Source organism: Flavobacterium sp. GW821-FHT12A05 (genome assembly GCF_058807735.1).
In genome coordinates this window covers 309,669-425,011 of record NZ_JBXAQY010000002.1, presented here as the reverse complement: position 1 = coordinate 425,011, position 115,343 = coordinate 309,669, and the positions used below count along the sequence as shown (strand labels likewise).

At 34.1% G+C, this 115,343-nt stretch carries 105 protein-coding genes and 2 tRNA genes (1 of these 107 only partly in view); 52 read left to right on the top strand and 55 right to left on the bottom strand.

The window, feature by feature from the left end; translation table 11 throughout:
* The 4 genes in view from AC1RRQ_RS05235 to AC1RRQ_RS05220 are tightly spaced (at most 11 nt apart) and all read left to right on the top strand, a layout consistent with a single transcriptional unit that may run on beyond the window.
* Window positions 1-105, top strand: the 3' portion of a protein-coding gene (locus AC1RRQ_RS05235) for a hypothetical protein (protein WP_493021972.1). Its footprint begins 552 nt before the window's first position; the window shows 105 of its 657 coding nt (coding positions 553-657); the start codon falls outside the window, past its left edge; the stop codon is at window positions 103-105.
* Between the two features lie 11 nt (window positions 106-116).
* Window positions 117-803, top strand: coding sequence for an SCO family protein (locus tag AC1RRQ_RS05230; RefSeq protein ID WP_493021971.1), 687 nt, complete (start codon window positions 117-119; stop codon window positions 801-803).
* 2 nt (window positions 804-805) lie between these two features.
* The gene (locus AC1RRQ_RS05225; RefSeq protein WP_493021970.1) at window positions 806-1,348 is read left to right on the top strand and encodes a DUF420 domain-containing protein; all 543 of its coding nucleotides are present in this window, start codon (window positions 806-808) and stop codon (window positions 1,346-1,348) included.
* Window positions 1,338-1,583, top strand: a complete 246-nt coding sequence (locus AC1RRQ_RS05220) for a hypothetical protein (protein ID WP_493021969.1) — start codon at window positions 1,338-1,340, stop codon at window positions 1,581-1,583. The genes AC1RRQ_RS05225 and AC1RRQ_RS05220 overlap by 11 nt, the downstream gene beginning before the upstream one ends.
* 13 nt (window positions 1,584-1,596) lie before the next feature.
* Here the strand turns inward: AC1RRQ_RS05220 and AC1RRQ_RS05215 are convergent, their stop codons facing one another.
* Window positions 1,597-3,003, bottom strand: a complete 1,407-nt coding sequence (locus tag AC1RRQ_RS05215; RefSeq protein ID WP_493021968.1) for a DUF4403 family protein — start codon at window positions 3,001-3,003, stop codon at window positions 1,597-1,599.
* 178 nt (window positions 3,004-3,181) lie between these two features.
* Here AC1RRQ_RS05215 and AC1RRQ_RS05210 point away from each other — a divergent pair, with 178 nt between their 5' ends.
* The 7 genes from AC1RRQ_RS05210 (at window position 3,182) to tsaB (ending at window position 11,069) form a co-directional block, all read left to right on the top strand.
* Complete coding sequence (locus AC1RRQ_RS05210; protein WP_253787658.1) at window positions 3,182-3,883, top strand: ABC transporter ATP-binding protein; 702 nt, start codon at window positions 3,182-3,184, stop codon at window positions 3,881-3,883.
* Window positions 3,876-5,120, top strand: a complete 1,245-nt coding sequence (locus tag AC1RRQ_RS05205) for an ABC transporter permease (protein WP_493021967.1) — start codon at window positions 3,876-3,878, stop codon at window positions 5,118-5,120. Before AC1RRQ_RS05210 ends, AC1RRQ_RS05205 begins: the two co-directional genes overlap by 8 nt.
* Window positions 5,121-5,122: 2 nt before the next feature.
* Window positions 5,123-6,388, top strand: a complete 1,266-nt coding sequence (locus tag AC1RRQ_RS05200) for an ABC transporter permease (RefSeq protein ID WP_493021966.1) — start codon at window positions 5,123-5,125, stop codon at window positions 6,386-6,388.
* A gap of 40 nt (window positions 6,389-6,428) precedes the next feature.
* Window positions 6,429-7,544 (top strand): efflux RND transporter periplasmic adaptor subunit, encoded by a 1,116-nt coding sequence (locus AC1RRQ_RS05195; protein WP_493021965.1) that lies wholly within the window; start codon window positions 6,429-6,431, stop codon window positions 7,542-7,544.
* An 80-nt stretch (window positions 7,545-7,624) separates the two neighbouring features.
* On the top strand, window positions 7,625-9,076 hold the full coding sequence (locus AC1RRQ_RS05190; protein ID WP_493021964.1) for a TolC family protein: 1,452 nt from the start codon (window positions 7,625-7,627) through the stop codon (window positions 9,074-9,076).
* A 6-nt stretch (window positions 9,077-9,082) separates the two neighbouring features.
* Window positions 9,083-10,366 carry an efflux RND transporter periplasmic adaptor subunit gene (locus AC1RRQ_RS05185; protein ID WP_493021963.1) on the top strand — a complete coding sequence of 428 codons (1,284 nt, stop codon included), beginning with the start codon at window positions 9,083-9,085 and terminating at the stop codon, window positions 10,364-10,366.
* A 31-nt stretch (window positions 10,367-10,397) separates the two neighbouring features.
* Entirely contained in the window at window positions 10,398-11,069 is a 672-nt protein-coding gene (tsaB, locus tag AC1RRQ_RS05180; protein WP_493021962.1) for a tRNA (adenosine(37)-N6)-threonylcarbamoyltransferase complex dimerization subunit type 1 TsaB, read from the top strand.
* Between the two features lie 10 nt (window positions 11,070-11,079).
* Here the strand turns inward: tsaB and AC1RRQ_RS05175 are convergent, their stop codons facing one another.
* The 3 genes from AC1RRQ_RS05175 to AC1RRQ_RS05165 all read right to left on the bottom strand — a co-directional run bounded on the left by AC1RRQ_RS05175 (window position 11,080) and on the right by AC1RRQ_RS05165 (window position 13,567).
* Complete coding sequence (locus tag AC1RRQ_RS05175; protein WP_493021961.1) at window positions 11,080-11,892, bottom strand: mechanosensitive ion channel family protein; 813 nt, start codon at window positions 11,890-11,892, stop codon at window positions 11,080-11,082.
* 93 nt (window positions 11,893-11,985) lie between these two features.
* Window positions 11,986-12,276 (bottom strand): YtxH domain-containing protein, encoded by a 291-nt coding sequence (locus tag AC1RRQ_RS05170; RefSeq protein ID WP_493021960.1) that lies wholly within the window; start codon window positions 12,274-12,276, stop codon window positions 11,986-11,988.
* Window positions 12,277-12,667: 391 nt separating this feature from the next.
* Complete coding sequence (locus AC1RRQ_RS05165; protein WP_493021959.1) at window positions 12,668-13,567, bottom strand: NifU family protein; 900 nt, start codon at window positions 13,565-13,567, stop codon at window positions 12,668-12,670.
* Between the two features lie 143 nt (window positions 13,568-13,710).
* Between AC1RRQ_RS05165 and AC1RRQ_RS05160 the strand changes: the two genes are divergently transcribed.
* Together AC1RRQ_RS05160 and AC1RRQ_RS05155 are read left to right on the top strand one after the other, a co-directional pair.
* Complete coding sequence (locus AC1RRQ_RS05160; RefSeq protein WP_493021958.1) at window positions 13,711-14,700, top strand: PorP/SprF family type IX secretion system membrane protein; 990 nt, start codon at window positions 13,711-13,713, stop codon at window positions 14,698-14,700.
* A 9-nt stretch (window positions 14,701-14,709) separates the two neighbouring features.
* A complete protein-coding gene (locus AC1RRQ_RS05155) occupies window positions 14,710-15,228 on the top strand; it encodes a gamma carbonic anhydrase family protein (protein ID WP_493021957.1) in 519 nt (172 codons plus the stop codon).
* Window positions 15,229-15,316: 88 nt separating this feature from the next.
* Here AC1RRQ_RS05155 and AC1RRQ_RS05150 read toward each other — a convergent pair whose 3' ends face one another.
* From AC1RRQ_RS05150 to AC1RRQ_RS05130, 5 genes are all read right to left on the bottom strand, one after another.
* Window positions 15,317-16,033 (bottom strand): LytR/AlgR family response regulator transcription factor, encoded by a 717-nt coding sequence (locus tag AC1RRQ_RS05150; protein ID WP_493021956.1) that lies wholly within the window; start codon window positions 16,031-16,033, stop codon window positions 15,317-15,319.
* A 134-nt stretch (window positions 16,034-16,167) separates the two neighbouring features.
* Window positions 16,168-17,268, bottom strand: coding sequence for a sensor histidine kinase (locus tag AC1RRQ_RS05145; RefSeq protein WP_493021955.1), 1,101 nt, complete (start codon window positions 17,266-17,268; stop codon window positions 16,168-16,170).
* Window positions 17,269-17,598 carry a DUF4907 domain-containing protein gene (locus tag AC1RRQ_RS05140; protein ID WP_493021954.1) on the bottom strand — a complete coding sequence of 110 codons (330 nt, stop codon included), beginning with the start codon at window positions 17,596-17,598 and terminating at the stop codon, window positions 17,269-17,271.
* Window positions 17,588-18,595, bottom strand: a complete 1,008-nt coding sequence (locus AC1RRQ_RS05135) for a Kelch repeat-containing protein (RefSeq protein WP_493021953.1) — start codon at window positions 18,593-18,595, stop codon at window positions 17,588-17,590. The genes AC1RRQ_RS05140 and AC1RRQ_RS05135 overlap by 11 nt, the downstream gene beginning before the upstream one ends.
* Before the next feature lie 17 nt (window positions 18,596-18,612).
* Entirely contained in the window at window positions 18,613-19,455 is an 843-nt protein-coding gene (locus tag AC1RRQ_RS05130; RefSeq protein ID WP_493021952.1) for a DUF6268 family outer membrane beta-barrel protein, read from the bottom strand.
* A gap of 230 nt (window positions 19,456-19,685) precedes the next feature.
* On the opposite strand from AC1RRQ_RS05130, the gene AC1RRQ_RS05125 reads away from it, so the two are divergent.
* Entirely contained in the window at window positions 19,686-21,017 is a 1,332-nt protein-coding gene (locus tag AC1RRQ_RS05125; protein ID WP_493021951.1) for a DUF4270 family protein, read from the top strand.
* Window positions 21,018-22,256, top strand: a complete 1,239-nt coding sequence (bamG, locus tag AC1RRQ_RS05120; protein ID WP_493021950.1) for a BamG family beta-barrel-assembly machinery protein — start codon at window positions 21,018-21,020, stop codon at window positions 22,254-22,256.
* Window positions 22,257-22,260: 4 nt separating this feature from the next.
* On the opposite strand, the gene murI is transcribed toward bamG, so the two are convergent.
* The 8 genes from murI to AC1RRQ_RS05080 form a co-directional block, all read right to left on the bottom strand.
* Window positions 22,261-23,037, bottom strand: coding sequence for a glutamate racemase (murI, locus tag AC1RRQ_RS05115; protein WP_071636369.1), 777 nt, complete (start codon window positions 23,035-23,037; stop codon window positions 22,261-22,263).
* 151 nt (window positions 23,038-23,188) lie between these two features.
* Window positions 23,189-23,692 (bottom strand): OmpH/Skp family outer membrane protein, encoded by a 504-nt coding sequence (locus AC1RRQ_RS05110; protein WP_207539250.1) that lies wholly within the window; start codon window positions 23,690-23,692, stop codon window positions 23,189-23,191.
* A gap of 14 nt (window positions 23,693-23,706) precedes the next feature.
* The gene (locus AC1RRQ_RS05105) at window positions 23,707-24,756 is read right to left on the bottom strand and encodes an OmpH/Skp family outer membrane protein (RefSeq protein ID WP_493021949.1); all 1,050 of its coding nucleotides are present in this window, start codon (window positions 24,754-24,756) and stop codon (window positions 23,707-23,709) included.
* 42 nt (window positions 24,757-24,798) lie between these two features.
* Entirely contained in the window at window positions 24,799-27,576 is a 2,778-nt protein-coding gene (locus AC1RRQ_RS05100) for a BamA/OMP85 family outer membrane protein (protein WP_493021948.1), read from the bottom strand.
* Window positions 27,509-28,249: an undecaprenyl pyrophosphate synthase gene (gene uppS, locus AC1RRQ_RS05095; protein ID WP_071636372.1), complete on the bottom strand. Its 741-nt coding sequence runs from the start codon at window positions 28,247-28,249 to the stop codon at window positions 27,509-27,511. Before uppS ends, AC1RRQ_RS05100 begins: the two co-directional genes overlap by 68 nt.
* A 2-nt stretch (window positions 28,250-28,251) precedes the next feature.
* A complete protein-coding gene (porG, locus tag AC1RRQ_RS05090) occupies window positions 28,252-28,941 on the bottom strand; it encodes a type IX secretion system protein PorG (protein WP_493021947.1) in 690 nt (229 codons plus the stop codon).
* A 173-nt stretch (window positions 28,942-29,114) separates the two neighbouring features.
* Window positions 29,115-29,999, bottom strand: a complete 885-nt coding sequence (locus AC1RRQ_RS05085) for an NAD kinase (RefSeq protein WP_493021946.1) — start codon at window positions 29,997-29,999, stop codon at window positions 29,115-29,117.
* Window positions 30,000-30,097: 98 nt separating this feature from the next.
* Complete coding sequence (locus tag AC1RRQ_RS05080; protein ID WP_493021945.1) at window positions 30,098-30,757, bottom strand: CBS domain-containing protein; 660 nt, start codon at window positions 30,755-30,757, stop codon at window positions 30,098-30,100.
* A gap of 116 nt (window positions 30,758-30,873) precedes the next feature.
* Between AC1RRQ_RS05080 and AC1RRQ_RS05075 the strand changes: the two genes are divergently transcribed.
* The 4 genes from AC1RRQ_RS05075 to AC1RRQ_RS05060 all read left to right on the top strand — a co-directional run bounded on the left by AC1RRQ_RS05075 (window position 30,874) and on the right by AC1RRQ_RS05060 (window position 35,798).
* Window positions 30,874-31,587 carry a pyridoxine 5'-phosphate synthase gene (locus AC1RRQ_RS05075; RefSeq protein ID WP_493021944.1) on the top strand — a complete coding sequence of 238 codons (714 nt, stop codon included), beginning with the start codon at window positions 30,874-30,876 and terminating at the stop codon, window positions 31,585-31,587.
* Between the two features lie 9 nt (window positions 31,588-31,596).
* The gene (locus AC1RRQ_RS05070) at window positions 31,597-32,580 is read left to right on the top strand and encodes a PDDEXK nuclease domain-containing protein (RefSeq protein WP_493021943.1); all 984 of its coding nucleotides are present in this window, start codon (window positions 31,597-31,599) and stop codon (window positions 32,578-32,580) included.
* Between the two features lie 86 nt (window positions 32,581-32,666).
* Window positions 32,667-34,940, top strand: a complete 2,274-nt coding sequence (locus AC1RRQ_RS05065) for a TonB-dependent receptor plug domain-containing protein (RefSeq protein WP_493021942.1) — start codon at window positions 32,667-32,669, stop codon at window positions 34,938-34,940.
* A 3-nt stretch (window positions 34,941-34,943) separates the two neighbouring features.
* Window positions 34,944-35,798, top strand: a complete 855-nt coding sequence (locus tag AC1RRQ_RS05060) for a DUF4249 domain-containing protein (protein WP_493021941.1) — start codon at window positions 34,944-34,946, stop codon at window positions 35,796-35,798.
* Between the two features lie 49 nt (window positions 35,799-35,847).
* Here AC1RRQ_RS05060 and AC1RRQ_RS05055 read toward each other — a convergent pair whose 3' ends face one another.
* Window positions 35,848-37,200 carry a hypothetical protein gene (locus AC1RRQ_RS05055; protein WP_493021940.1) on the bottom strand — a complete coding sequence of 451 codons (1,353 nt, stop codon included), beginning with the start codon at window positions 37,198-37,200 and terminating at the stop codon, window positions 35,848-35,850.
* Between the two features lie 206 nt (window positions 37,201-37,406).
* Between AC1RRQ_RS05055 and AC1RRQ_RS05050 the strand changes: the two genes are divergently transcribed.
* The 5 genes from AC1RRQ_RS05050 (at window position 37,407) to clpX (ending at window position 42,303) form a co-directional block, all read left to right on the top strand.
* A complete protein-coding gene (locus AC1RRQ_RS05050) occupies window positions 37,407-38,171 on the top strand; it encodes an alpha/beta fold hydrolase (RefSeq protein WP_493021939.1) in 765 nt (254 codons plus the stop codon).
* 52 nt (window positions 38,172-38,223) lie between these two features.
* A complete protein-coding gene (locus tag AC1RRQ_RS05045; RefSeq protein WP_493021938.1) occupies window positions 38,224-38,568 on the top strand; it encodes a phage holin family protein in 345 nt (114 codons plus the stop codon).
* A gap of 116 nt (window positions 38,569-38,684) precedes the next feature.
* Entirely contained in the window at window positions 38,685-40,007 is a 1,323-nt protein-coding gene (locus tag AC1RRQ_RS05040) for a trigger factor (protein ID WP_493021937.1), read from the top strand.
* Window positions 40,008-40,233: 226 nt separating this feature from the next.
* On the top strand, window positions 40,234-40,908 hold the full coding sequence (clpP, locus tag AC1RRQ_RS05035; protein ID WP_493021936.1) for an ATP-dependent Clp endopeptidase proteolytic subunit ClpP: 675 nt from the start codon (window positions 40,234-40,236) through the stop codon (window positions 40,906-40,908).
* Between the two features lie 162 nt (window positions 40,909-41,070).
* A complete protein-coding gene (gene clpX / locus AC1RRQ_RS05030) occupies window positions 41,071-42,303 on the top strand; it encodes an ATP-dependent Clp protease ATP-binding subunit ClpX (RefSeq protein ID WP_493021935.1) in 1,233 nt (410 codons plus the stop codon).
* Between the two features lie 226 nt (window positions 42,304-42,529).
* On the opposite strand, the gene AC1RRQ_RS05025 is transcribed toward clpX, so the two are convergent.
* Window positions 42,530-43,495, bottom strand: coding sequence for a GlxA family transcriptional regulator (locus tag AC1RRQ_RS05025; RefSeq protein WP_493021934.1), 966 nt, complete (start codon window positions 43,493-43,495; stop codon window positions 42,530-42,532).
* 142 nt (window positions 43,496-43,637) lie between these two features.
* Between AC1RRQ_RS05025 and AC1RRQ_RS05020 the strand changes: the two genes are divergently transcribed.
* From AC1RRQ_RS05020 to serB, 6 genes are all read left to right on the top strand, one after another.
* Window positions 43,638-44,048, top strand: a complete 411-nt coding sequence (locus AC1RRQ_RS05020; RefSeq protein WP_493021933.1) for a VOC family protein — start codon at window positions 43,638-43,640, stop codon at window positions 44,046-44,048.
* Window positions 44,049-44,089: 41 nt separating this feature from the next.
* Complete coding sequence (locus tag AC1RRQ_RS05015; protein WP_493021932.1) at window positions 44,090-44,494, top strand: SRPBCC family protein; 405 nt, start codon at window positions 44,090-44,092, stop codon at window positions 44,492-44,494.
* A gap of 106 nt (window positions 44,495-44,600) precedes the next feature.
* Complete coding sequence (locus tag AC1RRQ_RS05010; RefSeq protein WP_493021931.1) at window positions 44,601-45,008, top strand: VOC family protein; 408 nt, start codon at window positions 44,601-44,603, stop codon at window positions 45,006-45,008.
* 3 nt (window positions 45,009-45,011) lie between these two features.
* Entirely contained in the window at window positions 45,012-45,455 is a 444-nt protein-coding gene (locus AC1RRQ_RS05005; RefSeq protein ID WP_493021930.1) for an SRPBCC domain-containing protein, read from the top strand.
* A gap of 64 nt (window positions 45,456-45,519) precedes the next feature.
* Window positions 45,520-45,957 (top strand): VOC family protein, encoded by a 438-nt coding sequence (locus tag AC1RRQ_RS05000; protein ID WP_493021929.1) that lies wholly within the window; start codon window positions 45,520-45,522, stop codon window positions 45,955-45,957.
* A 177-nt stretch (window positions 45,958-46,134) separates the two neighbouring features.
* On the top strand, window positions 46,135-47,364 hold the full coding sequence (gene serB / locus AC1RRQ_RS04995; protein WP_493021928.1) for a phosphoserine phosphatase SerB: 1,230 nt from the start codon (window positions 46,135-46,137) through the stop codon (window positions 47,362-47,364).
* A 412-nt stretch (window positions 47,365-47,776) separates the two neighbouring features.
* Here serB and AC1RRQ_RS04990 read toward each other — a convergent pair whose 3' ends face one another.
* On the bottom strand, window positions 47,777-48,016 hold the full coding sequence (locus AC1RRQ_RS04990) for a redox-active disulfide protein 2 (protein WP_493021927.1): 240 nt from the start codon (window positions 48,014-48,016) through the stop codon (window positions 47,777-47,779).
* A 154-nt stretch (window positions 48,017-48,170) separates the two neighbouring features.
* Complete coding sequence (locus AC1RRQ_RS04985; RefSeq protein WP_493021926.1) at window positions 48,171-49,694, bottom strand: GH3 auxin-responsive promoter family protein; 1,524 nt, start codon at window positions 49,692-49,694, stop codon at window positions 48,171-48,173.
* Between the two features lie 221 nt (window positions 49,695-49,915).
* On the opposite strand from AC1RRQ_RS04985, the gene AC1RRQ_RS04980 reads away from it, so the two are divergent.
* Both AC1RRQ_RS04980 and AC1RRQ_RS04975 read left to right on the top strand, forming a co-directional pair.
* Window positions 49,916-50,710, top strand: coding sequence for a DUF2797 domain-containing protein (locus AC1RRQ_RS04980; protein ID WP_493021925.1), 795 nt, complete (start codon window positions 49,916-49,918; stop codon window positions 50,708-50,710).
* A 303-nt stretch (window positions 50,711-51,013) separates the two neighbouring features.
* Entirely contained in the window at window positions 51,014-52,066 is a 1,053-nt protein-coding gene (locus AC1RRQ_RS04975; protein ID WP_493021924.1) for a glycosyltransferase family 9 protein, read from the top strand.
* Between the two features lie 78 nt (window positions 52,067-52,144).
* Here the strand turns inward: AC1RRQ_RS04975 and AC1RRQ_RS04970 are convergent, their stop codons facing one another.
* The 3 genes from AC1RRQ_RS04970 to sppA form a co-directional block, all read right to left on the bottom strand.
* The gene (locus tag AC1RRQ_RS04970; RefSeq protein ID WP_493021923.1) at window positions 52,145-54,745 is read right to left on the bottom strand and encodes an AsmA family protein; all 2,601 of its coding nucleotides are present in this window, start codon (window positions 54,743-54,745) and stop codon (window positions 52,145-52,147) included.
* Window positions 54,746-54,912: 167 nt separating this feature from the next.
* Window positions 54,913-55,860, bottom strand: a complete 948-nt coding sequence (locus AC1RRQ_RS04965; protein ID WP_493021922.1) for an alpha/beta hydrolase — start codon at window positions 55,858-55,860, stop codon at window positions 54,913-54,915.
* An 11-nt stretch (window positions 55,861-55,871) separates the two neighbouring features.
* The gene (gene sppA, locus AC1RRQ_RS04960) at window positions 55,872-57,629 is read right to left on the bottom strand and encodes a signal peptide peptidase SppA (protein ID WP_493021921.1); all 1,758 of its coding nucleotides are present in this window, start codon (window positions 57,627-57,629) and stop codon (window positions 55,872-55,874) included.
* Between the two features lie 202 nt (window positions 57,630-57,831).
* On the opposite strand from sppA, the gene AC1RRQ_RS04955 reads away from it, so the two are divergent.
* Both AC1RRQ_RS04955 and folK read left to right on the top strand, forming a co-directional pair.
* On the top strand, window positions 57,832-59,022 hold the full coding sequence (locus tag AC1RRQ_RS04955; RefSeq protein WP_493021920.1) for a peptidase associated/transthyretin-like domain-containing protein: 1,191 nt from the start codon (window positions 57,832-57,834) through the stop codon (window positions 59,020-59,022).
* 57 nt (window positions 59,023-59,079) lie between these two features.
* Window positions 59,080-60,213, top strand: a complete 1,134-nt coding sequence (folK, locus tag AC1RRQ_RS04950; protein ID WP_493021919.1) for a 2-amino-4-hydroxy-6-hydroxymethyldihydropteridine diphosphokinase — start codon at window positions 59,080-59,082, stop codon at window positions 60,211-60,213.
* 3 nt (window positions 60,214-60,216) lie between these two features.
* Here folK and AC1RRQ_RS04945 read toward each other — a convergent pair whose 3' ends face one another.
* The 3 genes from AC1RRQ_RS04945 to AC1RRQ_RS04935 all read right to left on the bottom strand — a co-directional run bounded on the left by AC1RRQ_RS04945 (window position 60,217) and on the right by AC1RRQ_RS04935 (window position 63,556).
* Window positions 60,217-62,400, bottom strand: a complete 2,184-nt coding sequence (locus AC1RRQ_RS04945; protein ID WP_493021918.1) for an Ig-like domain-containing protein — start codon at window positions 62,398-62,400, stop codon at window positions 60,217-60,219.
* Window positions 62,401-62,512: 112 nt separating this feature from the next.
* Window positions 62,513-63,049 (bottom strand): RNA methyltransferase, encoded by a 537-nt coding sequence (locus AC1RRQ_RS04940; protein ID WP_493021917.1) that lies wholly within the window; start codon window positions 63,047-63,049, stop codon window positions 62,513-62,515.
* Between the two features lie 75 nt (window positions 63,050-63,124).
* Complete coding sequence (locus tag AC1RRQ_RS04935) at window positions 63,125-63,556, bottom strand: DUF1573 domain-containing protein (protein ID WP_071636402.1); 432 nt, start codon at window positions 63,554-63,556, stop codon at window positions 63,125-63,127.
* 158 nt (window positions 63,557-63,714) lie between these two features.
* On the opposite strand from AC1RRQ_RS04935, the gene mutS reads away from it, so the two are divergent.
* The 4 genes from mutS (at window position 63,715) to AC1RRQ_RS04915 (ending at window position 67,250) form a co-directional block, all read left to right on the top strand.
* A complete protein-coding gene (gene mutS, locus AC1RRQ_RS04930) occupies window positions 63,715-66,321 on the top strand; it encodes a DNA mismatch repair protein MutS (RefSeq protein WP_493021916.1) in 2,607 nt (868 codons plus the stop codon).
* A 161-nt stretch (window positions 66,322-66,482) separates the two neighbouring features.
* Window positions 66,483-66,555: transfer RNA gene (locus tag AC1RRQ_RS04925), tRNA-Gly, on the top strand.
* Window positions 66,556-66,637: 82 nt separating this feature from the next.
* Window positions 66,638-66,723 (top strand) — tRNA-Leu (locus AC1RRQ_RS04920).
* 146 nt (window positions 66,724-66,869) lie between these two features.
* Entirely contained in the window at window positions 66,870-67,250 is a 381-nt protein-coding gene (locus tag AC1RRQ_RS04915; RefSeq protein ID WP_493021915.1) for a DUF1508 domain-containing protein, read from the top strand.
* A 120-nt stretch (window positions 67,251-67,370) separates the two neighbouring features.
* On the opposite strand, the gene AC1RRQ_RS04910 is transcribed toward AC1RRQ_RS04915, so the two are convergent.
* On the bottom strand, window positions 67,371-67,595 hold the full coding sequence (locus AC1RRQ_RS04910) for a PG1828 family lipoprotein (RefSeq protein WP_012023801.1): 225 nt from the start codon (window positions 67,593-67,595) through the stop codon (window positions 67,371-67,373).
* Between the two features lie 347 nt (window positions 67,596-67,942).
* Window positions 67,943-69,172, bottom strand: a complete 1,230-nt coding sequence (locus AC1RRQ_RS04905; RefSeq protein ID WP_493021914.1) for a 3-deoxy-D-manno-octulosonic acid transferase — start codon at window positions 69,170-69,172, stop codon at window positions 67,943-67,945.
* A 134-nt stretch (window positions 69,173-69,306) separates the two neighbouring features.
* Here AC1RRQ_RS04905 and AC1RRQ_RS04900 point away from each other — a divergent pair, with 134 nt between their 5' ends.
* The 4 genes from AC1RRQ_RS04900 to AC1RRQ_RS04885 all read left to right on the top strand — a co-directional run bounded on the left by AC1RRQ_RS04900 (window position 69,307) and on the right by AC1RRQ_RS04885 (window position 72,760).
* Window positions 69,307-70,440 (top strand): DegT/DnrJ/EryC1/StrS family aminotransferase, encoded by a 1,134-nt coding sequence (locus AC1RRQ_RS04900; RefSeq protein WP_493021913.1) that lies wholly within the window; start codon window positions 69,307-69,309, stop codon window positions 70,438-70,440.
* A gap of 45 nt (window positions 70,441-70,485) precedes the next feature.
* Complete coding sequence (galE, locus tag AC1RRQ_RS04895) at window positions 70,486-71,502, top strand: UDP-glucose 4-epimerase GalE (RefSeq protein ID WP_493021912.1); 1,017 nt, start codon at window positions 70,486-70,488, stop codon at window positions 71,500-71,502.
* A 78-nt stretch (window positions 71,503-71,580) separates the two neighbouring features.
* Window positions 71,581-72,486: a DMT family transporter gene (locus AC1RRQ_RS04890; protein WP_493021911.1), complete on the top strand. Its 906-nt coding sequence runs from the start codon at window positions 71,581-71,583 to the stop codon at window positions 72,484-72,486.
* 58 nt (window positions 72,487-72,544) lie between these two features.
* Complete coding sequence (locus AC1RRQ_RS04885) at window positions 72,545-72,760, top strand: hypothetical protein (RefSeq protein WP_493021910.1); 216 nt, start codon at window positions 72,545-72,547, stop codon at window positions 72,758-72,760.
* Window positions 72,761-72,886: 126 nt separating this feature from the next.
* Here AC1RRQ_RS04885 and fabD read toward each other — a convergent pair whose 3' ends face one another.
* Together fabD and AC1RRQ_RS04875 are read right to left on the bottom strand one after the other, a co-directional pair.
* Window positions 72,887-73,762, bottom strand: coding sequence for an ACP S-malonyltransferase (fabD, locus tag AC1RRQ_RS04880; RefSeq protein ID WP_493021909.1), 876 nt, complete (start codon window positions 73,760-73,762; stop codon window positions 72,887-72,889).
* Window positions 73,763-73,834: 72 nt separating this feature from the next.
* The gene (locus AC1RRQ_RS04875; protein ID WP_071636409.1) at window positions 73,835-74,197 is read right to left on the bottom strand and encodes a DUF983 domain-containing protein; all 363 of its coding nucleotides are present in this window, start codon (window positions 74,195-74,197) and stop codon (window positions 73,835-73,837) included.
* Between the two features lie 170 nt (window positions 74,198-74,367).
* Here AC1RRQ_RS04875 and AC1RRQ_RS04870 point away from each other — a divergent pair, with 170 nt between their 5' ends.
* On the top strand, window positions 74,368-75,231 hold the full coding sequence (locus AC1RRQ_RS04870) for a helix-turn-helix domain-containing protein (protein WP_493021908.1): 864 nt from the start codon (window positions 74,368-74,370) through the stop codon (window positions 75,229-75,231).
* A gap of 248 nt (window positions 75,232-75,479) precedes the next feature.
* Here the strand turns inward: AC1RRQ_RS04870 and AC1RRQ_RS04865 are convergent, their stop codons facing one another.
* The 4 genes from AC1RRQ_RS04865 to AC1RRQ_RS04850 form a co-directional block, all read right to left on the bottom strand.
* A complete protein-coding gene (locus tag AC1RRQ_RS04865) occupies window positions 75,480-76,013 on the bottom strand; it encodes a YceI family protein (RefSeq protein WP_053471585.1) in 534 nt (177 codons plus the stop codon).
* A 292-nt stretch (window positions 76,014-76,305) separates the two neighbouring features.
* Complete coding sequence (locus AC1RRQ_RS04860) at window positions 76,306-76,536, bottom strand: (4Fe-4S)-binding protein (RefSeq protein ID WP_493021907.1); 231 nt, start codon at window positions 76,534-76,536, stop codon at window positions 76,306-76,308.
* Between the two features lie 171 nt (window positions 76,537-76,707).
* A complete protein-coding gene (locus tag AC1RRQ_RS04855; protein WP_493021906.1) occupies window positions 76,708-77,424 on the bottom strand; it encodes a pirin family protein in 717 nt (238 codons plus the stop codon).
* Window positions 77,425-77,800: 376 nt separating this feature from the next.
* Window positions 77,801-79,282 (bottom strand): helix-turn-helix domain-containing protein, encoded by a 1,482-nt coding sequence (locus AC1RRQ_RS04850; protein WP_493021905.1) that lies wholly within the window; start codon window positions 79,280-79,282, stop codon window positions 77,801-77,803.
* 197 nt (window positions 79,283-79,479) lie between these two features.
* On the opposite strand from AC1RRQ_RS04850, the gene aceB reads away from it, so the two are divergent.
* Both aceB and aceA read left to right on the top strand, forming a co-directional pair.
* On the top strand, window positions 79,480-81,081 hold the full coding sequence (gene aceB, locus AC1RRQ_RS04845) for a malate synthase A (RefSeq protein WP_493021904.1): 1,602 nt from the start codon (window positions 79,480-79,482) through the stop codon (window positions 81,079-81,081).
* 303 nt (window positions 81,082-81,384) lie between these two features.
* Window positions 81,385-82,665, top strand: a complete 1,281-nt coding sequence (gene aceA, locus AC1RRQ_RS04840; RefSeq protein ID WP_493021903.1) for an isocitrate lyase — start codon at window positions 81,385-81,387, stop codon at window positions 82,663-82,665.
* Window positions 82,666-82,871: 206 nt separating this feature from the next.
* Here the strand turns inward: aceA and AC1RRQ_RS04835 are convergent, their stop codons facing one another.
* The 9 genes from AC1RRQ_RS04835 to AC1RRQ_RS04795 form a co-directional block, all read right to left on the bottom strand.
* Complete coding sequence (locus AC1RRQ_RS04835) at window positions 82,872-83,447, bottom strand: Crp/Fnr family transcriptional regulator (RefSeq protein WP_493021902.1); 576 nt, start codon at window positions 83,445-83,447, stop codon at window positions 82,872-82,874.
* A complete protein-coding gene (locus AC1RRQ_RS04830; RefSeq protein ID WP_008467236.1) occupies window positions 83,447-83,767 on the bottom strand; it encodes a DUF6370 family protein in 321 nt (106 codons plus the stop codon). The genes AC1RRQ_RS04835 and AC1RRQ_RS04830 overlap by 1 nt, the downstream gene beginning before the upstream one ends.
* Before the next feature lie 2 nt (window positions 83,768-83,769).
* The gene (gene purT, locus AC1RRQ_RS04825) at window positions 83,770-84,930 is read right to left on the bottom strand and encodes a formate-dependent phosphoribosylglycinamide formyltransferase (RefSeq protein ID WP_493021901.1); all 1,161 of its coding nucleotides are present in this window, start codon (window positions 84,928-84,930) and stop codon (window positions 83,770-83,772) included.
* Window positions 84,931-85,204: 274 nt separating this feature from the next.
* Complete coding sequence (locus tag AC1RRQ_RS04820) at window positions 85,205-87,079, bottom strand: peptidase U32 family protein (protein WP_493021900.1); 1,875 nt, start codon at window positions 87,077-87,079, stop codon at window positions 85,205-85,207.
* Window positions 87,080-87,198: 119 nt separating this feature from the next.
* Complete coding sequence (locus tag AC1RRQ_RS04815) at window positions 87,199-88,416, bottom strand: hypothetical protein (protein ID WP_493021899.1); 1,218 nt, start codon at window positions 88,414-88,416, stop codon at window positions 87,199-87,201.
* A 7-nt stretch (window positions 88,417-88,423) separates the two neighbouring features.
* Complete coding sequence (locus AC1RRQ_RS04810) at window positions 88,424-88,657, bottom strand: hypothetical protein (protein ID WP_307292411.1); 234 nt, start codon at window positions 88,655-88,657, stop codon at window positions 88,424-88,426.
* A 182-nt stretch (window positions 88,658-88,839) separates the two neighbouring features.
* A complete protein-coding gene (locus AC1RRQ_RS04805; protein ID WP_493021898.1) occupies window positions 88,840-89,295 on the bottom strand; it encodes a ferritin-like domain-containing protein in 456 nt (151 codons plus the stop codon).
* 476 nt (window positions 89,296-89,771) lie between these two features.
* The gene (locus AC1RRQ_RS04800) at window positions 89,772-90,962 is read right to left on the bottom strand and encodes a pyridoxal phosphate-dependent aminotransferase (RefSeq protein ID WP_493021897.1); all 1,191 of its coding nucleotides are present in this window, start codon (window positions 90,960-90,962) and stop codon (window positions 89,772-89,774) included.
* Window positions 90,963-91,033: 71 nt separating this feature from the next.
* Window positions 91,034-92,131: a fatty acid desaturase family protein gene (locus AC1RRQ_RS04795; RefSeq protein WP_493021896.1), complete on the bottom strand. Its 1,098-nt coding sequence runs from the start codon at window positions 92,129-92,131 to the stop codon at window positions 91,034-91,036.
* Between the two features lie 107 nt (window positions 92,132-92,238).
* Between AC1RRQ_RS04795 and rsmG the strand changes: the two genes are divergently transcribed.
* Entirely contained in the window at window positions 92,239-92,868 is a 630-nt protein-coding gene (gene rsmG / locus AC1RRQ_RS04790; protein WP_493021895.1) for a 16S rRNA (guanine(527)-N(7))-methyltransferase RsmG, read from the top strand.
* Window positions 92,869-92,922: 54 nt separating this feature from the next.
* On the opposite strand, the gene AC1RRQ_RS04785 is transcribed toward rsmG, so the two are convergent.
* Together AC1RRQ_RS04785 and pruA are read right to left on the bottom strand one after the other, a co-directional pair.
* Window positions 92,923-93,654 (bottom strand): hypothetical protein, encoded by a 732-nt coding sequence (locus tag AC1RRQ_RS04785; protein WP_493021894.1) that lies wholly within the window; start codon window positions 93,652-93,654, stop codon window positions 92,923-92,925.
* 294 nt (window positions 93,655-93,948) lie between these two features.
* A complete protein-coding gene (gene pruA, locus AC1RRQ_RS04780) occupies window positions 93,949-95,574 on the bottom strand; it encodes an L-glutamate gamma-semialdehyde dehydrogenase (RefSeq protein WP_493021893.1) in 1,626 nt (541 codons plus the stop codon).
* Window positions 95,575-95,767: 193 nt separating this feature from the next.
* Here pruA and AC1RRQ_RS04775 point away from each other — a divergent pair, with 193 nt between their 5' ends.
* From AC1RRQ_RS04775 to pdeM, 4 genes are all read left to right on the top strand, one after another.
* Window positions 95,768-96,823, top strand: coding sequence for a ligase-associated DNA damage response exonuclease (locus AC1RRQ_RS04775; RefSeq protein WP_493021892.1), 1,056 nt, complete (start codon window positions 95,768-95,770; stop codon window positions 96,821-96,823).
* A 5-nt stretch (window positions 96,824-96,828) separates the two neighbouring features.
* Window positions 96,829-98,430, top strand: coding sequence for an ATP-dependent DNA ligase (locus AC1RRQ_RS04770; protein WP_493021891.1), 1,602 nt, complete (start codon window positions 96,829-96,831; stop codon window positions 98,428-98,430).
* A gap of 98 nt (window positions 98,431-98,528) precedes the next feature.
* The gene (locus AC1RRQ_RS04765; protein ID WP_493021890.1) at window positions 98,529-100,988 is read left to right on the top strand and encodes a ligase-associated DNA damage response DEXH box helicase; all 2,460 of its coding nucleotides are present in this window, start codon (window positions 98,529-98,531) and stop codon (window positions 100,986-100,988) included.
* Window positions 100,989-100,995: 7 nt separating this feature from the next.
* Entirely contained in the window at window positions 100,996-101,628 is a 633-nt protein-coding gene (gene pdeM, locus AC1RRQ_RS04760; RefSeq protein WP_493021889.1) for a ligase-associated DNA damage response endonuclease PdeM, read from the top strand.
* Window position 101,629: 1 nt separating this feature from the next.
* Here the strand turns inward: pdeM and apaG are convergent, their stop codons facing one another.
* From apaG to map, 6 genes are all read right to left on the bottom strand, one after another.
* Complete coding sequence (gene apaG, locus AC1RRQ_RS04755) at window positions 101,630-102,016, bottom strand: Co2+/Mg2+ efflux protein ApaG (RefSeq protein ID WP_012023834.1); 387 nt, start codon at window positions 102,014-102,016, stop codon at window positions 101,630-101,632.
* 79 nt (window positions 102,017-102,095) lie between these two features.
* The gene (locus AC1RRQ_RS04750; RefSeq protein WP_493021888.1) at window positions 102,096-103,355 is read right to left on the bottom strand and encodes a type IX secretion system plug protein; all 1,260 of its coding nucleotides are present in this window, start codon (window positions 103,353-103,355) and stop codon (window positions 102,096-102,098) included.
* A gap of 73 nt (window positions 103,356-103,428) precedes the next feature.
* Entirely contained in the window at window positions 103,429-106,329 is a 2,901-nt protein-coding gene (locus AC1RRQ_RS04745) for a DEAD/DEAH box helicase (protein WP_493021887.1), read from the bottom strand.
* A 120-nt stretch (window positions 106,330-106,449) separates the two neighbouring features.
* On the bottom strand, window positions 106,450-107,223 hold the full coding sequence (locus AC1RRQ_RS04740) for a class I SAM-dependent methyltransferase (RefSeq protein ID WP_493021886.1): 774 nt from the start codon (window positions 107,221-107,223) through the stop codon (window positions 106,450-106,452).
* Window positions 107,224-107,263: 40 nt separating this feature from the next.
* Entirely contained in the window at window positions 107,264-107,680 is a 417-nt protein-coding gene (locus tag AC1RRQ_RS04735) for a GxxExxY protein (protein ID WP_493021885.1), read from the bottom strand.
* 56 nt (window positions 107,681-107,736) lie between these two features.
* Entirely contained in the window at window positions 107,737-108,555 is an 819-nt protein-coding gene (gene map, locus AC1RRQ_RS04730; protein ID WP_493021884.1) for a type I methionyl aminopeptidase, read from the bottom strand.
* Between the two features lie 200 nt (window positions 108,556-108,755).
* On the opposite strand from map, the gene AC1RRQ_RS04725 reads away from it, so the two are divergent.
* Window positions 108,756-110,009 carry a DUF445 domain-containing protein gene (locus AC1RRQ_RS04725; protein WP_493021883.1) on the top strand — a complete coding sequence of 418 codons (1,254 nt, stop codon included), beginning with the start codon at window positions 108,756-108,758 and terminating at the stop codon, window positions 110,007-110,009.
* Between the two features lie 351 nt (window positions 110,010-110,360).
* Here the strand turns inward: AC1RRQ_RS04725 and gpmI are convergent, their stop codons facing one another.
* Complete coding sequence (gene gpmI, locus AC1RRQ_RS04720; RefSeq protein WP_493021882.1) at window positions 110,361-111,878, bottom strand: 2,3-bisphosphoglycerate-independent phosphoglycerate mutase; 1,518 nt, start codon at window positions 111,876-111,878, stop codon at window positions 110,361-110,363.
* 593 nt (window positions 111,879-112,471) lie between these two features.
* Here gpmI and AC1RRQ_RS04715 point away from each other — a divergent pair.
* Window positions 112,472-113,197, top strand: coding sequence for a murein L,D-transpeptidase catalytic domain family protein (locus AC1RRQ_RS04715; protein ID WP_493021881.1), 726 nt, complete (start codon window positions 112,472-112,474; stop codon window positions 113,195-113,197).
* Here AC1RRQ_RS04715 and AC1RRQ_RS04710 read toward each other — a convergent pair.
* On the bottom strand, window positions 113,186-114,769 hold the full coding sequence (locus AC1RRQ_RS04710; protein WP_493021880.1) for a L,D-transpeptidase family protein: 1,584 nt from the start codon (window positions 114,767-114,769) through the stop codon (window positions 113,186-113,188). The genes AC1RRQ_RS04715 and AC1RRQ_RS04710 overlap by 12 nt on opposite strands.
* Window position 114,770: 1 nt before the next feature.
* Complete coding sequence (locus AC1RRQ_RS04705; protein ID WP_493021879.1) at window positions 114,771-115,208, bottom strand: GNAT family N-acetyltransferase; 438 nt, start codon at window positions 115,206-115,208, stop codon at window positions 114,771-114,773.
* Window positions 115,209-115,343: the final 135 nt, after the last annotated feature.

The following is a 115,343-nucleotide window of genomic DNA, read 5'->3' as shown; positions in this document are numbered from 1 at the left end:
CACCCATCAGAATTGAGCAATGAAATGCTTGATGATTTTAAAATCATTTTATATGAATATCGCGCTGCTCTTAAAAAGAACCATAATGCCACAAAACAACTTTAAACTTACTTATAATGTTCAAAAATAAATCATACATCGGGATTTCGTTTGTTATTTTGATTTTCGGAATCTATGCAGTGCCAAAAATTGTTAATAGAATTAAAAATGGTGAAGTTGTAAAAGGAAATCGTTTAGATAATGTTAGTCTTAAAGATTCTAAAGACACAAAATTATTAACGATTGGCCCGGCTCCAAAATTTGAATTGACAAATCAGGATAACGTTAAAATATCTAACGAAACGTATAAAGGGAAAGTGTATGTTTTAGAATTCTTCTTTACAACTTGTCCTTCGATCTGCCCAAAGATGAACATGAGCATGCTTGAAATCGAAAAAACATTCTTTGGTAATCCAAACTTCGGGATCGTTTCAATTACAATCGATCCGGGCCATGATACGCCTCAGGTTTTAAAAGACCATGCAAAATTATTAGGAGTAAAATCGTCTACATGGAACTTTTTAACAGGAGACAAAGTGACTATTATGGATTTGTCTAATAAAGGATTTAACCTTTATGCCGGCGAAAACTCTAAAGTAAGCGGTGGTTTTGAGCATTCAGGATTATTTGCTTTAATTGATAAAGATGGAAACATTCGTTGTAGAAAAGATGAGTTTGGAAATCCAAATATTTACTATGACGGTTTAGATAAAAAAGGAGTTCGAGATATTCAACAAGACATTAAAATATTATTAGCAGAATAAAAATGGAAGATCATTCATTAGAAAAAAAATACAATAAATTTATCGTTGCGGTTTCAATCATTATTCCGGTTGTTGTTGCAATTCTTTTCGGAGTTAAATTAAAAGATTTCGGATTCAATGTTGAGCCGCTTTCATTTTTACCTCCAATTTATGCCACTACAAATGGTATCACAGCAGTTGTTTTAGTTTGGGCTGTTATTGCTATTAAAAACGGAAAACGAAAACTGCACGAACGTTTAATGACTTTTGCTATTGCATTGTCTGTTGCATTTTTAGTGATGTATGTTGCGTATCACATGACTTCAGATTCGACTAAATTTGGAGGTGAAGGAATTATACGTTATGTATATTTCTTTATTTTAGTAACCCATATTTTATTGTCTATCGCAATTATTCCGTTAGTGTTAATTAGTTATGTAAGAGCGCTTGCGCAAAGATTTGACAGACATAAAAAAATAGCTAAAATTACTTTTCCGCTTTGGTTATATGTTGCGGTAACAGGTGTTGTGGTTTATTTAATGATTTCTCCGTACTATGTATACTAAAAATAAAATTCAAAAATTCATTCTTGGAATTTGTATTTTCCTAATTGGAATTTCGGCTAATGCTCAATGCGCTATGTGTCGTGCTGCACTTGCGGGAGATTCGAATATAAAAAAGGCAGAAGCTGTAAATGACGGAATCGTTTTTTTAATGATAATCCCGTATTTACTTGTAGCAATAATAGGGTTTCTTATTTATAAGATGTACCGATCTAAAAAGAAAAAGGCAGAATTATAATTCTGCCTTTTTTTTATTTCAATCCATTTACGGAGACATTTACAGTTCCGTTTATTTTTATAAAAGCAATAATCGCCTGGTTTGTTAATTGAATTTTATCAAACTGGATATCCTCCATTTTACCGTTTACAAAAACTCCCGGCATTGGCGAATAGTTTTTAAGATATGCTGCCATGCTTTTTTTGCCCTCTTCTAAATTAGGCTGTATAGAATAACGACAGCTTTCTTCCATTTTTCTTAAGACATAACCTTGCGCCAGCCAGTTTGCAGTCCGCATTAATTTACTTTTAGTATCGAGAACATAATCAAGTTTGTCAAAATAAATTTCTTTGGTTTGTGCATTATATTGCGGTGTTCCGTTTAAATAAAGCGTACCGTTTATAGAACCTAAAACATCAAGCGCAATCACCATCTTTCCGTTTTTATGCCAAATAGAAACGTTTTTTACCGTAACCTTTTTGCTTCCCGAACCAAATTCCTGTCCGGCAAAATTCTTCGTCATGATTTTAGAAGCATCGACATAACTCGAAATTGCGGCAATATTGGCGGAAATCTGATTTGGAATTTTGGTAACCGGTTTCAAAACAATTTTGCTGGCATTGAACTTAGATTCCGGTTGTTTGCCCACAATGGTTTCCATGTTGCATTTCATTCCCATATCCAGTAAAAACGAATCGTTTTTAAGTTTGGCATTTGTAGAATAAATTTCAACAGGAACAATTCTTAACCAGCTTTCATACGTATCGCTCATTTGAAACGGCGTACAGATTTTTTCTAATGCCGATAAAACATTCGGTTTAAAATCCATTGATTTCTCAATCGCTTCGTCAATCTTGTGCTCCAGTTTTGATTTAAAAATGGTAATAGCCGGATTTATCAAATAAGTAATCGGCATGTTTTTTCCAAAAATTGTCATCGTTGGACTTTCGCTCCAGTCTAAAGATTTGAATTCGGTTTTAGTATTTAATTTCCAGTTTGTCAAAGCAACATCGCTGGATAAAGTAATGACTCCGTTTAAATTAAACTCACGCGTGTCGTAAAGTTCTACCCCCAGTTTTTTGGTTCCAATGCGATATTTAATATTGGCTTTTAAAGGAAGAATTGTTTTTATCTTTTTGTCCGGATTTGCTGGATCATTCTGAATTTTAATTGGTGCCTGCTTCCAGATTTTCATTTCAATATCGTCGTCTTCGATATTGTTGTCTTCATAAATCAATCCGTTTAAAAGCGCGTTGGTCTGGCTTTCAATGTCATTCAGTTTAACTGTAATAGGCAGATTAATAAATGATGGATTTGCATCATAAATTAACGGACTCGCATCATCCGGTTCTGGCTTCAGTGTTTCTAATTTTTGAGTTGTGGAACAGCTAAAAAACACGACAGTTACCGCAAACACTGATATTTTTGAAAAAAACTTCATAATTAATGATTTTTTTAAGTGAAGCAAAATTAAGAAAACAATTAAATTATATTGACAAAGTGTAACATTTGATAACTATTGCCGTCTTATTTAAATACTATGGTAGAATTATTAACGTTTTGTTATCATAATTTACTTATAAAAAATATTATTATTGTTTTAAAAATTTAACAATACCATGATCGAAATTAAAGATTTGCACAAATCCTATAAAATGGGGAGTTCGGAATTGCATGTGTTGAAAGGGATTAATTTTAATATTGCCGAAGGAGAATTAGTAGCGATTATGGGATCGTCAGGGTCTGGGAAATCTACGCTTCTTAATATTTTAGGAATTTTGGATGAAGCCGATTCTGGTAGTTATATTTTAGATAAAACTCCAATTAAAAAGCTAAACGAAACCTTAGCTTCAAAATACCGAAACAAATTTTTAGGTTTTGTTTTTCAGTCTTTTAATTTAATAAATTACAAATCAGCGCTGGATAACGTTGCTATGCCTTTGTATTATCAAGGTGTAAAACGAAAAGAACGTTATGATATCGCGATGAAATATCTTGAAAAAGTAGGCTTAGGTTCGCATTCTCATCACCTGCCTAATGAGCTTTCGGGAGGTCAGAAACAGCGTGTGGCAATTGCAAGAGCATTGGCATCAAACCCAAAAGTTTTGCTTGCAGATGAGCCAACGGGAGCTTTGGATACTAAAACTTCTTATGAGGTTATGGAACTTATTCAGGGAATTAACGACGAAGGAAAAACAATTTTGATCGTGACACATGAACCTGATATTGCCGCAATGTGCAAAAGAAATGTGGTCCTGAAAGACGGATTAATTATCGACGATAAATTAGTAGAACAAGTTAGAGCTTCATCTTATGTTTAATATTGAACGCTGGCAGGAAATATTTGAGGCAATTTCTAAGAACCGACTCCGAACATTTCTAACGGGAATTTCGGTAGCATCGGGAATTTTTATTTTGGTGATTTTGCTTGGAGCCGGTAAAGGTCTTCAAAATGGTATTGAAAAACAGTTTGAACGCGATGCTGCAGGAATTATAGAAGTTTGGTCTGGTACAACAACAAAAGAGTACAAAGGTTTAAATCCGGGGAGACAGATTCAGTTTCGAAATAGCGATTATAATCAGTCTGTTCAAAAATTTGAAGATAAATTAGACTTGAGAGCTTCAACTCAAAATTATTGGGGAGCGCCTTTCTCTTACGGAAAAGAATCAGGAAATTATCAATATAGAGGGGTTGATCCTGATTATGGAGGCATCGAAAACCTAACGATAGTTCAAGGCCGATATGTAAACAGCAAAGATTTACAGAATAATGAAAAAGTGGCTGTTATTGGGATGAAATTAAAAACAGATTTGTTTAAAGACAAAGAAGCAATTGGACAGGAAATTGCCATAAACAAAATCAATTTTAAAGTAATTGGAATTTTTACAGATCCGGGAGGAGAAAGAGAAGAAACAAGAGCTTATCTGCCTTTGACCACAGTACAAAGAACTTTTGGGGCTGGCGATAAAATCAGTAATTTGTTTTTTACTTTAAAAAAGACAAACAATTATGACGAAGCTTTGGCACAGTCTGAAAAATTTACGCAAGATTTAAAAGACTTATTAAAAAGTAAAAACATGGTGGCTCCCGAAGATGATGGAGGAGTAGGAGTTTACAATTCGGTTAAAGACGCAAAACAATTTTATGATTTAAATCTTTACATCAGATTGTTTTTTTGGTGGGTCGGGATTTGTACGATCATTGCCGGAGTGGTAGGTGTAAGTAATATTATGTTGATTATTGTAAAAGAAAGAACAAAAGAAATTGGAATACGTAAAGCTTTAGGTGCTTCTCCGTTTTCGATTATTACAATGATACTTCACGAATCTATTTTTATTACTACAATAGCTGGTTTTGTTGGTCTTTTGGCAAGTTTATTATTGCTGGAATTTGTTGGGCCGATGGTGCAGAGTGAATATTTTAGAAATCCCGAAGTTGATTTTAGTGTTGCCTTGACAACATTATTTTTACTTGTATTTGCAGGTGCTGTTGCTGGTTTTTTTCCGGCATATAGGGCAGCCAAAATTAAACCTATTGTAGCACTTAGAGACGAATAATTATGTTTAAAAAAGATAATTGGGACGAAATTTTACAGGCCTTAACGGCCAACCCATTCAGAACTATTCTGACGGCTTTTGGTGTTTTTTGGGGAATCTTTATTTTGGTAATTCTCCTCGCAGCAGGTAATGGTTTAGAAAACGGTATCAAAAAAGGATTTGACGGAATCGCCACAAACACGATGTTTATGTGGAGTCAGACCACATCTAAAGCATATAAAGGGCTGCCGAAAATACGTCGTTATGATTTTAGAAACAGCGATGTAACGGCTTTAAAAGCAGCATTGCCTGATTTATTATATGTTTCGCCAAGAAACCAACTGGGAGATTTTAACGGAACAAATAATGTTGTTCGCGGTACAAAAACTTCTGCATTTACCATTTATGGAGATTATCCGGAGCTGATTAAACAACAGCCAATGGATATTATAAAAGGAAGATTTGTTAACCAACAAGATATTCTGGATAGAAGAAAGGTTTGTGTAATTGGTAAAGGAGTAATCAGTGAACTGTATGGAAAAGAGGAAGAATGTGTAGGAACTTATATTAAAATCAACGGAATTAATTTCATGGTTGTTGGGGTTTATAAATCGAAACAACAAGGTGGAAATGCAGAACAGGAGCAAAAAAATATTTTTATTCCGTTTACCACTTTTCAACAGGCATTTAATTACGGAGATAAAGTAGGATGGATGGCGCTCACCGCAAGAGACGAAACTTCTATTACAGAATTAAAACCGAAGATTTTAGAAATTATAAAAGCACTGCATTCTGTAAATCCTACAGACGACAGAGCGGTTGGAAATTTTGACTTGTACGAGCAGTTTAATAAAGTACAGAGTTTGTTTAATATTCTAAAAATCATTGCTTATTTCGTAGGGACATTAGTTTTGATTTCGGGAGTAATTGGTATTTCGAATATTATGCTGATTGTAGTTAAAGAACGTACCAAAGAAATTGGAATAAGAAGAGCACTAGGCGCGACGCCGGCGGCAATTCGCGGACAGATATTATCAGAATCTATATTTTTAACCATTATTTCAGGCATGCTGGGTATTGCCGTCGCAACGGGAATCATTGCGATTTTAAATATGGTTTTAGATTCGATGCCGCAAGGAAATGATACTATGTTTGCCAATCCAAGTGTTGATTTAGGAGTTGTATTTGTTGCCTTAATAATATTAGTAGGATCTGGTTTGCTGGCAGGATTTATTCCGGCGCAGACCGCAATTAATGTAAAGCCTGTAGATGCTTTACGAACAGAATAAAATTATCAATCAAAAAATAATCGATTAAACCGAAAACAAAATGAAAAAAGGAGTAACCGTAACCATTTTAATCTTAATTGCTGTAGTGTTTTTTGGCGCACTTTATTATTTGTACGCGAAGAATCAGGAATCACCAGTTGTTTTTAAAACGGAGAAAGCAGAAACCAAAACAATAGTAAAAAATACAATTGCTACTGGTAACATTCAGCCTGATGAAGAAGTCTTAATCAAACCGAACATCTCAGGTATTATTGAACAGGTTTATATTAAAGCCGGAGAGAAAATTAAAGCAGGAGATATGATTGCCAAAATTAGAGTTGTGGCAAACGTATCTAATGTAAGCAGTACTCAAAATCAAGTACAAACTGCAAAAATCGCTTTAGATAATCAGGAGAAAATTTATCAAAGACAAAAAACACTTTTTGATAAAGATGTAATTTCTGCAAATGATTTTGATGCAGCACAATTAGCTTACAAACAGGCAAAACAAAATTATGCATCAGCAAAACAAAGCTTGGATATTGTAAAAACAGGAACAACTTCGTCATTGGGAAATTATGCGAATACCTTAATTCGTTCTACAGTAAACGGAATGGTTCTAGCGGTTCCGGTAAAAGTAGGAAACCAGGTTATTGAAAGTAATAACTTTAACGAAGGCACTACGATTGCAAGTGTTGCCGATGTGGGAAGAATGATTTTTATTGGAAAAATTGACGAATCTGAAGTTGGAAAAATCAAAGAAAAAATGCCAATTGAAATCACGGTTGGAGCAATCGAAAATAAAAAATTTGAAGCTGTTTTAACTGATATCGCACCAAAAGGAGTAGTAGAAAACGGAGCAATTCAGTTTGAAATAAAAGCCAGATTAGAAAATAGAGATGAAACATTTATTAGAGCAGGTCTAAGTGCAAATGCTTCTATTATTCTTGAAAAAGCAGAGAAAGTTATGGCTATAAAAGAATCATTAGTACAATTTGACAAAAAAACTCAAAAGCCTTATGTTGAAATAGAAACAACTCCTCAAAAATTTGAAAGAAGAGATTTAGTTTTAGGCGTAAGCGACGGAATTTATGTTCAGGTTAAAAGCGGGATCAAAAACACAGATAAAATTAAAATCTGGAACCAAGGTTTGATCGACGAAAAAGAGAAAAAATAAGCTGAAATTATAAAGAGTTTTTTGGTTTTAAAAAATGTTAAATTTGCGTAGTTGGTTTACTGCGCTTTCATTCAAAATATATGAAAATAAATAAATATAATAGTCTTGTTGTTGCCATGTTATTCGGTTTTGGATTAGCCGGACATGCACAATCAAAACAATGGACTTTGGAGGAATGTGTGAAATATGCATTGGATAATAACATCACAATTAAATTAACCGAGTTAGATTTAAAAACTGCGGCAATAGATAAAAGAGGCGCTATAGGAAATTATCTTCCATCAGTAAACGCAAATGCATCGCACTCTTGGAATATTGGTTTGAACCAGAACATTACAACAGGTTTGCTTGAAAATCAAACTACACAATATTCGTCTATTGGAGCTTCTGTTGGGGTTGATATCTACAAAGGGCTTCAAAATCAGAATACACTTCGTAAAGCAAATCTTTCTATTATAGCTTCAAAATACCAATTGTTGAAAATGCAGGAAGACATTTCTTTAAATGTAGCCAGCGCATTTTTACAAATCTTATCTAATAAAGAGAATTTAAAAGTAAGAATGGAACAGTTAGCTATTGATGAAAAACGCTATGCCCGTTCTGAAGAAATGGTAAATGCCGGAACAATTCCGCGTGGAGATTTATTTGATCTTAAAGCTACTGTTGCCACAGATAAGCAAAACATTGCGGTTTCTGAAAACAATTTATTGATTTCTAAATTAAGTTTAGCACAGCTTTTACAATTAAAAGAATTTGCAGATTTCGATGTAATCGATAATACAAACTTGCAGGATCAGAATAATATCATGGCACAAAGTCCAATTGATATTTATAATAAAGCAAAAGAAACGAGAACAGAATTAAAATTAGCTCAGACAAATCTGGAAATTGCAGAAAAAAATGTTACTATTGCCAAAGGAGCTTATCAGCCAACTTTAAGTGCATTTTACAACTTTAATACCAGAGCAAGTTATTCTGATATCATTACGGGATCTGTTCCAAATACAGCTAATCCAACTACTCAAATCGGATTTGTAGAAGGAACAAATCAGGCTGTACTTCGTAATAATAGTACTTCTGTTTTGGGTAATGCAGCTCCAATTTTGGATCAGTTTAATGATAATAAAGGACAATCTTTTGGTTTGCAGCTTTCGGTTCCAATATTTAACGGATTCTCTACCAGAAACAATGTTGAAAGAAACAAAGTAAGTTTAGAGAAATCTAAAATAGATTTAGAGCAAAAAAGTTTAGATTTGCAACGTAACGTTTACACTGCATTTACAGATGCAAAAGGAGCTTTAAATACTTATGAATCATCAACAGTTACTTTAGAAGCAAGACAACAGGCGTATAACTACGCTAAAGAAAAGTATGATGTTGGTTTAATGAATTCATTCGATTTTACACAAGCACAAACTTTGCTGACCAATGCACAGTCTGACGTTATTAGAACGAAATACGATTACATGTTTAAGATTAAAATACTTGAATTCTATTTCGGAATTCCAATTGTTCCAATTATTACAAAATAATTTATTATGTCAAAAAAAACAATTTACTTCTTACTTGGGGCGGCGATAATTATAATTACTGCATTAATAGCATTTAAAGGAGTAATAGGAAATAAAGATGAAGGAAAAGAAGTTGAAATTTCTAAAGTAGCTGCTTCGACAATCGTTGAAACCGTTTCGGCAACTGGAAAAATTCAGCCGGAAATAGAAGTAAAACTTTCATCAATGGTTTCCGGTGAAATTATTGCGTTAAATGTAAAAGAAGGTCAAGTTGTAAAAAAAGGCGATTTATTGGTAAAAATAAACCCTGATTTATATACATCAGGACTAGAGCGATCTGTAGCAAATTTATCTGGAACAAAGGCAGGTTTAGTACAGTCTGAAGCTAGTTTTAAAGAAGCCAAAGCCAATTACGAACGTAATAAAACCTTGTACGACAAAGGCGTAATTTCAAAATCAGATTGGGATAAGGCGATTTCAACCTACGAAGTTGCAAAAGCGACCAAACAAAATGCGTATTATAATGTTCAAAGTGCCTCAGCATCTGTTACAGAAGCAAGAGACAATTTAGGACGTACTACAATTTATGCTCCTGCAGATGGTACTATTTCAGTGCTGAATGTAGAATTAGGAGAGCGTGTTTTAGGTACACAGCAAATGGCCGGAACAGAACTTTTAAGAGTAGCCAACCTTAATAATATGGAGGTTGAAGTTGATGTTAATGAAAATGATATCGTAAAAATTAAAATTGGAGACGAAGCAAATGTTGAAGTCGATGCTTACTTAAAAAAGAAATTTAAAGGTATTGTAACCAGTATTTCTAATTCTGCCAGTACAACCTTAACATCAGATCAGGTTACGAATTTTAAAGTAAAAGTTCGTATTGTAAAAGAATCGTATCAGGATTTATTAGAAGGAAAACCGGCTGCATATTCTCCTTTTAGACCAGGAATGACTGCTACAGTTGATATTATTACGACAACTAAAAATAATGTTTTGGCAGTGCCAATTAGTGCTGTTGTGGTAAAGTCTGATACTACGGCTGTTACTGAATTTAAAGTAGATGATCCGAATGAGAAAAAAACAGCTCCAAAAAACGATAAGAAATTCGAATGCGTTTTTGTGAAAGTAGGGGATAAAGCTAAAATCAGAGTTATCAAAACCGGAATTCAGGATGATACTAATATTGAAGTAATGTCTGGGCTGAAATCTGGGGATGTCGTAATTACAGGACCATATACAACCGTTTCTAAAGAACTAAATTCTGGAGATAAAGTAAAGCTTAAAAAAGCAGATGCTCCAAAGAAATAATAAAATATCTTTAATTTTAAAATTGCATACATTGTCTTTTATTCTCAATATCGAAACAGCGACCAAAAATTGTTCAGTATCAATTGCAAAAAATGGAGAAACGATTCTCTGTAAAGAAATTGCTGAAGAAGGATATTCGCATGCCGAGAAACTTCATGTTTTTATTGAAGAAGTTATTGCAGAATCCGGAGTTTCGGTTCAGGATTTAGCTGCGATTGCGGTAAGTCAGGGGCCAGGTTCTTATACTGGTTTACGAATTGGAGTTTCGGCAGCAAAAGGATTGTGTTTTGCATTAAACCTGCCGCTTATTGCTGTTGATACGTTACAGACTTTAGCATCGAAAGTGAAAGCTTCTGAGTGTAAAATTATTCCAATGCTGGATGCACGAAGAATGGAAGTGTACAGCGAAGTTTTTACTGCCAATTTAGAAGTTGAAAGAGAAATTCAGGCTGAAATTATTACAGAAGATTCTTTTGCTTCATACAAAGAAACCGTTTATTTTGTTGGAGATTGTGCCGAGAAATGCAAACCGGTTTTGACCAGAGAAAACTTTGTTTTTCTGGAAGAAATCAAATATCCGTCGGCAAACGAAATGAGTAAAATCAGTTATGATAAATACCAAAAAAGCGACACGGTAGATGTCGCTTATTTTGAACCTTATTATTTAAAAGATTTTATGATGACGCTGCCATCAAAAAAATAATAATCTATTTTTATTTTTGAATTGTAAACGGCTGAACAGAAATTCCTGCTTCGTCTAAAGCTGTTTTACAATTCTCTAAAGTATCAGAAAAAACAGCTCCATAATTTGCATTTTTCGCCCACGGACGCACCGCAAAATCAACTGAACTTGCAGACAGATTTTTTACAAAAACCTCAGGAGCAGGATTTTGAAGTACTTTAGGATTTTTGTTTAAAACATCCATAAGAACATCTTTTGCCTTTTTAATATCTGAATCATAAGAAATGGAGAAGGTCAAATCGGCTCTTCTTTCTCCCTGCATAGAATAATTAATTATCGTTCCGTTAGACAAAGCTCCATTAGGAACAAAAACAGTCTGATTATTTCCAGTAAGCATTTTGGTAACAAAAATCTGAATTTCGACAACTGTTGCGATAACGCCTTGTGCCTCGATTGTATCGCCAACTTTAAAAGGCTTAAATACGATAATTAACATACCTCCCGCAAAATTCGAAAGTGATCCCTGAAGCGATAAACCAACCGCAAGACCCATTGCACCCAAAATGGTTACGAATGAAGAAGTCTCGATTCCGAGTTTTGAAATAAAGGTTACGAACAATAAAATTCGAAGCGCCCACAACAAAATATCGGCCAGGAATTTGGTTAATGTAGGGTCAAGATTTCTCTTAACCATTATTTTTCTAATCACTCTGTTTATTAATCTAATGGCGTATAAACCAATAAATAAAATTAAAATGGCAGAGATTAATTTTGGCGAATAATCAATTAACATATTGATAAACTTCGTAGTGTAACTGATGGACTGTTCGGTATCGATGTACATTTTATTTGAATAAAAAAACCTTCTCAATAGGAGAAGGCGTATTAGTTTTGCAAATATAGATATATTTTACATTTTATGCGAAAAGAGTTTTAATTAATTGTCAGAATCTTCTGTAATTAATTTTTCACTCACATCAACTACACTTTCTTTTGCCAGATTATCATCTGTATTTTCAGCAGTTAGAGATTCAATTGTATCGCCTATTGAATCTGAGGCTTCTCTAATTTTTGCAATTGTTTCTTCGGCAAAAGTTTCGGCTTTTTCTATAAAAGGTGCAGCCGCTTCTTTTACTTCTTCAATTGTGTTTTCGGCTTTATCTGCGAAATCATCGGCAGTTTCTTTGGCTGAGCCAAATAAATTTTTGAAAAATGAAGTTAATCCCATAGTTTTTAGTGAATTGGTTTAGATTACAATATTAATTGTTTTTCCAGAATAACAGTTAAATTTTAGAATAATTAATTGATAACGAATTAGTTTGGTTTAATTTTAAAGACATAGAAACAGAAGGCTCCAGCGGAGCATAATATTTATAGCATAATTTATTTCCATGTACAAAAAGCTCCAGAGGAGCGGCATATTTTTAAACAATATATGTTTCGCTCCTCTGGAGCTTTAAATCACGGGCTACATAATTGCTATAAATATTATGCTCCTCCGGAGCATTTATTACTAAATAGTCTCGATGTCTCTATGCGTTAATGCCTTTCAAGAATTATTCCTAAATAAAAAAGCGCCTCAAAATGAGACGCTTTAGTATAAATCAATTAAAAAAGTATTAAGCGTTTAAAGCTTCTACTTTAATTCCTTCGTCGTTAAGCATGCTTTTCAGCATATTTTCGATACCGCTTTTTAAAGTAAAAGTCGATGACGGGCATCCGCTGCAAGCTCCTTGCAAAATTACTTTTACTGTTTTGTCTTCTTCATTATAAGAATCAAAAGCAATGTTTCCTCCATCAGCCGCAACTGCCGGTTTTACATATTCTTCTAAAATGTTGATAATTTGCTGAGAAGTAACATCTAATTTGTCAAATGCTTCGTCTTTAGTTACATCATTTTTAGTCGTTGTCTGAATTAAGCTTTCGTCTAAAACAGTTCCTCCGTTTTCGATAAATTGTTTAATGAAAGTTCTTAATTCTAATGTAATTTCCTGCCAGTCGTTGATTTCGTATTTGGTTACAGAAATATAGTTCTCATCAATAAATACTTCTTTTACATAAGGAAATTTGAATAATTCCTGTGCTAATGGAGAAGAAGCCGTCTGATCGATATTTTTGTATTCAACCGCATTTCTGGTTAACATTCTGCTTACCACAAATTTTAAAGCTGCCGGGTTTGGAGTTGTTTCTCCGTAAACCGTAATAGGCTGTTTTTTTGCTTTGTTTTCGTCTACTTTAATAATAACACCGCCTTTGTCTACAAATGCAGTGATTTGTTCTGCAACGGCATCTTTTACATCATCCCATTCTACAATGCTGTATCTTTCGATTGCAATGAAATTTCCTGAGATATAAACCGTTTTTACAAACGGAAGATAAAACAATTGCTGTGCTAAAGGAGAGGCCTGCGCTTCGTCAATGTTTTTGAATTCAAAGCTTTGATTTTGAGTAATGAAATCTTCAAATTCGAACTTTAATATAGTAGGATTTTGAGTTTCTTTTATAGTGATTTTTGTCATGGTAGTAATTTTTTGCAAATTTACTAAAGTTATTTTCTACTTATACCTATATTTGATTTTTTAATAAAATAATTAAGACTCTTTTCCAATATTTCGTACGAAATTATTAAGAGTTCAAAATTTATATAAACTAATTAGTCACTATGAAATTAAAAATCAAGTTTTTATTTGTTTTTTTAATTGCTTCGTTCTTTTCTTATTCTCAAGAAGGAATTCCAGTTTATTCAGATTATTTATCAGATAACTATTACTTAATTCATCCGTCGATGGCGGGTGCTTCAAACTGCGCAAAAATTAGATTAACAGCCAGAAAACAATGGTTTGGACAAGAAGATGCGCCAGCTCTTCAGACTTTAAGTTTTAACGGCAGGATAGGAGAGAGATCAGGAGCCGGAATTATTGTTTTTAACGACAAAAACGGTTATCATTCAGAAAAAGGAGTAAAGCTTACTTATGCTCACCATATTATGTTTTCTAGAGACGAACTCGATTTGAACCAGCTTTCTTTTGGTATCAGCGGCGGTTTGACTCAAAATCAATTAGACGAAACAAATTTTGGGAATACTTTTGACCCAATCGTTTTTGGTTCAATTCAAAAAGATTCTTATTTCAATATGGATATTGGAGCATCATACAATTTTCTTGATTTTTATGCGCATGCAACAGTTCAGGGACTTCTTGAAACCAGGAGAGAATTGTATACAGATTATGAAAGTGATAATTTGAGGAAATTTCTTTTAAGCGCCGGATATGTATTTGGAAAAAGAGACAAAATTACCTGGGAACCGTCTATTTTATTTCAATATTATGATCAGACCAAACAAAAATCTATCGACTTAAACTTAAAAGCATATAAGAATTTAGATTTTGGAAGTTTGTGGGCAGCATTCTCTTATAGAAGAAGTTTTGACGGTGCGCAATACACTAAAGGAAGTGGTGTTTCGTCTCAAAAATTACAATATTTTACGCCTATTATTGGTGTAAATTATAAAAACTTTATGTTTGCTTATACGTATTCTCAGGTTACGGGAAATGTGAAATTTGATACCGGTGGTTATCACCAGATTACTTTAGGAATCGATTTATTTTGTAGAAAGGAACGTTACGATTGTAATTGTCCTGCAATTAATTAAAATTTTATTATGCTTATTAAATCTGTAAACGGTAAAGCACCTTCTATTCCAGAAGATTGTTATGTTGCTGAAAATGCGACAATTGTTGGAGATGTTTCATTTGGAGATTCTTGCAGCGTTTGGTTTAATGCTGTGGTTCGCGGCGATGTTCATTTTATTAAAATAGGAAACAAAGTAAATATTCAGGATGGCGCCATAATTCACTGTACGTATCAAAAACATCCTACGATTATTGGCAATAATGTTTCGATTGGACACAACGCCATTGTGCACGGATGTACGATTCACGACAATGTTTTAATTGGCATGGGATCGATCGTAATGGATAATTGTGTTGTTGAAAGTAATTCGATTATTGCAGCCGGAGCGGTTTTAACCCAAAATACCGTTGTTCCTTCCGGGACTATTTTTGCGGGTGTTCCTGCTAAAAAAGTAAAAGATATTGATCAGTCTGATTTTGCGGGCGAGATCGAACGTATTTCAAACAATTATGTAATGTATTCGGGCTGGTTTAAAGACGAAGAATAAAATACAAAGTTTCAAAAAATATAAAATTCCAAATTCCAAAAGATTAACACTCTTGGAATTTGGATTTTTTTTTTGGAATTTAATAAACTTATAAATTGATTTTCTCGAAGAAAGCATTTTTATAACTTTCACTTATCGGGATTCGTTTGTCGCTGATTAAGACTTTATTTTTTTGAATCGATTTTACGTGTTTTATATTGATAATATAAGATCGGTGAATTCGTGAAAATCCTTTGCTTGAAAGCAAATTTTCCAGTTTTATTAAGCTGATTAAAGTCAGCGTAAATTTATTATCTGTCGTATATATTTTTACGTAATCTTTTAATCCTTCGATAAACAAAATATCCGAAAAATTCATTTTTACATTTTCATATTCGGCTCTTACGAACATAAAGTCCTGTTCAACTTCAGGAGTCGAAATATTTTCAGAAATCGCCTGAACGGGAGCAGAAGGATTACTTATTTGCTGCGCGCGTACAACCGATTTTAAAAAGCGGTGAAACGGAATCGGTTTTACTAAATAATCAACAGCTCCTAAATTAAATCCTTCAACGGCATAATCAGAATAAGCGGTAGTGAAAATAACCAAAGGTTTCTTTTCAATTGTATTTAAGAAATCGATTCCCGAAAAATGAGGCATTTGAATATCCAGAAAAATCAGGTCGATGTTATTTTGATTGATGAACGCAACGGCATCAATGGCATTGTTAAAAGTGCTGACCAATTCCAGAGAATCGACCTTTTGAACAAAATCTCGTAGTAATTCAACAGCTAAAGGTTCGTCATCTATAATTACACATTTCATCTGTTGTAAATTAAGTTTTAAATTATTTGGCAGTCAAAAGTAGTTTGAAACCAGTAAATTAAGTTTTAAAATTATCATAAAATACTAGTTGTCTCTAAATTAGTTGTTTACCATACTATTTCTTGTTAATACATTTAATTTACCGCAGTTTGAATTTCATCTAATTTAAGATTTAAATGTACGCGGTAAAATTGATCGTCCTGGTTTATAGTCAGTTCATGCGCATTTGGGTAAAGCAAATCAAGTCGGTTTTGAATGTTTACCAATCCAATTCCCGAATTTTCAGGATCTTTTATATAGTTTTCAATACTGTTTTCGATCCAAAAATCGAGATTGTTTTCAGAAATGAAAATTTTGATTTTTACGTGCGCTGCACCCTTATAATCTGTTCCGTATTTAAAAGCATTTTCTACAAAAGAAATCAATAACAAAGGCTCAATAAATTTGTTTCTGGTGTCGCCATGAACGTTTATAAAAATGTCTTCGATATTATTAAGTCTGAGCTTTTGTAAATCAATATAATTCTGGATGTAGTTAATTTCTTTTTCTAAAGCCACCGTTTTATTATCTGTTTCATACAGCATGTAGCGCATTAGTTCAGACAACGTTACGATGGCATCAGGGACCAAATCAGATTTCTTATGTGCCAGAGAATAAATACTGTTTAAGGAATTGAATAAAAAATGCGGATTTGTTTGTTTACGCAGGTATATTAATTCTGTACTCGTTCTGTGTGTCTCGGCAATTAATTTGTTTTGCTGATTGTTGTAGAACTCAGTTAAAGTTCGAATTGCAGCACTTATTGTAATAATTAAAATATAGAAAAAAGAAGGCGCAATTTTAAAAAACAAGGGTTGTCTTGTTGCTAATATGGCTGTAGTTCTTCGTCCTTTATAGATTAATTTAAGATCTTCAGGCGGAATCATCCTTGGCCTTACATGTTTAAATTCAGGAATAAAATAATTAACTCTGATAATCATGAAAATGCCAATAATGACTAAAATGAACAGAAAATACTTCCAATACTTTTTTTGAAGCAGAAGTGCAGGTACCAAATAAAAATAATTCAGATAAAACAAGATTATTCCTGTTGCCCATTGTGCATAGAAATCATTATTGATTCTAAATGGACTTTCGTAAAATTGAATTAGTGAAGTCAGAATGAAGAAAATCCAAATCATAAAGTGGAACAATATTTTATTTGAATTGGTATTTTTAATGGTATCTAGTGTCATTTATAATTTTATTTTTAATAAAATTAATTCATTTTTGGTTACCGTTGGAGATAAGTTTTGTTTGAGTTTTTCTACAACCAGATTGGCTGTTTTTAAAGCGTCTTGTTCGGTCGAAAAACTTTTGCTGTCATTTATGACGGGAATAATCGATTGCTTGATTATAATTTTTTCTTTATAAGAAATCGAGTACCCCCAGCCTGAGTTTGTTTTAAAAGATTCTGTTTTAAAATTATCCTTTTTTGTACAGGAAACGATTTGTAAAATAAGAAACAAAATCAATAAATTCTTCCGGATTTTACTCCAGAAGAATTGCTTATTATTAATTGTCATCGTCGCTTTGTTCATCCTGAGGTCTAAATTCCCATGTATCATCATAGTAAGCAGAGCCTACTCTTCCTAACATATAAAACCCGCGATTGTTAATTGCAAAACCCACAGCATCACTTCTCGTAGCACCTTCCATAGGAGTTCTTTCTACCCAAAGATCTGTCGATGGGTTGTATTCCCAAACTGTTTTAATGTTTTCACCTCCCACAATATAGCCTAATCCGTTCATAGAAAAACTAGAAGCATTAGATCGTGTAATGGCATAATCGTCATTGTAGGAATCATCATCATTAGTATCTTTATCGATATCTCTTTTTCTTGTCCAGACATCCGTTGCCGGATTAAATTCCCAAAAATCTTCCTGATAAGAACCATTGTTAACTCCGGTTACTAAATAGGCTTTATCCGAAATAACAAAAACAGTAGCATTACGTCTTTTGTTGCCGCTAAAACCGTTTACAAGTGTCCAGGTATTGGTTACGTCGTTGTACTGATAGAAATCTTTTAAATAATTTCCGTCATAACCCGTTCCAAAATACGCTTTTCCTGCTGCCTGAAAACCTACAGCTCCATAACGGCCCGTTCCTCCAAAATCTGTTTTTTGTGTCCAGCTGTTGCTGGAAGGATCGTATTGATAAAAATCTTTTAGTTTGTTCGTTCCATCGTAACCAAGGCCAACGTAACCTTTTTGATTTAATGCAAAACTCGAAGCAGAACTTCTTCCTACTCCTGTAAAATCTGCTTTTTGCTCCCAGAAATCTCCATTTGAGTCATAAGCCCATAAGTCTTTCAAATAAACATCTCCGGTATAGCCAGTTGCAACATAAGCGTAATCTCCAATTACAAAACTTGTCGCGCTGGATCGTGCAGGGCCGTCAAATGCCGATTTTTTAATCCAGTTTCCTATCAAATCGTCATCGTCATTGTCGTTACTGCAGCTTACAAAAAAGAGGCTCGAAAGTACTGTTGCGAATAATATTCCTTTTTTTAAATTATTCATAGTCTGTTAAATTTTATTTATTGTTTGTATTTGATCCCAATTCCCAGAACATAACCATTGCCTGTATTAAAATCATAAACTGTATGATCTTTGCTGTCGGTTAGTTTGTATTTTTTGTCAAAATCATATCCGGCTTTAAAATTTAAAAACCAGTTTTTCTCGACATTTCGTTCGTATTCAAATGAGGTTGTCATTTGCGAAAGAACCGCTTTTGCAGCCGTATTATCTGCCTTATTTTGAACGTCTAAAATGTAAAAGCTTCCGTTGAAATTATTGTTCAGGCTGAATGTATTTCGGATGTTGTTTGAATACGAAATTTTTGAATCCGGAAAACCAGCCAGCACATTTGTATTATCATTTACTTTATAATTGAAAGAGGCAATTGGCATAAACTTCGGATTTCCAAAAACGGATGATCTCGCAGCTCCTAAATTAAAAGTCGCTTTTGAGTTCAGTTTCTGGCTGATTTCAAAACTTCCTAAAAGCGAGAAGTCAGAAAAATCTAAATTCTGCTGAAAGCTTGCCATCGGCGTAAGCGAAAAATTCAGTTTTGTCGAATTCAAAATCTGTTTTGATATTTCGAATTTATTCTGAATCTGGCGCAGATCGTCTACACTCTCAAATGTTCCGGCGCTTCCTGCATCATAATTCACATTCAAATTAGAAAACGACAAGGTATTTGTTATACTTGTTTTGGGGTTTAATGTTTTACTGAAAAAGACTCCAATGCCGGTTTCGTTAAAATCAATTTTATCTGTTGGTTCTGTTTTTAAATTCATGTTTACCGAAAACTTTTCCTGTGCCTTAATACTGAAAGCCGATACTAAAAAAGCCGAACAAATTATAAACCTTATTTTCATTACTTATTTATTGGTTCAAAAGTAGGTTGGGGAAGGTTTTAAAAAAAAGAAGATATATGTATGACTCTTTTTGATAGACTAAATCGTCGTTTTAAAGGTCGAACGGGATATTTACCTCCATAGTTCTATTATAGATGCTTTCGTGCCTTTTATAGGGTAAAAACACTGGCCTGTATATGTTATAGTGACATGCAGAAGCGTGCAATTTATATTTGCCCAAAAAATAGATTATGCGCAAGTTTATATTATTGTTGTTTTTTGTTTTTACTATATTTTCATGCGGTACAGATACTGATGCCGGAAAGTTTGTTGTGGGATCTGATTATTTGTCAGTAAACAATAAAGTAGTACTTGTTGATACTGTAACGGTCGATATGTCTACCATAAATATTGATTCGCTGTTAACCTCAAGTCAGAGCCGTATTTTGGTAGGGAATTATAGCGATCCGCTTTTTGGAAAAGTAAGGTCAAACAGCTATTTTCAATTATCCGGAACTTCTTATGCTTTAAAGAATAGCGGATCAGATACTGAGACGGCAAATCTTGTTTTCGACTCGATCTCCATGATTCTTAAATATGATAATTATTATTACGGAGATACTACGCAGGTACAAAAGTTTGATATTCATCGATTAACGCAAAGAGTAAAACCCAATACAGAGGATTCTAATTTTTATAACAGTTCGACTTTAAGTTACAGCAATGAAAGTCTTGGAAGTATTTCATACAAACCGCGTCCAACAGAAAAAGACTCTATTAATATTAAAATGAGTGCTGCCTTTGGTGAAGGGATTTTCCAAAAAATAAAAAGCAGGGAGGTTACGGATTTCGACACTTTTACTGAGTATTTAAAAGGACTTGTACTGGTGCCTTCGACTTCTAATTCTCCTTCTTCGAGTGTTATTGGTTTTCATACTTCGACAAGTAAAATCAGGTTGTATTATTCTAAATACAAATCAGATAAAGAAGACTCGTATTATATTGATTTTTCGGTTTTAGATATTGCAAAGCAGTTTAATTCTATTTCTTCGGATAAAACAGGAACCTTAATTCAAAATTTACCTGCTTCCAGCAGTAAGCTTTCGAGTTCGTTAACCAACAAACAGGGTTTTATACAATCTGGAACCGGGATTGCCTGCCGAATTGATTTCCCTAATATAAAACAGCTTAAATACATTTCAAACAACGGTGCTATTGTCGATGCGCGGCTGTTTTTAAAACCAGTTAATAATTCCTATTCTAAGGAATATCCTCTTGCTGATTCCCTGCGGATTTATGTTGCCGATAATTTAAACCGACTCAGCAGTCCTTTGCTGAATTCTGCAGGTTCTTCTGTTTACGGAATCTTAAATAAAAAAAGCGATGAGTTCAATGAAAACCTTGGATATACAATTTCGATTGGAAACTTTCTGCAAAAAGAAATGCTAAAAACATCTGATTCCAGGTCTTCTTTAATCTTAATGCTGCCGGGTATTTCAAAGTCAGTTAACAGGATTGTTTTAGGCGATCAAAAACATGTAGACAATAAAATTCAACTCAAAATTTATTACATCTCCTATTAAATGAAAAATAGAATAGTTCTTTTTAGCTGCTTCATTTTAATGTCGCTTACTTCATTTTCTCAAAGTATTTCCAGCTCTCCTTATTCTTTATATGGATTAGGGAGTTTGTACGATTCAGATTTTGGTTCACTGCCGGGAATGGGATCTTCCGGAATCGCATTGCCATCAGATAGTTTTATTAATAATTTAAATCCGGCATCTTTAGGATTTATGCCCTTAAATCACTTCATGCTGGATGTGGGAGGAAAAGCAATAGCTGCAACTTATGAGAATAAAACTTTGACTGAAAAACGAAATAATTTTCAGTTTTCGCATATTGCTTTTGCATTTCCTGTTACAAAAAATTCAGGATTCAGTGTGGCTTTGCGCCCGTACTCGAGCGCGTCATTTAAAATTTCTGATCTGATACTGCCTATTGCAGACAGTCAGGAAACATATAGCTTAACGGCCGAAGGTTCTGGCGGATTAAACAATTTTGATTTTTCTTATGGTTATCGATTTGGTAAAAAACTAACAGTAGGAGTTTCGGCGGCTTTATTGTTTGGAAACACGGTCGACGATAGAACTTTTACTATTTTAAACTCCATAACCACAATTCATAAAAGAAACGATTATAATGGCGTTCGCGCAACAGTAGGAGGTCAGTATGTAATTGATTCTACTTTTACTATTGGAGGTACTGTCAAACTTCCATCGCGGGTTAAAAGCTCAAAAGTACAGTCGGTTGAAACTACAAAAGATGGGGTTGTAACCGTTATAGAATCAGATAAACCATCCGATATAGACGATTATTATATGCCTCTGGAAATTGGAGTAGGAGTTAGTAAACGTTTCAAGAACGTTCTAAATGTTACTTTAGATTACGAAAAGAGTTTATGGAACGATACCAAGCAATCTGAATTGTACGGAGATTTTGTAAATCAGGATCGATTTGCTTTGGGGTTTTCTTATTTCAACCCAAAAAAGAATTTCAGGAAGTACTGGGATAGGGTACGGTATTTTGCGGGTGCCAATCTTGATACCGGTTATCTCGAAATAAACGGAAAAAGGGTTAACAATGCTTCGGTTTCTCTTGGGATTAACCTGCCAATTGAAAACACTTTTTCGGCTTTAAATATTTCGTATTCGTATGGACAAAAAGGAACGGTTTCAAATAATTTAATTAAAGAAAACTATCATAAAATATCGATCAATTTGTCTTTAGATGGAATTTGGTTTGTGAAACGAAAGTTCGAATAACAGTTTAGAAATCTTTTTCGATTACCGGATATTTATCTTCCAAAATCGATTTTAAAACAGCCGGATTCGAATTGACGTAGAATACCGGATCGCTGCTTTGTACATCTGAAAAACCAACTTTTTCTCTTAAGATATTTTGAGTTTGTCTTGCTACTGCTTCTCCGGAATCTATGATTTGAATGTGTTCCGGAAGGATTTTTTTTATCTGCGGAATCAGGTATGGGTAATGACTGCATCCTAAAACCAGATAATCAATATTAGCGTCGATCATGGGCTGCAAATATGATTCTAATAATTGCGTCATTTCTGGAGAATACAAATTTCCATCTTCAATTAATTGAACCAGACCATGACCAACTTGTTCGATAATTGTAGTATGCTGAAACATTTCTGCTGTTTTATTAAACAGTTCACTGTTAAGGGTTCCTTTTGTAGCCAGGATTCCAATAACCTGCGTTTTAGAATTAGTAGCGGCAGGTTTTATTGCCGGCTCTATACCAATAAAGGGAACATCGTATTCATTACGAAGTTCTCTAATGGCATTTGTTGTTGCCGTGTTGCAGGCAACGACAATTAACTTGCAATTATTTTCGAGTAAAAAATCAACATTTTTTCTGCTCAATGCAACAATCTCCTCTTTTGTTTTTTGACCATAAGGCGCATTTTTGCTGTCAGCTAAATAAATTGTTTTTTCGTTTGGAAGTAAATCATGAATGGCACTCCAGATGGAAGTTCCACCAATTCCAGAGTCGAAAACGCCTATAGGATTATTGTTTGTCATAGTGCAAATTTAGTATTTTTTGAAGAAAAAATATATTTCAATTTACGTCAAATCTTATAAAATTATAATTTTTTAGTTTTAAATAAATGTAAAAAAAAAACTGCTAAAATTTACTCGAAATTTTAGCAGTTTTTTAAAGGAATTCGTTTTCTTAGAATCCTAAATCTTTTTTCACATCAGCAGTAATGTTTGGACCATCAGCTAATAAAAGAGTAGAACCATCTAAAACGTATTGGTAACCTTTAGCTTTTCCAATTTTTTGGATAGAAGCTCTTACTTTTTCCATTAATGGTTTTACGATATCAGTTTCTTTTTGTTGTAGTTCTTTTTGTGCATTGTCTCTATAGTCAACAATTCTTTTTTGCATGTCTTGAACTTCTTTAGAACGATCTCCGTTTACAGCTTCTGTTACTGTAGCAGCTTCAGCTTCGTACTTTTTGATTTTAGTTTGGTATTCGTCAACCATTTTTTTGTATTCAGCATCATATGTCCCACTTAATTTTTGCAGCTGATTTTGAGCATCAAGCATAGCAGGCATCTTCGACATAATCTCGCTAACATCAACATGGGCAACTTTAGCCTGTGCGTTCATTGTGTTACTTGCTCCTAAAATTAGTATTGCAGCAATTAGTAAAGTTTTGATTTGTTTCATCATTTTTAAAAAATTAATTAATTATTGGTCGTATTTGTTTTTTGTGTTTCGGCTTCTTTTGCTTTTTTAGCCGCTTCTCGTTCTTCGAGTATTTTTTTTCTTCTTTCTTCTAATTCTTTTTTACGCTGCTCGTAAAGCTTTTGTCTTTCTTCTGCTTTATTTACTGCAGGTTCTGTTGTTTCAGTTGTTCCTGCCGGTTTTGCCGTTTCAGTTGCTCCAGCTGGTTTTGCTGTTTCAGCAGTTCCAGTTGGTTTTGCAGCTTCGGTTGTTTTTGCGCCCTCTGCTGGTTTTGCTGTTTCAGAAACCGTGCCATTTTTTTTGGCTTCTCTTTCTGCCAGAATAGCTTTTCTTCTATCGTCGTATTCTTTCTTCTTAGCCTCTTGTTCCAGTCTTCTGTCTTCGATCAGTTTCTCTCTGGCTGCTTTTCTGTCGTCTAATACTTTTTGACGATCTGCCATTGCTGGATTTTCATCAATTGCATTTTCCTTCATTTCTTTAGCTTCCTGATCTTTCAGCTGTTTTTTAGTCAACTGTTCTCTTTTGTCAGTTCTATTCAAAATACGGATCACCTGATCGCTTATGTCGAATCTTTTATTACTGAAAAGCATCGTTAAATCTGATGATTTATCAAAAATGAAATCATAATTTTTAGCTTCGGCAATATCTTGAACCGCTGTAAAAACCTGATCCTGAATTGGCTTTGCCAAAGCAGATTTTTGTCTCATTAAATTTCCATCAGCCCCAAATTGCTTTTGCTGATAATCAAGCATTTCACTTTCCTGAAACTTGATCTCTGTTTCTCTTTCTTCAATTAATTCTTTGGTAAGTAAAGCCTTTTCTGTTTTTAGGCTTTCCTTAAGGGTATTTATATTTAATTTTTTGGCTTCAATTTCTTGTTTCCACTTTTGAGCTTTAAGCTCTAATTGTGATTTTGCTTCTTTATAATCAGAAACATTTTCCAGAATATACTCCATATCAATGTAACCAATTCTAGTTGTCTTGCCTTGCGCCTGACTTGTATTAGCTACAATCAAGGCTAAAAATATAAATAAAAATTGTTTTCTCATAACATAACTTTATTTGCTGATTTTTAACCAAACGTATTATTTCTAAAATTGTTGTCCAATAATGAAATGTGTTTCCCAACCATTAGCTTTATTTGTCACAGATCCAGGAAGCGCATCGAAACCATAACCAAAATCAATACCTAATAATCCAAATGCCGGCATGAATACACGTAAACCTGCTCCTGCAGAACGATTCAAGTCAAACGGATTATAGTTTTTAAATCCATCATATGATGATCCAGCTTCCAGGAACGTCAAGGCATAGATAGAAGCAGATGATTTTAATGTGATTGGATAACGTAATTCCATCGAGAATTTGTTATAAATCGTAGCTCCAGTCTGCTGTCCATATCTAGGATTTGTTTTGTCTTCAATAATTGGTGTCAACGAGTTATTAGGATAACCTCTTAACTGTATTGTTTCTCTACCATCCATAGAATACTGCGCCATTCCGTCTCCTCCTAAGTAGAAACGCTCAAACGGTACAACACCTCTGGATTGGTCATAAGCACCTAAGAAACCAAATTCTGTTAACGTTCTAAGAACTAGTTTTCCATAAATCTTAGTATACCAGTCTGCTTTAAACTTCACTTTATAGTATTCTAACCAGTTGTATTTCTTTTGATCGACTTTCCCCACATCTGTATCAGCGCTCTTGTAATCAGATCCTACACTTACTGTTCCTGTTTGACCATTAACTGTTTGTGCTTTTGTATAATCTCCAGGATTAATAGCCTGTCCGTCGATACCTGTTGCTATAGTCGAACCTGTATATTGTGTTTTATATTCTTTTTGGTTTTGTAAATCACCATAATTAACTCCGTTAAATAATGAATAAGGAGGTGTTACTTTTGCAGAGATACTGAACTCAGAACCATAAGTTGGGAATATTGGATTTACCCCTTTATTACTTCTTGAAAGTCCAATTGTATATGCTAAGTTTCTTGACGCTCCGTTACCAAAGGTAAACAATCCTGTAAAATAATTATTCAAATCATAGTGTTGGTAACTAACCGATTGTGATAATACAAAATAATCATCAGGCACAGTAAGACGTTTTGCTAAACCAACTTGTACTGTAAAAATATTAAAACTTTGGCTTCTATCAACAGTTCTTGTAAGATAATTGTTATTATATTGTTTACTGTATGATATTGAAGAGCTAAATTGTACTGGTTTCTTCCCTCCAAACCAAGGCTCAGAGAACGATAAACTGTAAGTCTGGAAGTAAGTACTTCCTTGTAAACGAAGCGCTACTTTTTGACCATCTCCCATAGGAAGCGGTTTGTAGGCATCTTTATCAAATAATTTTCTTGCCGAGAAGTTGTTAAAAGATAAACCTAAGGTTCCAATGAAACCTCCTCCGCCGTAACCTCCTTGAAGTTCAACCTGGCTAGATCCTTTTTCTACTAATTGGTATTCGATATCAACTGTTCCTGCAGCAGGGTCAACGTTTCTAAATTCAGGTTTGATAGCCTCAGGGTCAAAGAAACCTAATTGACCAATTTCACGAATTGTTCTAACTAATTCTTCTTTGCTGTATTTGTTTCCTGGTTTAGTTCTTAACTCACGGTAAATTACGTGGTCATTTGTTTTGTCATTCCCGGTAACATATATTTTGTTGAAGTATGCAATTGGTCCTTCTGTAATTCTAATTTCAAAGTCGATAGTATCATTTACAGTTTTTACCTCTACAGCATTAATTTTAGAGAATAAATAACCATTGTTTTGATACAAGTTTGTGATGTCTTCACCGTCAGGTTTTGAGTTGTCTGCGATTCGTTTTTCTAACATTACACCATTATAAACTTCTCCTTTTTTAATACCTAAGTAACGGTTTAACTGCTGATCAGAATATACTGTGTTTCCTAAGAATTTAATGTTTCCAAAGTAATATTTGTTTCCTTCTTCGACATCAATTTTAATGGCAAGCATATTTTTCTTCTTGTTGTAAGTAACAGAATCATAAATAATACGTGCATCACGATATCCTTTTTCTTTATAAGTAGCAATAACTTTCTCTAAGTCAGTTTTGTATTTTTCAGGGATGAATTTAGAGGCTTTAAAAACACGAAGCAGATTTTTTTGTTTCGTATCTTTCATGGCTGCTCTCAGCTTCGTATCGGTAAGCTGCTTGTTTCCAGTGAAATCAATACTACTGATTTTTACTTTATCTCCTTTGTCGATTCTTACCAACATGTTTACCTGATTTCCTGCTGTGGTATCAGGGGTAGTAGTAATAACAACTTTTGTGTTGTAAAAACCGTCTTTTTTGTATTTGTTTTCTATGTAGTTTTTTGTCGTAGTAATTAAGTTTTCGTTGACAATTTTATTTTTGGTCAAATTGTTGTCCTTAATAAGACCTTCGATCTTACTTTTCTTGACACCGGTTATCTTAACTTCGTTTAATTTAGGAAGTTCGACAATATCTAAGTCCAGATATATACTATCGTTTTCTACCTTATTAATATAGAAGGCAATCTCGTCAAAAAGACCAAGTTTACCTAATTTTTTAATTGCGCTGGTGATTTCTTCGCCCGGAACGGTTATTTCCTGCCCTTTTTGCAAGCCCGAAAAAGTAACAACGGTTTGCTCATTGAAGCTTATTTTACCAACAACAGAGACTTTAGCCAGAATATATTTTTTTCCTTGATCAAAAGGAACTCTATCTTGAGCTTTTATTTGTGAAAAACTACCCAATAGTAAAAGGGTACAGATTATTTGTGGTATTCTTTTTTGCAACACTAAAAAATTATTTAATTTGTTCACTGGTTTTTCCAAATCTACGTTCTCTTTTTTGATAACTAATAATAGCCTCATATAAATCTTGATCTTTAAAGTCTGGCCACAAGACATTAGTAAAATACAATTCTGCGTAGGCAATCTGCCAAAGCAAGAAATTACTTATTCTATGTTCTCCACTTGTTCGTATTAATAAATCTACGTCAGGTAAATTTTGCGTGTAAAGATGCTCATTTATAATTGAATCGTCAATAGTGTCTATTGAAATTATATTATTTTTAACTTTATCACTAATCACTCTAACGGCATTTACCAATTCCTCCCTAGATCCGTAGCTTAAGGCAAGAGTCAGGGTAAGGCGGGTGTTGTTTTTTGTTTTTTCAATAACATCTAAAAGCTCTTTTTGAGCACTTTTTGGCAATTTCTCAAGATTTCCAATTGCATTAAGCCTGATGTTGTTTTCTTGAAGGGTAACTAGCTCTTTTTTTAAAGAATTAATTAATATTTTCATCAATGCTTCAACTTCCAATTTAGGACGATTCCAGTTTTCTGTAGAAAAAGCATACAAGGTTAAATACTCGATGCCCAATTTAGCACAGGTAGTTATTGTTTTTTTTACAGATTTTGTGCCGTTTTCATGCCCAAAAGCTCTTAAAAAGCCTTGCTGTTTAGCCCAGCGTCCATTTCCGTCCATGATAATGGCCAGATGTTTTGGTAAGTTTGATTGATCTATAGAGTCTAGTAAATTCATTATTATTGTGCGCAGTAGCAAGGTTTTTGTCCAAAGGTATACGTTAAAGTAATACCTGAAAAGACATACCAGTCATTATTATTTAAATTTCCAAATTTTAGTATGTTTTGGTTGCTGGTGTCAGGATTACTTCCGTCGATATTATCGGTAAAAGTATATCGTACTCCAACTTCAGCACCTATTACAAAATGCGGTGTTACATTCGATTTTATGCCTAATATAATAGGTATTGCAAATGAATTTGAACTCACACTTCGTATATCGTTTGGATTCGTTTTAAAACGATATAATCCGTCGTAAAGAAAAAAGCTTAAACCTGAATATATATAAGGAGTAACTTTTGTATGGTAATCATGCAGGTTGAAATCGAAAAAATTGAATTCTAAACCAGCCGAAAATTCTTTTACATTGTTTTTAAAACGATATCCTCTTTTGTTTCTTCCCCCTTCGTCAGAATCCAAATCGTTTCCTGAAACCTGAGATTGTGTATACGAAAAACGATAAGAATGTCTAGGACTCTTGTTCCACTTATACAAAACGCCAAAAGCTGCTTTATCCGGGTTGATATAAGTTGTACTTCCAACGTCACCTACAAAGTTACTTCCGCCAATAAAAACACCAAGCTCATTGATTTGAGCATTTAGTGTGATAAAAGGGAAAAAACATAACAATAAATTAAAAATTTTCTTCATTTAATTCAAAATTGCGTGCAAATATAATAATTATCGATACGAATCAACGTTCCTTTAGTTAAATGTGCTTTTTTTTCAATTTACATTATGATTTTGAGACATTTAATGATGATTCACTACATGCAGAACGAGAAAATGTGGTGTTATCGTATAGTTAAGAACAAGAAAAGAGCTTAATTTCTCTTGTCTTCTCCCCAAAGCAATTTGTTTCTTAAGGTTTTTAAGAAAGTTTCGCCTGGAATTTCAACCATTTTTATTTTATAATCTGTTTTTTTGATTTTAAGAACAGATTCGTTTTGTACCGAAGAAATTCTGGAATCCAGAGAAACCAAATATTGGTCTTCTCTTCCGGTTACACGTAATGTAATTTCGGTATCATCAGGAATAACAAGAGGTCTGGCGGTTAAATTATGTGGTGCAATTGGCGTAATAACTAAACTTTTTACATCTGGCGTTAAAATAGGCCCGCCGCAGCTTAATGAATATCCTGTAGAGCCTGTTGGAGTAGAAATGATTAATCCGTCTGCCCAATAAGAGTTTAAGTATTCGTTGTTCAAATACGTTTCCACTGTTATCATCGAGGTAGTATCTTTTCTGCTGACAGTAACTTCATTCATGGCGAAATTAAGCTCTGCAAAGGCATCATTTTTAGGTTCGCAGGTTATGCCCAGCAGTGTTCTTTCGGATGTTGTGTAATTTTGATCGATCACAAATTGCAGTAAGCTATCCATGTTTTCTTTTTGCACTTTGGCTAAAAAACCCAATCGGCCGGCATTTATTCCTAAAAGGGGTATACCCGAATTGCGAACAAAAGCAGCTGCTCTCAAAATTGTTCCGTCACCTCCAATACTAATAAGCATTTCAAAACTATTATCTAATGCGGTACTTGGCGAAAAAGTTTTGTATTCCTTTTTTATAAGCTGCTTGTCATAAAGCATGTTTAGGAAGTTTTCTTCAATTACCATCTCTACATTATTAGAACTTAAAAACGAGAAAATGTCTTTTATAATTGGCTCTGTACTGTTTTGATAATATTGTCCGTAAATGGCTATTTTCATTCTTTGTAAATTAGATAATTTGTCAATGTGTCAATTAGATAATTTGGAAATGCGAAAATTATCTAATTAACTAATTCTCTCATTGGCACATTCATAATTTATATGTTGAGATATTTGTCTAAATAATCTGAGCGTTCTTTAAGGCTGTTAATATAGGTATCTTCCTGATGTTCTGAAATAATTTCATAACCATATCGTCTATAAGTCTGAATAATTTCATTCATGGCACCTAGGCCTATTTTTATCGTGATCTGAACATTTTCTACATCGGCTTCGGAAACAAAACAGCCTAAAATTTTACCGTTATTGCTTTCTACAATCTGCGTTACTTCGCTCATCGAATAATCCAATAGTCCTTTTTGAACGATAATAATACCTCCTTGCTCTTTCAAAAATGGAGTTTCCTGAAAAAACTTCATAATATCCTCTATTTCATAATAGCCTATGTAGCTGTTATTTTCGTCAAGAATAGGAATTATATTAGTATGGTTTTTTGCGAAGACTTCAAGCACGTCCAGCCAGATCATAGATTTTCTGGCAAAAAAACGTTCAAGAGTATATTTATAATCAATCGCTTTTTTGTCTAAATCAAATGTTTCAACATCATCAGAAGAAATGCTTCCAATGAAAATCCCGTCTTCTAGAATTGGGAAATGAGAAAAATTTACATCGATAAAAAAGTCCTGAATCGAGGCTATCGTTTCCTGACTATCAATCGCTCTGAAATCATTTGTGATATAGTTTGTAATTTCTGTCATAAATCAATCGAAGATATTTGATGCAAAATAATCAAAAAATACCAAAAACTGCTGCGTTTTACTTTGTATTTTTGTCGTAACAAATATAGTGTTACTTGAATTAATTATCTATTTATATGACAAAGTTAAGTGTAAATATCAATAAAATTGCAACGCTGCGTAATGCACGAGGCGGAAATGTGCCTGATTTATTAAAAGTTGCGGCCGATATTCAGAAATTCGGAGGGCAGGGAATTACCATTCATCCACGTCCGGATGAGCGTCATATTCGCTATCAGGATGCGCGCGATTTAAAAGCAATTGTTACTACAGAATATAATATTGAAGGAAATCCGCAGCATAATTTTATTGATTTAGTTTTAGAATGCAAACCAGATCAGGTTACTTTGGTTCCGGATGCAGTTGGTGCCATTACCTCTTCTGCAGGCTGGGATACGATAAAAAATCAAGAATATTTAACAGAGGTTATTCAGGAATTTCAAAGAAACGGAATCAGAACTTCCATCTTTGTTGATCCGGTTTTGGAAATTATCGAAGGAGCAAAAAAAACAGGAACAGACAGAATTGAATTGTATACGGAGGCTTTTGCGCATCAATATGATTTAGGAAATAAAAATGGAATCGATCCGTATGTAAAAGCTGCAGAATTAGCAAATGAATTAGGTTTAGGCATTAATGCCGGACATGATTTGAGTTTAGATAATATTCAGTTTTTCAAACAAAATATCCCTGGTTTATTAGAAGTTTCTATTGGACACGCTTTAATTTCAGAGGCACTTTATCTTGGTTTAGATAATGTGGTAAATATGTATTTGAATAAATTGAAATAAGATTTGATAATGATTACGAATCAAACTCCATTGTTTTCAGAGATTAAGGAGATTATTCTCCAGTCCCGCCAACGTGTCTTTAGAATGGCAAATTCTGTTTTGCTTGAAACTTATTGGGAAATTGGAAGAGTAATTATTGAGGATGAACAAAAAGGGAAGGATCGTGCCGATTATGGGAAAGCTACTTTAAAGAATTTGGCAAATCAGCTCACTTTTGAATTTGGAAAAGGATTTGATGAAAGGAATTTGAATAATATGCGTGCGTTTTATAAAACTTTTCCAATTTGGAACGCATTGCGTACCGAATTGAGTTGGACGCATTATCGATTGTTATCAAGATTAAATTCGGATGAAAAAATAAATTATTATTTAAATGAAAGTGTTCAGAACAATTGGAATAGCAGAACGCTCCAAAGACAAATAAATTCATTGTCGTTTGAGCGTGTTTTGGAACATAAAACTATTGAAACAAAACCAGAGACAATTCATAATTTAATAAAAGACCCTTATATTTTTGAGTTTTTAGGCCTGTCAGCTGAAACTAAAAATTCGGAACGAAGTATAGAAACCTCTATAATAGACCATTTGCAACAATTTTTATTAGAATTTGGTAAAGGATTTGCTTTTGTAGCAAGACAACAACATATTGTTACAGATACTTCTGATTTCTATATTGATTTAGTTTTTTATAATTATATTTTGAAATGCTTTGTAATCATTGACTTAAAAACTGGTTCATTGTCTCATCAGGATATTGGACAAATAGATATGTATGTGCGTATGTATGATGATTTGAAAAAAGGAGAATCAGATCAACCTACGATAGGAATTTTGCTTTGTTCAGAAAAAGACGAAACAATTGTAAAATATTCGGTTTTAGCAGATAAAAAAAGTGTTTTTGCAAGTCAATATTTGCTTTATATGCCCAAAGAAGAAGATTTGAAAGCATTAATTGAGAGTGATATTCAAAGATTTCAACTAGATAATGAATAATAAATATTTTAAGAAAATTAAACAATTATAACCTGATGTAATTGGGTTATAATTGTTTATTTTCGCACTTTTCTTATTAAAACCAAGTGCCAAAAACCATTATTCTTTTTTTTGTATTCTCTTTTTCCGGTCTTTTTGCTCAGTCAAATATAAAGATATCGGGAAATGTAAAGTCAGCTGAAAACCAAAACTTAAGTGGTGCAAACGTCTCTTTTGAGATAAATAATAAACATCTGCATGCTATAACAGATACTTTAGGAAATTTTTCAGAAAATGTTCCTTCGGGTAATTTGGTTGTAAAAATCAAGCATTTAGATTTTACTCCAAAAACAATTTACTGCAATGTTCTAAAAGACACCGTAATTTCTATTCTTTTAGAAAAAGATATTTCGCATTTAAAAGAAGTAATTATTTCGAATGACAAGAAAAACGGAATCAAAACTTTATCCGGCGGTAAATTATCCTTTAACCTAAAAGATTTATCTTCTGTTCCCACCGTTTTGGGAACTACAGATATTATTAAACTTTTACAGTTAACGCCCGGAGTGCAAAATTCCGGAGACGCAAACGGTTACTTGTACGTTCGAGGCGGTGATCCCGGACATAATGCGATGCTGTATAACGAAACTCCAATTTATGGAATGTCGCATTTGCTGGGAATTTTTCCTTTCTATAATACAGACCATATTAAAGATGTAGAATTTGATAAATCGACTTCGAACCCCAAATACGGCGGACGATTGAGCTCGACTACACTTTTAAATACCAATAAAAAACTGCCTTCTGAATTTTCGATTCAGGGCAATGCAGGAATTTTAGCTTCGCAAGTAACATTGGCAGTTCCTATTGATGATAAAACAGGTTTTTATATTTCGGGCAGAAAAACATATATAGATGAAGTGGTTGGGCCGTTATTAAAATCAGGATCAGAAAACAGCGATGTGCAGGATATGAAATATGGTTTTTCGGATGCTAATCTTACTTTTTTATCTCAAATTTCAAAAAAGAATCTGTTTGCTTTGAATGCTTTTTTTAGCGGAGATGAATTGAAAATAAAAGATGAAAATCTGGCACTTCGAACCAATTTAAAGTGGAGCAATTTTACCGTTTCGCCTTCTTTAACTACGACTTTTTCTCCAAAAGTAAGCATGACTAATTCGGTTTATTTTAGTCATTATTCTAATGATTTAAGTATGGAACAGGCTACGATTCAATTTGGAGTTTCTTCTTATGTAAAAGATTTTGGGTTTACAAATGCCGTACGATTTTCGATTAAAAACGTTCCTTTTGAGTCCGGATTGCAATATGCTTATCACAATTTACAGCCTCAAAAAGTTAATGTAGAAAATTTAACGACAGTTGATAATTATTCGCAGCGTATAATTAATGCCAATGAAGCAGCCGTTTTTGTAAGCGCAAAACCGAAGTTATTTGAAAACGTAACAGCCGATTTAGGACTTCGTATTAATTACTACAATTCCGGATCAGATTCGTATTTGCATTTTCAGCCTCGAGCCGTTGTGAATTATTATGCAAGTGAGAAATATTCATTTTATGTTTCTTATAACAGACAATATCAATATTTGAGTTTAATTACAACATCGAGCGTTGGTATTCCAACTGATTTTTGGATTACGAGTTCTGATGGAATAAAACCGCAGTCGTCTAATGAATTTGCGGTTGGTTCTAATCAAGCTATAACCCGAAATTTTTCTTCGTCTTTTGGAGGATTTTATCGTTCGATGAAAAACCTTTTAGAATATCCATACGGGATAACTCAGTTTAATGAAATTACAACGCTTAAAAATGATTTGTATGTAGGCGAAGGAAAAGCGTATGGATTTGAAATGATGCTGAAAAAAAGCAACGGAAAATTTAGCGGCTGGCTGAGTTATACACTAAGCTGGTCTGATCGAAATTTTGATGAATTGAATAACGGAAAAACGTATTTTGCCAAATACGACCGACGTCACAATCTTTCTATTGTTGGAATGTATGATTTAAATTCAAAATGGAATTTTGGTGTTACGCAGATTTTTGGTTCCGGAAATCGATTTACAATGCCAACTTCCTGGTATTTCATAAACAACAATCCGGTTAAAGAATATTCGGGATATAATAATGCCCAAATGCCGGATTATATCAGGACAGACCTTTCTGCAAATTACTATTTTATAAAAACCGCCAAAAAAGAAAGCGCCTTAAATTTTTCTCTTTATAATGCACTCAATATCGAGAATCCGGTGTATGTGGTTTTGAATGTTCAGGTAAATGAAAATAAAGACAAAGTTGTGGTAACGCAGGAAAAGAAGGTCTTATATCGAATTCTACCTTCTGTAAGCTGGAGATTTAAATTTTAACAGATGAAAAAATATATCCTATTTCTTTTTGTTTTAGTAATAACAAGCTGTGCTCAAGATGATTTCAGCGACCAAACCAATCTGGAATCAAAAATAGTGGTCGAAGGCTGGATTGAAGAAGGTGATTTTGCCAATGTTTTATTATCGAGCAGTATTCCAGTTACAGATGCTGTCGATTCTACAAATGTTTTTAACCACGTTATCCGATCTGCAAAAATTACCATTTCTGACGGACAGAATTCAGAAGTTTTAAGAGTCAAAAGAGATAAAAACAGAATACCTCCGTTTGTATATTTCGGATCGGAATTAAAAGGAGAAGCCGGAAAAGAATATTCGATTAAAATTGAATACTTAAATCGTGTTGTCGAAGCAGTAACTTCAATTCCTAAATCGGTGCCGTTAAAAAGTGCCGAATATATAAAGAAGAATCCAGCAGATACAACCGGTTATGTTTTTGTAAAATTTGATGACCCTGTTGGTGAGAAAAACTATTATCAAATCGCCACAAAAATAGATGGGGAAGAACCTATTTTTGTGCCTTCGTTTTATGGTAACTTAGACGATAAAAATTTCGAAAGTTCCTCGATTGCAGTGCAGATAAACAGAGGGGTTTTATTGTTTCCAAAAACAAAATTCACGCCTTATTTTGCCGATGGAGATGTGATTCATGTAAAATTACGAACTCAAACCAAACAAGCATTAGATTTCTGGAACAGCTGGCAAAATGAAATCGTAAACAGCAAGAATCCTATTTACCCTTCGAACACAAGTTTAAAATCGAATATAAAAGGCGGAATAGGAATTTGGGCAGGATATGGACAAAGCACGATTATAGTAAGAACACCTCCAAAAAAATAAGCCGATTTGAATTACTCAAATCGGCTCATTTACAACTAAATTCTAAAAATTATTTTCTGTTAAAAGCAGCAAGGAAGTCTTCAAATTTAGTTTGAAGTTTGTCAAATCCTTCAGAGAAATAAGCTCCCATTTCTACTTCTGTTTTATCATTAAATCTTAAGTAGTTTACTACATAATAGTAGTCTACTTTTTGAGAAGGCGCACTTTGGTCAAATTGCCAAGAACCTCCGTTTGTATTGTTGCTTGGTACCCATTTGTAGTAGTTGTCATAGCTGTACTCAATTTCGGCACGCTGCACAATATCAGCAATTTTAGTTCCGTCTTTTTTAGATACTAAAATTAATTTTGTGTTTTTATTAAAGTTAGCTGCAGATCCTTCTGCTGATTTTTTATTGTATGTATTATAATCAGTATAATAAGTTTTAGTACCGTAATTAGCATTAGGTAAAGATTTTTCTAAGGCAGTATCGTCTGCAGCAGCAGTAGCTAAATCCATATCAGCAACAATAATAAAGTTGTCTAATAATTTGAAAACACCATTTGCTTTACCTCTGTATTGAACAAGTTCGTCATTGTCTAACAATTTGTCAACTTCAGCATTGCTTCCTGCGTTAAAATCAACAATAGTTTTTCCGTTGTAAGTAAGAGACGCTTTTGAAGTGTTTTGTGCTGCTTTTGCACCGCTCATTTCCCAAGTGTAACCATCGTTTAACACCATTTTGTATGCAAAATCAGTTGGAACTTCTTTTCCATTAGCATATTTTGCAGTTTGTACAAATGTAGCTGATTGTGTACCATCGATTGTTAAAACAGCATCTGATGAAGTAGGAAGGAAAATTGAATCATAGATTTCTGTTCCTCCATTAGGACCGCTAAGCCATCCATCATAATATTTCACTTTTACATCAGAAGAAACGCCTTTTGCAGATAAAATCGCATTGTTTGCTGTTTGAGATTTTTTTGCAGGGAAAACAAATTTTAATTCTGTAGTCGAAGCCGTTTTAACCCAAGCTTTAGTGGTATTGTTCCAAGTATAGATACCATAAACACCAGAAATGTTTAAGATGTCTTCTACTTTATTATCATTCTTTCCAGCAAAAATATCAATTGGGCTAACACCTAATAATCTTGATAAATTTTCTAATGCTTCGATTGCTCCAGAACTTTTAGTTTTATCTAATTGTACCAGCATTTCGTTTGCTTCAGCTTCTAATTTTTGTTTTTGCTGTGCAGGAGTAAGATTAGAATAAGGCTGTTTCAATAAGGCAGCAATTTGTTCTTGTAATGTCTGCTCAGTTTCTGGTTTTGATTCTGGTGTAGGTTCGCTAGGATTGTCTTCACTAGAACAAGAAATCATAAGTTGAGAAGCAACTACTGATAATAAAAGGAATTTTTTAATCATGATTTGTGTTTAATTAAATGAAATTGTTGGTTATATTTTTGAACCGCAAGGTAGTTTTAAAAAAAATCAAAAGTTTACGGGATCCCGTAAAACGCAAACTTTTTTTTAATAATATGATTTATTAAAAAGATTTTGGAGAACACATTCTGCAACAGATTAATAGATAAGTTTTTTACATTTGTAGTAGAATTTAAAAGGAAAATTTAATGTTATACTCAAAAATAGAAGGCGAAGGAAAACCTTTTGTCATCATGCACGGATTTCTTGGAATGTCTGATAATTGGAAAACTTTGGCAGGACAATATGTAGAAGCCGGATTTCAGGTTCATATTTTAGATTTGCGAAATCACGGTCGCAGCTTTCATTCAGACGAATGGAGTTATGAAGCAATGGTTCAGGATGTTTTTGAATACTGCCAGGCAAATAACCTAACCAGAATCGATATTCTGGGACATTCGATGGGAGGAAAAGTAGCGATGCTTTTTGCAGCATTACACCCTGAACTGGTAGATAAACTAATTGTGGCAGATATTGGCCCGAGATTTTACAAACAGCATCATCAGGATATTTTGGCAGGATTAAATGCAGTCGATTTTTCTGTAAAACCAAGCAGAAATGATGTCGAGGCAGTCTTAACACAATATGTTCCAGATTTTGGAACGCGTCAGTTTTTGTTAAAGAACTTATATTGGCAGGAACCGGGGCAATTAGCTTTCCGATTTAATTTAGCAGCTTTTAATAATAATCTCGATGCCATAGGAAAACCTCTTGACGAAAGTCTGAGTTTTTCTAAACCAACGTTATTTATAAGAGGAGGAAATTCAGGATATATTCAGGATTCTGATCTGGATGCCATTAAAACACAATTCCCCAATTTTAAACTCGAAACTATTCCAAATGCAGGACATTGGCTTCATGCCGAAAATCCAAAACTGTTTTTTGAAATGACAACGACGTTTTTGAAAGAGTAGTAAATTTTGATAAAAATTTTATTACTTTTAAATAAATTTTAAATTAGAAACTATGAAATTACTTCTCAGACTTCTCGTTACTGCAGCCTTGGTTTTGCTAATCGCAAACTTTTTGCCAGGAGTTCACGTTGCCAGTTTTGCTACGGCTGTAATCGTTGCAGTGGTTTTAGGATTACTAAATCTTTTTATAAAACCAATTTTAGTTATACTGACTCTGCCTGTTACGGTTGTTACACTGGGCTTGTTTTTGTTAGTAATCAACGCCATTATTATTTTGCTCTGTACTAATATTGTAGGGGGCTTTGCAGTCGATTCATTCTGGACAGCGTTATTCTTTAGTATTATTTTGTCTATTCTTCAATCTATTACTTACAAAATATTAGGAGACGATAATTAAAACAAAATTAAAAGCAGATTTAAACTGCTTCAAATACAATAGATTAAAAACTTGGTTGGGTTGCAAAAATTTTATAATTTTGCAACCCAATTTTATTATGTAAATTAAAGAAGACGATGGATATTAAAAGAGTAGCAATAGACGCTGTTAACGAGACAATTGTATTGAACGTTGTTCATATGGATTATAAAGGTCAAGTGGCAAAAAGAATCAACGAAAAATTGCCTTTGGCGCAAGTAAAAGGATTTAGAAAAGGACAAGTTCCTAAAGATCTTGTAGAAAAACAATACGGAAAAGGTATTAAACAAGAAGAGATCAAAAAAGTAGTTGATTTGGCTTTAGAGCGTTTTATTCAATCTGAAAGATTAAATCTTTTAGGAACTCCTCTTGCTAAAGAAAATGAAAACCTTGACTGGGATGCAGAAGAATTAACTTTCGAATATGAAATTGGTTTAGTGCCAAACTTCGAAATTGATTTAGAAGCTAAAAATAATATCGTAAAATATATCGTTACTGCTGATGATAAATTAATCGACGGACAAGTAGAGCGTATCCAAAAACAATTCGGTAAAGCAATTCCTCAGGATAAAGTTGCTGCTGATTCTGATTTAACTGGAACTTTCACAAACGAAGAAAAAGGTATCAGCAATACCACTACAATTTCTGTATCAACTTTCAACAAAAAAGCTGGGGATAAATTCATCGGTAAAAAAGTTGGAGATGTTGTTACAGTAAGCACAAAAGGTTTATTCGAAGACGATCATCAATTAATGGATTACTTAAAAGTATCTCATGATGATGTTCACGGTTTAGATATCGAAGTAAACTTTACAATCGAAGCAATCAATGGTGCTGAATTGGCAGAATTAAACCAAGAATTATTTGATAAACTTTTTGGTGAAGGAAAAGTAGCTTCTTTAGAAGATTTAAAATCTAGAATTAAAGAAGATGCTGAAGCGCAATTTGCACAGCAAGCAGATCAAAAATTATTATTAGACGTTCAGGATTTCTTGATCGAAAATACAAAATTTGATTTACCGGCTGCATTCCTTAAAAAATGGTTACAAACTGTTGGAGAGAAAAAACTTTCTGCAGAAGAAGCTGAAGTTGAATACGCAAGATCTGAAAAAGGTTTACGTTTTCAATTAATCGAAGGAAAAGCAATGGCTCAAAGTAATATCCAAATTACATTTGACGATTTGAAAGCTTTTACAACAAACGCTATCAAACAACAAATGGCTCAATTTGGACAAACAAACCCAACTGACGAAGAAGTTCAAGGAATCGTGGCTAGAGTTTTATCTAACCAAGAGGAAGTGAAAAGACTTTCTGAGCAAGTTGTAGCAGAGAAATTGTTAGAGTTGTTTAAAGAAAAAGCAAATCCAACAACTAAAGAAGTAACTTACGAAGAATTTATTGCTGCTTCTTACGGAGAATAATTTCTGAAAAATAATTATATTTGAGCGTCGGCAGTTTCTGCCGGCGCTTATTTTTTTGTTTCAAGTTTAAGGTTTCAAGTTTTAAAAAAAACTTAGCACCTTAGTATTTCAGAACCTTTGAAACTTAAAAAGAAGACATAATGACATCCTTTGTAAAAAGGTATGACCTTTGCAGAGCATAAAAAAGTATACACCAAAATAAACGTAAAACTTAGAACAAATACATATGAACTACGGTAAAGAATTCAAAAATTTTGCTACAAAGCACCACGGAGTAAATGCCATGTATTATGACAAAATCATCAGCGCTATGACGCCGACGAACTTAACTCCAAATATTATCGAAGAACGCCAGTTAAATGTTTCAATTCTGGATGTCTTTTCAAGATTAATGATGGACAGAATTATCTTTTTAGGAACAGGTATCGACGATCAGATTGCAAATGTTGTACAAGCGCAATTGTTGTTCTTAGAAAGTGCGGATGCATCAAAAGATATTCAAATCTATTTAAACTCTCCTGGAGGAAGCGTTTATGCAGGTCTTGGAATCTATGACACCATGCAGTACATCAAACCAGATGTTGCTACAATTTGTACAGGAATGGCAGCTTCTATGGGAGCCGTTTTATTATGTGCAGGAGCAGCAGGAAAACGTTCAGCATTACCGCATTCACGTGTAATGATTCACCAGCCATCTGGAGGAGCACAAGGTGTTGCAACAGATATGGAAATCAACTTACGCGAAATGTTGAAACTAAAAGACGAATTGTACAATATTATTTCGCAGCATACCGGACAAACTTTTGATAAAGTGCATAAAGACAGTGAGCGTGATTACTGGATGATTGCAGACGAAGCAAAAGAATACGGAATGATCGACGAAGTATTAAGAAGAAGCTAATTTTAAAGTTTCTAAGTTGCTGAGATGCTAAGTTTTAAGGTTTTCTCTGTAAACTGAAATAAAAAAATAAAAATATTAAGCTGTAAAGAGCTAAGTTTTTAAGTTTTAAATTAAAAAGCTTAGAAACTTAGTATCTTTGCAGCTTAGTAACTTAAGTAAAGAATGGCAAAAGTAGTATTAGAATGTTCGTTTTGTGGAAGAAAAAAGCCAGAAACTAATTTATTAATTGCGGGAATCAATGCACACATTTGTGATAAATGTATTGAACAAGCACACGGAATTGTATTAGAAGAATTAAAATCGAGTGGAAGCGCGAAACTTGTTGGGGATTTAATTTTAAAGAAACCAAAAGAAATCAGAGCTTTCCTGGATCAATATGTTATTGGTCAGGACCAGACAAAAAAAGTAATGTCAGTTGCGGTTTACAATCACTACAAACGTTTAATGCAGCAGCAATTAGACGATGAGGTTGAGATTGAAAAAAGTAACATCATTATGGTAGGTCAAACCGGAACAGGAAAAACATTGGTTGCTAAAACAATCGCAAAAATGTTAGATGTTCCTTTGGCAATTGTTGATGCAACTGTATTAACAGAAGCAGGTTATGTAGGAGAAGATGTTGAAAGTATCTTAACACGTCTTTTACAAGCCGCAGATTATGATGTAACCAAAGCCGAAAGAGGAATCGTATTTATTGATGAAATTGATAAAATTGCCCGTAAGAGTGATAACCCATCAATAACACGTGACGTTTCTGGAGAAGGAGTACAACAAGCTTTATTGAAATTATTAGAAGGAACAGTAGTAAACGTACCGCCAAAAGGAGGACGTAAACATCCGGATCAAAAATTTGTTGAGGTAAATACTCAAAACATTTTGTTTATTGCCGGAGGTGCTTTTGATGGAGTAGAACGTATTATATCAAAACGTTTAAACCGTCAGGCAGTTGGATATTCTACTTCTAAAAATGTAGATAATATCGATAAAGACAATTTACTTCAATATATTATCCCAAAAGACATTAAAGATTTTGGATTGATTCCGGAGATAATTGGTCGTTTACCGGTTTTAACGCACATGGATCCTTTAGATAAAGAAACACTTCGTGCTATTTTAACGCAGCCTAAAAATGCATTGGTAAAACAATATCAGAAATTATTTTTAATGGATGAGGTTGAATTTACTATTACAGACGAAGCGTTAGATTTTATTGTAGACAAAGCTTTAGAATACAAATTAGGAGCACGTGGATTACGTTCGCTTTGCGAAGCAATCCTAACAGATGCAATGTACGAATTACCAAGTTCTGACGATAAAGTTTTATCAATCGATAAAGATTACGCAGAACATACTTTAAGCAAAAACTTATTGAAGCGAATGGAAATTGCTTCTTAAATACTGATATTGCCCTGTCAAAGTTCAAAACGTTGACAAAGTTTAAAATAAAAACCTGTTCAAATAAATGAGCAGGTTTTTTTATTTGGTAATTCTGAAAGTAAAAAGTAATAATTAGCCCTGATCGAAACGGCATCCTTTTGTGGTGGAGTTCACCACAAAAGATAAAGTGAAGAGCAGGACTGAAGGTTCTTATGAAAACAAAATGAACTGCTTCTAAAAAAAACTACTGAACCCTAAACTTTTCTCTATACTCAATAGGTTTCATTCCAACCATTTTATAAAAAACTTTTCGAAATGCTTTTGGGTCATTATATCCCGTTTTTTCAATAATTTCTGAAATCGAAAGCTGGGTTTGCTCCAAATATTTCTTTGAGCTTTCAACCCTAATATTTTGCAGATATTCAATTGGCGGAATCCCGGTTACTTGTTTAAAACGGCGTGTCATGTTTCTGGCACTAGTTGGAATATCTTTGGTTATTTCTTCCAGTTTTTCGATGCTGTGATATTGGCTTTCGATTTTTTGCTGCAACATCGCAACTAAAGTATCATTATGTAAATGATTAGGTCTGAAAGTACTGAAATAACTCTGCTTGTAACGATTTAAATCAATAGAGAAAATTTTGGCAATTTGTACTGCAGTTTCGTTTCCGCAATATTTCTGAACCAATAAAATCAATAAATGAAACGTTGAGGTCGAGCCTCCGCTGGTATACAAACTTCCATCTGCCGTCAGGGTTTCATCTGGTTTTAATTTTACCATCGGAAAAGCCTTTGTAAAAGCACTGCAGGCATCGACATGTGTCGTGGCTAATTTTTCGTTCAATAATCCCGAAGCCGCAAACAAAAACGCACCTGTACAAAAACTGGCCAATTCGGCTCCGGACTGATGTTGTTTCTGCAGCCAAGGAATAAACTTTTTATTCTTCGCAATCATTTCGCTCATATTGTCAGTCGTAAATGCTGGAATTAAAATCAATTCCAAAATCTCACTTGAAGATTCAATAGAATTAATTTCATAGCCAAATAAATGTTCCTGATTAATTTGCTCTGTCAATTGAAAAAGCATGATTTCAAATGGTTTTTCAGTTTCCTTACTCAACTTATTTGCTGTTTCAAATACTTCTAAAATTGCTGCAATACTCAACAATTTATAGTCGTGAGGGACGATTAAACCTACTCTTTTGCTCATGTTTTTGTGGTTTTTTGAAAAATTAATGGCATAACAAATGTAAGTATTTTGTCTTAAATGCCCCCAAAGTTGACTTTTATTGTAACCTAAACGCCATTCTAAAACTCTAAATTTGTTTTAAATAATTGTAACTTTAAATATTATGGACACAAACATTTATATAAATCTTGCCGTAAAAGATTTACAAAAAGCAATATCATTTTTTAATGCATTGGGTTTTGAAACCAATTTGAAATTTACAAATGAAAAGGGAGCCTGTATCGTTATTGGTAAAAATATCAATGTAATGATTTTGGTAGAAGAGTTTTATAAAACATTTACCAATAAGCAGCTTTGTGATTCAAATACAACCAGTGAAGTTCTTCTTTCTTTTTCTGTTGCAACTCGACAAGAAGTCGATGAAATAATAGAGAAAGCGGTTAAAGCCAGAGGAACAGATTATCAAAAAAATAACGATTATGGCTGGATGTATCAGCGGACTTTCTTAGATTTAGACGGACATCATTGGGAAGTTTTCCATATGGACGAAAGTCAGATTCCAGATCAGATGTAACTAGAGTATAAACCAAAGTATAATTTTTAAAAATATAAATAATGATAACAGTAAAAAATACAATCAATGCATCAATAAACAAAGTTTGGGATTTTTGGACTTTGCCGGAACATATTAAAAAATGGAGTTTTGCTTCTCCGGATTGGCACACACCTTACGCCGAAAATGATCTTAAAGAAGGCGGAAAATTCAAATCGACTATGGCGGCAAAAGACGGAAGCATGAGTTTTGATTTTGAAGGCGAATACACGCTGGTTAAACCAAATGAAGCAATTCAATACGTTATGGCAGACGGAAGAAAAGTAGAAATTACTTTTAAAGAAACTCCAAACGGAGTAGAAGTAATCGAAAGCTTCGACCCAGAAACACAAAATCCCGAAGAAATGCAGCGCGGCGGCTGGCAGGCTATTCTGGATAATTTTAAAAGTTATGCCGAGGCAAATTAATTAGGTGCAAAGGGACAGAGTTACAAAGTTGCAAAGAAAAAAACTTAGTGCCTTAGTATCTCAGCTACTTAGCCCCTTTAAAAAAATTAACGAAAAACATCAAAAAATGACAAAACAAATATGGCTGAATCTGCCAGTAAAAGAGGTGGCAGCTTCAAAAGCTTTTTTTTCGAAAATAGGTTTCTCTTTTAATGAAGAACACGATACGCCAAGTTCGACCTGCATGGTGGTTGGCGAAGGAAAATTTGTGGTAATGCTTTTTGAAGAATCACTTTTTGCAGGTTTTTCGCAAAACAAAATTACCGATACCAAAACAAGCTCAGAAGTTTTAATTTCGATTGATGCAGAAAGCAAGCAAGAAGTCGACGAACTGGCCAAAAAAGTACAAGAAGCCGGAGGAGATGTCTTCGCTTCGCCAGCCGAAAGTCAAGGCTGGATGTACGGTTGCGGCTTTGCTGATTTAGACGGACATCGCTGGAATGTTTTATTTATGGATTTTAGTAAACTATCTTAAGTTATGGAAACATTAGAATTTAAAATAAGAATCAAAGCTCATCCCGAAAAGGTTTGGAGTGTTTTATGGGACGACGAAACGTATAAAAAATGGACAAGTGTTTTTTGCGAAGGATCTCATACCATAAGCGACTGGAACGAAGGTGATAAAATACATTTTATGTCACCAAACGGAGAAGGAATGTATAGTATAATTGAAACAAAAACACCAAACGAATATATGGCTTTTAAGCATATAGGCGAAATAAAAGATTTTAAAGAACAGCCTCTCAACGAAGAAACAAAAAAATGGAGCGGGGCAATGGAAACCTACAGATTAATTCCAGACGATGAATTTACAGATTTAATTGCTCAGGTCGATACAGACGAAAAATTTGTCGATTATTTTAAAGATGTTTTTCCAAAAGGTTTAGAAGTAGTAAAGCAATTGTCTGAAAAAAGAGAATAGAAGAAACAAACAAAAAAAAACAAAAAGAACACATTTATAATTAACAAACAAAAAACAAAATATCATGACAACAGTAAATCCTTATTTAGTTTTTAATGGAAATTGCGAAGAAGCATTTTTACATTACAAATCCGTATTTGGTGGAGAATTTTCATATATCGGAAGATTTAATGAAATGCCTGCTGCTGAAGATGGCGGCTGTGCCGAAGTTTCAGAAAAAGATGCCAACCGTATCATGCACGTTTCACTGCCAATAGGCGGGACCATTTTAATGGGAAGTGATAGTAACGAACAATCCGGCGATGTAAAATTTGGAGGAAATTTTTCTGTTTCTGTTAATGTAGAAAGTACAGAAGAAGCAGACCGAATCTTCAACGGACTTTCAGCAGGCGGAAACGTTTTTATGCCAATGGATAAAACATTTTGGGGTGCTTATTTCGGGATGTTCACCGATAAATTTGGTGTCAACTGGATGGTAAATTTTGATCAAAACCCACAATAATTCCCAGATACAAATAATGTAACTTGTTATGTTATTTCAATAGTAGAGTATTATTGTTAAATTACTCAATAAAGCGCATGTATATGCGCTTTTTCTTTACAAAAAAAACAAGGATTATTCTTTTTTATCACCAAGAGATTGTCGATTTTTGTCGCTTTCAAAACCAACACAGATAAAATGACAATAGAGGACAAAGAAATTATTTTATTAAAAGTTTCAGGACACGATAAACCAGGAGTTACAGCTGGTTTAACAGCAGTATTAGCAGCTTATGATGCTGTTATTCTTGATATTGGACAAGCCGATATTCATGACACGCTTTCTTTAGGAATTTTGTTTGAGATCGAAGCAGGTTCTACTTCTGGTCCAGTTTTGAAAGACCTGTTATTTAAAGCTTATGAATTAGAAGTAAAAGTGAAATTTATTCCAATCTCAGTAGAAGATTACGAAAATTGGGTAAAAACACAATCTAAGCAGCGCTATATCATTAACATTTTAGGAGAGAAACTAGCAGCTTCGCAATTAGCAGCAGTCGCAAAATTACTTTCAGACCAAAATTTGAATATTGTTTCTATCATAAGATTAACAGGCAGAACATCTGTAGTCGAAAAAGAAGAATATCCACGTTCTTGTATACAATTGTCGCTAACTGGAGATATTATAGATAAAGTTGCTATGACAGCAAGTTTTATGGAAATTTCAAGAACCCTAAATGTAGATATTTCTTTCCAGGAAGATAATATCTACAGACGAAACCGTCGTTTGGTTTGTTTCGATATGGATTCTACCTTGATTCAAACCGAAGTTATCGACGAACTGGCAGAACTAAACGGAGTAGGACCTCAGGTAAGAGCAATTACAGAATCGGCAATGAACGGCGAAATTGATTTCAATGAAAGTTTCAAACAGCGTATGGCTTTGTTGGAAGGTTTAAGCGAAGAAGTACTGCAAAAAGTAGCGGTAAATTTGCCAATCACAAAAGGAGCACATCGTTTAATGAAAGCCTTAAAATACTACGGTTATAAAACCGCGATTCTTTCTGGAGGTTTTACCTATTTTGGAGATTATCTTCAAAAAGAACTCGGAATCGATTATGTTCACGCCAATCAATTAGAAATTAAAGACGGAAAATTAACCGGCAAATATTTAGGCGATATCGTAGATGGACTAAAGAAAGCTGAATACCTAAAAGCGATTGCGGAAAAAGAAGGAATTCACATTAACCAGACCATTGCAGTGGGCGACGGAGCAAACGATTTGCCAATGCTTAATTTAGCTGGTTTAGGAATCGCTTTTCACGCAAAACCAAAAGTAAAAGAAAGCGCCTCAACCTCGATTTCAAGCCTTGGACTCGACGGAGTTTTATACTTATTGGGTTACCACGACAGATATATCGATATGATGTAATATTGATTTTATTCTCAGAAGGCCCCAATTTTCACCCTGAGCGAAGTCGAAGGGCTGTTATACTCAAAAAAAGCTTCTCCTCAAGTATCGGGACGCTCAGCGTGGCAAATACAACTGTCACCCTGAGCGAAGTCGAAGGGCTTTCATACTCAAAAGGATTTCGACTACGCTCAGCCTTACAAGATAAAAAAATCTGTGTAAATCTGCGTTTTCGCAAAGCGAATCCGTGTAATCTGCGTGCTTAACACTTCATCAAAATAAAATCTTAGCAGCTTAGTATCTCAGAGCCTCAGAACCTTAATAATGGCATGCCCCTCCGGGTCGGGCTATCCGTTACAATCTTTTTGTTTTTAAAGAAAAAACAAAAAGGATTTCCACTTCTATCCCTCATGCGATTCAGTGGGATTTGCGTTTATTTACGAGATTCTAATTCCTTTTTAATTTCTTTTAAAGTATTCATATTCAGAATGAAAATAGGAAGTAAAGCAAGAGGAATAACATTTGCAGCGCTAAAACCTTTATTAATAGCAAGGTAGATGTTAAGAACAAATAGAAGCACCAGTGCAACTCCAAAAATATAAGTCACTGCTTTCAATGATTTTTCATTCTTAATTAGTTCTTCGCTGGTCATTTCGTTGAATTTCTTTTTCATTTTGGTTTGGTTTAAATTTTGTATGGTTTTGGTTAATTTTATGTTTTTAAATAGCTGATTTATAAATGAATTGCCTCCTGCTTTAGCTGGAGGTATAAAAATAGATAAAGATTTGGGCTTTAGCCAAATTCGTGTCCATTCGTGAAATCTGTGTTTAGCTTTTAACGGCACACATTTCCTTCAATTGCTCCAAATAATCTCTCTGATTCGAAAGTCTCGGAATCTTATGCTGTCCGCCTAATTTATCTCTTTCTTTTAACCAGTCATAGAATAAGTTTTCGCGTGCGATATTAATCACCAAAGGATTTAAAGTCATATTGTTGTAGCGTTTCGCTTCGTAATCAGAATTTAAAGTCTGTAAAGTTTCATCCAGGACCTTTTGGAAAAGTCCCACATCAGCCGGTTTTTTCTTGAATTCGATCATCCATTCGTGCGCACCTTTTTCTTTGTCCTGCATAAAAATAGGAGCAACCGTATAATCGATAACTTCGGTTTGTGTAATCTGGCAGGCTTTGGCAATAGCCTGATCCGTGTTTTCTACCATTAATTCTTCCCCAAAAACATTAATATGATGTTTGGTCCTTCCGGTAACTCTAATTCGATATGGATTCAATGAAGTAAAACGAACCGTATCGCCAATTAAATAGCGCCATAAACCAGAATTGGTCGTAATCACAATTGCGTAGTTTTTATTCAATTCAACATCGGCTAAACGAATCGCTTTTTGATCTGGAGTTCCAAAAGTATCCATTGGAATAAATTCATAGAAAATTCCGTAATCCAGCATTAGCAATAAATCACTCGAATTGTTTAAATCCTGAATAGCAAAAAAGCCTTCAGAGGCATTATAGATTTCGTAATATCTAAAATCCTTACTTGGTAAAATTTTCTTGTATTGATCTTTGTATGGAGAAAAACTAACGCCTCCGTGAAAATACACTTCAAGATTTGGCCAAAGTTCTAATAAACTTTGTTTGCCTGTATTTTCCAGAACTTTATTCATTAAAACCAGCATCCAGGACGGAACTCCCGCAAAACTCGTTACATTTTCATTTTTTGTTTCGTTAATTATGGCAGCAATCTTGGTTTCCCATTCGCTCATCAGCGATGTTTTACTGCTTGGCGTACTGCTGAATTCAGCCCAAATAGGCATGTTTTCAATCAAAATTGCCGATAAATCTCCAAAGAAAGTATTGTTGTTTTCGTAAATCTGAGAGCTTCCGCCTAAGCGAAGACTCTTTCCAAGAAACAGTTCAGAATCTTCATTATTATTCAAATACAAACAAAGTAAATCCTTGCTTCCTTTATAATGACAATCTTCGAGAGCTTCGTTACTTACAGGGATAAATTTACTTTTAGCATTTGTAGTACCGCTTGATTTGGCAAACCATTTAATTGGAGATTCCCAAAAAACGCCTTGTTCGCCCTGACGTGTGCGTTCAATCAAAGGCTGTAATTCTTCATAAGTTGCAATAGGAACTCTCTCTGCAAAAGTCTGATAAGAGTTTATCGATTCAAAGTCATATTGTTTTCCAATAACCGTATTTTCAGAAGCCAATAACAAATTATGCAATAGTTCTTCCTGAACTTCATTTGGGTATTTTAAAAAAAGTTCAATTTGATGAATCCTTTGTTTCAGGACCCAGGATGCGAAGGAGTTTATAATTGATAAAGGCATGTGTACAGTTTAGATTTTAGATTGCTGATTTTAAATTTGGTTTTACAATTCATGTAAATTGAAACTTAAAATTTGAATATCGAGCGGCAAATAGTAACTTTGTCATTGTATCAAAAATAGTGTTTTTTTGTAATAAAAACCACTACTTACAAACTAAAGATTAACTCAAAAAATAAGAGCAATCTAAAATCTAAAATCTAAAATTCTCAATTTAATTCTAAATGACATATCAAGGCGTACTAACGAAAATGCAGACTGAACTCGGAAATCCTATTCAATACTATTTAGTTTTCGAAGATAGTTTTCTTAATGTGAATCAATTATTGGATAAAGAAATTGAGATTAGTTTTTCAGGTTTTCAGTGTTTGAATTGTCAAAAGAAGAAAAAGATATTTAGACAAGGTTTTTGTTATGACTGTTTTTATTCGAGTCCTGCTGTTGGCGACTGGATTATGAGACCAGAATTGAGTACTGCTCATTTAGGAATTGCAGATCGTGATTTAGAATACGAACAAAAAGCACAATTACAGCCTCACGTGGTTTACCTTGCCTTTTCAAGCGAAATAAAAGTGGGTGTAACCCGTAAAACTCAGGTTCCTACACGATGGATCGATCAGGGAGCAACGCAGGCAATTGCCATTGTTGAGGTTCCCAATCGTTATTTAGCCGGAATTACCGAGGTTGCGCTGAAAGACCATTATGCAGATAAAACCAATTGGAGAAAAATGCTGCAATGTACTCCTGAAGGCTGCGATTTAATTCTTGAAAAATCAAAAGTCGAAAGTTTAATTCCGGCTGAGGTTAAAGATTATTTTTACAGTCAAAAAAATGATGTCTACGAGTTGAATTACCCTGTTTTAAATTATCCTGCAAAAGTGGCCAGTTTAAATTTGGATAAAACACCAACATTCCAAGGAAAATTAGTTGGAATTAAAGGTCAATACCTGATTTTTGAAAACGGAACCGTTTTTAATGTTCGAGGCTCCGAAGGTTATGTTGTAAATATAAACGTTTAGTTATTTTACTAAACCCGTCGATTTAGATTGGCCCGCTGTCGATTTGTAGTGACTCGCTGTCGAATATTTGTTGGTTATTATCTTAAAATTTGTACTTTTATTTCTATATTAGGAGTAAAAGTGTGAATATTGATACATTTAGATAACAATTATGTAATAATTGCTTATTGAAAGAATTTATTTTTGAAAGGAAAAGAACCTAAATTTGATAAAGGTTAAAAACACATTTTTAAACGAAAATAAGCTTTGTTTTGAAGTTTATATTCTCCTTACAAAATTAAAATACCACAAAATAAAATACCAATGAGTAACTTAAAAAAAGTTAGCGTTAATAAGGTCAGGCGTAATTTGATGCGCAATTTAACTAAGAATATTGGTAATGTAAATTCTGTCCAAAGCGGCACGATTGATAAAGGCAAAATCAAAAAAATATTGATCTGCAGGCCAAACGGAAGACTAGGTAATTTGCTTTTAATTACCCCATTAATTCAAGAAGTTTCGGCGACATTTCCAGATTGTAAAATCGATCTGTTTGTAAAAGGAACTCTCGCTCCCATAGTTTTTGAAAAATACGATAATATCGATAAGATTATCGACCTGCCTAAAAAGCCTTTTAAAGAATTAGTTAAATATTTAAAAGTCTGGACTTTAATAAAAAAACAAAATTACGATCTGGTAATTAACGTTGACCAAAATTCCTCCTCAGGAAGATTAGCTGCACAATTCTCAAGTGCTAAATATAAATTTTTTGGAGACCTTCCTGAAAATGTGAAATTAAATTATGAGGATCAGGCTCATATTGCAAAATATCCCGTATATAATTTTAGATACTTTTTAAGCCAGTTTGGAATAGAAGATAAAAAAGAACCTGTTGCGCTGCTGGATCTAAAATTAACCAACGAAGAAATATCAAAAGGAAAAACAATCCTTAACAGCATAGTTGACGAACAGAAAAAAACAATCGCCATTTTTACTTTTGCAACAGGAGAAAAATGTTATGACGAGTTATGGTGGGAAGAGTTTTACGCGGCCTTAAAAAAAGAATATCCTGATTATAATATTTTTGAAATGCTTCCTATTGAAAACAGATCTCAAATTAATTTTCAGGCGCCTTCATTTTACAGCAAAGATGTCCGCGAAATAGGATCAGTACTAGCCAATGTTAATGTATTTATAGGCGCAGATAGTGGTATTATGCATTTGGCAAGTGCATCAAAAGCATCAACGGTTGGTTTATTTTCGATATCAAATCTGGAAAAATACAAGCCTTATGGAAATAACAGTATTGCAATCGACACAAACAAATTGACTATTCCGGATTATATAAATGCTGTAAACAAAATTTTAAATAAGTAGTAATCTAATCGATTCACTATAAAAAGAAACTGCTCCGGAAAATGAATTCCGGAGCAGTTTTTTTATTTAAATCAATGTTTATTTTTTCTTGAAAAGTCCATTTAGTAAGTCACTTGCTTTTTTGGTAACTTCCTGTGTTTTTTGCTCTTTTTCAGTTTTTGCTGCCTGCGTTGTATCTTTCGCTTTTGTGTTTTTGTTGATTAAATCAGTCAGAGCAGCTGTACCTTTTTGAGTCAGTTTTTCTTTTTGCTGATTAGCTACTTGCGAAGCCAGACTCGTTACAGCAGTTTTCATATCTGTAGTAACCTTTGGATTTGAAAAGCTGCCGCCAATAATGGCATTAATTGGAATATTTTCCAGTTTTGCAGCATCTGCAGGAGACATTTTTGCAAGGAAAGCATTTGCTTCACTTCCTAAATACTTAGCAGGAACATCAAATTTTAAATTGTAATTCATCGTTTGGTCAAAACCGTGAGTTCCACCAACTGTTACTTTAATATCTTGATATTTAATATCAAATGGTTTTACATTTACTCTTCCGTTTTCAAAAGATAAAGCCGCTTTAATATCATTCAAATTCACCTTATTCATATCAAGGAATTTAATGTTTGAAGTTAAAGAGTTTAATACCGTAGAATTTTTAGCATTTACAGTTGTAGAAAGCAATTGTCCAATTAAATCTCCCGAAATAGATTTTAGGTCTGGAGTTAATTCATTAGCATCCAGGTTTCCGTTTAATTTTACAGTAGAGTTTAGTTTACCATTGATGATTCCGGCAATTGGTGCAATTTTTTTCATCATGTCTAATTGCGTAAAAGTCTGTGCAATATCAACTTGATTAAAACCTAAATTCATATCAAATGTAGGTACTTTGGTTTTAGTAGAAACCGCTCCGGTTAATCCAATCGTTCCTCCAAAAATAGAAGTCTTAAAGTTTTCCAACAACGCTTTTTCATCTTTGATAATCAATTTACCCGAAACATCTTTTAGTTTTAAATTATCATATAAAACAGTGGTTGCTTTTGCGTTTAACGTACAGTTTAAGAAAGCTGGAATTTTCATCGCTTCGGCTGGTTTTGCCGGCGTTTTTGTTTCTGTTTTTGCTGGTTCTCCGGCAGTCATGAAATCATCAACCGCTAACTGATTAGAGCTCATATTGAAGTTTCCTTTCAGCTCTTGTTTTTTAAACATAAAACCGTAGAAATTTTCCAGAACTCCATTTATAGCAATATCACTTTTTCCTGTAGTCGCATTAAACTGTTTTAGGTTAATCGTACTTGGATTAAACTCCACCATAGCCGTGCTGATGTTCATAGATTTGTTGTTTTCATCAGTATATTTAAATCCTGATAAACTCATAGTTCCGGCATTTTTAATGTTTTGGTATTGACTTTTCTCAACAGAAGCCATATCAAAATTTGTTGTAACATCGGCTTTTAAAATACCTGCCAATGGTTTGTCCATTTTTATTGGATAAGCTTTTGAAAGATTCGCTAAGTTTATAGTCCCTTTTAAAGCTGCATTTACAAGCGGATTAACGGTAATGTTTCTAACATTTGCTTTAGCGCTGAAAACATCCTGATCGATTCTAAAAGACAATTTATCTAAGTTTACATAAGTGTCGTTTAGAATTCCGGTTTCGTTGATGATCTTGGTATCGATTACAATATTCTGAACTGATTTTGGAAGGTTAGGATATTGAAATGAAGCATTGTTTGAAGCAATGGCAATATTGAATTTAGGAACAGTTGTGTCTGTTAGTTTTCCTTTTGCAAAACCAACAACAGTAAATTCTCCGGTTGTTTTTACACCATCAAGACTCGATGCATAAGCCGAAGGAATTAAACCTAAGAAGTTCGTAAACGACGAAGTTGGTGTTTTAAACTTTAAATCATAAATCTGACCTTCTTTAACCATTTGAATAAATCCGTCGAATTCTAACGGCAATTGGTTAATTAAAGCTTTATTTTCTTTAAAAGTATATTTGCTTTGGTCTAAATCAATTCCTAAAACAGCGTCTAAAGTCAGTTTTATATTTTTCATATAATTTACTTTATCCATATCTAAAGATACATTTGCTGTAGACTTTGTTGTTAAATCCAGTTTAGAATTGGTAAAATCTCCAGTTCCTTCGTGATTTAAACTATCAATAACCATTTTAATTTTTGAACCCTGATCGATATATCTAAAAGTGAAATTCTCGATTTTGTAGTTTTGAATCTTCAAAGAAAGCGGACTGCTTTTATCGTCTTTTTTATCGTCTTCTTTTTTGTCTTTTAAGGCAATATCAAAATTTCCAACACCATCTTTATTAAAGATAATGTTGATTAAACCATTCTCAGAAGTAATTCCCTGAATGTTTAAAGGTTCGTCTTTTCCTTTAAAAAGTTCTTTAATGCTCATTTTAAGGTTCAATTGTCCTAATGAAACCAAAGTATCGCCTTCAAAAGGGGCTTTGTTTATAATGACCAATTTCTCGATTCCAACCGCTGCATTTGGGAAGTTTTTAAACAAACTTAAATCAGCATCGGCAAAGCTTACTTTTGCATCGACACTCTCGTTAATGGCATCGGCAATTTTGGCTTTGATTTGGTCCTTAAAGAAATACGGAATGGCAAATAATGCGGCTATAAAAACCACAAGCACAATGGCGGTTACTTTTAAAATTTTCTTTAACATATTTATAGATTTGAGGTTTAATTTTGAAAATTGACTGTTGCAAAAATAGTTTTTTTATTGAAGCCTGAATATAAAGTTTTCTTAATAAGTAGGAAAATTATGTTATTTTTAAACAAAAAAAATCCGTTTGAGAATTCCCAAACGGATTTTAGTTTTTTATTATGGAACTATTTTTTAATGAATGACACAATCTTCGTTGTCATGGTTTCAGAAATTGGAAGCGTTTCATTGTTGTAACTTTCCATATTTGCCTGTTTATCGCCATCAATAATTTTCATGATGTGGTTCATTTTATCGATAATATCCAATTCAGCATTTTTATTGGCTTTTGATAAATTTTCGGCATCTTGAACCGGAACTTGTAAATCATTATTCCCTTGAATGATCAAAATAGGAACGGTCAGTTTTTTAATTTCTGTCTGTGGATCATATTTAAACCAGGAAATCAGATAAGGCTGAATACTGGGCCTGAATAATGAATTTAACATCGGATCGACTTTTTTTACTTTATTGCCGCTTTTTAAACTGTCAATAATAGGAAACGTCATGTCCTCAATTACTTTATTTGATTTAGAAGAGATCTGAGATTTTAAAAGTTTATCTGCAGATTCTCCCGCTCCGGCAATCGAAATAAATTTATTTGCTTTTGCTCCGGCAATCATTCCAATTAAAGAACCTTCGCTATGGCAAATAACTGTTAATTGTGTAAAACGTTTGTCCAGTTTTAAAAAGTTAATCCAGCTTTTGGCATCTTCGGTATAATTTTCAAAAACTAAACTTGTTTCTGTTACTGCCGATGCTTTGCTTTCACCAATTCCTCTTTTGTCGTATCGCAAAGAAGCAATTCCGTTTTTTGCCAGCGCTTCAGCCAGCATTTTTAAAGAATTGTTTTTCATCATTGGGTTATTCCCGTTTCTGTCTGTTGGGCCAGAACCAGCGATTATCAAGGCAACCGGACATTTCTTTACTTCATCAGGAACAGTCAGCGTGCCGTAAAGCTGATCAATATTAATTTTTAAAGTAACGTTTGTTTCTTTAAAAGTATGCTGTTTTGTACTTTGAGCATTTGCAATGGTCAATGATAAAAGGGCGGCAAACAACAGTATATGTTTCATTTTGAGAGGAATTATTTAATGTTTATTCCAAAAGGCATCATGGCCTGAACTCCTTTTTGTCTCTGAAATCTTTTTACCTGTTCGATAAGCAAATAGTTTTCTTCGCCAATTTCTTCTTTTATAAAGGCTTCTTTAGATTGAGCAAAAGGAAGATTAGCCATTAATTCGCTCAATGATTTTTCGTATTCAGGATAATTCTGCGTGCTGTAATCTTTAATTTTAGCAATCTTAGCAGCTTCTGCAATTGCATCATTTAAACCTCCAATTTTGTCTACCAATCCAATTTTTAAAGCTTCTGTTCCAGACCATACTCTTCCTTGTGCGATAGAATCTACTTGGGCAAAAGTCATTTTTCGGCCTTCAGCAACATGCGTAACAAAAGTTTTGTAAATCTGCTCAACGCCTTCAAGTGTAAAAGCTTTGAATTTTTCGTCAACTGGCACAAACGGACTGTAGTTTGCAGAGTTTTCGTGTGTTTTTACCTGTTCTGTATTAATTCCTAATTTGTTGGCAAGCGGGGTAAAGTTTGGCAATACGCCAAAAACTCCAATAGAACCTGTAATAGTATTGCTTTCGGCAAAAATTTTATTGGCATTACATGCAATATAATATCCTCCTGAAGCAGCGTAATTTCCCATTGAAACCACAACTGGTTTTACTTTTTTGGTAATTTCAATTTCTCTCCAGATTAAATCAGAAGTTAAAGCACTTCCGCCCGGGCTGTCAATTCTTAAAACGATTGCTTTTACATCTTCATTCTTTCTTGCTTCCTGAAGCGAACGACGCATAGAACCTTCGCCAATTACGTTTACATCTCCTTCACCGCCGGCAATTTCGCCTTGAGCGTAAATAATCGCAATTTGATCATCGGCTGTATTGGTTAAAGCTGTAGTGATATTATTTTGAGTATAATCTAAAATCGAAATTTTATTGTAATCGTCATCGCCTTTCACTTTCAATGCTTTTTTGATGGCATCGTGATAAACATCTTCATAAGCAACAATGTCTATTAAATGCTGAGACTTTGCCATTTCGGGAGTTCTGGCTAATAATCCGTTTGCAATTTCGTTTAATTTGTCAACCGGAATCTTTCTGCTTTTTGAGATATCACTGCAAACGGTTGACCAAAGAGAATTTAAAAGTGCAGTAACTTGTTCTCTGTTAGCATCGCTCATTTTGTTTTCTAAAAATGGCTCAACGGCACTTTTATATTTTCCGTGACGAATCACTTCCATATGAATACCTGATTTTTCCTGAAAATCTTTGAAGAACATCACTTCAGACGAAAGTCCTTTAAAATCTAAATCTCCGGCCGGATTCAAATAAATCGTATTGGCAACCGAGTTTAAGTAGTATTCTTTCTGCGAATAAGTATTGGCATAAGCCCAGACAAATTTCCCTGATTTTTTAAAACTCTCCAGTGCATTTCTTAAATCTTTGTATTGAGCAAGACCTAAAGAAGACTGATCGTTTAAGATCGAAATTCCTTTAATATTGTCGTCGGTTTTTGCGGCTTCAATCGCATTGATAACATCAGTTAAACCAACACCTTTTTTATCTGAAAAAACAGTTACCCAGGGATCTTTATATTTTCCTGCGTAATCGTTATTAATTTGTTTTAAATCTAATTCAATTACAGAATCATTTTTAACCGAGACCTTATCGTCTCCGCCAAAAATCGCCCCAATTAGGATTGCTCCAAAAAAGAAGATCATGATAAATACAAAAATACCAATAACTGTGGCAATTACATTTCCTAAAAACTTCATAAGTATATATTTTTTAAATAAGTATCAAAAAGGATTGGTTTGTTACAAATATAATCTAAAAACGATTTAACTCTCATATATGAATTGTCGAAATAGCTGCAGCTTTTGCATTTTTAAATCTAAATATCAAGGCATGATGTTTGTGAGATTAGTATTAGTTTAGAAATGAATATTTTATATTAAAAACTTAACCGCCGTTACTATGAGAAAAAACATTACCCTTTTATGCTTTTTATTTCTTTTGAGTTTTTATGCCGGGGCTCAAAAAATGCAGACTCAAAAAATTGTAGCCGATAAACAGACCAAACTACCGCTGGATAAAGTAAATGTTTATAACCAAAGAGATAATTCGCTGACGAATGAGGAAGGCGTATTTTCTTTTGTTTCAGATATAGACGAACTGAATTTTAGTTTAATTGGCTACGAAAATCTTAAAGTGAATTTTGAAGATCTAAAAAAAGTGGATACGCTGTTTCTGCAAAGTAAAATAATTGAACTCGATGAAGTAGTAGTAGGACAAGAGCAGGCAATCTTGAAAAAGGCTTATGCGAAAATGAAGGAAAACTACATTTTGGCTCCCTACAATGAAAACTTCTTTTTAAGATGCGTATTAAAAAGAAATGACGAAATAGCAAGACTGCAGGATATTTATGGGAAAGTATCTCGAAAAAGCATTTTTAAAACCAATACACAGCCTGATAATAAATGCGAAGTAGAGATTTTGAATATGAGAAAAGTGGGTATTTCAGACAAGCAGGATTTTATTTATTTTAAATTTCAAAGTTTTGAAAAGTTATTTGATTTGAATGCTTTGATATTTATAGCGGTTGAAGAATTTGACCTTACACAGGAAAAAAACATAGCTCCGGATTATTTAAAAATCAGTTTTGTAAACAAAGAAGCTAACTCAATAAAACAGAAGATAAGCGGTTATTTTATTATTAATAAATCAGATTATGCAATAGTCGAAACTTACTTTGATTTTTATGACGATCCGGATAAAGTGCCGTTTCAAAAAGATGGTAAAGTAGAATATAGAACAACCCGTTTTAAAAGAACTGCGAATTACAAGAAAAATACTAACGTTAATAAATATTATTTAAGTAATGCAAATGCAGATGTTAGGGTAGAAATACTTGAAAATGATAAAGTAAAGAAAGCAGCTTACGATTACTCGACTCACTTTTTTGTAACCAATAGTTTTATTGCCGAAAAAGCAAAATCGAATTTGTCGATGGATAAAGATATTTTTAAAGTAAAATATCCCTATTCAGAACAGTTTTGGAAAAGTCAAAATCAGCTGCCGTTAACCACCGATTTAACCAGCTTTTTAAAGCGTGTTTCAGAAAACAAAGACAACAAGAAAGAGTTTGATATAGTGGGAAACTTCTAATTCTTGACTTAATAATGTAGTTAATTCTAAAATAGTTTTAGTTAATTTGCATTAATTATGAAGTCACAGCATCAAGTCGTTTTATCTATAGGCAGTAATCAGGGAAACAGGTTAGAAAACATCCAGAATTGTATCAGCTTGATACATCAGGAAGTAGGAACTGTAATCAGGGTTTCGAAACTTTATGAAACGCCAGCCTGGGGCTTTGAAAGTGATGCTTTTTATAATTGTGCAGTGCTTTTGCATACGGCATCATCGGCACAAAAAATACTAAATCAGGTTTTAAAAGTCGAAAAACAGTTAGGAAGAATCAGACTAAATCAAGACGGATATCAATCCCGAATTATTGATGTGGATGTAATTGTTTTTGATGATGAAATTATCGAGTCTGAAAAATTACAGATCCCGCATCCTTTAATGCAAAACCGAAATTTTGTTTTACTGCCCGTGCAGGATTTAAAATTAGACTGGAAACATCCTGTTCTTCAAAAAACTATTTTAGAATTAATTGCCATTTCTCCAGACGACAGCGTTTGTACTGTTGTTCAGGATTTGAAATGTCCGTTAAGTGAAATTCCGCTGGAAAAATTCAATTATATTGCTTTTGAAGGAAATATTGGTGCCGGAAAAACGACTTTGGTTCATAAAATTGCAGAAGATTTTAATGCCAAAACCGTTTTAGAACGATTTGCTGATAATCCGTTTCTGCCGAAGTTTTATAAAGATCAAAACCGATATGCATTTCCGTTAGAAATGTCCTTTCTGGCCGATCGTTATCAGCAGTTGTCTGATGATTTGGCGCAGTTTGATTTATTTAAAGATTTTATCGTAGCCGATTATCATATTTTTAAATCGCTGATTTTTGCTAAAATTACGCTTCAGGAGGACGAATATCGTTTGTACCGAAATTTATTCGATATTATTTATAAAGAAATGCCAAAACCGGATTTGTACATTTATTTGTATCAGAATACGGAACGGCTTCTTCAAAATATTAAAAAGAGAGGCAGAAACTACGAACAAAATATCGAAGCTGAATATCTGGATAAAATTAACAACGGTTATCTGGAATACATAAAATCCCAAACCGATTTAAATGTTTTAATTATCGACGTTTCTGATCGTGATTTTGTAAAAAAACAAGAAGACTATCTTTATGTTTTAGATAAAATTCAGAAGAAGCTGAGTTAATTACTATCTTTTTAAAGAAAAATGTCCTCTAAAAATGGGTTTTGTATCGTCTATTTTTAAAGCATACCAATAATCTGAAGCCGGAAGCGGTGTTTTTTCATACGTACCATCCCAGCTCATTTTAGAAGCATTCAGCTGCGCTACAAGTTTTCCGTAGCGATCGAAAATGGTTACTTCGGCCTGAGGATAATTTTCCATTCCGGTTACTTCCCAAAAATCATTAAAAGTATCATTGTTTGGTGTAAAAAAGGCAGGAAAAACAAGTACAACAAAATTGCGAGAGGTATTTCCACAGTCATTTTTCTCTTTGACGTAAGCCGTTTGAAGTCCGCCTGGGACATCATAAAAAACATTCGAATCCTGAAAGTTTGTTCCGTCTACAGAATACTCGAAATAAGAAGCTTCCTTTTTAAGAAAAATTTCAACACGGGTTCCCGTTACTCCAATTCGGGTTATTTCAGGAATTTCATGTTCTTCAACAGTAATGGTTTTCAAACTAGGACAGCTTTCGGGTGCAGGACTTTTGACTTCTACTGTATAAGTACCGCCTTTGTCAATATTTATGGTTTGAGTTTTTGCTCCGGTTGACCAAGTGTACTCCATTCCAGGTACTTTAGCGTCTAATGTGATGGTTTGACCCTGGCATAAAGGCAAAGTTTCATTAGTAACTGCCGGCGGCGTGTAAATTACAATGTTTACAGGAGTACGATCTGTTTGGATACAGCCAGCATTAGAAGCCTCGGCATAATACGTTGTATTGGCAGTAATTATTGGAGTTGGAAAACTATTTCCTGTATATACACTTGAACCTCCTGCAGAAGCTGTAAACCAATTCATAATACCAATGTTAGAACTGGCTTTAATTGTTACAGATCCCGGGCCGCAATTGGTATAAGTATCCTGATCAGCAATTGGTTTTGCTGGTGTAGCATTAACAGTTGCTATAACCGATTTTCTATTAGATTCGCAGCCTGCATCAACATAATAAGTGGTGGTTGTATTTATTGGAGGCGTTGTATAGGTATTGCCTGTTTTTAATAAAGTACCGCCAACAGCCGCATCGTACCAGCGAATTACTGCGCCTGCTGTAGGTGTTGCGTTAAAAGTAAAAGTTCCTGAATCGCAAACAGGGCTTGGGGCTGTTCCCAGCGTTGCCACAGGAATTGTAATTTTAGTACTTGTTGCAATCTCGATAGCGGCTTCTCCCGGCATACCTCCGTATTCAACCACATAACCTTTTGGCTGATAACTGCCAGAGGTGTCTCCCGCATTTGATAAATCATTCCATGAACCTTTTATTCCAATACCGGGTTGTGTAATATGAGCGTAATCTTCGTCTCCTTGCTGATTGGGTTCGCCTGAGTTCCAAAATGCAAAATTTGGCGTTGATCCGCTTGCATTTCCGTTCCAGAAAATAGTTCCGGCTTCTGGGCCTGTAACCCATTTCCAGACTCCTTCGGTTTCGGCATCGCTTCCTCCAATCCATCCAGTTCCAGAGGCTTGTTCGCCAATTAATTTAGCCTCGTCTGCAGATAATATGGTAGCCAAGTAGCCTTTGAGACCGTAATAGAGGCTTCCTTCGGCTGCTGCTTTTGCATTAGTCCACGTAATGCCGATACTCGGAACAAATAAATAAAAATGTTTAGTTGAAGGCAGATAATTGGCCTGGCCAATTGTAATCGAAAAGGTTCTGGTTCCAGATGCAGCTAAAGAAGAATTAGAAAATACAACATCTTTAATTGCCGAAACAAATTCAGTATATAAAACATTGGCTCCGGTTGGACTTGATAATTTTAGTTTTCCGGCTACAGCATCCCAGCTTGTTGTAATTGAAGGATGCGAAGCAGGATTTAGAAGTTCAAGTCTTTCAAAACCAGCTGAATATCCAGATGAAATTTGAATGTAAACTGCCTGAGTAGCAGGTTCTGCAGGATCATTTGTAATCGTGATATCGGTTACAATATTGATATTGGTTTGAGGACAGTACAGCTGATCTCCCGTTGCTCGTATTACTGGAGGAGCAACATCAAAATTTAGTTTTGCCGCCTGTTTTTTGTTTGATTTAAGAGTATCTTCCGGAAAATCGGAATGCTTGCTTGTATTTAAAACTTTGTCATTTGCATGTGATGGAAAAAAGCTGAATACAAGTAAAAAAACGATTATATATAAAAAATTGATACTTTTCATTTTATAAAAGTATCAATTTTATAATGATAAGAAAATATATTTAGATTTATAACAATTTAAGCTTAAAAATGATTAAATAATCACATTTAATTAACTAAAATGCTTATTGGTTTTATTTTGGCCAGTTTAGTTTCTGGAACAAATCCCAAACTACAATTCCTGCACTTACGGCAATATTTAAAGAGTGTTTTGTGCCTAACTGTGGAATTTCGATGCAGCCGTCGCAAATGGCAACTGCTTCCTGAGAAACTCCGTAGACTTCATTTCCAAAAACCAGCGCATACTTTTTATTTTTTTCAACTTCAAAATCCTGAAGAAAAATAGAACTTTCGACCTGTTCTATAGCAAGCGTTACAACATTTTCTTTTTTTAGGTTTTCAATTACTTCCAATACATTTTCATGATGTTCCCAAGCAACTGTTTCGGTAGCGCCAAGTGCTGTTTTATGAATCTCTTTGTTTGGAGGAGTAGCTGTAATACCGCACAAAATAATTTTTTCGATCAAAAAAGCATCAGAAGTTCTAAATACAGATCCAATATTATGTAAACTGCGAATATCATCCAGAACTATTATTAAGGGAGTTTTGTCTGATTTTTTAAAATCTTCAATCGATTTTCGCTCTAATTCGCTATTTTCAAGTTTTCTCATTGGTGTAAATTCAGGTCATAAAAAAAGCTTCCAAAGATAAGGAAGCTTTTTCGATTATTTTATTGTTTTTTCAGATTAGCTTTTTACTGGATCTGGTAAAACTGTACCTTTAATTGTAAGTACTTTTGTTGGTTGTCCTTCTGCATTAGAAGTAACAGTTACAGTTTTTGTAAAAGCACCAACTCTGTCAGTAGCATATTTTACACCAATAATACCTTTAGCACCTGGAGCGATTGGCTCTTTTGGTGTTGTAGGTACTGTACATCCACAAGAACCTTGAGTGTTAGTAATGATTAACGGTTTTGTTCCGTTGTTTACAAAAACGAATTCTCTTTTACCATCAGCATTGTGTGCGATTGTTCCGTAGTCAATAGTTTCTGTTTCGAAAGCCATACCAGCTCCTTCAATTTTAGCAACTTTAGCAGCTTTAGCTTTTTTAGTTGTCTGTGCGTTAGAAGCCGTAATACCAGCTACAGCTAACATAGCGAATAAAATTATTTTTTTCATCTTTTATAGGGTCTTTTTTAATGATGAACAAAGCTATATAAAATTCTTATATCTGAGCCTAAAAAAATCTTAAAATATTTTAATTTTTGAAGTCTTCGTTATGCCGCTAAAAAATTATAAATTCGCTGTCTTAATTTTCATTTAAAAATATATCAATTTTGGCAGCTAAAGAAAAAGTGGTGAAGGAAACACCTTTAATGAAACAGTACAACGAAATCAAGAGAAAATATCCTGATGCATGTCTGCTTTTCAGAGTGGGTGATTTCTATGAAACCTTTGGGGAAGACGCCATTAGAGCTTCTAAAATTCTAGGAATTACGTTAACTAAAAGAGGTGCTGGTTCTGATACCGAAACTGCTCTTGCTGGTTTTCCGCATCATTCTATTAATACCTATTTGCCAAAACTGGTTAAAGCCGGACTTCGTGTAGCAATCTGTGATCAGCTTGAAGATCCAAAAATGACCAAAACAATTGTAAAACGAGGCGTTACTGAACTGGTAACTCCGGGAGTTTCTCTAAACGATGAGGTTTTACAATCTAAAACAAACAACTTTTTAGCCTCTGTTTATTTCGCTAATAAAAATATCGGAGTTTCTTTTTTAGATGTTTCAACAGGAGAATTCCTTACTGCACAGGGAAATGCAGAATATATTGATAAATTACTGCAGAATTTTAACCCAAGTGAAGTTCTGGTTCCTAAAACGTGTAAAACCGAATTTAAAGATGCTTTTGGAGAAGATTTTCACAGCTTTTATCTGGAAGACTGGATTTACAAAGAAGATTACGCTTTAGAAACCTTGACCAAACATTTTCAAACCAACTCTTTAAAAGGTTTTGGTGTTGAAGAATTGAAAGAAGGAATTATTTCTGCTGGAGCAATTTTATATTATTTGTCCGAAACGCAGCACAATAGAGTGCAGCATATAACTGCGATTCAGCGTATTGCCGAAGATGCGTACGTCTGGATGGACCGTTTTACAATTAGAAACTTAGAATTGTATCACAGTTATAATCCAAACGCGGTAACACTTTTAGATGTAATCGACAGAACGCTTTCGCCAATGGGGGGCCGTTTATTGAAAAGATGGCTTGCTCTTCCGCTAAAAGATACCAATAAAATTAAAGGACGTCATGATGTGGTTTCGTATTTGAAATCGAATCAGGAAGTTTTACAAAATATACAATATCAGGTTAAGCAAATTTCAGATTTAGAACGTTTGATTTCTAAAATCGCGGCAGGAAAAGTGTCTCCACGTGAAATTGTTTATTTAAAAGAGTCTCTGGATGCTATTATTCCGATAAAAACATTAGCACTGCAAAGTCCGCAGGAAGCAGTAAAAGTTATTGGAGACAGTCTGCATTCTTGTGATTTATTACGAGAGAAAATTAAAAACACATTAAATCAGGATGCGCCCGTTGCAATTTCAAAAGGAAATGCAATTGCAACAGGAGTTAATGAAGAATTGGATGATTTAAGATCTATCTCTAATTCCGGAAAAGAATATCTAGAAGGAATTGAGAAAAGAGAATCAGAGCGAACAGGAATTTCGTCTTTAAAAATATCATTCAATAATGTTTTTGGATATTATATCGAAGTTAGAAATACCCATAAAGATAAAGTTCCGGAAGAATGGATTCGTAAACAGACTTTAGTAAATGCAGAGCGTTATATTACCGAGGAGTTAAAAGAATACGAAACAAAGATTCTAGGTGCCGAAGAAAAAATTCATAAAATTGAATCAGAGCTTTTTGAGCAGTTAGTTGCCTGGATTGCGACTTACATCAAACCGGTTCAAATGAATGCTTATTTGGTAGCACAATTAGATTGTTTGTGTTCGTTTACGCAATTGGCTGTAGAGAACCAATATGTTTGTCCGGAAATCGATGAGACATTCGAATTAGAAATCAAAAACGGAAGACACCCTGTAATTGAAAAACAATTACCGGTTGGAACACCTTATATAGCAAACGATGTTTTCTTAGACAGAGAAACACAGCAGATTATTATGATTACTGGGCCTAACATGTCGGGTAAGTCTGCTATTTTAAGACAAACGGCCTTAATTGTGCTTTTGGCTCAAATGGGAAGTTTTGTTCCGGCAGATAGTGTTAGAATGGGAATTGTAGATAAAATCTTTACAAGAGTAGGGGCTTCGGATAATATTTCGATGGGAGAATCTACGTTTATGGTGGAGATGAATGAAACGGCTTCGATTTTGAATAATATTTCAGACAGAAGTTTGGTTCTTTTGGATGAAATTGGAAGAGGAACGAGCACGTACGATGGAATTTCCATTGCCTGGGCAATTGCCGAGTTTTTGCACGAACATCCGTCAAAACCAAAAACATTGTTCGCAACACATTATCATGAGTTGAATGAAATGACAGAATCGCTTCCTAGGATTCAAAACTATAATGTTGCAGTAAAAGAATTAAAAGATACCGTTCTTTTTATTAGAAAGCTGGTAAAAGGAGGAAGTGCGCATAGTTTTGGAATTCACGTGGCAAAAATGGCCGGAATGCCTCAAATTGTAATTTTGAAAGCACAAAAGCTTTTGAAGAAATTAGAGAAGAATCATTCAAGCGAAGCTTTAAATGGAGTAAAAACAGCGGCTGATGAAATGCAAATGAGTTTCTTTAATTTAGATGATCCTTTGCTGGAAGAAATTAAAGAAGAGATCTTAAGTCTTGATATCAATGCGATCACACCGGTTGAAGCCTTGATGAAACTTAATGAAATCAAGAGAATGCTGGTTAAGAAATAAAATCAAAAAAAGTTTCAAGTTTAAAGTTTAGGTTATCAGAAAGTTATAAAATAAGTGTAATTTTTTTTAAAGAAACGCTTGTGTAATTGAATAAATGTCCTAAATTTGCACTCGCAATACAGAACAAGTCAAGTATTGTAGTTCTTACAAGAATTTGAAATGCGAAAATAGCTCAGTTGGTAGAGCGCGACCTTGCCAAGGTCGAGGTCGCGGGTTCGAGCCCCGTTTTTCGCTCTAAAACCATACAATGCTCAGATGGTGTTATGTTTAATTAATTTTTTTAAAAAATTAGCTAAAAAACATTTAAAAGCTTAATGCTCGGATGGTGAAATTGGTAGACACGCTGGACTTAAAATCCAGTGAACAGCAATGTTCGTGCGGGTTCAAGTCCCGCTCTGAGTACTAAAGCCTCTTCTTTTGAAGAGGCTTTTTTTATTCTGTAAACTCAATGGTTTGAAATTAATTTGTAATGAATTGATTTTGAAAGAATCTAAGGATTTTGGAAATCTAAAATCAGCAATCAATAATCTAAAATTTAAAATAAAAATATGGGTGCTTTTGTGATTAGCAAGCGGTTTAATGATGAGTATAAGTTTGTGTTTACATCTAGAAAAGGGAAAGTTATTTTTACGAGTTTAAGTTATGAGTTGAGGTTTGAGTGTGAAGAAGATATTGAGAAATTTAAAAAGACAATTGATCTTGCTAGGTTTTTGAAATTTAAAGGCTCAGGAGGAAAGTATTTTTTTAAATTGATGTTAGGTGAGGTTCACTTTGCTACAAGTCGAAAATACACTACGGAATTGCTTCTTCAAAAGGGGATAAAGGAAATTGTAACTTATGCCTCGAGATCGGAGATTTTGGATTTCTCGTCTAGTGAGTCAATTTTTGGAGATGATGAGGTTTTAGTTGAAGAAGAAGTAGAAGATTAAAAAAAAAAGCGTTCACAAAAGTGGACGCTTTTTTTATTTGGAAAGATCAATGTTTGAAATTTGGTCAAAAAAAAAACCATCGAATCGATGGTTTTAAAATCTTTAGAATTTAAGTTCTAATTATTTTTTTACTTCTTTAGCAGCATCTTCTACTTTTGCAGCAGCAGAATCAACTTTAGCAGCAGCAGAATCAACAGTTGCAGCAGCAGAATCAACTACAGTAGCAGCAGAATCAACAGCAACAGCAGTAGAATCTACAGTTTCAGTAGCTGCAGCGTCAGCTTTTTTACAAGATACAACAGTTAAAACAGCAACAACAGCTAAACTTAAAAATACTTTTTTCATCTTACTTTATTATAAAAGGTTAATTATTAATTCGTGGCAAAGATATAAATTTTTTAATATGTAAAATATTTTTTCACTTTTTTTTTAAAATATTTTCCTTGCTCACGATTATCTTATTTATCAAAGAATATGCCAAAAATATAAAATTATCTTAAATTATTTTATATTTCGTGTAAATAATTTTTTATTGAATATTCTATGGTACAATTGGCTCTTTTGTTTGTCTCTATTGCAGTTTGTTTTGTATTTTAAGGATTATTGAATAATCAAAAACAATCAAAAAAGGACAGCTTTAAGGCTTTTTGGAAAATTATTACGCACAAAAAATCGTTTTGTATACCTGTTTTTTACGAAACGATACTCATAATAGTGTTGGTTGCACCTTTATTATTTTGAATAAACGATCTGCAGATTTCGCTTTTTTCTCTTAAAAAGTTTTCATCATTCAACAGTTGGTCTAATATATCTTTTAACTGAGTGCTATTAGATATAGGTATACAACCTCCCAGATCAACTAATGAGACAGCTTCGGCAAAATTGGAGTAATTAGGGCCAATTACGATCGGGATTCCAAATGTGGCTGGTTCTAATATATTATGGATTCCCGGATTTCCAAATCCGCCGCCTACATAAGCGATGGTTCCATAGCTGTAAATTTTGGTCAAAATTCCAATCGTATCAATGATAAACACATTGTAGCTGGATAAATCCTGGTTTTCTTTTTCAGAAAATAAAATCGTTGATTTTGTGATTTGCGATTTCAGATTGGAAATTTGATCGGCTTTAATATTATGAGGCGCGATTATGAATTTTACATTTTCCGGTGCCTGATTTATATATTCAGCTATTAAAACTTCATCTTTCGGCCATGAACTTCCAATTACGATTGTGGGCTGGTTGTTTTTAAATTGCTCAATATAACCAAGAGTATTGTCTCGTTCTAAAATGGCATTTACACGATCAAAACGCGTATCTCCGGAAACAATTACATTCGTAAATCCAATGGCTTCGATTTTTTGTTTTGAATTTTCATTCTGAACAAAGAAATAAGTAAAGGCATTTAAAGCTTTTCTATAGAATCCGCCATACCATTTAAAAAACATCTGATTGTCTCTGAAAATTCCTGAAATCAAATAAGTTGGAATTTGGTTGGTTTCCAGTTCTTTTAAGTAATTCAGCCAGAATTCATATTTAATAAAGAAAGCAAATTCAGGATGAATCAGTTTTAGAAAACGTTTCGCATTGCTTTTTGAGTCAAGAGGCAGGTAAATTGTGACATCGGCAACGGTATTGTTTTTACGCACTTCGTATCCCGAAGGCGAAAAAAAGGTTACAATGATTTTGTGTGAGGGATATTTTTCTTTGATTTTTTCGATAACAGGAAGTCCTTGCTCATACTCGCCAAGTGATGCCGAATGAAACCAAATGGTTTTATCTTCGGGCTTTATTTTTTCTTCTAAAATTGTAAAAACATTCTTTCTGCCTTCAACAAAAAGTTTAATTTTCGGACTAAATAATGCAATAATTCTAAGAAAAAATCCTGTGATAGAAATGGCTAAATTGTATAAAAAAAGCATGTGTTAATTTTTGTGGCTAAATTACGTTTCTTTCGATTATTTTCATTGGTTTGCAGGTATTAAATAACTATTTTTGTTCCTTCTTTTAGAGATTCTGTTCAAAAAACAGGTCTTTTTTTAAATAAATATTCAAAATGAAAAAAATACAAATGGTTGACTTAAAAAGTCAATATGAAAAAATAAAAGCGACCGTTGATGCATCAATTCAAGAGGTTTTAGATACAAATACTTATATTAACGGACCTTTGGTTCATCAGTTTCAAAAAAACCTTGAAGATTATTTAGGAGCAAAACACGTAATTCCTTGTGCAAATGGAACAGATGCGCTTCAGATTGCCATGATGGGATTAGATTTAAAACCGGGCGACGAAGTTATTACTGCCGATTTTACTTTTGCAGCAACTGTTGAGGTTATTGCATTGTTGCAGTTGACTCCGGTTTTGGTAGATGTTGATATGGTGAATATGAATATTGATATCGAAGCGGTGAAAAAAGCAATCACGCCAAAAACAAAAGCAATTGTTCCGGTACACTTATTTGGACGTGCAGCGAATATGGATGCTATTATGGAAATTGCGGCTGAGCATAATTTATACGTAATCGAAGATAATGCGCAGGCAATTGGTGCTGATTATATTTCAAAATCAGGAACAAAAAGCAAAGTTGGAGTTATTGGCCACGTTGCGGCAACTTCATTTTTTCCTTCAAAAAACTTAGGTTGTTATGGAGATGGAGGAGCAATTTTTACAAATGATGATAAATTGGCTCACATCATCCGCGGAATCGTAAATCACGGAATGTACGAGCGTTACCATCACGATGTTGTAGGGGTAAATTCACGTTTAGATAGTATTCAGGCAGGTGTTTTAAATGCAAAATTACCTTTGCTGGACGAATATAATAAAGCTCGTCGTTTAGCTGCAACAAAATACAATGCGGCTTTTGCCGGAAATGCACATATTATTACGCCTGATTTTGATGCAGACGAAAATGATCACGTTTTTCATCAATATGTATTGAGAATTATAGATGCCGACAGAAATGCTTTGATGCAGCATTTATTAGACAAAGGAATTCCTTGTGCAATTTATTATCCAATTCCACTGCATTCTCAAAAAGCATATTTAGATCCTCGTTATAAAGAAGAGCAGTTTCCTGTTACCAATCAATTAGTGCAGGAAGTAATCGCTTTACCAATGCATACTGAGCTTGATGACGAACAAATTAAATTTATTACAGATTCTGTTTTAGAATTTTTAAATAAATAAATAAAAAAGCTTAAACTAAACAACCCAACAAAAAACAACCAAAAAATGAAAGTATTAGTAACGGGAGGATTAGGATTTATTGGTTCTCACACCGTAGTCGAATTGCAAAATGAAGGCTTTGAAGTGGTGATAATTGATAATCTTTCCAATTCTTCAGAAGATGTTTTAAAAGGAATAACAGCCATTACAGGAAAAACGCCTTTATTCGAAAAAATTGATTTAAGAGAAAAAAGTGCCGTTAAGGATTTCTTTAAAAAACATAACGATGTTACTGGTGTAATTCATTTTGCGGCTTCGAAAGCGGTTGGCGAAAGTGTCGAAAATCCGTTGTTGTATTATGAAAACAACATTGGCACTTTGGTTTATTTATTGCAGGAATTGCAACAAAAACCTGAGGCAAGTTTTATTTTTAGTTCGTCTTGTACGGTTTACGGTCAAGCTGAGAAAATGCCAATTACAGAAGATGCTCCGGTTCAGACCGCAATGTCTCCTTATGGAAATACCAAGCAGATTGGAGAAGAGATCATTACAGATACAGCTAAAGTAACCAGTATTAATGCTGTTTTATTACGTTATTTTAATCCGGTTGGGGCACATGCTTCAAATGAAATAGGAGAATTACCATTAGGAGTTCCGCAAAACTTAGTTCCTTTTATTACGCAAACCGGAGTAGGATTGCGTAAGGAATTATCAGTTTTTGGAGATGATTACCCAACGCCAGACGGAACAGCGATTCGAGATTATATTCATGTTGTCGATTTAGCGAAAGCCCATGTAATTGCGTTACAACGTTTGTTGAATAAAAAGAATTTGGCAAAAGTGGAAACTTTCAATTTAGGAACAGGAAAAGGAAGTTCTGTTTTGGAAGTGATTCATAGTTTCGAAAAAGTAAGCGATAAAAAATTACCATATGTAATAAAGCCACGTCGTGAAGGTGATATTACGGAAGCTTACGCAAATACAAATAAGGCAAATAATGTCTTAGGATGGAAGGCTGAACTAAGTTTAGACGAAGCAATGGCAAGTGCTTGGAAATGGGAACAAAAAGTGAGGAATAAGTAATTTTAAAATAAAATTATAAATTTTTAAAATCCCAGATTATAGCAATATAGTTTGGGATTTTTTTTAGCAGGCATTTTTATGAAACAAAATTTAGATTATAAATTAATATTTGCCTTAGCGGCTGTTGGAATTATTTGGGGAACTACCTTTTTAGGAATTCGTGTTGCAGTTGAGACTATTCCGCCTTGGTTTGTAACTTCGATTCGTCAGGGACTGGCGGGATTGGTTATGATGATTATTTTATTGTTCAAAAAAGAATTAAAATGGATTGGGTGGGACAATTTAAAACATCAGCTCGTTCCTTCTATTTTGATGATTGTAATTGCAAATGGCTTTACAACCGTTGCTGAGCAGACTGTGCCAAGCGGACTGGCTTCGGTAATCAGCGCTATGTCTCCCATACTTATTTTTTTGGGCAGTATTTTGTTTAAATTACAAAAACCAAGTTTAAAAGGATTTATTGGAGTTATAATAGGATTTTCGGGAGTCGTTTTTATATTTAAAGACGGATTAGGATCTTTTTTAGATGCCGATTACAGAATCGGAATGATGTTTATGGGATTTGCGATTACTGCTTGGGCTGGTGGAACAATTTATACCAAACTTCATGGAAATAAATCTAAAAACATTGTTCTTAATTTATTTTACCAGTTTACCATGGCTTCGTGCATTCAAATTGTTTTAGCATTTATTTTTTCGCCTAATATTGATGTAAATTTATGGAGTTCTAAAAGTATTTTAGCAGCATTGTATTTGTCGATTTTTGGATCTGTAATTGCTTTTTTCAGCTATAATTATGCTCTAAAACACGTTACGCCGGTTCAGGTTTCTATTTTAGCGTATATCAACACCATAATTGCGGTATTTTTTGGCTGGCTCATTTTGGATGAAAAAATTACCATTGATTTTATAATTGCAACAATCCTGATCATTTTAGGAGTTTTTATTATTAATTACAAAAAGAAGGAAAAGAAAGCTTTATAAAAAGAATCAATTTGACTTAATTTATTTTGTAAATTTGTAAGATTAAAATGTAGGAATTATGAAGCCTGAAAGAGAATATAATAGAGATGCTTTTGATTTTGATACAGAATTTGCGAAAGGATTAACGTTAGAAGAAGCAAAAGCTGAATCAATTAGGAGGATTAGAGAATGGTGGGAAGATGATTTTGATGCTAAACTTGCAAAAGGTTTGACGCCTGAAGAATTTAAAGCGGAAATGTCGAAAAGAATAAAAGCTTATCTTTGGAAAAAATAATTTTTTGAAAATAAAGTTATAAAAGTAAAAATCCTCATAAACAATCTGTTCATGAGGATTTTTATTTATATCGTCAATAACTGATCCCGATGGGTATCGGGAGTCACTGCGACTGAATGCTAAAATTTAAGCATTCGCAACAGCCGCTTCTTTATCAATTTTATTAATCAAACCAGTTAAAACTTTTCCTGGGCCAACTTCAGTAAACAAAGTAGCGCCGTCAGCGATCATTTGTTGTACAGATTGAGTCCATTTTACAGGTGCAGTCAATTGAATAATTAAATTCTTTTTTATTTCATTAGCATCAGAAACTGCATTTGCAGTAACATTTTGATACACTGGGCAAATTGGAGTAGAGAATGTCGTTGCTTCGATTGCAGCAGCTAATTCTTCTCTTGCCGGTTCCATCATAGGTGAGTGAAATGCGCCTCCAACAGGTAAAATTAAAGCACGTTTTGCTCCTGCAGCTTTCATAGCTTCACAAGCTTTTTCAACAGCTGAAGTTTCTCCGGAAATAACCAATTGTCCTGGGCAGTTGTAATTTGCTGCAACCACGATTCCGTCAATTGAAGCGCAAACTTCTTCTACAATATTATCGGCTAAACCTAAAACAGCAGCCATTGTCGAAGGCGTAATTTCGCAGGCTTTTTGCATAGCAAGAGCACGTTGAGAAACTAATTTCAAACCATCTTCAAAAGATAAAGTTCCGTTGGCAACCAAAGCAGAAAATTCTCCTAAAGAATGTCCTGCAACCATTTCTGGTTTAAAATCATCACCTAAAGTTTTTGCTAAAATAACTGAGTGTAAAAATACAGCAGGCTGTGTAACTTTAGTTTCTTTTAGTTCTTCGGCAGTACCTTCAAACATAATATCTGTAATTCTAAAACCTAAAATTTCATTGGCTTTTTCGAATAATTCTTTGGCTAAAGCCGAGTTTTCATATAAGTCTTTGCCCATTCCTGTAAACTGTGCGCCCTGACCTGGAAATACGTATGCTTTCATTTGTCTAATTTAATTTTTATTTTTTTTGGAATTGAAAATTAGTTTCAATAGAAAGGCAAAAATAACACTTTTTTATTTCGTATAATCCTTAAACATGTAAATCCATGCTAATCTTGAAAATCGAAGATTGAAAGAAGTAAGCAAAGTAATGACAACAGCAATGATTGGAATGATTCTTAAATCGAAATTTTTCTCAAAGAAAAACTGAGCAATGCAATAAGTAGCAATTCCCTGAGCGACTGTTAATCCGTAGTTTACATACATAGCGCCAAAGAAATAACCAGGTTCTTTTTGAAACTTGTAATTGCAGTGACTGCAGTATTCATTCATTTTTGGAAGACCAAAAGTCAGAAAAATGTTTTTATCTGTAAATACTTTTCCTTTATGACAAATAGGACATTCGTTGCTTAAAATATGAGTTAATGCACTTGACATGATCTTGTTGTTTTTTATTTATACAAAGGTAATTCAGCGTTGTATAAAAGTCTTTTTAGTATCTTCGCTACTTATAGCACAATAAAGACATTTTTTTTAAATTCCAAAATCTGAAATCCCAAATAACAAATCCAAAAATCTAAAGTCTAAAATCTACAAGCTAATCGCGTATGAAAAGATATCCAATTTATAGTGTTCAGAATTTTAGCTGCAATGATATTCATCGTGATTTTTATGTAAATACATTTAAAGAGCATTTAAAAAATCACAGTTTTGTCGAAGAACCGCATCGTCATGATTCCTATTTAATGGTATTTTTCACAAAAGGTTCAGGACAGCATGAAGTCGATTTTGATCAGTTTGAAATTAAAAGAGGCAGTTTATTTGTGCTGCAACCGGGGCAAATGCATCATTGGAGTTTATCTGAAGATGTTGAAGGTTTTGTTGTTATCTTTTCGCAGGAATTGTATAATTTGTATTTCGGACAAAAAAATATCAACGAATATAATTTTTACCATTCGATCCATAATCGGCCGGAAATGGTTTTTGAGGAAAAAGAAATCCCGAAAATCCTGCCTTATTTTGATTTGCTGATTCAGGAAAACAATCAAAGTAATCGATATCAATTGGATAAAATGCTGAATTTATTAGATTCAATTCATATCGAGATTGCGCGCAAATACAGTGAAACCTATTCGCATCAAACCCATTCCTACAACATTAAAATCAACAAGTTTGAATCGCTTTTAGAAGAATATTTCAGAATCGAAAAACTGCCTTCTTTTTATGCCGAAAAACTAAATATTACTTTGAAGCATTTAAACAGAATCTGCAATGAAATTCTGCAAAAAACAGCTACAGAAGTAATTACAGACCGCGTAATTCTCGAAATTAAAAGAATGCTGATCGACAAACAATTAGCTGTAAATGAAGTGGCGTTCAAAGTTGGTTACGAAGACTACTCGTATTTCTCCCGTTTCTTTAAAAAACAAACCGGAATGTCACCAACAGAATTTCGAAATACTGTACGTTGATTTTTTTAGCCATGACCCGAGCGGTAGCGAACAGACGAAGTAATTCACGAATTTATTTGTCCTAAATGCTGGAAATATTAATGCCACAGATTAAAATGATTATTTGGATTAAATCTGTGAAAATCCTTTAATCTGTGGCAAAAGGAAAAAAAATAATTCGTGGAAATTCGCGTAATTCGTGGCAAATAAAAAAAGCCCTGCATTTGCAGGGCTTCAATAACCAACCAATTAAATCCGAGAATGCTTGATTAAGCTTGTTTTACAAATTGTAATTCAATGTTTAATTTTACTTCTTCTCCAACTAAAACACCGCCAGTTTCAAGAGCTGAGTTCCAGTTTAACCCCCAATCTTTACGATTAATTTTTCCTTCTATGCTTAAGCCTACTTTTGTATTTCCCCAAGGATCAGTTAAGATGCCGCTATATTCTACAGGAAAAGTTACACTTTTAGAAACACCTTTAATGTTTAGATCTCCAGTAATTTCATAGCTTCCTTCGTTGATTTTTTTGAAAGAAGAAGCTTTGAAAGTTAATTTTGGATGATTCTCAGCATCAAAAAAGTCCCCGCTTCTTAAATGTCCGTCTCTGTCTGCGTTTGCAGTATCAACAGAAGCGATATCAGCAGAAAATTCGATAGCTGCATTTTCGAAGTTGTCTCCGTCTGTAGTAATTGTTGCATCGTATGTTCCAAATTTTCCTGAAACATTTGTAAACATCATGTGTTTAACTTTAAAACCAATTTCTGAGTGAGTTGGGTCAATTGACCATTTTGTAGTTGCCATAATTTTTATTTTTAAATAATTAATTTCATTTTGATAGGACAAAGTTACGTTGGTAGTCAGCGTAACACACTTAACCTAGATTAAGAAATGAAAAATGTGATGTTTTCTTTGCCACTCCCGATAGCTATCGGGATACACGAATTAAAAGGATTAAAAAAAATATTACCACGAATTACAAGAATTTTCACAAAATAAATTGAATTAAAATTTGTGGAAATTCGTGTAATTTGTGGCGAATAAAATCACTTTAATCTGTATAATCTGTGGCAATAAAAAAACTAATGCTTAAAGCTTAACTTTTGTTATTCATATAAAATGTCAGCGCTCCCGAAGGACATTTACTAACAGTGGAAATTATCTTTTCAGTTGTGGATTTTTCTGGAGTAATCCACGGTTTCTCTTTTGGACGAAAAACTTCAGGATTATTTTTTACACAATTGGCAGAATGTAAGCATTTTCCAGATTGCCAAACAATCGTTACTTCGCCGTTTGTATATTCTTTGGTTAGGTTATTTGGATTCATGATTGAAAATTTTAAATGGTTAGTTTTGAGTGAATTAAAAACCTATTTTCACTTATAAAAATACGTTTTCTTTTTGATTTTTGATAAAATTGAAGTAAAAAAGAAACGATAATAAGCTGAAAATCAGCTTAAATATCGTTTCAATAAAAAATATTAATTGTGATTTTTGAATTAATAATTCATCGGAATGTCCATCAATAAAAATTCAGCATCTGTATTTGCTTTAATGTTTAATGTATCAGTTCCTGAAATTCCAACCGCATCACGAGTGTTTAATTCCTGATCGTTGATGGTTACATTTCCTTTTAAAACGAAAGCATAAACTCCGTTTCCTTCTTTTTTAATTTTGTATTCAGTGCTTACGCCAGAATCGAAATTTCCCATTTGAAACCAAGCGTCCTGATGAATCCAAACTCCTTCGTCATCAGCATTTGGAGATAAAACTTGTGCTAATTTATTGTGTCTGTCATCAACATTTAAAGTAATTTGCTGGTAACGAGGTTCTACATTTCTTTTATTTGGAAACAACCAGATTTGTAATAATTTAGTCTGCTGATCTGCGTTTGGGTTAAACTCACTGTGTTGAACACCAGTTCCGGCACTCATCACCTGAATATCGCCATGTTTGATGATTTCAGTATTCCCCATACTGTCTTTATGCGCTAGATCTCCTTCAAGCGGAATCGTAATAATTTCCATATTATCGTGAGGGTGAGTTCCAAAACCCATTCCGCCCGCAATTGTGTCATCGTTTAAAACACGAAGTGCTCCAAATTGAATTCTATCCGGATTGTACCAGCTCGCAAAACTAAAGCTGTGATAAGCGTTTAACCATCCGTGATTTGCGTTTCCTCTTGTTTCTGCTTTGTGCAATACTATATTTTCCATGATGTTATATGTTTTGTTATTTTTATAGTACAAAGATACCGCCAAGGTCAAGGAAAAGCACTTAATGTAGATTAAGTTCTTTAAGGTACTGAGTTTTTGAGATTCTAAGGGACTAAGGTTTTAGTTGCAAAGGCTCAAAGCTGTAGAGGTTCAAAGGTTTTAAAAGAGGTTCTGAGTGGCTAAGATTCTAAGGTACTAAGTTTTGTTTTATAGAAGTAACCATGCCGTTTGTCATCCTGAGCGAAGAGATCTCTCCTTCGTCGAGATGACAAGATTATGAAAAAAATCAGCATACATCCGTGTTTTCGCGAAGCGAATCCGTGTCATCCGTGTGCCATTTTCCAAAAATCTAAAGTCAACAATCTAAAATCTAAACTCAGCTGTACTGCGAAATAAACTGTTGCACAACCGCATCTGTATTCTCGTGGCGTTTTTTCCTCTCTAAAGCAATTGGAAGAGCAGCTCTTTCCAGGCAATCCTGAACAGCACAAGTCTCGCAGGTAACGCCAACAATTCTTTTAACTAAAGGTTTTCCTTCAATGAATTTGAATTTCTTTTTCATTGTTGGGTTTATTAGGATGCCAACAGAAATACTTCTGATATAATTTTCTGCAAAAGGATCTTTTGTGGCCGATGAAAAAACCAAATATTCGTTTCCGCTATTAGCATAGCTTGAAATTTGAGCATCAAAAAAATGAGATTTATTTTGTTTAATGGCTTCGTCTATTGTTTTAACCGAAACCCATCTTCGGCAATAATGTTCGTTGGTCTCGTTGGCATGCGGTTCCTGCTGATGTGTAATGTGTAATTCTTTATTGATTTGATAAACATCAGAATCTACCCTGTGAGATAATCTTAAAAAGAATAAGTTTTTAAGCTGAAAATCTTTGGGTAATAAATTGGTTAAGCGTTGATAAAAAGATTCCGGCGAAACTTCAAAACTTTCTATTAATGCTACAAATGCTTCCGGTTTTGGGTTTTCATTTTCTAAAAAAGAATTGATTTTATCAACCACTAATTTTCTTGGTAATAATAAAGCACCGGCAAAATACGAAGCATAAAAATTGTGCAAAACCTGATCGAAATTTTCAAACTTAATCCAGCTGAAAGTCAGTAATCGATCTGATATTTTTAAATAATTATAAGCAATTTCTTTAGCTAAAATAAAAGCTTTCTGCGGAGCGTCGAGTTCTGTAGAAAGTAATAATGTCTTACTTTTCGGGACATAAATAGAACGCAAATCGTCCAGAGCTTCCTGATCTGTAAAAGCAATTTCTTTAATATTGTATTCGTATTCTTCTTTTAAAATTGCCTGTAATTCTTCAATACTGATTTTAGAATCCAGATTAATCTGAAACGACTTCGAGAATGAAATTACCTTTTCTTCTAAATCTTCAAAATAATTACTGTGTGCTTCCTGGTACGAACGCAAAGCGGCTAAAAAGAAACTTTCTCGGCTTAAATTGTAATGCTGTGCAATTTCGATAATGGTGCTGATAAACGCATTAACTTTTGCTGGAGCATTGGCAATAATATCAATTAAATCAGCTTCCTGAATTCCGAAAAGCTCCAGCGGAATCTCTTTTAGAATTCCGGATTTTAAAATTTCGCCAATCGGAGCGAGGTTATTATCGAGTTTTAAGGATACCATTTGGTCGTAAGTCACGTCCAAATGTTCGCATAAAAGTAAAATCTTATCTGTTTTTGGATATTTTTTTCCCTTTTCAATCTCGTTTAAGTACGATTTTGAAAGATTGGTCAGTTTGGCCAAGCCAAAAAGCGATAAATTTTTTTGAGTACGAACTTGTCTCAGTTTTAGTCCGAAGATCAGCTTTATATAGTCTTTTTCGATATCCATGAACCAAATATAACCATTATAAAAATAATCGCCAAAAAATTATTTTTAATATTTAGCGAACGTTCGCTTGTTTTGTAAAAAACTTTTTTCTAATATTGTGGTGTAGAAAATATTAGTTATCAGTTTGTTATGGTTTTGTGTTTTAAAAAACATATAAACAAATCAATTGTTACTAATGAAAATTAAAAACCACAGCTATGAAAAACCAATTAGAAATTACCGAAACGGCAATGGAATTTTTAGCCGAAAAGAAGCTTCGTTATCCAAAGATCTGGACAGAAGAAGCCATTGTTTTTATTACTGAATTGCATAGAAAATTCGAATCACAACGAAAACTATTGCTTTTACAACGCGATCAAAAACAAGTCACTTTCGATCAGGGAATCATGCCGGTTTTTATTCCGGAAACTAAAAGTGTTAGAGAAGGAAGCTGGACGGCTGGCGAAATTCCGAAAGATTTATTAGACCGAAGAGTCGAGATTACTGGTCCGGTTGATCGCAAAATGATTATCAATGCGTTGAATTCTGGTGCTAAAACTTTTATGGCTGATTTTGAAGACAGCACGTCGCCAACCTGGCAGAATTTAATGGATGGACAAATGAATTTGATTGATGCGGTTAATAAAACAATTACGTACACTGATTTGGTGAAACAAAAATCCTATCATTTAAATGAAAAAATTGCAACGTTAATTGTGCGTCCAAGAGGTTTGCATTTACTGGAAAAGCATGTTTTAGTAGAAGGAAATGAAGTTTCAGGTTCTTTGGTAGATTTTGGTTTATATGTTTTTCATAATCATAAACGACTTTTAGAAAACAATTCTGGACCCTATTTCTACATTCCGAAATTGGAACATTATCTGGAAGCGCGCTGGTGGAATAATGTAATTGATTTTACCGAGGATTATCTAAAACTAAAAAGAGGAACAATAAAAGTGACGGTTTTAATTGAAACCATTACGGCAAGTTTTCAGCTGGATGAAATTATTTACGAATTGAAAGAACATATCGTTGGCTTGAACTGCGGACGCTGGGATTATATTTTTTCTTATATCAAAAAGTTTAGAAAAAATCCAAAATTCATTGTTCCAGACCGTGATCAGGTAACAATGACTTCGCCTTTTATGAATGCTTATTCAAATCTGGTAATTCAAAGATGTCATAAAAGAGGTATTCATGCCATTGGCGGAATGGCCGCACAGATTCCAATTCGAAATAATGAAGAAGCCAATGCTGCCGCTTTTGCAAAAGTAAAAACCGATAAAGAACGTGAAGTTAAAAACGGACATGACGGAACCTGGGTAGCGCATCCAGATTTGGTTTCGCTGGCAAAAGAAATTTTTGATAAAGAAATGCCAACTCCAAATCAAATTCATATTAAAAGAGAACATCGAAAAATTACAGAAGCTGATCTAATTGAACCACCAATTGGAATCATCACTGAAAATGGTGTTCGAAAAAATATCAATGTTGGAGTTTTATATCTGGCTTCATGGCTTAACGGACAAGGCGCAGCGGCATTGCATAATTTAATGGAAGACGCTGCAACGGCCGAAATTTCGAGGTCACAATTGTGGCAATGGCTTCAAAATAAAGTGCTTTTAGATAACGGACGAAAATTAGATTTGGCTTATTATCATGAATTGGCTTTAGATGAATTCAGAAAAATAAAAGAACAATTAGGCGAAGAAAATCACGAAAAACAACAATTTCCGCTGGCTGAAAAAGTACTGGAAAGATTAGTAGTAAATACTGATTTCGTTGATTTCTTGACAATTCCGTGTTACAAATATTTATAAACAATTAAAAATCTGCAGTATCTGCTAAATCTGCGAGCGAATAATTTTTTCCCGCAGATTTTGCAGATCAGGCAGATAAAATTCAGTCTTAAATTATTTAAACACATAGAAACATAGATTTTAATTTTTCTACAAAAAGGGAAAAGAAAAAACTAGTTTTTACACATATATTACTCTATGTGCATTTAAACAAATGAAAAGCCTTTAACCACAAAGGATAACTATGTTTCTATGTGTTTAAAAAATAAAGATTTCAGTTAAAAACTGAACACTAAAACACTAACCACTTTAACTAAACTATTTATGAAAACAACAGAAGACAGAATTCAGGAATTGATTAACGATTGGATAACGAACCCAAGATGGAAAGGTGTTGAACGTCCTTACACTGCGAGTGAAGTAGTTACACTTCAAGGGTCTTATCATATTGAGCATTCTATTGCCAAGATGGGAGCGCAAAAATTATGGAGAAAGTTAAAAAGTCAGGATTATGTAGCTGGTTTGGGAGCGTTGACTGGAAATCAGGCGATTCAGGAAGTCGATGCGGGTTTAGAAGCGATTTATTTAAGCGGATGGCAGGTTGCTGCCGATGCAAACCTGGCAGGAGAAATGTATCCTGACCAATCACTTTATCCGGTAAACAGCGTTCCAATGGTGGTGAAAAAGATCAACAACGCGTTATTGCGTGCTGATCAGATTCAGACTGTAAATAATATTGAAGATAAAAAAGATTATTTAGTTCCGATTGTAGCCGATGCCGAAGCGGGTTTTGGCGGGAACTTAAATGCTTTCGAATTAATGAAATCTATGATCGAAGCGGGGGCTTCTGGAGTTCATTTTGAAGATCAACTGAGTTCTGCTAAAAAGTGTGGACACTTGGGCGGAAAAGTTTTGGTGCCAACTCAGGAAGCGATTAATAAATTAATTGCAGCGCGTTTGGCTGCAGATGTTATGGGCGTTTCAACTTTAATTGTTGCGAGAACAGATGCTGATGCGGCTAATTTATTAACAAGTGATGCAGACCCAAGAGACAGAAAATTTTTAACAGGTGAAAAAACGGCAGAAGGTTTTTTCTATGTAAACAACGGAATCGAGCAGGGAATTGCAAGAGGTTTGAGCTATGCGCCTTATGCTGATTTAATTTGGATGGAAACCAGCAATCCGGATTTGGAATTTGCGAGAAAGTTTGCAACGGCTATGAAAAAAGAATTCCCGGATAAAATGCTGGCTTACAATTGTTCTCCTTCTTTCAATTGGGCTGCGAAATTAACAGTTGCCGAAATGGAAACGTTTAGAGAAGATTTAGCAGCAATGGGATATAAATTCCAGTTCATTACTTTGGCAGGATTCCATGCTTTGAACACAAGTATGTTTGAATTGTCAAGAGCGTACAAAGAACGCGGAATGGCAGGGTACTCTGAATTGCAGGAACGCGAATTTGCTTTACAGAAAAACGGATTCAGAGCAGTAAAACATCAGGCTTTTGTAGGTACTTCTTATTTTGATGCCGTTCAAAATACGGTAATGATAGGAAGATCTTCAATCACAGCAATGAAACATTCTACTGAGGTTGAGCAATTTTAATTCAAAAAAACACGGTTCGATTTGAGCCGTGTTATTGTTTTTTAGCCACAGATTGCACGGATTAAAATGATTAGAAAAAATGTTGCCACGAATTACACAAATTTTCACAAATTAATTGATTTAAAAATTAAAATAAAATTCGTGGAAATTTGTGTAATTCGCGGCGAAAAAAAATCAATTTAATCTGTGCAATCTGTGGCTAAATATTATTTCTTCAAAAGCCTAGCTTTCATTTTGCTGAAGAATTCTGGCGTTACACCAATAAAAGAAGCGATTTGTTTTTGAGGAACTTTATGAACTAAAGTCCCGTATTTTTTACAGAATTTTTCGAAACGTTCTTCGGCCGGTAAGCTTAAGTTATCCATTAATCGCTGTTGATTGGCAACCAAAGAGTTTTCAATTAAAATTCTAAAGAAGCGTTCCAGTTTTGGAATTTCAAGATACAATTGTTCCTGATTTTCTTTGGATAAAGAAACGACTTCGGCTTCTTCCAGAACTTCAATAAAAAGCTGTCCTGGTTTTTGTGAAAAATAACTGTACATATCGCTCATCCACCAGCCTTCGCAGGCAAATGACAAAACATGTTCCACAATATTATCATTGATATTGAAACTTCTTAAAATACCCGAATTAACGAAATAAGAATGTTTGCATACTTCGCCGGCGTTTAATAAAATTGTTTTGGCTTTATACGTATTTGTTTCTAGTTTAGATAAAAAAAGCGTTTGTTCCTCTGGCGTCAACGAAACGTGTTTAGCAATATTTTCTAGTATTAATGCCATTATTTTTTATCGTCGATTAAGGTAAATGAAGTTGCTTTAAATCTGTCTCCTTTGATTTCTCCCGTAACTAAAGCTTTGCTGATTGCATTGCAAAAACCTTTTTCAGCGTGTGCATCTCCATGATCGTGAATTGTGGTTCCGTCAACAAAATAACTTTTTCCGTCAATACGTACGGCTAAATCACAGCTTTTGCCTTTCATTCCAAATTGGCATTCTCCACATGAAGCTTCAACGACTGTTGGCTTGTCAAATTTCTTTTTGTCTTGTGCTTGTACTGCGATTCCGATAAAAAGGAAAGTCGCTAAAAGTATATTTTTCATAGTTAAGAATTTACAGTTATTAATTTTGCCGTTTCTTTGGCGCGTTCGGTTACTTTTTCGATTGGAGTGGCTAATGAATCGTGACTTAGAATAACTCCCATTCGGCGATACGGTCTTGAAGTTGGTTTTCCAAAAATTCTGAAATCGGTTTTGGGTAAAGCTGCTACTTTTTCGATTCCGGTAAAAGTAGGATTCGTTGAATCTTCTGAGGCTAAAATTACAGCACTTGCTCCGGCTTTTTCTAACGTAATTTCGAAAATAGGAAGACTTAAAATGGCTCTTAAGTGCAATTCGAATTCGTTAAAATTCTGTGTTCCGGCTAGAGTTACCATTCCTGTATCATGCGGACGCGGAGAAAGTTCAGAGAAATAAACGCCTTCTTTAGTCAGGAAAAATTCAACACCAAAAAGTCCTGCTCCGCCAAGCGCTTCAGTAATTTTTTCGGCCATATCCTGCGCTTCATATAAATCGGCTTCAGAAACTTGTGCCGGCTGCCAGCTTTCCTGATAATCGCCACGCTCTTGTCTGTGACCAATTGGAGCGCAAAATAAAGTTGGGTTATTATTTTGTGTAATCGTTAAAAGCGTAATTTCTGAATGAAAATCGACAAAAGCTTCTACAATAACTTCGATAACATCACCACGAGAACCTGCAACAGCATATTGCCATGCTTTTTCGATATCGCTTTCTGTTTTTATAGTCGATTGCCCTTTTCCAGACGAAGACATTAAAGGTTTTACTACGCATGGAATTCCAACTTCCTGAACGGCTTTTTGCAGTTCTTCGGCTGAAGTGGCGTATTGATATTTGGCTGTTTTTAGTCCGAGTTCTTTTGAGGCTAAATCACGAATGGCTTTACGATTCATAGTGAAGTTTGCCGCTTTTGCTGAAGGAACAACGGTAATACCTTGCTTTTCGTAATCGTAAAAACGTTCGGTGCGAATGGCTTCTATTTCGGGAACGATAAAGTCTGGTTGGTGTTTGGCTACAATTCTGTCAAGTGCCTCGCCGTCGAGCATGTTAATGACTTCAAAGCCATGAGCAACCTGCATGGCTGGCGCATTTTCGTAACTATCAACTGCAATTATGGTTTGTCCGATTCGTTGTGCAGCAATGACAAATTCTTTGCCCAATTCGCCTGAACCTAGGAGTAGTATTTTCATTTTGGAGTGTTGTATTGTTGGTGGAGTAAAAGTAGCGAAAAATGTTTTTAACCGCAAAGTTCTATTCGTTTGTGTTAATGTAGAGGCGCACTGCAGTGCGCCTACGCAATTTGGGTTTAACCGCAAAGAGCACAAAGAAATACGCAAAGGGGGCTAAGTTTTGGTTTTAAGTAAAAGAAAAAAGGTTCGCAAAGATTTTAAAATTAATCTTTGCGAACCTTTGCGTATTTCTTTGTGCTCTTTGCGGTAAAAAAAAAATTTGCGGTTAATGATGTTAATGAAAATGATCTTCTTCAATTTCAAATTCAGCATCTTTTTCCCAGATTTCCATTTCGCAGGGTTTGCAGTTGAATTTTAGTTTGTATTCCAATTCTCCCTGTTTTAAAACTAAAGGTTCTTTTACTTTAACACCAACGATATCTTTTTGATGTATCGGACATTTTTTTAATTCGTATTTAATGCAATATTTGGTTGTCATTACACGAGATTTTCCTGGATCCCATTGTAATTCGAATGCTTTTTCGATTTCGGTAACACCGTGACGTTCGTAGAATTTACGAGCCGTTTTGTTCGAAACGTTGTACATGAAATCCAGTTTGGTTTCTGGATAAGGATGCGACGTTTTTACCATTTGGTGTTCTTCGCGTTTGTAGTTTGCCAAACGAATTTCTGTCAACTGATCGTAAACGGTTCTTCGCATTTCGTTGATTTTTGAAATAGGAAGGAACCAGTTTTGAGAAAACATAATATTAATTTCATCAGCAGTATAAGGTGTGAAACCTGTTTTTGCTAATTGTGTTTTGATGTTCTCTTCGATTGATTCGCCGGTTTTTGTCTGTTCTTTTGCGTGTTCTAAATTTACGATGCTTACATTTCCGTCTTCATCGGTTGCGATTAATTCAAAACCATTTTCAGTTTCTGTAAGTAATAAAGTCGTGCTTAATTTACGAACAGCACTGTCTTCTCTTTCAACGATTTTGATGAAAGCGGCGTCATTATTTCTGTAGATGAAAGTTCCGTCTTTTACTTCTTTTAAAACGTTTGGATAAATTTTACCGTTTTCGGCTTTGTTTACATAGATTCCGTCGGCTTCATTATTTTCGTTGATGAAGCAAAGCCCGTCACCGTTGTTTAGTAATTCGCCGTTTTCGATTTCGTAAGCGTTTCCAACAGTTCTAATTAATTTACCAATATATTGTCCTTTTGATTTTGGACTTTCCCAAGAACCAATAGAGCTGTGTCTCTCGTTTACGAAATAATCCGTATAACCACGATTGAAAGTTCTGTTTAAAGAAGAATCAAAAGTATAGGTGCATTTTCCAGAAGAAGCTTTTGTGTATTTATCACTTCCTGCGCCTTCTAAAAAGCTGTCTAATTTCTGACGTAAATAAGAAACGTTGTTTTTTACGTAAACGACATCTTTTAAACGGCCTTCGATTTTAAAAGAAACGATTCCGGCTTCGATCAAATTAGGGATTTGCTCTGAGATATCTAAATCTTTTATCGAAAGTAAGTGACTGTTTTTGATTAAGGTTTCTCCGTTTCCGTCGATTAGGTTATAAGGTAAACGGCAGTTTTGTGCGCAAGAACCACGATTGGCACTGCGTTCTCCGTTTGCTACACTCATATAGCAGTTTCCGCTGAAGGATACACATAATGCTCCGGTTACGAAAAATTCTAATTCAACATCGGCGTGGTCGTATATTGTTTTAATTTGATGCAGGTTTAACTCACGCGCTAAAACGACACGTTTGATTCCGGCATCTTTTAGGAATTTAATTTTATCGGCATCACGGTTATTGGTTTGCGTGCTGGCATGAAGTACGATAGGAGGAAGCTCCATTTCCATAATCGCCATATCCTGAATAATCAGGGCATCGACACCAATTTCGTATAACTCCCAGATCATGGCACGACAAGTTTCTAATTCGTTGTCGTACAAAATGGTATTCATAACCACAAAAACTTGTGCGTTAAATAAGTGTGCGTATTTTACTAATTCAGCAACGTCTTCGATAGAGTTGTTGGCATTAGAACGTGCACCAAATTGCGGTGCACCAATATATACAGCATCTGCACCACTGTTAATGGCTGCGATTCCTCCAATTAAATCTTTAGCAGGAGCTAATATTTCGATTTTCTTCTTCATTTCTAAAACTTTAGACTTTTGTGGTATTCCCGAAAAAAAGTGTGCAAAGGTCTTATAAATTATTTGAGTTTGCTAATGCTGAAGGGATTTTTTTGAAATTGTTAGCATTTTAATAAAAATTAGGCGTCAGGCTTTTCAGTTTGACTTCCTAATATTTTTCCAAGTGCCAATAAGTAAATTATTATAATTATTAGTGTAAAAATAAATCTAAAAATGTCAAAAATATAAAGATATGGAAGAGAAAGCAAAATTAGTATACAGAATATTTCTTTAATTTGGGTTTTATATTTCTTTCGATTTTCAATTAAAAGCTCCCTGTCAAAGATTGAAATCAAGAGTAAAATTAACAGAATTAAAATCAAGGGAGATGTAATGCAAAAAGTTAGTCTTTTGTAGTAACTTGAAAAAGGGATAAACTTGAAATCCCAAATAGCATATGATATTGAGAAAATAGTTGCGGATAAAATAATAATTGAAAGTATTGTTTTAACTGTTTTTTGAAATTTCTCATAAAAATTTGAAATTTTAATATATGTTATAGAAATATTCTCTAAATCGTTATTAAAGATTGTAAATAAATCCCCTTTTATTCTTTTTCTATATATAAAGTTATTTGCAGTTTCAGAATGGAAAATTACGTGTGGATCATTGTCAGATAGTGCTTGTTTTATTTCATTTATTTTTTCTAAGTCATTTACAATTGATAATCTGTAAAATTTATAAGCTTCTTGCAATGTAATTGCTTCGATTTTACCTTCTTTATCATAAGAGATCACGTGTAATTTTCCAGTAAATAGCTCTTCTGCTTTTGTTTTAATGTCAACTTTTGTATAATAAATGTCTTTTATGGAATGACTAATATTATTTTGTTTATTTGAATTTGTCAAATAATGCCAATTATTTTGAAATTGCAAAACTGAAAAGCGTTTTTCTAATCCTAAATAAAAAATTATTCTATTTGAAAAAAAACCTAATAGAATTGAAAAAGAATAAATCGAAAATAACAAGCTAATAGTTTGTATTATTCTGGTTTCAGAAATAAATAATGTTGGAAGCCTGTTTTCATAAATACAAGTAAATGTATCTGTTATGTCGGATGTCTTAAGATCGAATTCTATTTTAAAAGGAAGAAGAAGATTGCAAAAATGGATAGATAAACAAAAAGCGACTAACATTAATATGCTAGTTAGCATATTCCATAACAAACGTTCAAAAGTATTGCCTGATTCAAAATGCTTGTTGAAATCACCTGAAAAAAAAGCTCTTCTAAATAATATTCCTGGAAATAAAAATACCATTATATAAATAATGGTATTAAATGCAATGTTAATATTCACTTACGAATTAAATTGAAATAGTAATATTTTTTCCGTTTAATGTAATGTCTTTAGAGATAGAATCTTTCATTACCTCATCGATGGCCTTTTGAAATTTAACCTTATCTTCAGGTCTTTCAAGTAATTTCTCTAAATTTTCGTCATCACTTTTTATCATTAAATCATTGATAGTTTTAACTTGATCATAAAGCAACTTAAAAACGAAAAACATTTTAGTTGGTAAATCAAATAAATTATTCATAGTGTATCAATTATTTGTGTCAAATATATAATATCTATTTTATAAATGATGAAACTTAAAGTTAAATTTTTATTCATTATAAATAAGAATTTAAAATTGAAATAATAAAATTGCTTTAATGAAAAACTATCCAGCTAAAAGACCGGATAGTTCTCAAAAAAAAGCATGAATCGATCGGGCGATTAATTTGCTTTCATTTTAATTTGTGACAATGTGTTTTGAATACTGTTTAATTGTTTAGAAACAACCGAAACCTGACTGTATTCGAGATGATTTTCTTCTAAAGCCATTTTGTATTTTTCTATCGCAGCTTCTTCACCTGTAACGCAGGCATTTATGATGGCTTGTGTGTCTCCGCCGGTAAATGATGATTTGATATCGATCCAGGTACGGTGTAGTGCTCCAAGTGGTCCGCCTCCAGAAGTATCTGTTGATTTTCCTAGTTTGTTAATTTCGTCTTGCAACTCTACAATAAATAAGGCTCTTTCGCGGGCATATTCAAGAAAATCTGATTTCATTGCCAGGTTTTCTACGTGCTCTGCGGCGTTTGTATATCCTAGTTTTCCATCTTCAAGAATTGAAATTAATCCTTCTAAAGTTTTAACTGTTTCTTTTGTGGTTTCATCTGTATGTATCATGACTAATAGTTTTTAAATTAATACATTACAAAGATGGGAACTTCTGCAATGGTATGTTTTACAGGATTATAAGTTGTGTTTTATAATATTGTGGAATGGGAATTTTGAAAGTTATATTTTTGTTTCAATTGCTTCCAGCTTCAGATGGAGAAGTTAAATGGATCAAGTTAATGGCTTTAGCCGAATGCATAGTTTGGCTAAAGCCTTTATCGAAGTTTAATTATAACCTCCAGCTGAAGCTGGAGGCAATTGAACCAGATATTGTTTTCTTTTGAAAATGAATTTTCTAGTTTACGTTTGCGTGAGGGATAGCAGTGGAAAGCCCACAGCCTGACGAAGGAAGTGCGAGGACTTGTAACGTATAGCCCGACCCGAAGGGACACGCCCAAAATGACTTCATAAAAAAAACAGCTTAAAGCATAAAAGTGATGAAACTTTTAACCTTAAGCCGTTTTAATAAAATTATTGAAGAGATATTATGCAGTCAAAGCTTCTTTGATTCTGCGTAATGCTTCTTTTAAAATATCGTTGCTTGTTGCGTAAGAGAAACGAATACAATTTGGATTTCCGAAAGCGTCTCCTGTTACTGTTGCAACATTTGCTTCAGCCAAAAGATACATCGAAACGTCGTTTGCATCTTTAATTTCAGTTCCTTTTAATGTTTTTCCGAAGAAAGAAGAAACGTCTGGGAATACATAAAACGCTCCTTCTGGAACGTTGATTTTTACTCCTGGAATTTCTTTTAATAATCCAACCACTAAATCTCTACGACCGTGGAAAGCCTGAACCATTTCGTTTAATACGCTTGGATCAGCATCTACAGCTGTAATGGTAGCGCGTTGTGCTACAGAGTTTGCTCCAGATGTTACTTGTCCCTGAATTTTTGTACACGCTTTTGCGATAAATTCTGGTGCTCCAATATATCCAATTCTGTATCCTGTCATTGCAAATGCTTTTGCAACCCCGTTTACTGTAATTGTTTTTTCTAACATTCCAGGAATTGAAGCGATGCTGCAGAAAGTTCCTGAGAAATTGATGTGCTCATAAATCTCATCGGCAACTACATAAATATTTGGGTGTTTTTCTAAAACTTTCGCAAGTGCAGTTAATTCTTCTCTGCTGTAAACAGATCCAGATGGATTACAAGGAGAAGAGAACCACATCATTTTTGTTTTTGGCGTGATAGCCGCTTCTAATTGTTCTGGTGTAATTTTAAAATCAGTCTCTACAGATGTTGGAACTTCAACTGGAACTCCGCCGGAAAGTTTTACGATTTCGAAATAAGAAACCCAGTATGGAGCCGGAAGAATAACTTCGTCACCATCGTTTAACATTACTTGTGCAATGTTGTATAAAGATTGTTTTGCTCCTGTTGAAACTACGATTTGAGATGGTTTATAATCTAAATCATTGTCTCTTTTGAATTTTCTGCAGATTGCTTCTCTCAACTCTAAATAACCTTCTACTGGAGAATAAGTACTGTAATTTTCGTCGATTGCTTTCTTTGCAGCTTCTTTAATAAAGTCTGGTGTATTGAAATCAGGTTCACCTAAACTTAAACTGATAATGTCTTTTCCTTGTGCTTTCAACTCACGTGCCAAAGCAGCCATTGCTAAAGTTTGTGATGTTGCTAAGTTGTTGATTCTGTCCGAAAGAATATGATTCATTATAAAAATTTTGAATGTCCTTAATCGCAGTTTAATTAAGGATGGTTAATTATTAATAGATTTTTTTTAGTTTAAACAGATAATTCAGGTTTCATTCCTAAGTCACGTAAATGTTTGAAGTGAGCTACAATAGCGCTTCCCATTGTTTTGTATTCGTAATAGGGTAAATTACATTCTTTTGCAGTTTCCTTCACGATTTTTGCAATTTTACCATAATGAATGTGACTAATATTAGGGAAAATATGATGTTCGATTTGATGATTTAATCCGCCTGTGTACCAGTTTACGATTGCATTTTTTGGCGCAAAATTGGTCGTAGTGTACAATTGGTGAACAGCCCAGGTATTGTCCATTTCTCCTAATTCATTTGGAGAAGGATTTGTAGTATGATCTACAACGTGTGCTAATTGGAATACTACACTTAAGATCAATCCGGCAGTATAATGCATTACAAAAAATCCAAGAAGTACTTTCCACCATGTAATTCCAATTACCATTGGTAAAACAATCCAAATAGAGATATAGATAAGTTTGGTAATGATAAGAGTTGTCCAAAGAATTTTTGGGCTTTTTGGCTCTCCGTAAGATAATTTTCTTTTCAGATAATTTCTCATCTGTTTAAAATCAGTAGTAATGGCCCAATTGAAAGTCAATAAACCATATAAGAAAACAGAGTAGTAATGCTGAAAGCGGTGAAAACTATGCCATTCTGCATGTTCTGTAAAACGGATAATTCTTCCTGCATCCAAGTCTTCGTCGTGACCGGGAATATTGGTATAAGTATGATGAAGCACATTGTGCTGTACCTGCCAGTTGTAAACGTTTCCGGCAAGAACATAAATTGTTCCTCCCATAAATTTATTAATCCAGCTTTTATTTGAGTATGAACCGTGATTACCATCGTGCATTACGTTCATTCCAACTCCTGCCATACCAATACCAATTACGATTGATAAAAGCAGCATTACCCAAAACGGCATGTTAAGTGTAAGGATTAAAAAATAGGGAGTTAAAAAAACTGCAAATAGAATAACGGCTTTTAAGTGTAATTTCCAGTTTCCGGTTTTCTGAATATTATTCTCTTTAAAGTAATTGTTTACCCGAGAGTTAAGTGTTCTAAAGAACTTCAGATTGTCTTGCCTTGCAAAAGTTGGAGCAGTGTTATTCATAATTGTTTTAAATAGGTTTCAAAGGTAATTATTATAAATTCTCAATTTGCAAAATTGAGTTAAATATTTCAATCGTAAAGTAGTACTTTTGTTAAAAATTTACAGCAATGGATGAGATATTGAAATATTTTCCTGATTTGACCGATCTTCAAATCGAACAATTTCAAAAATTAGACTTTTTATACCACGATTGGAATGAGAAAATCAATGTTATTTCGCGTAAAGACATTGATTCGTTATACACAAAACATATTTTGCATTCGTTAGGAATTGCGAAAATCATGAAGTTTGAGCCCGGAGCAACAGTTTTAGATGTTGGAACCGGAGGCGGTTTTCCCGGAATTCCGTTAGCGATTCTTTTTCCTGAAACTCGTTTTTATTTGATTGATGTTATTGCAAAGAAAATAAAAGTAGTTCAGGGAGTTGTGGATGCATTAGAATTAAAAAACGTAAAAGCAGAACAAAAGCGTGCTGAACTGGTAAAAGGAGATTTCGATTTTATTGTAAGCCGAGCCGTAACCAATATGCCGGATTTTGTTTCCTGGATACACGATAAAATCAAAAAGCAGCACAAGCATACTTTAAAAAATGGAATCTTATATTTAAAAGGAGGCGATTTAGCCGACGAATTAAAAGATTTTCCAAAAGCGACATTGTATGATTTAGCCGCAATATTTGAAGATGAATTTTTTGAAACCAAAAAAGTGGTTCATCTTCCTTTAAAGTTTAAGGTTTAAATAAAAATACCCCGAAAAGATTTTCTTCGGGGTATTTTTTTGAATTAAAAATTACTAAGATGCCTTTCTTGAAAAATCTAAAAAAGGATTTGCTTTAAGATCTAAATTATCGATGAAATTATGGATTGCATTTTCAGATGCTTCAATACTATGCTTAAATTCAGAATCGAAGAAGAATTCACGGCAAATTACAGGTTCGTTTGAAGAATCATAAACAGCTTCATCCGTTTGATCTAATGTTGCATTTCTATAAGGACAAGGATATAGAGCAGCTAATTCAGTTATAATTTGACTGAACCATTTGTCAAAAATTTTCTTTTTAGGTGTTATATGGCGTGCCAATAAAATCAATCCCACAAGTTCTTCTTGTAAAAAGTAAGAACCTTTTCTGTATCTTACATCGATCATTCTCACATTCATTAAGGCAATCCATAACGCGCCATTTACAGAACCTGCCGCAGATAGGTTGAGATCAGTATCAAACAACAAAGGATTTGTTTGTTCGCGGTTATTAATAGAACACCAAAGAGCTTCAATACGTTTTTGAGTATCATTGACAGTTTGTGTATATCCTGTAAAGCGCCAGTATACCCATTCTAAAAGTGCAGCAGTTAGCCCTACAGAACCTTTGTGGTTAATTTGTATTAAGATTTTTTCTAACTCTTCGTTTCCTTCTAATGGATCCAGCAGTTGATTTATTTTCTTTTTTGTCCATTTAAAATCGATAGCATGACCAATGCTTCTTGACTCTGAAATTACTTTCGGAACGTTGTTTAGATTTCTCATAAGTCTAATATTTTATGTATATAATTTTAATGATTTTGGTAAGGGCAAAATTATACCGACGCATTATCTTTTTGCAGACCAAAAAGTTTAAAAAATAGCAAAATAGGGTATTTTAAGGATGCATCATGCTGAAAATTAAGTAAATAGGAAAAATACTACAATTTTTATTATAGATGAATTATTTGAAGAAAAAAGGAAGAAGTTGAATAAAAAATAAAAGCCGAATCTTTATTAAGATTCGGCTTTTTTATATTGACAAGTTTCAAACTTGAAACTTGAAACTTGAAACAAAAATTAACCTAAGAAAGGATATCTGTAATCTTCTGGGGTTACAAAAGTTTCTTTAATAGTTCTTGGAGAAGCCCAACGTAATAAGTTTAATGCAGAACCTGCTTTATCGTTAGTTCCAGAAGCTCTTGCGCCTCCAAATGGCTGCATTCCAACAACTGCTCCAGTTGGTTTGTCGTTAATGTAGAAGTTACCGGCAGCATTTTGTAATTTAGTTGTAGCCACTTCAATAGCATAACGATCCTGGCTGAAAACGGCTCCTGTTAAAGCATATTCAGAAGTAGTATCAACTAATTCTAAAGTCTCTTCCCATTTAGCATCTTCATAAACATAAATCGTAATAACTGGTCCAAACAACTCAGTTTCCATTGTAGTATATTTTGGATTTGTAGTTACAATAACCGTTGGCTCAATAAAGTATCCAACAGACTTATCATAATTTCCTCCAACGATAATTTCAGCATCAGCATCTTTTTTAGCCTGATCGATATAACTTGCTAATTTGTCAAAAGAACCTTCGTGGATAACTGCTGTAATAAAGTTTCCGAAATCTTCCGGAGAACCCATTTTCATCGATTTTACATCAGTAATTAATTGTTCTTTTACAGCTGGCCATAAACTTTGAGGAATATAAGCTCTAGATGCAGCAGAACATTTTTGACCTTGGAATTCAAAAGCACCACGAGTAATTCCTGTAACAACTTGTTTTACGTTTGCGCTTGGGTGTGCAATGATAAAATCTTTACCACCAGTTTCACCAACGATTCTTGGGTATGTTTTATAATTGTGGATGTTTGCTCCAATTTTTGCCCAGATATCTTTGAATACGTGAGTTGAACCTGTAAAGTGAACTCCAGCAAAATCTCGGCTTGCTAAAACAGTATCCGTAATCATTAAAGCATCACCAAAAACTACATTGATAACTCCGTCAGGAACACCAGCTTCTTTGAAAACATCAAGAATAATTTTTGTAGAGAATACTTGGCTGTCACTTGGTTTCCAAATTACAACATTACCCATCATAGCAGCACTTGCAGGAAGATTTGCAGCAATAGCAGTAAAGTTGAAAGGAGTAATAGCGTAAACAAAACCTTCAAGAGGTCTGTATTCTACACGGTTCCAAACAGAAGAATCAGATTTTGGCTGATCGTTGTAGATTTGAGTCATAAACTCAACATTGTAACGTAGAAAATCAATTAATTCACAAGAAGCATCAATTTCAGCCTGGTGAATATTTTTAGATTGACCAATCATAGTTGCAGCATTAATACGTGCTCTGTAAGGACCAGCGATTAATTCAGCCGCTTTTAAGAAAATAGCAGCACGTTGTTCCCATGCCATATTTGCCCACGCTTTTCTTGATTCAAGAGCATTTGCAATTGCCTTTTCGATATGTTGTTTTTCAGCTAAATGATACTTTCCAACTACGTGTTTGTGATCATGAGGAGCTGTAATGTTTTTTGTATTTCCAGTTCTAATTTCTTCGCTTCCAATGTGTAATGGAACGTCAATTTGAGAATTCCACATTGTGGTGTACGCTGCTTGAACAGCTGCTTTTTCTGGTGAGTTCGGTGCGTAACCTTTTACAGGTTCATTTACCGCTTTTGGTACATGAAAGAATCCTTTTAACATGGGATAAATTGTTTTAAAATTTACGAATTGTTTAATTTTCTACAAAAGTACAAATGATAATTTGATTAAATCACAATACAATACTAAAAAGTTGTAATTTAATAAACTAATCACATGAAGTTGTAAAATACAGCTTCTTATAAAGGTTTAAATTTGAGGTACTTCTGAAAAGATGTTTTTTAAATGTACAATTATGAAAACTCCCCTTTTAGCTTTTAATGACAAAGGTATTTACTGCCAGCAGGCCGATGTATATCTTGACCCATGGCGTCCTGTAAAAAACGCCATCATTACACACGGACATGCCGATCATTCGCGCTGGGGACATCAAAATTATATTACCCATCATACCAATATTCCTATAATTCGTCATCGTTTAGGCGAAATAAACGTTACCGGAAAAGAGTGGGGAGAAACCTTTGTGATCAATAACGTGAAATTTTCACTTCATCCTGCTGGACATATTATAGGCAGTTCGCAGATAAGAGTAGAGCATAAAGGCGAAGTCTGGGTTTTTACCGGAGATTATAAAACCGAAGATGATGGGATTTCAACACCTTATGAAGTCGTAAAATGTGACACTTTTATAACCGAATGCACTTTCGGATTACCTGCTTTTAACTGGACACCGCAAGCCGAAGTAATTTCGGAAATCAATAATTGGTGGGCGGAGAATAAAGCCGAAGGAAGAACTTCAATTCTCTTTGGATATTCTTTAGGAAAAGCACAAAGACTTTTAAAATATTTAGATACTGATATTGGAAAAATATATACCCACGGCGCGATAGAAAATATGACGAATGTTTTACGTCCAATGGTTTATTTTCCTCCAACCGAATTAATTACCAGAGAAACAAAAAGAGAAGCGCTTTTAGGGAATATCGTTCTCGCCCCGCCAAGTGCGCACGGAAGTATCTGGATTAGAAAAATGACGCCTTTTGTAACCGGAGCAGCAAGCGGATGGATGGCTTTTCGCGGTGCACGACGCAGGCGTGCCATTGACAAAGGATTTGTTTTAAGCGATCACTGCGACTGGCATTCTTTATTAGAAAGCGTCAAAGCAACGGGCGCAGAACGCGTAATCTGCACGCATGGTTATACCGATATTTTTGCCAAATATTTAAGAGAATTAGGTTACGACGCCAGAACCGAAAAAACACAATATGAAGGGGAAACTGCGGAAATGGAAAAAGAAGAAAAAGAAACCGAAGCAGATCAAAGTGAAACTTCGATTATTTCTGAAAATTAAAGGAGATGAAAAATTTTGCCCAACTCATAAAAACACTGGACAGTTCAAATAAAACGAACGTAAAAGTCGATGCCCTGACGACGTATTTTAAAAATGCATCGCCGGAGGATAAAGTATGGACAATTGCTATTCTTTCGCATCGTCGTCCGGCAAGACCGGTTAATACCACTTTACTGCGTCTTTGGGCAAATGAATTGGCGAATATTCCGTTGTGGCTTTTTGAAGAAAGCTATCATATTGTAGGTGATTTGGCCGAAACCATTGCCTTGATAATTCCAACTACAAAAGAACATTCTGATAAAAGTTTAACTGAATTTCTACAGGAAATCATCGCTTTAAAAAAGAAAACCGATCAAGAGAAAAAAGAATATCTGCATGAAAACTGGGTTGCCTTAAATTATTACGAACGCTTTGTTTTTACCAAACTAATTACCGGAAGCTTTAGAATCGGCGTAAGCCAAAAATTAATGACAAGAGCCTTATCTAAAGCAGAAAATGTTGATGAAGATGCATTGGCCTACAAATTAATGGGAAATTGGAATCCAAATACCATTACATTTCAGGAATTGATTCTGGATGAAAAGAGTTCTGATTATTTATCAAAACCTTATCCGTTTTATCTCGCGTATCCAATTGAAGGTGAAGTAGAAGATTTAGGAAACCCCGAAGATTGGTCTGTTGAGCATAAATGGGACGGAATCCGTTCGCAAACCATTATTCGCGATGATGAAATTTATGTTTGGTCAAGAGGAGAGGAGCTGGTTACCGATAAATATCCGGAGTTTAAATCTTTTCTCGGCATTATTCCAAACGGAACTGTAATTGATGCCGAAATCCTGGCTTTTCCAGAAAATGAAATCGGAACTTTTAATGATTTACAGGCCAGAATTGGGCGTAAAACCATATCGGCAAATTTGCTGGAAAAAGTTCCTGTAATCTTAAAAGCGTATGATATTTTAGAATGGGAAGGAAAAGACATTCGGAATTTACCGTATATAGATAGAAGGAAATTGTTGGAAGATTTATACAATGAAATAAAAGACTTAACAACATCATTTCGACTTTCAGAAAAGATTTCCTTAACTTCATGGGAAGATGTGGCAAAGGAAAGAGAACGAGCGCGTGAAATGAAAAGCGAAGGTTTGATGTTGAAAAGAAACACGTCGCCTTATCAGGTAGGAAGAAAAAAAGGGGATTGGTGGAAATGGAAAATCGAACCTTTGGTAATTGATGCCGTTTTGACCTACGCGATGCGCGGACACGGTCGACGCTCTAATTTGTTTACCGATTATACTTTTGCGCTTTGGCAGAACAATGAGAATGGCGAAAAAGAACTCGTCACTTTCGCGAAAGCGTATTCCGGTTTAACCGATGCCGAATTTAGAAAAGTCGATGATTTTATAAAGAAAAATACTTTAGAGCGTTTTGGCCCGGTTCGAAGCGTAACGCCGCAATTGGTTTTTGAAATTGGTTTTGAAGGGATTTCTCTTTCCAAAAGACATAAAAGTGGTATTGCTACTCGGTTTCCAAGAATTTTGAGATGGCGACAAGACAAAAAAATAGAAGAAGCCAATTCTATTGAAGATTTAAAAAACATGATTGCGTAAAAGGTTCAAAGGGACAGAGTAACAGAGTTTCAAAGAAAAAACAGGAAACAGCTCAACTTTGTCCCTCTGAGCCTTTGCAACTTTGAACCTAAACAAAAATGAACAGGGACGAATTATATGTATTAGCCGAAAACTGGTTTAAAAGTCAGGGTTGGAAATCTTTTCCATTCCAGACACAAACCTGGACTGCTTTCCTGCAGGGAAAAAACGGTTTGTTAAACGCGCCGACAGGAAGCGGAAAAACCTATGCCTTATGGTTTCCTGTAGTGCTCGATTACATTAAAAAAAATCCCGATTATAAAAGCAAACATAAACCCGGATTAAAAGCCATTTGGATTACGCCTTTGCGAGCACTTTCTGTAGAAATAAAACAAGCAGCAGAACGAATTATTACAGATTTAGATTTGCCGTTAACCGTTGGAATTCGGTCTGGGGATACTTCGCAAAGCGAAAGAACAAAGCAGAAAAATAAAATGCCCGATCTTTTAATTACAACGCCCGAAAGTTTACAGCTTCTTTTGGCATCCAAACAATACGAAAAAACGTTTGCCAATTGCGGCGCGATCGTGGTTGATGAATGGCACGAATTAATGGGAACCAAACGCGGTGTGCAAATGGAATTGGCGCTTTCGAGATTAAAAACGATTGCACCCAAAATGCGAATCTGGGGAATTTCGGCCACTATTGGAAATCTCGAATTGGCTCAAGAAGTTTTATTAGGTCATAATACTGAAGCTTATAGAAACTCCGTTTTGATTAAAGCGCACATCAATAAAAAAATCAAGATAGAATCGATTCTACCTGAAAAAATGGAAACCTATCCGTGGCGCGGACACATGGGTTTGCATTTAATTGATGAGGTTGCCAAAATTATTCGGAAAAGTAAAACCACTTTAATCTTTACCAATGTACGCTCTGCCTGCGAAATTTGGTTTCAGGCTATTTTAGAGAGATATCCGGAATTTGCGGGCGAAATGGCGATGCATCACGGAAGTATCAGCAGAGAAACCCGTTTGTGGGTGGAAGACGCGATTAGAAACGAAGAATTAAAAGTCGTAGTTTGTACTTCGAGTTTAGATCTTGGTGTCGATTTTGCACCTGTTGAAACCATTATTCAGGTTGGAGGTCCAAAAGGTGTTGCGCGTTTTTTGCAGAGAGCAGGAAGAAGCGGACACCAGCCGGGAAAAGAAAGTGTGATTTATTTTCTGGCAACGCATGCTATGGAATTAATCGAAGCTTCGGCATTAAAAAAAGCAGTTGCTAAAACCGTTGTCGAAGATCGAATGCCGTATTTAAACAGCTGGGATGTTTTGGTGCAATATCTTAATACACTGGCCGTTTCTGACGGATTTTTTCCGGATAAAATTTACGAAGAAGTCAAAACAACATTTTGTTATCAAAACATAACCAAAGAAAACTGGAATTGGATTTTAAATTTTATTACAAACGGAAGTCAGAGTTTACAAGCCTATGACGAATTTAAAAAAGTAGAAATTGAAGCCGACGGACGTTTTAAAATTAACAGTCGTTTTATTGCCATGCATCACCGTATGCAAATGGGAACGATTGTGGGCGATGCCGTTTTGAATGTGAAGTTTTTAAGCGGCGGTTTTATCGGCACAATCGAAGAATGGTTTGCTTCAAAATTACAACGAGGCGATGTTTTTACTTTTGCCGGAAGGCGGCTCGAATTATTTCAAATTAAAAATATGCAGGTTTTAGTTCGAAAAGCCGATCCTAAAAAAACAGCGCGGGTAGTAAGCTGGATGGGAGGACGAATGACGTTATCAGCGCAAATGAGTGAATTGCTCCGGGAAGAGTTGTATGCTGCAAATACAGATAATCTAACTCCCGAATTAAAAGCATTAAAACCAATTTTTGACAGACAAAGAAAGGAAAGTATTGTGCCTAATAATGATGAGTTTTTAATTGAAACCTTTAAAACACGCGAAGGTTTTCATGCCATTTTTTATCCTTTTGAAGGCCGTTATGTTCACGAAGCAATGGCTAGTTTAATTTCATATCGAATCAGTTTATTGTCGCCAATCACGTTTTCGCTGGCTTATAACGATTACGGATTCGAACTTCTTTCAGATCAGGAAATTGATATGCAGTCTGTTTTTGATAACAATTTGTTTACTACCGAATATGTTCATCATGATTTACAGAAAAGTTTAAATTCAACCGAAATGGCGCGTCGAAAGTTTCGTGATATTGCCGTTATCGCGGGTTTGGTTTTTACCGGAATGCCCGGAAAGCCAGTTAAAACGAAACACTTACAAAGTGGTTCACAACTGCTTTTTGAAGTTTTTAGGGATTACGAACCCGATAATTTATTATTACAGCAGGCTTATACAGAAACCTTTGAGCATCAATTAGAAGAAGGACGTTTGATTCAGGCCATGGAAAGAATAAATAACCAGACGATTGTCTGGAAGCAATGTAAGAAACCAACTCCGTTTAGTTTTCCGATAATTACAGATCGATTACGCGAAAAAATATCCAGCGAAACATTGCAGGAAAGAATAAAAAAAATGACAGCGAGTTACATGAAATAAGTACAATATGAAAATTAGTATCAACAATCAAAATTTAGTTTTGCATCAATCCGGTGTTGCTTTCTGGGAAGAAAAAAAGATGCTCCTGATCTCTGATTTGCATTTAGGGAAGATTGCGCATTTTAGAAAACATGGAATGGCGATTCCGGAAAAAGCTGTTTTGGAAAACTTTGCGAGATTAAACGAAGTTTTGAGTTTATTCGATGCAGAAACGATTATTTTTCTGGGAGATTTATTCCACAGTAAAATCAATAACGAATGGAACTTTTTTGCAGATTGGACTAAAACGGTTTCCCAGCAGATTATTTTAATTGAAGGCAATCACGATATTATTTCAAAAAAAAACTACGCCGATTTAAATATCGAAATTTACGAAGAATTAATAATCAACGATTTTCTGCTTACACATCACCCCACAACGCGAGAAAACTTTTTTAATTTTTGCGGACACATTCACCCCGGAATAAAACTAAAAGGATTAGGAAGACAATTTTTAAGTTTGTCCTGCTTTTTTAGAAAACCGCACCAATTGATTTTTCCTTCTTTTGGAGAATTTACAGGCAATTTTTACTTAATTCCCGAAGAAAATGACCAAGTGTATGCCATTACAAAGGAAGAAGTAATAGAAATAAAACGCTGAATTAGTTCAATGCAAAAGGAGCACACATTCTAAAAGTAGGAACAATAACTTTGAATGTTTTGGTTGTAGTGAAATTGATCATATTAAAATGACCTTTCATGGCACCATAAGGAGATGATAATAAACAACCCGAGCTGTAAGTGTGATTTTCACCTGGTTTTAAAACCGGTTTTTTACCAATAACGCCTTCACCGTCAACAATATCAAGATCATTTAGAGAATCAAAAATCTCCCAGTGGCGAGAAGTTAACTGAACAGAATCTTTACTGTGGTTTTCGATTGTAACCACATAACTAAAAGCAAAGTGAATCTTGTAGTTCTTGAAGTAAGTACCTTCAAAACTAGTTAAAACCGATATTTTTATGCCTCGTGTAATTTGAGAAACCATACTAACCTAGTAAATCTGTGTGCGTTATAGGTACAAAGCTACGAAAAAAAACTAGGATTCCTAAAACCTTAACAATGTTTTAATTAACGATGTTTATTGAGTTTGCATTGCCTTTTCCTATAACTCTTTGATAACGATCTGTACTTTCTCTGTAATAAACTAATATAGTGTATTCATTTTCTGTCTGATAAAAATTGCCATCAACTGCATTTTCAAAATCGATATTTCCTTTTTTATCGGCGACTGTGTATTGAAAATTAGTAAAACCCTGCTTGATCATTACTGCTTTTTCAAATACCGCTTTATCTGTATTATAATCCATTTTATATTCTGGCGAAAGACTGTAATTATTGAACATTCCCGTAATATAAATGTCTTTGTTGAGTTGAAAGGCCGGCGCCGAAAGTGTAAAATAAACCCAGGCATAATCGGCTTCGATGGTGTTGTCAGAACCGTTTATGTTCTTCACCACAAAATTACCATTTACATCCTGATAATTGGTATAGTTCTGATTTCCTCTTGCTCTATTTGTATACAAATAAGCATTGTAAATATCATTGTTAGAACCAATTCTGCCTACGTTATTATTTGCTGCCCGAATGTCTTTATTTTCAAAGTATAAAAATTCATTTCCTGCCCAAAATTGTGTTTCAGCATCGTATTTGTAAACCAATTGATTTCCAATTGTATATTGAGGCGCAATATTTTTAATAGCCGTATTAAAATTTCCATTTTGTATCAAAAGCACTTTTACATTTTGTGTTGGCGTTTGAAAAGTAATATCGTTTGAGGCAATTGTAAAATCAAGATTTTGTTTATGCTCAATATTGCTGAGGTTTCGCGTTCTTTTTACCTGCACACCAACCGTACAATGTTCCTCATAAACAATAAATTTTCGGGATAAAACGACTTCTTTATCTTCATTTAAAATTTTCAGCATATAATTTCCTGATAATCTTATCTGCGTTGTAAATTGATTCGGAAACGGAAGTCGGTAATGCGAATACACCTGAAGTGTATTAAAAGAATTAGCATACTCCATAATTCGCTGGCCGTCAAAACCTCTTAAATAATCTGTTTTAGGAATATCGCTGGGTTTCCAATTGTAATCGCAATGCGTAATTTCGAAATAATAATTAGCTTCGTTACCAAACAAATCATCAAATTGAAATTCGAATGTAGAATTCAGTTCAAAGATCGGAACGACATTATTACCATTCTGAACAAAAGTGGCGGTTTTAATATTGTATGGAGGAACTACTTCTGTTTGTATTTCCTGGGCTTTCGCCGAAGTAAAAATAAAAAGCGCAATTAAGCTTTGATATAAAAATTTTGGCATCTTATTACGTTGTAAGATTGTAAATATAAGAATTTTATTAAACGTATTAAGATGCCAATTTATTGGAACTTGATTAAGAATTCAAAATGTACTCTAAATTTGCCTGAATTTCGTCGTTGATATAACTTTCTTCTAAAAGTGAATCCGACAATAGTTTTTTGTTTTCCTGCAGTTTGATGATTTTTTCCTCAACAGTATTTTTAGAAATAAAACGAACCACGTTTACTTTATTTAACTGCCCAATTCTGTGCGCCCTTCCAACTCCTTGCTTTTCTGCAAAAGGATTCCACCAAGGATCTAAAAACAAAACATACGAAGCTTTGGTAATATTTAGACCAACACCTCCCGCTTTTAATGAAATAAAGAACAATAAAGGCTCTTCTTTTTCCTGAAACTGTTTTACCTGCTGTTCTCTTTTGTCTGCCGGAGTTTCGCCGGTAATTTGGCAATAGGTTATTTTGTTCTCTTTGCACCAATCTGTATAGAAATTTAAGTTGGTAACAAACGAGCTGAAAATGATGACTTTCTGTTTTGCCTTGACCAAATTTTCCAGATAATTGGTAACCGCAATATATTTTCCGGAATCAATTTCAGATTCCTGATCTACCATTTTTGGGTGATTACTCAATTGTCTTAACTTCATCAGCGTATTGATAATACTGATTTTGTCCGGACTAGAACCATCTGTTTTTAATAAAAAGTTTCGAGCTTTCGATTTTTCTTTTTCGTATAATTTTTCCTGATCAGGATCCATATCGCAATAGTAAATCTGCTCTGATAATTCGGGTAAATCCTTTAAAACCTGTTCTTTGGTTCGTCGCAAAATATAAGGCTGCACCAGATTTTTTAATTCAGATAAAACGTCTTCATTCTGTTTTTTCTCAATTGGAATTTTAAAATTGGCAGCGAAAAAATTGTAAGTCCCCAAAATATCTGGGTTTATAAACTGCATCTGCGACCATAAATCATCCAGCGAATTTTCGATTGGTGTACCGCTTAGCGCGATTTTATGCCCTGTACTTATTTTATTGATGGCTTTAAAAATCTTAGAATCTTTATTTTTAATGTATTGACTTTCATCCAAAATCAAATAACGGAAATCATACTTTTCTAAAATCGAAATATCACGATGAATAATGCTGTAACTCGTAAAAATTAAATCGGTTGTGGCTAATCGGCTCACTAATTGTTTTCTGTCATTACCCACATATTGCATTCTCGAAAAATGAGGCGTGAATTTCCCTGCTTCATTAAACCAGTTAAAAACCAATGAAGAAGGCAAAACAATCAAGGCTTTAAGCGGTTCTCTTTCAATTGTGGTTTCATTAGCAAACAAATCAAAATTGGTTGTTTTGGTTGTAAATCCTAATTGTTCCTGAACAGCAACCAGAACAGCTAAAGTCTGCAATGTTTTTCCAAGTCCCATATCATCAGCAAGACAAGCACCTAAATTGGAATTAAAGTGACCTAAAAGCCATTTTACACCCTCAATTTGATACGGTCTTAAAGTTGCTTTTAATAAGTCAGAAGCAATATATTCTGCTTTATACGTTACATCGTCTTTGATCTCAGGAATGGCGTCCAGTGCTGTAAAATTACTTTTGCGTAAAAGTAAAGTGCCACTTTCTGTTTTGGCCAGTTTTGCCAGAGAACCGTATTTGCTGAACCACTCTAACGGAATCAAAAAATAATTTCCGTCAGGCAGAGGAAAAAGTCTTTCCTTGCTTTTTATATTTGGGATAATTTCGCTGAAATTAATCGTATAAGACCCAATTGTAATGATGATTTTAATATCAAACCAATCTCCGTTTGTATCTTTTGATGCAGCAATAGTATGATTAGATGTGATAATTTCTTTGCTTTCGAGTTTTAAATTTTGAATGTCAAAACCTAAACTTTCCAGTTTTTCTTTATTGTCAATGATCAATTGAATGTTGACATAAGGATCAGAAGTTTCAGCGTCAGAATTGAATCCAAATAATTCGTTTTTAATTTTTATTAAACCAATTTCGGCTAATTTATCAGCATATAAATTCTCCTCACTATTTCGTTTAAACTGAATGATTTTAGGTTCATTGGTAACACTGAAATCTACAAACGAATGTGTTTTCTTCGTTTTACTGGCGTCAAATGAATAACCGTTGTAATCAAAATAAAGGTTGAGGTAATAGCAGTTTTTAAAGAAATCATAAACCGGCTGAATCGTGCAGGAAGTAATTTCGTCGCGCTGTTCAATTTCGAAACCAGTTGCTTCAATGTCAATTTTCTTGGCTATTTCCGGAATAAAATTTTTAAAATAATCGTCGACTAATTTAGAGGGTATTTCGATTGATTTTTTCTTTAAAAACGGCATCAGTTTTTTAGCGTTAAGCTCTTTTAACTGTCCTAGTTTTTTATTGATAATTAACCAGCCCGGCTCGTCTAAAAGAATATCGGCATTGCTGTTCATTGGAAGAAAAGCCGTTTCATTTTCTTTTAAAGAAAGGGTATAGGTAATTCCTTCGGCGTGTTTGTCAAATTGAATTTGGGGTTCAAAATAAAGCGGACTAACATCCACTCTGGAACGATAGAAATCTTTCTCGGGGCCAAGATTTATAGATAAAGGAAATTGTTCCTGAACTATAAGGCTGTAAAACGAACTTAAATGAAATTTTAAATGCTGACGGATTGCAAACTCGATTTTTGAATCTTTTTGCAAATCAGCAATGCTTTTAGCCGATTTGATTTTGGTGCTGAATTTTTTGAATATGAATTCAGGTTTTAAAGATTCGCAGGCGGTCAGTATTTTTTTTGTATTAGAATGTAAATCTTCAAAAACAATACCGAAACTTTCGATTATTCCGGCAGTTGCTTTTTTGTCTAGATATTTGATTTCTACAGTATTCTCAACGATGTAGGATGTTGGGATATAGGCATTCAGATTTTTTTCAAAACTGATGTCAAAACAAAATTGATAAGGTTTTGTAGGTTCCAAGGTTTAGGGATTTGGTTGGCTTATAATTTAGAGATGGGGCAAAAAAAGAAAGAGTTTTCAAAATATCAATAATTTGAAAACTCTTTTTAAATGAACTTGTATCACTTATATGTGAAAAAATTAGTTTTCCTGTTTAAAGCAAAGCGGAATAATTTCGCCTTTTGCCAAACAGTATTTTTCAACTAACTCTGGTGCAATTTTATTGGTATAATCTTCTTCGATTACAATAAAGCCAATGCTTCTTAACTTGTCGAAATAATCGCGTCCGTAAATGCGAACGTGATCGTACTGGCCAAATATTTTAGCACGCTCTTTTTGATCTGTAATAGAGTCATCAGCAAAAGTTACTTCACGATTTAAATCCTGCGGAATCTGCAAAATTGCCATTCCGCCTGGTTTTAAAACGCGGTACAATTCTCGCATCGCTTTTGTATCATCCGGAATATGTTCTAAAACATGATTGCATAAAATCACATCGTATTCGTTGTCTTTAAAAGGCAAATTGCAGATATCTGCTTTTACATCGGCCAAAGGCGAAAACAAATCGGTTGTGGTGTAATCCAGATTTTTCTGCTTACGGAATCTTTTGTAAAAAGCTTGTTCGGGAGCAAAATGAAGTACTTTTTTTGGTGCTGTAAAAAAATCAGTCTGATCGTTTAAATACAACCAAAGCAAACGATGTCTTTCTAACGAAAGTGTACTTGGCGAAAGCACATTATTACGTTGTTTTCCGTATCCGTAAGGTAAAAACGATTTAAAGCTTCTGCCATCGATAGGATCTGTAAATTTATCTCCTCTTAACGAGAAAGCTAAAATAGGACGTGCCACATAACTCAAACGAATTAATAATGGACGAGGTATAGTGTTAAGTACTAGTTTGAAAAGTTTCTTCATGGGGCTGTTTCGCAGAGTTACACAAAGTTGGCACAGAGCTTCACAAAGTGTTTATAAATCTTTTTATATTGTTTTTTAATATTTTTGAATGAAAATTAATAAGTAATCCTAATGGATAATTTCCGAGCTTCAGATAGGTTAGTATTTGCGCAAAATGTACATCAGTAAAAGCTTCAACTGTTTTTAGTTCAATTACAATTTTGTTTTCAATTAACAAATCAATTCTATATCCGTGATCTAATTTTATGTCTTTATAGATTATTGGTAAGGCTTTTTGTTTCTCAACAATTAAACCTGAATTCTTAATTTCATAATACAAACATTCCTGATAAGCAGATTCTAATAAACCTGGACCTAATTGTTTGTGAACTTCAATTGCTAAACCAATAATTTTATATGAAATAGAATCTAGTTCATCTTGTGATACTACATTTTCCAAATACATTTTTAAAGGCATATAAAAAATTTTGCGAACCTCGGCGTATATATCTTTGTGAATCTCTGTGGAATATCTTACAGTACTAGAGGCACTTTTCTAAATTCGTCTTCTTCGTTGCTTTCGATTCCCAGGGCTTTATAGATGTATTGAAAAGTCGATAATAATTCCGGTTTCCCGTCTATTAAAGCTACATCGTGTTCGAAATGGGCACTTGCTTTTCCGTCAGCTGTTGTAATTGTCCAGCCGTCTTTATGTTGTTTGATGTTTTTTGTTCCAAGGTTAATCATCGGTTCGATTGCTACAACCATTCCTTCAACAAAAAGCTTTCCACGGCCGCGTTTTCCGTAGTTTGGCATTTCTGGTTCTTCGTGCATTTTTTGCCCTAAACCGTGCCCAACTAATTCGCGAACCACACCATATCCGTGAGATTCTGTATATTTTTGAATCGCATTTCCAACATCTTCTACGCGATTTCCTGCTTTAAATTCTCTAATTCCTACGTAAAGAGATTCTTTCGTTACTTTTAGAAGTTGTTTAACTTCTGGAGCAACTTCTCCAATTTCGAAACTATAGGCGTGATCTCCGTGATATCCGTTTTTAAATGCACCACAGTCAACAGAAATTACATCTCCGCTTTTCAAAGGTATATTATTCGGAATCCCGTGTACAACTTGCGAGTTTGGACTCATACAAAGTGAATTTGGGAAATCGTACAAACCTAAAAAGCTTGGAACCGCACCGTGATCACGAATGAATTCTTCGGCTAATTTATCAAGATATAATGTAGTAACTCCTTCTTTAATTTCAGAAGCAATCATTCCTAATGTTTTCGATACGATTAAAGCACTTTCGCGCATTAATTCGATTTCTTCTCTGGTTTTTTGGATGATCATATTTTTCAGATTTTCAGTTGGCAAAAGTACAATTTTTATCTCATTTTTTAAGTAATTTTTTTGCCGCGAATTTCACGAATTCACACTAATTGAAGCTTATTAAATTGTAATTCGTGCTAATTCGTGAAATTTGTGGCAGACTTTTTTAATTCAATATCCCAGAAAAAAGCCCTAAATTAGTAGTAAAAACGTGTAAAATCATGAAAACTACTATAGATCAAGATATATCCAAAGTAAAAGCTTTACGACGAATGCAGCGCAGCGCTTTGGGACTTTTAGGCTTTGCGGTGCTTCTTTTTATAATTGCTATATATTTTAAAATTCCCATTTTACAGGCTTTCAGCGAAGCGGCAATGGTGGGGGGAATTGCCGATTGGTTTGCGGTTGTGGCTTTGTTTCGCCATCCGCTTGGAATTCCAATCTGGCATACGGCAATTATTCCAACGAAGAAGAATGAAATTGGGGAAAACCTCGGGAATTTTGTTTCGGAAGAATTTCTAAACCGTGAAAAATTAGAAATTAAATTAGAAGAATTCAACTTCGCAACAAAGGCTTCAGATTGGCTTTCGCAGGAAGAAAATGCCAATAAAATTGCGAATGTGGTTTCGGTTAATATTATCCCCGGAATTTTAAAAACCATAAAAGATGAAGATGTAAAGCGATTTATTCAGGTTCAGTTCAAAGAAAAAATGGAGGGAATAAATTTTGGAAATTGGGTTGCCGTCGCTTTAGAACCTTTGCAAAAGGGAGATTTAAAAAATCAAATGCTGACCAATCTTTTGGAAGTTATGAGTGCTGAATTAACCAATAATAAAGATTTAATCAGACAGAAAGTAAAAGCTTCAACGCCGCTTTTGAGTTTCGGATTAGCTGATAAAAGTATTACCGAAGGTGTTTTTAACGGTTTACAGGATTTTCTAAATGAAGCTAAAAAGCCAGAAAGTGCAGTTCGCTTAAAGATTGATGAATATATTTTTGACTTTTTAGAAAAAGTAAAAAACTCTGAAGAAATGAGGGTTAAAATCAATGATATGATTTTAGGTTTTGTTGGGAAAAAAGAGGTTCAGGATTACATTAACGGAATTTGGGACGAAATAAAACTATCCATAACCAATGATTTAAGCAAAGGAGATGAGTCGTCAATTAAAAATAGTATTTCGGGTTTAATTCAAGGTTTTGGAAACGGAATTAAAGAAGACTCTGTTATGATTGATAAAATCAATAATTTCATTAAAAATGATCTGCTTTCGGTTCTTTTAAATAATAAAAAGGTAATAGGAGATTTAATTTCATCTACCGTAAAAAGCTGGGACGGAAAAGAGGTTTCTGAAAAACTGGAATTAGAAATAGGGAAAGATCTTCAATATATCAGAATCAACGGAACTTTAGTAGGCGGTATTATCGGGCTTATTATTTATGGTGTCGAACAGCTTTATCATTATTTTGTTGTTTGATCTTGAACCATGGACACGAATGTCAGGCTGAGCGGAGTCGAAGCCTTTTTGATTCTTAAACGTCATGTACCTTCGACTTCGCTCAGGCTGATAAAATTGGGATATTAAAAATATAAACCATATAAGTGATGTAAGTAAATATAAATAAGCATTGCTTAATTTAAGAAATGAAAATCACATAAGATAAAAGCTGAACTAAGTGTTATATTCTAGTGTAAAATAGTTCTCGCAAAGTCGCAGAGGCGCAAAGTTTTATAAATTTCTTTGCGACTTAGCGTCTTTGCGAGATTTTTTAAGTTCAATTAAATGAACTTATATCACTTATATGGTTTAAAATAGTTTAAGTGTTTTTTACAATAACGAATGACAAGTCATAGCATTTGGCTGCTGTACTCCCATTAATTCTAAAATAGTAGGAGCGATGTCACCTAGAACACCATCTTGAATATTTTTCAATTGTTTGTCAACCAAAATAATAGGCACTGGGTTTGTTGTGTGCGCTGTATTAGGGCTTCCGTCAGGATTAATCATGGTTTCACAGTTTCCGTGGTCTGCAATTACAATTGTAGTATAATCATTTGCAAGAGCGGCTTCGATTACTTTTTTCGCGCAAGCGTCAACGGCTTCACAAGCTTTAATTGCAGCGCTCATGATTCCGGTATGACCAACCATATCGCCATTTGCAAAGTTTAAACAAACGAAATCTACTTCGCCTTTGTTCAATTCAGGAACAAGAGCATCAGTAAGTTCGTAAGCGCTCATTTCCGGCTGTAAATCGTAAGTTGCTACTTTTGGAGAGTTTCTCAAAATTCTGGTTTCGCCTTCAAAAGGAACTTCTCTTCCGCCAGAAAAGAAAAACGTTACGTGCGGATATTTCTCTGTTTCAGCAATACGGATTTGTTTTTTACCCGCTTTTTCTAAAACTTCACCAAGAGTTTCGGTAATATTATCTTTATTGTAAACCACTTTTACGTTTTGATACGTTTCGTCGTAGTTGGTAAGCGTTACATAATACAAGTTTAATTTGTGCATGTTTTGCTCGTGAAAATCGTGCTGAGAAAGCGCTTCTGTAAGTTCACGGCCTCTGTCTGTTCTAAAGTTAAAGAAGATTACAACATCACCTTCAACAATTGTTGCCAAAGGTTTTTGTTCTTCATTTACAATAACAACCGGCTCGATAAATTCGTCAGTAACATCATGTGCATAACTGTCCAAAACACTTGCAACAGCATTCGTAGACGGAATTCCTACTCCGTTAACTACTAAATCGTAAGCTAGTTTTACACGTTCCCAGCGTTTATCTCGGTCCATTGCGTAGTAACGGCCAATGATAGAAGCAATTTTTACTGGAGTATCTTTAATATATTCATCTAAATCGTGAATGTATTTTGCTCCTGATTTTGGATCAACATCACGACCATCTGTAAAAGCATGAACATAAACCTGATCTAAACCATATTCCTGCGAAGCATCGATCAGGCCGCGTAAGTGTGATGTATGAGAGTGAACACCTCCATCAGAAACTAATCCTAAAAAGTGTACTTTTTTATTGTTTTCTTTAGCATAAGTAAAAGCATCAACTAAAACTTGTTCTTTAGCCAATGTTTTGTGGGCTACTGCTAAATTTATTTTGGCTAAATCCTGATATACAATTCGTCCGGCACCAAGGTTCATGTGCCCAACTTCACTGTTCCCCATCTGCCCTTCAGGTAAACCAACGTTTAATCCATCGGTACGAAGCTGTGCGCTTGGGTAATTTTTGTAAAGACTATTTATAAAAGGAACATTTGCATTGTCTATTGCAGATACTTTAGGGTCAGGAGATTTTCCCCAACCATCTAAAATCATAAGGATAACTTTTTTGTTCATTACATTTTGTTTTTTACAAAGATAAGGCATTTCTAAAGTTTGAAACCTGACGAATGTTACATTTATATTTAATAAAATGAACTATAAAAAAAAATATTGATTTAATTAAAGAAGCCTTTATTTTTTAAAATTAATTCACACTAAGCTCTTTTTCTAACCTTATTTTTAACAGCACTATAGTCTATAAAATATTTTACGCTGATTGGAAAAATGTGTTTTAAGGCATCATTAGTTAATAAGCTGTTTTTTGTTGGCTATGAATCTAATAGAAAAAAAATATTTCTATTTATAAAGTTTAAACCAGAAAAAAAATCTATTTACTTGCATTAATCTAATCTAAATACACTGCATTTTGTTCTATTTATAGCAAGTTAAGTTTTAAAATTTCCATTTTGTTCAGCTTTTTTTAAGAAAAAAAGCCAAAACATTATGATTTTTAGCATAGGAAATAATCTTACATAAATATCCGTTTTATGTTAATAATGTTAAATTTTAAGCAAAAAAAGCCTGATTTACAGGCTTTTATTTTGAGGCTTTTCAAAAATTTATATTTTTGCTCTACCCAAATTTTATTATTAACCTAAAGAAATTCAATGATTTACAAAATGTATCCGCTGCTTGTGTTTTTGTTATTGTCTTTTGGCAAAGATTCAAAAAACGCACCCGAATTAAAGAATGCAACGACAAGAAGTATAGCTAAAGTTGAAAAAAAGCTTACTGTTGATGCAAGAATTGAGACCATTTATAACTCTTTAAATTCTAACAATTTTAATCTTCCTGAACTGAAATCTTTTTCAGAAGCATTAAAAGGTTTTTATCTTTTAAAAGAAAAAGGGATTATTCAAAAAAACATTCTAACATTAGTTGATTTTAGTCTATCATCAAATACCAAACGTCTTTGGGTAATTGATATGACTACCAATACCATATTATTTAACTCTTTAGTGGCTCACGGAAGAAATACCGGAGAAGAATTTGCTACTGCATTTTCAAACTTAAATTCGTCTTTTAAAAGCAGTTTAGGTTTTTATGCAACAGGCGAAATTTACAGAGGTAAACACGGAGCTTCATTGCGTTTAGATGGTCTTGAAAGAGGTCTTAACGATAATGCACGCGAAAGAGGTGTTGTAATGCATGGTGCTGATTATGTTTCTGAATCCTTTATCAGAGATCATAAAAGACTAGGCAGAAGCCAGGGTTGTCCTGCACTTCCTGTAGAATTGACAGATGAGATAATCGAAGCAATAAAAGATAAATCATGTTTGTATATCTATCATCCGTCAAGAAGTTTTACGATGGAGGAGAGGTTAATCTCTTAACTTAGCATACAAATCTGCATCTAAATTATAAATATCAGCTCTAAAAATGAGCTGATTTTTTTTGCTCCAAGCTGTCCAATACCATTGATACAAAGCATATTTCTTGGTTATCTTGAAACTCATTGTTTTTTTAGTAGCAATAATTGTATCAATTTTGCTTTTAGAAAATCGTGTTGAATCATTTAAAATATGTTCGGCCAGTTCCAGCGGATTTTCTACACGCACGCAGCCGGAACTCAAAGAACGATTGTTGCGTACAAAATTGTTTCTGTGGTTTGTATCATGCAAATAAACGCTATGATGGTTGGGGAATAAAATCTTCATTAATCCTAACGAATTATTATATCCCGGGCTTTGTACATATCTGTAGTTACTAGGTTTGTTTTCGTTCCAGGCCGTTGGTTCAACTACATTTCCAGATGTGTCGTAAATAGTTATGTTTTTCTTTGCCAAATAATTACGGTTTCGTTTCATGGCGGGAACAACATCTTCTTTTAAAATCGTTGGCGGAACTGTCCACGTTGGATTAAATACAACTGTTTTTAGTACCGATGTAATAATGGGTGTTTTTCTAGAACTTGTTCCTACTACAATATTTCGAACCAAAGTGGTATCTTGTTCTTCGACTACATGCAGGCTGTAATCCGGTATATTGATGATGAAATAGTTTTCTGCCAATTCTGTCGGGTACCATCTCCAGCGCTCTAAGTTGGCAATAATCTGCTGTTTTCTTCTTTCTTTAGAATAATTTAAGGCGCTGATAGTTCCTATACCAATAACACCATCATCGGCAAGGCCGTGACGGGCTTGAAATTTCTTAACGGCCTCGAAAGTCTTTTTATCGTATTTATCAGTAAGGCTGTCTTTTCCAGACATATCTTTCCAAAATAAAAGTTTCTTTTTAATAGGTATTAAGGCATTATTTGTATCGTTTAAAGTGATTTTCTTAACTGCGTCAATTTTTTGGATGTCTTCGTCAGGAAAAGTATTGATGATTTTAAGCGATTTTAATAACTGTTTGTATGTTTCTGATTTTGGCTGAACGCTCTCAACAATGCTGTCTAATTTGTCTTTATTAAAAGCTTTAATAAGAACATTATTTACATCGAATGTTTTTTCGTCAAGATCCCAATCCGTATATAACTTTTTGGGATCTAGTTTTCCTTTATATAAATGATTTAAATATTTTTCGAAATTGTAAGTCAATAGAATATCATAAGTGGCTAAATCAGAATCGTTTAGTTTGCTTATTCTGTTTTCGAATTTCTTTAACTGCGTTGCTTTATAATCTTCAGGATTTAAACCCAATTCATCTGAATTTTCTAACTGAGATAAAACATAAGTTCTTTTTTTTAGGTTTCCCCAAACCGTTTTATTTTCAGATGAAATGTAAAATTGTTTAAGAGTTTCGCTTTTAAAAGTATTTAGTAACGCGGTATCTATCTCTACTTTTCTTTCGTCAGTAAGTATAATTGCAGGAGCCTTTTTAACCACAACGGGCTTTATTTTAGGTTCCTCTTTTTTGCAGCTAATAAAAATGCATACTGCTAAAAGAAAGTAAAGTTTTTTCATTCTATAATTTTTTAAACATTAAATAATGTTCTCCAACGTCTTTTATATCAAAGGGTTCTCCTAAAACCTGATAATTCATTTTTTTGTAAAAACCAACTGCAGCGGTTCTGGCATTAAACCAAATTAAGTCGGTTTGATTGTCCTTGCAATAGGTTTCACAATGTTTAACCAGTGCTTCTCCATAACCTTTTTTCTGATGATGGTCTAAAATAGCCATTCCTCGAATCTGTGCCTGAAATTTTTCGGCAAATATAGGGTTGCTTTGGTTGAATAACGAAATTATTCCTGTTAAATTTTCGTCACTAAATAAGCCGAAATGATGCGTTGTTTCAAGATCGTCTCCTTCAAAGATACAACTTTCGATAGGTTTTCCTTTTCTAAGAACAGGTTGACGTACGGCATAAGTTTCATTTGATGGGATTTCTTTTATAATATTCATGATTTTCTAAAAATAATTGATTTTATAACGTTTTAATTTTAAATAGGTTATAGTAAAATGTTGTTTTTTATTAATTTTTTTTGCCAAAAAGCTTGTTTTGAACTTAACTTTCTTTTTATATTTGCACCACAGTAA

Bases quoted from the DNA above. Each gene is read 5' to 3' on its own strand.
- AC1RRQ_RS04785 (WP_493021894.1), bottom strand. From the start codon at position 93,654: ATGAGAAATCTAAACAACGTTCCGAAAGTAATTTCAGAGTCAAGAAGC.
- AC1RRQ_RS04940 (WP_493021917.1), bottom strand. From the start codon at position 63,049: ATGAGAAAACTTGAAAATAGCGAATTAGAGCGAAAATCGATTGAAGAT.
- sppA (WP_493021921.1), bottom strand. From the start codon at position 57,629: ATGAAGTTTTTAGGAAATGTAATTGCCACAGTTATTGGTATTTTTGTA.
- folK (WP_493021919.1), top strand. From the start codon at position 59,080: ATGAAGTCACAGCATCAAGTCGTTTTATCTATAGGCAGTAATCAGGGA.
- AC1RRQ_RS04975 (WP_493021924.1), top strand. From the start codon at position 51,014: ATGAGTAACTTAAAAAAAGTTAGCGTTAATAAGGTCAGGCGTAATTTG.
- AC1RRQ_RS04715 (WP_493021881.1), top strand. From the start codon at position 112,472: ATGATTTACAAAATGTATCCGCTGCTTGTGTTTTTGTTATTGTCTTTT.
- AC1RRQ_RS05075 (WP_493021944.1), top strand. From the start codon at position 30,874: ATGACAAAGTTAAGTGTAAATATCAATAAAATTGCAACGCTGCGTAAT.
- AC1RRQ_RS05080 (WP_493021945.1), bottom strand. From the start codon at position 30,757: ATGACAGAAATTACAAACTATATCACAAATGATTTCAGAGCGATTGAT.
- AC1RRQ_RS04775 (WP_493021892.1), top strand. From the start codon at position 95,768: ATGAAAACTCCCCTTTTAGCTTTTAATGACAAAGGTATTTACTGCCAG.
- uppS (WP_071636372.1), bottom strand. From the start codon at position 28,249: ATGAATTTACTAGACTCTATAGATCAATCAAACTTACCAAAACATCTG.
- AC1RRQ_RS04805 (WP_493021898.1), bottom strand. From the start codon at position 89,295: ATGATACATACAGATGAAACCACAAAAGAAACAGTTAAAACTTTAGAA.
- AC1RRQ_RS05165 (WP_493021959.1), bottom strand. From the start codon at position 13,567: ATGACAAAAATCACTATAAAAGAAACTCAAAATCCTACTATATTAAAG.
- bamG (WP_493021950.1), top strand. From the start codon at position 21,018: ATGAAAAATAGAATAGTTCTTTTTAGCTGCTTCATTTTAATGTCGCTT.
- AC1RRQ_RS05020 (WP_493021933.1), top strand. From the start codon at position 43,638: ATGGACACAAACATTTATATAAATCTTGCCGTAAAAGATTTACAAAAA.
- AC1RRQ_RS05170 (WP_493021960.1), bottom strand. From the start codon at position 12,276: ATGGGATTAACTTCATTTTTCAAAAATTTATTTGGCTCAGCCAAAGAA.
- AC1RRQ_RS04915 (WP_493021915.1), top strand. From the start codon at position 66,870: ATGGGTGCTTTTGTGATTAGCAAGCGGTTTAATGATGAGTATAAGTTT.
- rsmG (WP_493021895.1), top strand. From the start codon at position 92,239: ATGGATGAGATATTGAAATATTTTCCTGATTTGACCGATCTTCAAATC.
- murI (WP_071636369.1), bottom strand. From the start codon at position 23,037: ATGACAAACAATAATCCTATAGGCGTTTTCGACTCTGGAATTGGTGGA.
- fabD (WP_493021909.1), bottom strand. From the start codon at position 73,762: ATGAAAGCATACGTATTTCCAGGTCAGGGCGCACAGTTTACAGGAATG.
- apaG (WP_012023834.1), bottom strand. From the start codon at position 102,016: ATGGTTTCTCAAATTACACGAGGCATAAAAATATCGGTTTTAACTAGT.
- AC1RRQ_RS05085 (WP_493021946.1), bottom strand. From the start codon at position 29,999: ATGAAAATAGCCATTTACGGACAATATTATCAAAACAGTACAGAGCCA.
- AC1RRQ_RS04765 (WP_493021890.1), top strand. From the start codon at position 98,529: ATGAACAGGGACGAATTATATGTATTAGCCGAAAACTGGTTTAAAAGT.
- aceA (WP_493021903.1), top strand. From the start codon at position 81,385: ATGAAAACAACAGAAGACAGAATTCAGGAATTGATTAACGATTGGATA.
- AC1RRQ_RS05050 (WP_493021939.1), top strand. From the start codon at position 37,407: ATGTTATACTCAAAAATAGAAGGCGAAGGAAAACCTTTTGTCATCATG.
- AC1RRQ_RS04970 (WP_493021923.1), bottom strand. From the start codon at position 54,745: ATGTTAAAGAAAATTTTAAAAGTAACCGCCATTGTGCTTGTGGTTTTT.
- AC1RRQ_RS05060 (WP_493021941.1), top strand. From the start codon at position 34,944: ATGAAAAAATATATCCTATTTCTTTTTGTTTTAGTAATAACAAGCTGT.
- AC1RRQ_RS05040 (WP_493021937.1), top strand. From the start codon at position 38,685: ATGGATATTAAAAGAGTAGCAATAGACGCTGTTAACGAGACAATTGTA.
- AC1RRQ_RS05210 (WP_253787658.1), top strand. From the start codon at position 3,182: ATGATCGAAATTAAAGATTTGCACAAATCCTATAAAATGGGGAGTTCG.
- AC1RRQ_RS04850 (WP_493021905.1), bottom strand. From the start codon at position 79,282: ATGGATATCGAAAAAGACTATATAAAGCTGATCTTCGGACTAAAACTG.
- purT (WP_493021901.1), bottom strand. From the start codon at position 84,930: ATGAAAATACTACTCCTAGGTTCAGGCGAATTGGGCAAAGAATTTGTC.
- AC1RRQ_RS04865 (WP_053471585.1), bottom strand. From the start codon at position 76,013: ATGGCAACTACAAAATGGTCAATTGACCCAACTCACTCAGAAATTGGT.
- AC1RRQ_RS04750 (WP_493021888.1), bottom strand. From the start codon at position 103,355: ATGCCAAAATTTTTATATCAAAGCTTAATTGCGCTTTTTATTTTTACT.
- galE (WP_493021912.1), top strand. From the start codon at position 70,486: ATGAAAGTATTAGTAACGGGAGGATTAGGATTTATTGGTTCTCACACC.
- AC1RRQ_RS05175 (WP_493021961.1), bottom strand. From the start codon at position 11,892: ATGTACATCGATACCGAACAGTCCATCAGTTACACTACGAAGTTTATC.
- AC1RRQ_RS05195 (WP_493021965.1), top strand. From the start codon at position 6,429: ATGAAAAAAGGAGTAACCGTAACCATTTTAATCTTAATTGCTGTAGTG.
- AC1RRQ_RS05055 (WP_493021940.1), bottom strand. From the start codon at position 37,200: ATGATTAAAAAATTCCTTTTATTATCAGTAGTTGCTTCTCAACTTATG.
- AC1RRQ_RS05185 (WP_493021963.1), top strand. From the start codon at position 9,083: ATGTCAAAAAAAACAATTTACTTCTTACTTGGGGCGGCGATAATTATA.
- AC1RRQ_RS05150 (WP_493021956.1), bottom strand. From the start codon at position 16,033: ATGAAATGTGTAATTATAGATGACGAACCTTTAGCTGTTGAATTACTA.
- AC1RRQ_RS04985 (WP_493021926.1), bottom strand. From the start codon at position 49,694: ATGCCTTTATCAATTATAAACTCCTTCGCATCCTGGGTCCTGAAACAA.
- AC1RRQ_RS04855 (WP_493021906.1), bottom strand. From the start codon at position 77,424: ATGGAAAATATAGTATTGCACAAAGCAGAAACAAGAGGAAACGCAAAT.
- AC1RRQ_RS05215 (WP_493021968.1), bottom strand. From the start codon at position 3,003: ATGAAGTTTTTTTCAAAAATATCAGTGTTTGCGGTAACTGTCGTGTTT.
- AC1RRQ_RS05190 (WP_493021964.1), top strand. From the start codon at position 7,625: ATGAAAATAAATAAATATAATAGTCTTGTTGTTGCCATGTTATTCGGT.
- AC1RRQ_RS04820 (WP_493021900.1), bottom strand. From the start codon at position 87,079: ATGAAGAAGAAAATCGAAATATTAGCTCCTGCTAAAGATTTAATTGGA.
- AC1RRQ_RS05005 (WP_493021930.1), top strand. From the start codon at position 45,012: ATGGAAACATTAGAATTTAAAATAAGAATCAAAGCTCATCCCGAAAAG.
- AC1RRQ_RS04795 (WP_493021896.1), bottom strand. From the start codon at position 92,131: ATGAATAACACTGCTCCAACTTTTGCAAGGCAAGACAATCTGAAGTTC.
- AC1RRQ_RS04910 (WP_012023801.1), bottom strand. From the start codon at position 67,595: ATGAAAAAAGTATTTTTAAGTTTAGCTGTTGTTGCTGTTTTAACTGTT.
- AC1RRQ_RS04965 (WP_493021922.1), bottom strand. From the start codon at position 55,860: ATGAAACATATACTGTTGTTTGCCGCCCTTTTATCATTGACCATTGCA.
- AC1RRQ_RS04875 (WP_071636409.1), bottom strand. From the start codon at position 74,197: ATGTCAAGTGCATTAACTCATATTTTAAGCAACGAATGTCCTATTTGT.
- AC1RRQ_RS04905 (WP_493021914.1), bottom strand. From the start codon at position 69,172: ATGCTTTTTTTATACAATTTAGCCATTTCTATCACAGGATTTTTTCTT.
- AC1RRQ_RS05135 (WP_493021953.1), bottom strand. From the start codon at position 18,595: ATGAATAATTTAAAAAAAGGAATATTATTCGCAACAGTACTTTCGAGC.
- AC1RRQ_RS05220 (WP_493021969.1), top strand. From the start codon at position 1,338: ATGTATACTAAAAATAAAATTCAAAAATTCATTCTTGGAATTTGTATT.
- AC1RRQ_RS05025 (WP_493021934.1), bottom strand. From the start codon at position 43,495: ATGAGCAAAAGAGTAGGTTTAATCGTCCCTCACGACTATAAATTGTTG.
- AC1RRQ_RS04900 (WP_493021913.1), top strand. From the start codon at position 69,307: ATGAAAAAAATACAAATGGTTGACTTAAAAAGTCAATATGAAAAAATA.
- AC1RRQ_RS05100 (WP_493021948.1), bottom strand. From the start codon at position 27,576: ATGAGGCTATTATTAGTTATCAAAAAAGAGAACGTAGATTTGGAAAAA.
- AC1RRQ_RS05045 (WP_493021938.1), top strand. From the start codon at position 38,224: ATGAAATTACTTCTCAGACTTCTCGTTACTGCAGCCTTGGTTTTGCTA.
- clpP (WP_493021936.1), top strand. From the start codon at position 40,234: ATGAACTACGGTAAAGAATTCAAAAATTTTGCTACAAAGCACCACGGA.
- AC1RRQ_RS04705 (WP_493021879.1), bottom strand. From the start codon at position 115,208: ATGAATATTATAAAAGAAATCCCATCAAATGAAACTTATGCCGTACGT.
- AC1RRQ_RS04810 (WP_307292411.1), bottom strand. From the start codon at position 88,657: ATGAATAATTTATTTGATTTACCAACTAAAATGTTTTTCGTTTTTAAG.
- AC1RRQ_RS05105 (WP_493021949.1), bottom strand. From the start codon at position 24,756: ATGAGAAAACAATTTTTATTTATATTTTTAGCCTTGATTGTAGCTAAT.
- AC1RRQ_RS04740 (WP_493021886.1), bottom strand. From the start codon at position 107,223: ATGAAGAAACTTTTCAAACTAGTACTTAACACTATACCTCGTCCATTA.
- AC1RRQ_RS05110 (WP_207539250.1), bottom strand. From the start codon at position 23,692: ATGATGAAACAAATCAAAACTTTACTAATTGCTGCAATACTAATTTTA.
- gpmI (WP_493021882.1), bottom strand. From the start codon at position 111,878: ATGAACAAAAAAGTTATCCTTATGATTTTAGATGGTTGGGGAAAATCT.
- AC1RRQ_RS04835 (WP_493021902.1), bottom strand. From the start codon at position 83,447: ATGGCATTAATACTAGAAAATATTGCTAAACACGTTTCGTTGACGCCA.
- AC1RRQ_RS04770 (WP_493021891.1), top strand. From the start codon at position 96,829: ATGAAAAATTTTGCCCAACTCATAAAAACACTGGACAGTTCAAATAAA.
- AC1RRQ_RS05130 (WP_493021952.1), bottom strand. From the start codon at position 19,455: ATGAAAATAAGGTTTATAATTTGTTCGGCTTTTTTAGTATCGGCTTTC.
- porG (WP_493021947.1), bottom strand. From the start codon at position 28,941: ATGAAGAAAATTTTTAATTTATTGTTATGTTTTTTCCCTTTTATCACA.
- AC1RRQ_RS05145 (WP_493021955.1), bottom strand. From the start codon at position 17,268: ATGACACTAGATACCATTAAAAATACCAATTCAAATAAAATATTGTTC.
- AC1RRQ_RS05200 (WP_493021966.1), top strand. From the start codon at position 5,123: ATGTTTAAAAAAGATAATTGGGACGAAATTTTACAGGCCTTAACGGCC.
- AC1RRQ_RS04945 (WP_493021918.1), bottom strand. From the start codon at position 62,400: ATGAAAAGTATCAATTTTTTATATATAATCGTTTTTTTACTTGTATTC.
- pruA (WP_493021893.1), bottom strand. From the start codon at position 95,574: ATGTTAAAAGGATTCTTTCATGTACCAAAAGCGGTAAATGAACCTGTA.
- AC1RRQ_RS05015 (WP_493021932.1), top strand. From the start codon at position 44,090: ATGATAACAGTAAAAAATACAATCAATGCATCAATAAACAAAGTTTGG.
- AC1RRQ_RS05000 (WP_493021929.1), top strand. From the start codon at position 45,520: ATGACAACAGTAAATCCTTATTTAGTTTTTAATGGAAATTGCGAAGAA.
- AC1RRQ_RS05225 (WP_493021970.1), top strand. From the start codon at position 806: ATGGAAGATCATTCATTAGAAAAAAAATACAATAAATTTATCGTTGCG.
- AC1RRQ_RS05155 (WP_493021957.1), top strand. From the start codon at position 14,710: ATGCTTATTAAATCTGTAAACGGTAAAGCACCTTCTATTCCAGAAGAT.
- AC1RRQ_RS05010 (WP_493021931.1), top strand. From the start codon at position 44,601: ATGACAAAACAAATATGGCTGAATCTGCCAGTAAAAGAGGTGGCAGCT.
- AC1RRQ_RS04870 (WP_493021908.1), top strand. From the start codon at position 74,368: ATGAAAAGATATCCAATTTATAGTGTTCAGAATTTTAGCTGCAATGAT.
- AC1RRQ_RS05205 (WP_493021967.1), top strand. From the start codon at position 3,876: ATGTTTAATATTGAACGCTGGCAGGAAATATTTGAGGCAATTTCTAAG.
- AC1RRQ_RS04830 (WP_008467236.1), bottom strand. From the start codon at position 83,767: ATGAAAAATATACTTTTAGCGACTTTCCTTTTTATCGGAATCGCAGTA.
- AC1RRQ_RS04955 (WP_493021920.1), top strand. From the start codon at position 57,832: ATGAGAAAAAACATTACCCTTTTATGCTTTTTATTTCTTTTGAGTTTT.
- AC1RRQ_RS05140 (WP_493021954.1), bottom strand. From the start codon at position 17,598: ATGACAATTAATAATAAGCAATTCTTCTGGAGTAAAATCCGGAAGAAT.
- AC1RRQ_RS04980 (WP_493021925.1), top strand. From the start codon at position 49,916: ATGACATATCAAGGCGTACTAACGAAAATGCAGACTGAACTCGGAAAT.
- pdeM (WP_493021889.1), top strand. From the start codon at position 100,996: ATGAAAATTAGTATCAACAATCAAAATTTAGTTTTGCATCAATCCGGT.
- AC1RRQ_RS05125 (WP_493021951.1), top strand. From the start codon at position 19,686: ATGCGCAAGTTTATATTATTGTTGTTTTTTGTTTTTACTATATTTTCA.
- AC1RRQ_RS04935 (WP_071636402.1), bottom strand. From the start codon at position 63,556: ATGAAAAAAATAATTTTATTCGCTATGTTAGCTGTAGCTGGTATTACG.
- serB (WP_493021928.1), top strand. From the start codon at position 46,135: ATGACAATAGAGGACAAAGAAATTATTTTATTAAAAGTTTCAGGACAC.
- AC1RRQ_RS05230 (WP_493021971.1), top strand. From the start codon at position 117: ATGTTCAAAAATAAATCATACATCGGGATTTCGTTTGTTATTTTGATT.
- AC1RRQ_RS04725 (WP_493021883.1), top strand. From the start codon at position 108,756: ATGAAAACTACTATAGATCAAGATATATCCAAAGTAAAAGCTTTACGA.
- AC1RRQ_RS04885 (WP_493021910.1), top strand. From the start codon at position 72,545: ATGAAGCCTGAAAGAGAATATAATAGAGATGCTTTTGATTTTGATACA.
- map (WP_493021884.1), bottom strand. From the start codon at position 108,555: ATGATCATCCAAAAAACCAGAGAAGAAATCGAATTAATGCGCGAAAGT.
- AC1RRQ_RS04890 (WP_493021911.1), top strand. From the start codon at position 71,581: ATGAAACAAAATTTAGATTATAAATTAATATTTGCCTTAGCGGCTGTT.
- AC1RRQ_RS04735 (WP_493021885.1), bottom strand. From the start codon at position 107,680: ATGCCTTTAAAAATGTATTTGGAAAATGTAGTATCACAAGATGAACTA.
- aceB (WP_493021904.1), top strand. From the start codon at position 79,480: ATGAAAAACCAATTAGAAATTACCGAAACGGCAATGGAATTTTTAGCC.
- clpX (WP_493021935.1), top strand. From the start codon at position 41,071: ATGGCAAAAGTAGTATTAGAATGTTCGTTTTGTGGAAGAAAAAAGCCA.
- AC1RRQ_RS04860 (WP_493021907.1), bottom strand. From the start codon at position 76,536: ATGAATCCAAATAACCTAACCAAAGAATATACAAACGGCGAAGTAACG.
- AC1RRQ_RS04710 (WP_493021880.1), bottom strand. From the start codon at position 114,769: ATGAAAAAACTTTACTTTCTTTTAGCAGTATGCATTTTTATTAGCTGC.
- AC1RRQ_RS05160 (WP_493021958.1), top strand. From the start codon at position 13,711: ATGAAATTAAAAATCAAGTTTTTATTTGTTTTTTTAATTGCTTCGTTC.
- AC1RRQ_RS04990 (WP_493021927.1), bottom strand. From the start codon at position 48,016: ATGAAAAAGAAATTCAACGAAATGACCAGCGAAGAACTAATTAAGAAT.
- AC1RRQ_RS05070 (WP_493021943.1), top strand. From the start codon at position 31,597: ATGATTACGAATCAAACTCCATTGTTTTCAGAGATTAAGGAGATTATT.
- AC1RRQ_RS04800 (WP_493021897.1), bottom strand. From the start codon at position 90,962: ATGAATCATATTCTTTCGGACAGAATCAACAACTTAGCAACATCACAA.